Below are 115,343 nucleotides of genomic sequence, written 5' to 3'. Positions count from 1 at the left end.
AGATTTTCGCATCGACCTGCTGCAGCGCATATTTGAGCAAGCGCTCGGAATGCAGCTTTCGGCCTGTCGCCTTGCAGAAATCGAAAATGCGCTCGATCCGCTTGCCGTACGCGACGTATGTATCGCGCCCGCAAATCGCAAACCGGTCGTTCAAGCCGCCCCACCACTGCCAGTCCGGAATATAAGCGTTGTGCTTGCGCACCTCAGGGTGAGCGAAGACATAGGCAGGCAATGCGCTGTGAAAGAAATTGTCCGGGCGCACGAACACGACGAAATCCGGATCGAAGGATTCGATCATCGTGGTCACGGTGTGCAGCGAGTTGAGCTGATAGATCAGATTGCGCAATGACGCATAGTCATCGGCCCAGGTATCGCCCTGCGCTTTGACCTGTTCGAAATCCCAGCGCTCCAGCACGCCCTCGGTCGAGGTCAGCGCGCCGGTCATCGACTCGAAGGGCTGGTAGTTGTCAGCGTTTAGCTCGCCTTTCTCGCCGGACCGCGTGTTCTGCACCTCATCGACTTTGTACAGATGGTAGAAGCACTTTACGTCGCTGCCCGCAGGCAGCTGCGCCAGAACGTTCTGTTCGATGGAGGGGAAACAGATCGGCGAATTTCTCGGAATTCCGAAAAAAGCCACGGCAATTTTCAACACTCAACAGCACCTTTTGAAAGTAGTTCGGGCCTGCCGGCAACCGGATGGACGACGTCGCTTACTTCTGCCGAAACAGCTTTTGCCACCAGCGCCGGAGTTGCAGCGGCACCACCATGATGTCCGATTGCTGCAGCCAGTCGCGCTCATAATCCCAGGCATGGCCGCCCCAGAGTTTTCCGGCTTCGTTGGAAAACCCCAGGGTCATGAGCTGATAGGTATAACCGGCATGACCGCGTAACCAGTCGAACAACACCAGCGTGTTGAAACCGGTGGAAGGTCCGACGTAGCGCTTGCCACCCGGGCGATCGACCGGGTAGTTCCACAGCGGCGGCAGTGGAATGCGATCCCAGTACATGGCCACACGTGGCAACGGACACATCGGTGCGGCGCAGCCCACCAGCATGCTGAAACAACGATCGCTCGCCTGCTCGAACATCCGCTGTACCGGCGGCGCGTAAGGCAGACCAAAAAAATACGCGTCCGGCGCGTTGTAGCCATGCACAAAGACGTTGACGCTGTTTTCGTTGAGCAGTGCCGCTTTGATACAGGTATTGAAGCTGACGACGACGTCATCGACGCCAATGTTCAGCGCCTGAAAGTCCGCCGCTGTGATAGCCGGATTGTTGGCAATCAACACGACCCGGGGCGCACGGCCCAGACAGTCGAGAAGCTCGGCAGGCAAAGCCTCCAGCACGGATTGATCACCACCGGGCAGCGCATCCAGCGCCATGTGTTCGTCCTTCATTTAAACCGGCACCTTCATCCCGTAACGCAGCTTGACCCAGAAGCGTGTAAACGCTGAAGGCGGCTGCCATGGGCGCATCTCACGCTGGATTTCCGTGGCCAGTGCCTGACCGACACGGGCAAAGGAATAGCGGCTTTGTGCGAATTCCTGGCCGTTGCGGGCAATGCGCTCTGCCAGTTCCGGATCGCTTTGCAGCAGTTTGATCTTCTCCACCGCCTCTTCTTCGCTGCGGTAGAACACGGTGTTGTGCATGTCTTCAAAACCGAGCAGGCGGTCTTCTTCGCCCTGGCTCCAGGCCAGTAGCACACAGCCGCAGGCCATGGCCTCATAGTTCTTGATCATGAACTCGTTCATGCCGATGTCGGCGCTGACGAAAATCCGGATGCGATTGAGCGTCTGCAGGTATTCCTCACCCGACTGGGTGCGGGTCACCAGCATCCCGGTACGCTTCGAGAGCGACTCGAGCATGGCTTTACGCTCGGCATATTCGGTGCTTTTCAGGCTGCCAAGAAAGCCGATGGGAATGTCCCGCTCAACACCGGTGTTGTGCAACATCTGCTCGTCATAGCCCTTGGAGACGAACACCGTGTCGATGCCCTCAGCCAGCATCTTGCGCGCGACCACGGCACCGGACACCAACGCCCGACAACTTGGCAAACGGCGGTAAAGTCGCGAATACACGCCTCGGTACTTACTCGCCGGCATGTAGTTCTGGTAGGCATCGTGCTCGAGGAACACCAGCCCGGGAATGCACTTGAGCACCTGCAGCTGAGTGGCCAGACGCTTGACCCGGGAGAAAATCACCACGCGATCGAAGGTCTGGTAGTCGACCGAGGCCAGAAACGACCCCAGATTCAACTGCTGCTGTTTGCTCAAACGATAGATGAAGCATTCATCACAGTTCTGCTGCACGATGTCGTAGAGCCGATCGAGAATGACCCGCTGCTCGTCCATCACCAGGAGCATGACTTTCATAGGCTAATTGACCACGCGACGTAGGCAGGCAAGCGCATCGGATTCAAAGCTGCCTACATCAACGGAAACGGTAAAATCCCCAAGGCAAAATCCGTTCACACGCAGTACACAACGGTAAAAATTCATCTGATCAACGACTGCGAATCTTCTCGACAATCGCCGTTGTCGAGCTGTTTTCCACAAGCCCCAACACCTTCACGGTGCCGCCATAAGCGCTGACGATATCGGCGCCGACCACCTGATCGATGCCGTAATCGCCGCCCTTGACCAGCACGTCCGGTTTGACCTCGCGCAGCAGGTTTTCCGGAGTGCCTTCAGGGAAACTGATCACCCAGTCCACCGCGCCGAGGCCGGCGAGAACCGCCATGCGTCGATCAACGCTGTTGATCGGACGGCCCGGGCCTTTGAGGCGGCTGACCGAAGCATCATCGTTGACCGCGACAATCAAACGATCGCCCTGTGCCCGCGCCTGCTCCAGGTAGGTCACATGACCGGCATGCAGGATGTCGAAGCAGCCGTTGGTGAAGACGATCCTTTCGTTGTGCGCGCGGGCATCGGCCACGGCGAGCAGCAACTGCTCCAGACCGAGCACACCACGCTCGGAACCTTCTTCACGCTGAATGGCGCGACGCAGTTCCGGGGCACTGATGGCGGCCGTACCGAGCTTGCCAACCACGATGCCGGCGGCCAGGTTGGCCAGCGCGACGGCATGGGGCAGGTCTTCACCGGCGGCAATCGCTGCAGCCAGGGTGGAGATCACCGTGTCGCCGGCACCCGTGACGTCGAACACTTCACGGGCACGGGCCGGCAGGTGCAGTGCCGGCTGGTCCGGACGCAACAGGGTCATGCCGTGTTCGCCACGTGTCACCAGCAGCGCACCGAGTTCGAGGTCGTGCATCAGGGCGGCGCCCTTGCTCACCAGCTCATGCTCATCGACACAACCACCGACGATGGCTTCGAATTCGCTGAGGTTCGGCGTGATCAGGCTGGCGCCGCGATAGATCGAGAAATCCTTGCCTTTCGGGTCGGCCAGCACCGGAATGTTCTTCGCGCGAGCGGCCTGGATCAGCGCCTGATGGTTTTTCAGGGCACCTTTACCGTAGTCGGAGAGCACCAGCACCTTGATGCCTTCGAGCAGGTCATCGACCTGCGAGCCAAGGGCCAGAGCGTCGGTGGCGAACGGTTCTTCAAAGTCGATACGCAGCAGTTGCTGGTGCCGGCTCATGACCCGCAGCTTGACGATGGTTGGCTGGTGCGCAATGCGCTGGAACAGAGCGCGTACGCCCGCGCCTTTGAGACTGTTGCTCAGGCTGTCGGCGGCTTCGTCGTCGCCGGTCACACCGACCAGCGACGCCGGCGCACCCAGCGCGGCAATGTTCAAGGCAACGTTCGCGGCACCGCCCGGACGATCTTCGATCTGCTCGACCTTAACGACCGGCACCGGCGCCTCAGGGGAAATCCGTGAGGTTCCGCCATGCCAGTAACGGTCGAGCATGACATCGCCGACTACCAAGACCGGGGCTTGATCGAAACGCGGCATGGACAACTTCATGGAGCAACCCACATACAAAATGAACAGGGGCGCGATATTAACACAGGGTAAAGCGCCGTCCGCCTCAATCTGAAAGGTCGCGTACCCAGAACAATTCATGACGCCGGACCGCCTTGCGGAAAAACTCGTTACTGCCCGTTTCAGGCCAGCGACGCCCCGCCAGCACCTGCTGGATCCAGCGGCGCAATTGTCGCTTGAATACCTGCCCACCCTGCAGATCGTGCTCCATGGCCAGCGCCATGGCTTTGTCCAGTTGCACCTGCGCCGATAACAGCGGACTCCATAGCCGGTCAGCCGGCAACGGCTCGATGGCGGGAGGCAGCGCAATACCGGCCCCGGCAGGGCCCATCGGCCAGCGGTCGTTGTCGTGCAGGTGATTGGCGTACATCAGCAGGGTTGTCGGCTTCCAGCTGCTCAGTTCGATAGCCTGAAGAAGCGCCTGGGTGGACGCCACATGATCACTGTGGGGATCAAGCTCTGGATGCGGAGTAACGACCACGTCTGGACGATAGTGCTCAAGCAGTGCAGTCAGGTCACCCAGCAGATTTTTCCAGGTTGGCTGCCCATCGGCGTCGGCGGGCAAGGTCAATGGATTGTGCCGGCGCACACTGCGCACGTCGCTTTCCTGCGACTCACGGGAACCGAAGGCCTCGGCAGGCGCTTCGGCCATCGAGGGCAGTTGCAGGCAGTAATAACCCAATTGCACACAGCGATCGGCAGGCACGCCTCCCCACAGAGGAATCACCAGACTGTCCCAGCTGCGTAAACGCCCCTTCAAGCGTGCCGCTGCGGCTTGATCAAGGCCCAGACGCTGAAAGTCTTCAGCCTCGATCTCGCCCTGGGTCAGGGTGACGATACTGACGTCTTGGCAACGGCTGTACAGGCCGAATGCGGCGAGTTCGGCGTCATCGGCATGGGGAGCGATGACCATTACCCGCTGGCGGCTGTAATCGGGATTGGCCATGACCCACAACACACCGGTCGCAGCCGGTACGCAATATCGGCCACGCAGGGCCAGAGCACCTTGCGCCAGCGCATCGGCCTGACCGGACAGGTTAAGGAAACGCCGGCCTTTGACGCCACGCTCGAAGTCCTGGCGATCATCGCCCACGTCAACATAGGGGTCGAGCCAGCGCCCCAGCCAAGTGGACTTCACTTCAAGCTCGAGTACCAATGTCTCGCCCTGAGCCAGCGGCTCGCTCAGGCGTACCACGCCACCCTCAAGACTCACACTCTGGCGGGCCGCTTGCGCTGGAAAGCTGTATTGATAGTCGTCAGAAGGCCGGTAGAACAGATGATCGGCGAACCAGGCCTCGTGTGCGATCCAGGCCAGCACCAGCAACAACGGCACCAGCCACCACGCAACCAGCCATCCGATCAGCAACAACCCCACCAGAAAGGCAATCAGGAACAGACGCTTGTTGCGTCGATGGGCCTTGAGAAGCTGTTGCTTGCGAGCGCTCATGGATTCAGACCTTGTAGACCGGCACCGTGTGGCACCAGCGATCCTTGTACTCACGGTCGGCACGACCGAATGAATAACGCAGAGGCTTGCCCAGCGTTTGCGCGTGCGCCCAGGCCTCTTGGGTATTGACGAAACTCAGCACACTGCCGGGGCTGAACTCGCGGCTCTGCGGGTCAACGCCACCGTTGATGTACTCCAGCGACACCCATTGCGGGGCCTCGACGCGGTACAGCACCTGAATGGCCACGGGTGCCGAATCGAGCATCGCCACCGAACCGGTCATGAATTCGCGCAGCAAGGTAAAGACCTCGACCAGCCCGGCCTTGCCCGGCACCTCGAAGCCCCAGCGACGCTGGAACAAATCACCGTAAGCGGCAGCCTGTTCCTGCGGGGTAAAGTCGGACATCGGCACCAGCGATCCGCCCGCCTCTTCCAGCAGGCGCTGCTCGCGACGCTGGTTGTAGCGGAACTTCTTCGAATACTCTTCCGGGAGCCGAGCCAGGGCCAGGCCCTCCGGTTGCGACTTCAACGTGCTGATCTGCTCGGCATTGAGCTGGGAGACATAAGCCATACGCTGGCGCACCGGTACGCTGACATCTGGCGCGATCGGCAGAATGATTTCCGCATTGCCCATGTCCAGCAAGCCACGCTTGCCCTCGCGCTTGAGCACTTCCTTGGACAAGGCGACATGCCGGCCCCAGCAAGGGATGGCGGCGAGTACATCACCGCCAACAATCCAGCCCAGGTAGCGCAATTCGATGCCTAGAAACGTCGACAAGCGCTCAACGACTTCGGGATGCGTGGCAAAGCTGCCGCCGAAACGCTGCCAGGCCCGGGCATAGCTGTCCCGGTCGATTTCGCTCCAGCCACGCTCGCGAAAGCTGCGAAACATCGTCAGCATACGTCGGTCGCGTGTGCCGGCTTAGGCTCGTCACCCTCTTCAAATTCTTTGGCATGCAGACGGGCGTAATAGCCGTTCTGCTCGAGCAATTGCGCGTGAGAGCCGCGCTCAACGATGCGCCCTTCATCCATGACCAGAATCAGGTCGGCTTTCTCGATGGTGCTCAAACGGTGGGCGATCACCAGGGTCGTGCGGTTTTTCACCACATGATCCAGTGCCGCCTGAATATGCCGCTCCGACTCGGTATCAAGCGCAGAAGTGGCCTCGTCGAGAATCAGCAGCGGCGCATCCTTGAGCAGTGCTCGCGCGATGGCGATGCGCTGACGCTGGCCGCCGGACAGCAGCACGCCGTTTTCGCCAACCATGGTTTCGTAACCCTGCGGCATCTTGATGATGAACTCATCGGCATACGCCTCTGTAGCCGCGCGCTTTACTTCATCGAACGGCGCGCCGGCCAGATCGCCGTAAGCGATGTTATTGGTCACCGTGTCGTTGAACAGCGTGACCTGCTGGGTCACCAGAGCAATCTGCCGACGCAGGCTGCGCAGGGTGAAATCCTGCACCTGCACGCCATCGAGCAGAATCTGGCCCTGAGCATGATCATGCTGATAAAAGCGCGGAATCAGGCTGGCGAGGGTCGACTTGCCGCTGCCCGAGCGGCCAACCAATGCGACCATTTGCCCCGGCTCGACGACGAAGCTGATGTCGTTGAGTACCGGTTTTTCGGTATCGGGATAGTGGAAGCTGAGGTTACGCACTTCCAGACGACCTTCGAGACGATCCTGCTCGACCGTGCCTTGATCCACTTCCGCCGGCTCATCCAGTTGCTCGAAAATGCTTTCGGCACCGGCCACGCCTTTCTGGATGGTCGAACTGACTTCCGACAATTGACGGATCGGCTTGGGCAGCAGGCCTGCCATGGTGATGTAGGCCACCAGATCGCCCGGCGATGCGTCGCCGCGCAGATACAGCACGAGGAACATGACCACGGCCATGGCGCTGTACGTCACCAGTTGCAACATCGGCGTGTAAACGGCGCCGGTCTTGGTCATCGTCAACTGCTTGTCGGTGTTGCTCTGGCTGGCATCGCGAAAGCGATCCCTTTCGTACTGCTCGCCGCCGAAGCTGCGCACAACGCGGTAGCCATGAATGGTCTCGGACGCAACGTGCGTGACGTTGCCCATCGAGACCTGGATCTTCTTGCTCTGCTTGCGGAATTTCTTGCTGGTGCTGTTCACCATCAGGCCGATCAACGGCAGGATGGCGACCATGACCAAGGTGAGCTTCCAGTTCATCCACAACAGCGTACAGAACAGGAAAATCACGGTCATGCCTTCACGGATGACGACTTTGATCGCATCCGTTGCGGCACCGGTGACCATCGTCACGTTGAAGGTGATGCGGGAAATCAGGTGGCCGGAATTGTTCTTGTCGAAGAAGCGATTGGGCAACTCCAGCAATTTGTTGAACAGCACTACCCGCAGGTCGTGCACCAGCCCCAGCGAAACCCGCGCCAGGAAGAAGTTGCCCAGGTACGAGCCCACGCCCTGCCATAGCGCGATGAAAACAATCATCAGTGGCACGGTTTCGAGCAACTGCAGCTTGCCCAGATAAGGGTTGCCCGGGAACAGACTGGCTTCAGGATTGGCCAGACCGTCGACAAAGTATTTGAGGATGTAAGCGAGCATCGGTTGAGTCGATGCGAAAATCAGAAACCCGACGATGCTGAGAAGGAAAAGGCCGGCATAAGGCCGCACGTAAGCCAAAAGGCGGAAATAGATCGCCAGCGTGGACTGGGCTTTCGGTTCAGGACTGCTCATGGTGATCCGCGCAATTCAGTGAGGCGCCGATGATATCACACGCGTTTTTGCCCCGATAAACATGACTTCAAGCCAGCCTTCGACCAAGTCGGTTAAGATACCCCGCTAATGATGGGGAGCCCGATATGCAATCGATTGATCAAAGCACTTACGAGGCACTGCGCAAAGGTGCACACGTACTGGAAGCCGACGGTTCCGGCGACAAGGTGCTCAGATTGGCCGATGGACGCATGCTCAAGCTGTTCCGCCGCAAGCGGCTGCTCAGTTCGGCGCTGTTCTACCCCTATGCACAACGCTTTGCCGACAACACCCGGGCACTCGAACAGCGCGGCATCCTCTGTCCGAAAGTCATCGCGGTCTATCGCATCCCGAGCATCGAGCGCGACGGCGTGTATTACAGCCCGCTGGAAGGCAATACGGTGCGTCAGTTGCAGAGCACTGGCGAAGAGGCTGACACGCTGAGATTCCAGCTGGGCGGGTACTTCGCCCTGCTGCACGAAAAAGGTGTGTACTTTCGGTCGCTGCACTTCGGCAATGTCGTGCTGACCCCCGACAACCGCCTGGGACTGATCGATATCGCCGACCTGCGCTGCCAGAAGCGCGCACTCAGTGACAGTAAACGCCTGCGCAACTTCGCTCACTTGCTGCGCTACAAGGAAGACCGGCAATGGCTGCTCGGCCAGGACGCCGGCAACACGTTTATCGAAGGCTACCGGCAGGCACTGCCGAGCAACCGACAAGCACCGCTGATCTCGCGCCTGCGACCGCTGCTCGGTTAAGCATCAGCGGCCGATGACCACCACAGTGGCACCTTTGCGATTGGCGAAATGCTCGATGATGCGCAACTTGTGCGCTGCCAGCCATTCGCTTAGCCACGGTTCGTCACCCTTGGCCTCGATGAGGAAGTACTGATAGTCGCCCGCGTGCGCTGTCGACATCGCTTCCTCAGCGGTCAGCACCGGCATCACATAGCCGCGACCGGCGTAATAACTGATCCGCCCGTCCTCGAAATAGGTCTTCGCCGTCGGTTCGACGTGAGTCGACATCCAGCGGCCAGCCTCGACGTAATGAGTCTTGCCGGCTCCAGTGGAGATGACGTTCGACAGCATTACCAACAACCCCAACACCACCAGCCACTTGCCGCAACGCGGGAACTCGCGGGCAAACGCCGCCAGCCCCATCGCCAGCACGGGTACAAACAACAGGTTCAGAAAGCTCAGGTAGCGCGTATTCATGAACTGCTGCTTGATGAAAAACAGCACCAGCACCACCAGATACAGCAGCGCCGCCCAGGCGAACGGGCGATAGTCACGCCAGTAGATACCGAGCACCCCCCAGTTGCGCCGCAGAATGAAAGGGACGGCAAAAGGCCCCATCAACTTCACGAAACTGATGGTCATGGTCGCCAGGATGCCGAAGAAAATGATCCGCCCGGCTTCATCCTGGGAGTACTTGTTGATAAGCGAATTGGCGAACTGATCGCACAGCATCTGAAACGCGGCAAACACACTGTGCGGCGCAATCATGTCCAGATACAGCATCACGCGTGCCGACATGAGCACACCTGACACCGAAACGACCAGCAGCCCCAAAACCGGTAGCAGCGCAAACTGAACGAACCGCATACGCCGGTTCGACGACCACAGGTTGGGCAACTGCCACAGCGCCAACGCCGGCACCAGCAGCAAGGCTTCGAGCCGAAACAAGGCTGCGGCGACGATGGCCAGATGAATGAATGCCGCCCGCAGCCAGCCGCCACAGGCTTGCCAGCGAAGCGCGAGCCAGAGCGTCAGTGTGCAGAAGAACCAGAAACCGCACTCACGGATGATGTCATTGCGAAAGGCATTGACCGCCGGCATTGCCAATACCACCAGGCACGCCCAACCGGCGAGTTGCGCAGATCGTTGACGTACGCAGTCCACCATCAGCGCGCTGGTGCCGGCAAAAAACAGACCGCACCAAAGATAGGCACTCAGTTCGAGCGGCAAATGCAGGACCGTGTGCGTACCCGCCAGAAGAAACGAAAACCATGGCCAGTCGAAAGTGGCCCACGCCACATTGGGCCCGTGTTCGGTGACCTGTTGCGCAATATCAATGTACAGCGCGGCATCACGCCCCACTGTCGCGGTGCCCAGGACGGCTATCAGCGACAGCAGCACACTGCCCAGAAACGCCAGCCAAACCGGGTATTCGTCGATGACTCTGGAGACTCGAGTTGCCACGCTACCGCCCGTACCTTTCACCCAGCCACCTCACCGACATCCGTTACAAGGCCCGCGAATTTCCGCGACCCGTTTACCGAAACAGCAACCGCAATGCCTTACGGGTGTAGGACCAGCGCGAAAACGTCCGCCAGTCCGCACGCAAGGCCTGAAAATAGAATGACTTGGCCAGTTTGTACTCGCCATGGGAATAACAGTCGCGAAACAACGACAGGCAACGCTGCGCTAAAAACGCCTGGCGCAAATCACCCATTTCCTCGGGCATCCGTTGACTGGAAAAAACTTCGCTGACGACCTGCTCGGTGCCGGCAGCAAGACTTTGGCGTAAATCATGGCGCATGCTGTCGGCGTGCTTGTAGATCAGCGCCAGAGGCTCATCCAGAACCGAGCAGGGGTAACGCGCCAGCACTTGGGCAAACACTGGCAGGTCTTCCACGTTGCGCAAATGTTCCGGGTAATTACCCTGAACGAACACATCGCGATGCATCGCGCAGGCACCGTTTGAAATCGATACCGTCTTGCTCAACAGGTAGCCCTGCAAGCGCTGCCGGGCCGTCGCAGGCAACGGCTTGGCCGCCTGCAAACTGCGTCGCCCGTCAGCGAACACCGACCAGTGCGCCCCGATCACCATCAGGCTGTGCGGATGACTGGCGATGTGCTGCGCAAGCGCTGCCAGCGCACCGGGAGCCATTTCATCATCAGAGTCGAGAAACACCAGATACCGTCCGGTTGTCTCTTCCAGCCCCCGATTGCGCACCGACGACAAGCCGCCATTGCTTTTGCGCAGCGCACGAAAACGCCCGCCATGCTTGAGCAGGAGCTTTTCCACCACCTCAGGCGTATCGTCCGTCGACCCATCGTCGATGACCAGCAGATCCGCCGTCGTCTCATCCAGCTGCGCCAACACCGACTCCACTGCACGTGGCAGGGTTCGCGCATAGTTGTAAACCGGAATGACGACGCTGATCAGTGTTTCAGTCAAGTTCGTATCCTTTCACACCCTCTTTTACGACCAGAATATCTTCCATGATCAGGTATTCCAGGTCAGAACCGAAAAACATGTTCAGTGCGTCGGTCGGCGAGCAGATCATCGGTTCGCCACGACGGTTGAGCGAGGTGTTCAGCGATACGCCGTTACCGGTCAGGTTTTCCAGCGCCTTCATCATGTCGTAGTAGCGCGGGTTGTATTCACGCTTGAGCACCTGAGCGCGAGAGGTGCCATCTTCGTGGACGACTTCCGGCACGCGGGTCTTCCACTCTTCTGCCACTTCGAACGTGAAGGTCATGAACGGCGCCGGGTGATCGATCTTGATCATCTGTGGCGCAACGGTGTCGAGCATCGACGGGCAGAAAGGCCTCCAGCGCTCGCGGAACTTGATCTGGTGGTTGATCCGGTCAGCCACACCCGCCACGCTCGGGCAACCGATGATCGAACGACCACCCAATGCACGCGGGCCAAATTCCATGCGCCCCTGGAACCAGGCCACCGGGTTGCCATCGACCATGATTTTGGCGATCTGCTCCGGCATGTTGTCGAGCTTGCGCCAGGTCGGCTTGCTCTCGTGACGGGCGCAGGCCGCGATGACGTCTTCGTTGCTGTACGACGGGCCAAGGTAGACGTGTTCCATCTTCTCGACCGGTACGCCACGGGCGTGGGACACGTAGGCAGCGGCACCGACCGCAGTACCGGCATCGCCGGACGCCGGCTGCACGAACAGCTCTTTGATGTCGTCGCGGGCGATGATTTTCTGGTTCAGTTTGACGTTCAACGCACAGCCACCGGCGAATGCCAGCTTGCCGGTTTCCTTGAGTACGTCGCCCAGATAGTGGTCGATCATCTGCAACGCCAGTTTCTCGAACAGCGCTTGCATGCTCGCCGCGTAGTGAATATACGGTTCGTCAGCGATGTCGCCTTCGCGCTTCGGCCCCAGCCACTCGATCAGCTTCGGCGAGAAGTAGAAGCCTTTACCCTTTTCTTTGTAGCGACGCAGGCCGATGACGTTGGCGTAATCGGTATTGATCACCAACTCACCGTTTTCGAACGAGGCCAGACGCGAGAAATCGTACTTGCTGGCATCGCCGTATGGCGCCATGCCCATGACCTTGAACTCACCGTCGAGCATCTCGAAACCGAGGAACTCGGTGATCGCGCCGTACAGACCGCCGAGGGAGTCCGGATCGAAGAATTCCTTGATCTTGTGGATCTTGCCGTTTTCGCCGTAGCCGAAAAAGGTCGTGGCGTACTCGCCCTTGCCGTCGATACCGAGGATCGCGGTTTTTTCTTTGAAACCCGAGCAGTGGTACGCACTGGAGGCGTGAGCCAAGTGGTGCTCGACCGGCTCGATCTTGATCTTTTTCGGATCGAAACCCAGTTGCTCCAGGCACCAGACAATCTTGTTGCGATAGCGTTTGTAGCGACGGTTGCCCATCAGGATCGCATCAAGGGCGCGATCCGGCGCGTACCAGTAACGCTTGGCGTAATGCCAGCGCGCCTTGCCGAACAGGCTGATCGGAGCGAACGGGATCGCTACCACGTCAACATCGGACGGCTTGATGCCGGCCTGTTCGAGACAGAACTTCGCCGATTCGTAGGGCATGCGGTTCTTTGCATGCTTATCGCGTACGAAGCGCTCTTCTTCAGCCGCCGCCACCAGCTTGCCGTCGATGTACAAGGCTGCTGAAGGATCATGGCTAAGGGCGCCGGACAGGCCAAGAATCGTCAATGCCACAGGGGTCTAGCCTCTTTAGTCTGCGTGCAGGCGCGATGCGCCTTGAAAATTGATGTGCCCTCGCACAGGGCGAGTGACAGCTAAAGGGCGGGATTATAGCGTAAACGAGTGGGGAATTACCCTGTGCGATTGCCCCAGGGTGAATGGTTTGGAGAAACCTTGCCCTGCGCCTCAATAACCGCCCTTGCGCCAGTAAATAGCAAGGTTACCGTCGGAGACCTGACGATAGACCGTATAGGGCAACGCTACTGTATCGAATACACCGGACAATGGCAGATCCAGCAGCACGAATGGCACAAGAAATCCGCTGGGATCCGGGGGGGCGTTCAACACACAGAAATCGAAGGCCAGACCGCTGTAAATCCGCGGTATCGATTGGCAATAGGTGTTTTGTTTGCGCATGTCCCGAGCGACGTCGGCATCGTCTTGCAATACGGTCAGGACGCTGCCGCAGCCCGCCAGAACCCATGAAAGTGCACCCAGCGTCACAGCGTTTTTGATGGTCAAGATTCGCCCTCCAAGGTCGTCGGGCAAATTAGCATCGGGGCTGAACGGGGCACAGTTCATGGCTTCTGGAGAAGCTGTAGGACAAGTCGCTGAATCTTGTCCCCTACCGCCGCAGTGGTTTGACTCAGGCCGCGCTGGAAATGTCTTTCGGCAAACGCTGATCAATAATCTGATACAGCGCGCTGCTTTCCGGCCAGTTACGCATGAATCGCGCGCGGTCACGGGCATAGGCCGGCGCAAAACTGCCGACCGATCCATGCTGGCACATCGAGTCCAGATCGATCAGCGCCCAGCGATCCTCCTGCCAGAACAGGTTGTGCCCCTTGAAGTCGCCATGACTGATGCGCTCGTCAATCAATCGTGCGAACAACAGGTCCAGCGCCTGCAACTCCGCCTCAGGTGCTTCACCACTTCCAACATAGGGCGCAAAGCGCTCGATAATGTCCGGTCCGGGCAGAAACTCGGTCACCAGATACGCACGGCTGCGCAGCCATAAAAAGCGCTTCTCCAGCACCGCCAGCGGTTTGGGCGTGGCGATGCCGAGGAACGCCAGGCGATTGCCTTCGCGCCACGAATGCCAGGCGCGACTCGGGCGCCAGAAACGCTTGAGCCAATGCGCAAAGCCCTTGATGTTGTAGCGTTTGATCACCAGCGTGCGCGCACCGGCCTGAACCTTGCCGACGCTTGCCGCACCACCGGTCTTGTACAGATGGCCCTGATCGAGCAACGCATCGGCCTGTTCCAGCACCGGTACCATGGCCGACACTTCTTCGCGACGGATCGCGCGCAGACCGAACGCTCCGCGCTGTACGCTAAACAGTGTGCACTCACGACCAACCTTGATCAGAAAGTCTTTCAAACGCCAGCGACGCACTTTGTCGATCTGCTTCTGCAACGCTTCCAGCGGCAACGCGTGCTCGCTGTTGCTCAACAGGTAATACACCAGCAGCTCTTCGGTGAACGGCTCCAGCGCCTTGGGCAACTGAGCGAAAAACACGCCTAGGTTTTCCAGGACTTTCTGCCGCGATAACGGCTGGCCAGCGGTTTCTGCGCAAATGCCGGCACCGTCAATCAAGTACAACTGACCGCCGTGACGCAGCAGATTGTCCAGGTGCAGGTCTTCCTGCCAGAGCCCTTTGCCGTGCAATTGGCCAATGGCACCCAGCGCCTCGGCCAACACCGCCGATTGCTCGTCGGCCAGCACCGGCAGCGTCTCGACTTTGGCCCAGGCATCGCCAAGGCTTTCGGCACCTTCAAGGAAATCGAACAGCAGCCAGCCGCCCTCGCCACTGTTCAAGCCATCGGCCAGCAGCAACGGCGTGGTCATGCCTTGCGCGGCCAGCAGGCGCACACCTTCCAGTTCACGCTGAAAGTGCCGGGCAGCCTTGCCGCCGACCAGCAATTTGGCCAGTACCGGACGGCCGCGCCAGACACCGGCGCCGACGTAACGCTGGCCCGGCAATACCCGCAGCAGACTCAACAATTGCAGATCCGCACTCCCGGCGGCATCGGCCAGAGTCACCGTCAGCGGCAGTGGCGGGGTTCGCCCGACACCAGCCAGCTCGGACAATTGCATCAGCGCGTCTCCTTGTGACTGCGGCGCGCGGTCAGCCGGGCGAGCCAGCTGTCCAGCAGTGAGCTATCGCTTGGCTGATCGAGATAAGCCGCGAGCAATTCACGCAGTTGCGCCTCGTTCCATTCCGGTGCGCGGCGCTGCAATGGTTCCAGATCCTTGATCCGGTCACGCATGCCGAACAACAAGGGACGGGTTTTTTCCAGGTCGATCAATTGCGCCTGATACCCGTCACCGCTGGTTCGCAGAAAAATATGTTTGGGATAGAAGCAGCCGTGCACCTGACGCACACCGTGCAGATGCCGAGCCAGCAATCCGCAAGCCTTGAGGATGGCCGACTGTTGCGCGGCACTGAGCTGCGCCCAACGCTGCAACAGCGACTCCAGATCGCTCCAGCCGTCCAGCGCGCGGGTTAGCAGGATCGCGCGAACTTCGCCGTCGACCTTGCGCTCACCGAAAAACGCCGCTTGCAGTGCCGGAATACCGAGCTTGCGATAGCGACTGATATTGCGAAACTCACGGGCAAAACTGGGCTCGCCGAAAGGCGCATGCAAGGTGCGCGTCAGGTAATTGCTCTGGCGCTTGAGGTAATAACCCTGCCCTTCCAGGTCCAGACGGAAGACGCTGCTCCAGCCGCCACGGGCGGTGTTGGGTTCGTCCACAGCTTCAAGCTGTTTGGCCCACAGTGCGTCGAAAGTGCCGAGACCATGGCGCTCAAGCAGTGCGCGGTCTTCAGCAGCGAGAAAATCAGTCATTCGCGTCCCTCGAAAAATCTCACCACGTGCCGAATCCGTTTCTTGTCGGCGCTATCTAGCCGATCGCACTGGCGGTATTGCTTATAGAAGCGCAGGCGTTGGGTATTGGACAGGTGGTATTTGGCGAGTTTATCGAGACAGGCCAGATCCTTGGTGATCCGATACTTGAGCCAGAAGCCGCGCCAGAACTCGCCGTTAGGGCAATCGATGAGAAATATGCGGGCCTGCTCATCGATCAACAGGTTGCGCCATTTCAGATCGTTATGGGTAAATCGGTGATCATGCATCGTCCGGGTATAACCGGCCAGTTGCCGGCTGACGCCGTCGACCCAGGCGTGATCCTTGAGTTTCGGATCCTTGCGCTCGGCAAGCGCCGAAAGGTCTTCGGTGTTGGGCAATTCGCGCGTGATCATGGCGCCGCGATCATACGCCGCGCCACGTCGTTCCAGGCCCCAGGCGACCACCTCAGCAGTGGGAATGCCCCACTTGGCGAAGCGCTTGAGGTTCTGCCATTCCATCTTTACTCGCGGCTTGCCGAGGTAGCGGCGCAAGCCTTTACCGGCGCCGACATAGCGTTTGACGTAATAGTTGATGCCGTTGCGCTGCACGCGAATCACTTCCGACAGCGGGTCACGGGTCAGGCGTTCACCCTGCAACGCAAATACCGCTTCGAGGCTGCCGAAGTCTTCGGCGAGCTCGCTGTATTGCGGCTCGAGAGTCCAACCCGCCATCAGAGCGCATCCCCGTAGCGCTGTTTGCGCGCATAGAGCTTGCTGGCTTTGCCTTCGAGCCAGCTCAGCAGCGGCGCTTCTTCCGCCAGAATCTGGCGCAGCGGTTGCTGGAAATAACCTTTGAGGAAACGCAGTTTGTCGCGGCGGGTCAGGCCGATGTCCAGCGCGGAAAAGTACAGCGCGGCCAGATCTTTATTGCGCCAGCGCTGCGTGATTTTCGCGCGAGTCTGGGCGCGGTGCAGGTCGATCACCGAGAGTTTGAAATCTTCAGGTGTCACCGGTTTATCGGTGTGCAGCAGGAAGTGGCAGATGTAGCAGTCGCGGTGATTGACGCCGGCACGGTGCATCATGCCGGTCATGCGCGCGACTTCGGCGATCAGCGCGCGCTTGAGTTTCGGCGCGGGCGGCTGCTTGACCCAGTCGATGCTGAAGTCTTCGAGGCTGATGGTCGGCGCCAGTTCTTCGGTGACGATGAACGAATGCTGATCCGCCGGGTTGCTACCCTTCTCGCCGTAGGCAACGGCAGTCATGGTCGGCACGCCGACTTCCTGCAAGCGCTGGATAGCCTTCCACTCCTGACCTGCGCCGAGTACCGGCAGCTTGGCGGTGAGCAGGTTCTTGAAGATCTCGCCCCAACCGATGCCACGGTGGATCTTGACGAAAAAGCCGTTGCCGTCGACTTCCGTGCGCAGTGTCCGGCGTGCTTCCAGCTCGCGGTATACCTCGCCCTGCAAGCCTTCGACTTCGGCGAACGGGTCGCGCCCGGCCCAAAGGCTTTTGAACGGTTCAGCCAGCATCAACTTCATTAAGCGTGCTCCGCCAGAATCACATCGGCCGCGTGCTGCGGCATGCTGTAGAGGTCGGCCGTCTCGGCGAAGGCCAGACCATTGCGGCTCCAGGCCGCGCGTGCAGCGTCATCATTCAACATGTCGGTCAGGTAGTGCGTCAGCTGCGCCTGATCGAACGGCTCGTCCAGCACTCGCCCGGCATCCGCCTCGGCAATGTAATGGGCGTAACCGCAGACTGCGCTGACCAGCACCGGCAAACCGGCGACCAGCGCTTCAAGCAGCACGGTACCGGTGTTTTCGTTGTACGCCGGGTGGATCAACAGATCGGCGCCGAGCAGGAAACGCGGGATATCGCTGCGCCCCTTGAGGAACGTTACGTTATCGCCCAGACCCAAAGTGGCGCTCTGCATCTGGAATAATTTGGGGTCATCCTGGCCGATTACAAACAGCCGGGTGCGCTTTCTCAGTTCAGCGGGCAATGCCGCCAGCGCTTTCAGGCTGCGATCGACGCCTTTGGTCTTGAAGCCGGAGCCGATTTGCACCAGCAGCAGTTCATCGTCCTTCAGGTTGAATTCGGCGCGGAAACCGGCGCGAATTTCATCGGCATCTGCCGGACGGCGGCGATCCTGGGCGATGCCCGGCGGCAGCAAATGGAAGCGCTCGATCGGCGTGTCGTAATGCTTGATGAACAGCGGCTGCTGCACTTCGGAAATCATCAGCACTTCGGTCTTCGCGTCTTTGGCGAACACCGCGCGCTCGTATTCGGCGAAGTGGCGATAACGGCCCCAGCGACGGTACAACGAGTTGCGCAGGTTTTGCGCCTTGTCTTCGAAGCAGCCGTCGGCAGCGTAATAAACGTCCAGCCCCGGCATCTTGTTGAAACCGATCAGGCGATCGACCGGGCGCTTGGCCAGATCCGCTGCCATCCACGCACTGAGTTTTTCATTGCGACGATGATTGAAGAAGGCTTTGACTGGCGCCACCAGCACTTCAAAACCGGGCGGCACATCACCTTCCCAGATCAGCGTGTAGACGCGGATCTGATGTCCGCGTTTCTGGCATTCGAGGGCGATGCGCATGAAGTCGCGCTGCAAGCCACCGAACGGGAAATATTTGTACAGGACGAATGCCAATTGCATCAGCGCAGCTCCTCAGCCATTAACAACGTGCTCAGTCGGCTGGCGACACGCTCTGGGTTCAGTCGCGTGAAGCACAGCGGCTGTTCACGCTTCAGGTCAAACTGACGGGCATCCTGCGCGGTCGGTTGATAGGTACATTTCTTTTGCAGGCACGGCGCGCACGGAAAATCGCTGGCCAGGTGAATCTGCAATTTGCCGTAAGCGCCGGTCAGACCCGGGTTGGTCGGGCCGAACAGCGAGATGGTCGGCACGTCCAGCGCCGCCGCCAAATGGCCGAGACCGGTGTCCACCGCAACGCAGGCTTGCGCGCCGGCGAGGACTTTGCCGACGCCGGCCAGATTCAGCTTCGGCAGGACCTCGGCATGCTTGAAGCCGGCGGCGATGCGTTCGGCGCGGGCCTTTTCCTGCGGGTTGCCCCACGGCAGTTTGACGCCGACGCCGAGGTAACCGACGCGCTCGGTCAGTTCGCGCCAGTAGGCTTCCGGCCAGTGTTTGGTGTCCCACGTGGTGCCGTGCAGGAACACCACAAAAGCATTTTTGCGCGGCAGCTCGACCAGACGCTCGACGTTGAGGCCGTAGTCGCCCAGGCCTTTTGGCAGGTCGTAACCGAGGGCAATGGCGAACAGTTGGCGCACGCGTTCGACGGCGTGTTGACCACGGGCCACGGCCAGTTTGCGATCGTAAAAACGCGCGGCCATCGGCTCGCGGGCCGAACCTTTATCGAGTCCGGCCACCGGCGCTTTGACGTAACGGGTCAGCCAGGCGCTTTTCAGCAGGCCTTGGGCGTCTATCACCAAATCGTATTTGTTCGCGCGCACGCTTTGCTTGAAGCGTTTCCACTCGCCGCTGGTGATGGTTTTCCAGAGGTTTTTGCGCCAGCGACGGATCGCCACCGGAATCACTTTGCCAACGGCCGGGTGCCAGGTCGGGATCTCGGCGAAGCCTTCTTCCACGACCCAGTCGAACTTGATTCCGGGAATGGCCCGGGCGGCGTCGGTCAGCGCCGGCAACGCATGAATCACATCGCCCAGCGATGAAGTCTTGATCAGCAGTACCCGCAACTTAATGAACCTCGACCACGGAGCCCTGCAACTTCTGCAAGGCATCGTTGACCGCGTCCGGCATCAGCTGGCGCAGGCAGTTGTAATGGCCGAAGCGGCAGGTACGGTCGAAGCACGGGCTGCAATCGAGACCCAGACGGACGACTTCAACGTGCTCGGCCAGCGGCGGAGTGAAACCCGGCGAGGTCGAGCCGTAGACCGCGACCAATGGACGGTTCAGCGCAGCGGCAACGTGCATCAGGCCGGAATCGTTGGAGACCACCGAGTCGGCGCAGGACATCAGGTCGATGGCTTCGGCCAGCGAGGTGCCACCGCTGAGGTTGACCGATTCTTCGCGCAGGCCAGGGATCAGCCGAGCGCGAATGTCTTCGCCGACGGCGTGATCGTTTTTCGAGCCGAACAGCCACACCTGCCAGCCTTCGCGAATGCGCGCCTCAGCGACTTTGGCGTAGTGCTCGGACGGCCAGCGCTTGGATTCACCGAACTCGGCGCCAGGGCAAAGGGCCAACACCGGGCGGTCGAGAGCCAGGCCGAACTTGGCCAGCGCCGCTTCGCGGGTGACCGGATCGATTTGCAGGCTTGGGCGCGGATAAGGTTTCGGCAGCTCGGCGTTCGGCTCATAGGCCAAAGCCATGAACCGCTCGATCATCAGCGGATAGCGCTCTTTGTCGAGGGTACGCACGTCGTTGAGCAGGCCGTAGCGGAACTCGCCGCGCCAGCCGGTGCGTTTCGGGATGCCGGCAAAGAACGGCACCAGCGCCGATTTCAGCGAATTGGGCAGCAGGATCGCTTGATCGTACTGGCCGCGCAGGGATTTACCGATGCGTCGACGCGTCGCCAATTCCAGCGCGCCGTGGCCGAGCGGGAAGCTCAAGGCCTTGCGCACTTCGGGCATGCGCTCAAGGATCGGCCGGCTCCACTCGGGGGCCAGCACGTCGATTTCGCATTGCGGGTGGCGCTGTTTGAGACACTGAAACAGTGTCTGCGCCATCACCATGTCACCGACCCAACTGGGCCCAACGATCAGAATATTCATGTGGTTTCCAAAAACGAACCGGGGAGGCATTTACGCCTCCCCGCCTCGAGAATCACTGTGGGAACACCGGCGGCTTGCGATGGGTCATTACCTTCAACATGACTGTCGACTGTTACTCCGCTATCGCGAGCAGGCTCGCTCCCACATTGTTTGTTCGTCCTGCTTCAGATCTACAGACACTGTAGATCCTCTGTGGGAGCGAGCTTGCTCGCGAAGGGGCCGTCACATCCGACATCGCTGTCGTCTGACACTCCGTCTTCGCGAGCAAGCTCGCTCCCACAGGGTATTGGGTGCTGCACAAACCGCTATCAGCTTAGCCCCAACTCACGCCAGATCCGCAAAACCTGCCGCCGTTCTTCAACAAACTGGTCGCCTGCAATCACCCCGGCGTCCTTCTGCAAGGCCTGCCGGTGGGCGGCGGAGCGGTAGGCTTTGTAGGCCTCGCGCAACAGGCTGGCATCTTCGGCAGGCATCAGCCCTTCGTGTTCCAGCTCTTCCAGAATGCGGATGTTATCGGTCCAGCGCAGCAGTGGCGGGTGGCTTTGCGACCACGCCAGAGCCGCGTATTGCACCATAAATTCGATATCGACGATACCTCCAGCGTCCTGCTTGAGGTCGAACGGCGCCGTGGCATCAAAGGCATTTGCCGCGGTACCGGCCGCGGTGCTCTTGGTGCCGAGGTTGTCGCGCATCTTCGCGCGCATCTCGCTGACTTCCTGTTGCAGCTTGGCCAGGTCGCGCGCCTTGCCCAATACCTGGGCGCGAACCTTCTCGAACGCCTGACCGACATCCTGACTGCCGACCAGCACCCGCGCGCGCACCAAAGCCTGATGTTCCCACGTCCAGGCTTCATTTTCCTGATAGCGGGCAAACGCACCCAGCGAGCTGACCAACAGCCCCGAAGCACCGGATGGGCGCAGACGCATGTCCACTTCATAGAGCTGGCCGGAGTTGGTCTGCGCTGTCAGCAAGTGAATGATCCGCTGCCCCAGCCGAGTGAAGAACTGCGCGCCATCGATCGACTTCGGCCCGTCGGTTTCCGCCTGTGGATCACCGTCATGGATAAACACCAGATCCAGATCCGAACCATGCCCCAGTTCCAGACCGCCGACTTTGCCATAACCGACAATGATGAAACCGGGATCGCACAACGTGCCGTCGGTGCGCAGCGGCGTGCCGTACTTGGCCACGGTCTGGCGCCAGGCCAGGGCCAGCACTTGTTCCAAAATCGCTTCGGCGAGCCAGGTCAGGTAATCGCTGACTTTCATCAGCGGCAAGCTGCCGGCGATTTCCGAGGCGGCGACGCGCAAGCGGTGCGCCAGTTTGAAATGGCGCAGGGCTTCCATTTGTTGTTCGAGGTCGTCTTCCGGGATTCGCGTCAGCCGCTCGCGCAATTCGGCGGCCAGTTCCGGCGCCAAGGGCGGTTTGAACAAACGCCCTTCGTTAAGCAATTCATCCATCAGCAGCGGGAAGCGAGTGATCTGCTCAGCGATCCATGGGCTCGCCGCGCACAACGTCAGCAAGCGTCGTAGCGCACCGGGGTTTTCCGTCAGCAAGACCAGATAAGCCGAGCGCCGCGCGACCGCTTCCACCAGCGGCAACACCCGCTCAAGCACCAGGTCCGGGTTAGCGTGCTCAACCGCCTGCGCGAGCAAACGCGGAATAAAGGCATCGAGACGCTCACGCCCCAACCGTTGCATCGCGCGCAATTGCGGGCTACTGCGCAATCCGGCCAACGCTTTCAGGGCTTTGCTCGCATCAGCAAAACCACCCTCTTCCAACTGCCGGCACGCAGCCTCTTCGTCCTGGGCTTCTTCCCACAGCGGCAGCCATTCGCCGCCGACCACCACTTCACTTTCGGCGCCTTCATCCTCATCAGGATCGGCAATCACCTGGGCGAAGTGCCAGGCGACGCGACCGCGCCAGAACATCAGTTTTTCGTGGAAGGCGTCCCAATCGGCAAACCCGAGCATGAAGGCCATGCGCGCCTGATCCTGCGCGCCATCCGGCAGCATTTGGGTCTGGCGGTCGGCGATCGCCTGAATCGCGTGTTCGGTGTAACGCAGAAATTCGTAGCCCTCGCGCAATTCGCTGATCACCGCCGGCGGCAGATAACCCTGCCCCTCCAGCGTGCTCAACACCTTTAATAGAGGACGCTGCTGCAGGCTCAAGTCGCGGCCACCGTGGATCAACTGAAAGGCCTGAGCGATGAACTCGACCTCGCGGATGCCTCCGGAGCCGAGCTTGATATTGTCGGCCATGCCTTTGCGTCGCACTTCCTGCTGGATCAACTGCTTCATGGTGCGCAGCGCTTCGATCGCCGAGAAGTCCAGGTAACGCCGGTAAACGAATGGCCGCAGCATGTCGAGCAACTGCGCGCCCGCGACCTGATCGCCGGCCACCACCCGCGCCTTGATCATCGCGTAGCGTTCCCAGTCGCGGCCCTGATCCTGGTAATACTGCTCCAGCGCATTGAAGCTCAGCACCAGCGCGCCGGACGAACCGTACGGGCGCAGGCGCATGTCGACACGGAAGACAAAGCCGTCGACGGTCATCGGATCCAGCGCCTTGATCAGGCGCTGGCCGAGACGAATGAAGAATTCCTGATTATCCAGCGAGCGCTTCACGCCCACCGTTTCGCCGCCCTCGGGGTAAGCGAAGATCAGGTCGATGTCGGAAGACAGGTTCAACTCGACGGCGCCGAGCTTGCCCATGCCGAGGACGACCATTTGCTGCGGCTCACCACTGCGGCGACCGGTTGGCGTACCGAACTGTTCGCAATGGCGGCTGTACAGCCATTGATAAGCCTGATCGATGGTCGCGTCAGCCATGTCCGAGAGATCGCGGCAGGTCTGCACCAGATCGGCCTGCCGGGTGAGATCGCGCCAGATGATCCGTACTTGATGACGGGCGCGCTGACGGCGCAAAGCACGGCCAAGTTCATCTTCGCTCTGAGCGGCGTTCACCGCAGCGGCAATCTGCGCACACAATTCACCCGGCGCGAAGGCCCGGTCGAGTTCGCCGGACTGCACCAGCGCAAGCAACATCAAAGGGTCACGAACGCTCTGTTCAATGACGAATTCGCTGGCAGCGGTGACGCGGGCGAACTGCGCCCAGCGCTCTGGCGTCCAGTTGGCGAAGCCGTGATCGTCTTCCAGCGCGGCGACGGCCGTACGGAACGACTGCTCGGATCGAGTGACCAACGGCAGGAGAATGGCGGGCAGTTCGGCAAGCACGGGCAGGGTCATGGTCTATCCTTGATCGGCGTGTAAATGGCCGCTTGTAGTGATTGGTGAAAACCCGCTACCCGGAGGACTGTCGAACAAAAGTTAGAAATAGCTGAAATTTCTTTCTCTTTGGCAGCGAACATCAAAGTTTCACCTTTTTCGGATGGCAAAAGACCAACCTTAACGATTATTCTCACAACGCAGCCGGAGGCCACAAGCCATTCTTCTGTAGTTTTACTACTCGTCTATACATTCGAAAGGCTGAAATGCCGGAAGATTTGTAGTAAAACTACACGCCGCCGGAACAACCTATCGGCAATCCAAGAATTTTAAATCGTCTGCCCACAAGGCCAGTCGCAAACTCAGGCAACCGATTCTGGAAGCCTTTCCGCCCTGGAGCAAGCCATGCAAGACCTCGATCCCGTCGAAACCCAGGAATGGCTGGACGCCCTGGAATCGGTTCTCGACAAAGAAGGCGAAGACCGTGCTCACTATCTGATGACCCGTATGGGCGAACTTGCGACCCGCAGCGGCTCGCAACTCCCTTACGCCATCACCACGCCTTACCGCAACACCATCCCGGTAACCCACGAAGCACGCATGCCTGGCGACCTGTTCATGGAACGCCGCATTCGCTCGCTGGTACGCTGGAACGCGATGGCCATGGTAATGCGTACGAACCTGAAAGATTCTGACCTGGGTGGTCACATCTCCAGCTTCGCTTCCAGTGCGACCCTGTATGACATCGGCTTCAACTACTTCTTCCAGGCCCCGACCGACGAACACGGCGGCGACCTGATCTACTTCCAGGGCCACACCTCGCCAGGCGTTTACGCCCGTGCGTTCATGGAAGGCCGCATCACCGAAGACCAGATGAACAACTTCCGCCAGGAAGTCGACGGTCAGGGCCTGTCGTCCTACCCGCACCCTTGGCTGATGCCTGATTTCTGGCAGTTCCCGACCGTTTCCATGGGTCTGGGTCCGATCCAGGCGATCTACCAGGCACGCTTCATGAAGTACCTGGAACACCGTGGCTTCATCCAGCCGGGCAAACAGAAAGTCTGGTGCTTCCTGGGCGACGGCGAGTGCGACGAGCCGGAATCCCTGGGCGCGATTTCCCTGGCCGGCCGCGAGAAGCTGGACAACCTGATCTTCGTCATCAACTGCAACCTGCAGCGCCTCGACGGCCCGGTTCGCGGCAACGGCAAGATCATCCAGGAACTCGAAGGCGTGTTCCGCGGTGCTCAGTGGAACGTGACCAAAGTCATCTGGGGCCGTTTCTGGGACCCACTGCTGGCCAAAGACGTCGACGGCATCCTGCAACGTCGCATGGACGAAGTCATCGACGGCGAGTACCAGAACTACAAAGCCAAAGACGGCGCGTTCGTCCGTGAACACTTCTTCAACACGCCAGAACTCAAGGCGATGGTTGCTGATCTGTCCGACGACGAGATCTGGAAACTCAACCGTGGCGGCCACGACCCGTACAAGGTCTATGCGGCGTACCACGAAGCGGTCAACCACAAAGAACAACCAACCGTCATCCTCGCCAAGACCATCAAGGGTTATGGCACCGGTGCCGGCGAAGCGAAGAACACTGCGCACAACACCAAGAAAGTCGACGTCGACAGCCTGAAGTTGTTCCGCGATCGTTTCGACATCCCGGTCAAGGACGAAGAGCTGGAGAACCTGCCGTTCTTCAAGCCTGAGCCAAACAGCGCCGAAGCCCGCTACCTCAGCGAGCGTCGCACTGCACTGGGCGGTTTCGTGCCACAGCGCCGCGCACAAAGCTTCAGCGTGCCGACGCCGGACCTGGACACCCTCAAGGCGATCCTTGACGGCTCCGGCGACCGTGAAATTTCCACCACCATGGCTTTCGTGCGAATCCTCGCGCAACTGGTCAAGGACAAGGAAATCGGCCCGCGCATCGTTCCGATCATCCCGGACGAAGCCCGTACCTTCGGTATGGAAGGCATGTTCCGTCAGCTCGGCATCTACTCCTCCGTCGGCCAGCTCTACGAGCCAGTCGATAAAGACCAGGTGATGTTCTACAAGGAAGACCAGAAAGGTCAGATCCTTGAAGAAGGCATCAACGAAGCAGGCGCCATGAGCTCGTTCATCGCTGCCGGTACTTCGTACTCCAGCCACAACCAGCCGATGCTGCCGTTCTACATCTTCTACTCGATGTTCGGCTTCCAGCGTATTGGCGACCTGGCCTGGGCCGCTGGCGACAGCCGTACCCGTGGCTTCCTGATCGGCGGCACCGCCGGCCGGACCACCCTGAACGGTGAAGGTCTGCAACACGAAGACGGTCACAGCCACCTGCTGGCCGCGACCATCCCGAACTGCCGCACCTACGATCCAACCTACGGCTACGAGCTGGCGGTGATCATTCAGGACGGCATGAAGAAGATGACCGAAGAGCAACAGGACATCTTCTACTACATCACCGTGATGAACGAGTCGTACCAGCAGCCAGCCATGCCGGCCGGTGCCGAAGAAGGCATCAAGAAAGGCATGTACCTGCTCGAAGAAGACACCCGCGATGCGGCGCATCACGTACAGCTGATGGGCTCCGGCACCATCCTGCGTGAAGTCCGTGAAGCGGCGAAGATTCTGCGTGAAGAGTTCAACGTTGGCGCTGACGTCTGGAGCGTTACCAGCTTCAACGAACTGCGTCGCGACGGCCTCGCTGTCGAGCGCAGCAACCGTCTGAAGCCGGGCCAGAAGCCTAAGCTGAGCTACGTCGAAGAGTGCCTGAACGGCCGTAAAGGTCCGGTCATCGCCTCTACCGACTACATGAAACTGTTCGCCGAGCAGATCCGTCAGTGGGTACCGTCGAAGGAATTCAAAGTCCTCGGCACCGACGGTTTCGGCCGCAGCGACAGCCGCAAGAAACTGCGTCATTTCTTCGAAGTCGACCGTCATTTCGTGGTGTTGGCAGCCCTGGAAGCACTGGCTGACCGTGGTGATATCGAACCTAAAGTCGTGGCTGAGGCCATCGTCAAGTTCGGCATCGACCCGGAAAAACGCAACCCACTGGACTGCTGAGGAGACATTTTGTGAGCGAACTCATTCGCGTACCTGACATCGGCAGCGGTGAAGGTGAAGTAATTGAACTGTTTGTGAAGGTCGGCGACCGCATCGAAGCCGACCAGAGCATTCTGACCCTGGAATCGGACAAGGCCAGCATGGAAGTGCCGGCCCCGAAAGCCGGCGTCATCAAGAGCCTGAAAGTGAAGCTGGGCGACCGTCTGAAAGAAGGCGACGAACTGCTTGAGCTGGAAGTCGAGGGCGCCGCTGAAGCGGCCCCTGCTCCTGCCGCTGCGCCGGCTGCAAAAGCTGAAGCCAAACCGGCTGCCGCTCCTGCTGCTGCCGCGCCTGCCGCTGCTCCTGCTGCCGCTTCGGTGCAGCAAGTGCACGTGCCGGACATCGGTTCGTCGGGCAAGGCGCAGATCATCGAGATCCAGGTCAAGGTCGGCGACACCGTCGAGGCTGATCAGTCGCTGATCACCCTGGAGTCCGACAAGGCGAGCATGGAAATCCCGTCGCCTGCCGCTGGCGTGGTCAAGGCCATCAGCGTCAAACTCAACGACGAAGTCGGCACTGGCGACCTGATTCTGGATCTGGAAGTGGCGGGTGCTGCGGCCCCTGCTGCGGCCGCTCCGGCTCAGGCTGCTGCTCCGGCCGCTGCTGCTGCGCCTGTCCCGGCAGCCGCGCCAGCAGCACCGGTTGCCGACAGCGTTCAGGACATCCACGTTCCGGACATCGGTTCGGCCGGCAAAGCCAAGATCATCGAAGTGTTGGTCAAGGCTGGCGACAGCGTTGAAGCCGACCAGTCGCTGATCACCCTGGAATCCGACAAGGCGAGCATGGAAATTCCATCGCCTGCCGCTGGCGTGGTGGAAAGTGTTTCCATCAAGCTGGATGACGAAGTCGGTACCGGCGACCTGATTCTGAAGCTGAAAGTCAAAGGCGCAGCGCCTGCTGCTGCCCCGGCTCCAGCCGCCGCTGCTGCTCCAAGCGCTCCGGCACCTGCCGCTGCTGCTCCGGCTGCCGCTGCACCTGCTGCCGCTCCAGCCGCCGCACCGGCTGCTACGCCAGCGAAACCGGGCGCGAAAGTTCACGCCGGCCCAGCCGTGCGTCAACTGGCCCGTGAGTTCGGCGTTGAGCTGAACGCTGTCGGCGCCAGTGGCCCGCACGGTCGTATTCTGAAAGAAGACGTGCAGACCTACGTCAAAGCGATGATGCAGAAGGCCAAGGAAGCACCGGCCGCTGCTGCTGGCGCAACCGGTGGCGCGGGCATCCCGCCGATTCCGGTCGTCGACTTCAGCCGTTTCGGCGAAATCGAAGAAGTGCCGATGACTCGCCTGATGCAAATCGGCGCGTCGAGCCTGCACCGCAGCTGGCTGAACATCCCGCACGTGACTCAGTTCGATTCGGCTGATATCACCGAGCTGGAAGCGTTCCGCGTGGCGCAGAAAGCCGTTGCCGAGAAGGCTGGCGTCAAGCTGACCATCCTGCCGCTGCTGCTCAAGTCGTGCGCGCACATGCTCAAGGAACTGCCGGACTTCAACAGTTCGCTGGCGCCAAGCGGCAAAGCGATCATCCGCAAGAAGTACGTGAACATCGGCTTCGCCGTCGACACCCCGGATGGCCTGCTGGTACCGGTCATCAAGAACGTCGACCAGAAAAGCCTTCTGCAGCTTGCGGCTGAGGCGGCTGCGCTGGCCGCCAAGGCCCGCGACAAGAAGCTCACCGCTGACGACATGCAGGGCGCCTGCTTCACCATTTCCAGCCTCGGCCACATTGGCGGCACCGGCTTCACGCCGATCGTCAACGCGCCGGAAGTGGCGATCCTCGGTGTTTCCAAGGCAACCATCCAGCCAGTCTGGGACGGCAAAGCCTTCCAGCCGAAACTGATGCTGCCGCTGTCGCTGTCCTACGATCACCGTGTGATCAACGGCGCCGCTGCCGCACGCTTCACCCAGCGTCTGGGCAGCCTGCTGGCGGACATCCGCACGATCCTGTTGTAACTCGATCGGCCCTCCGGCAACGGAGGGCCGATTGCTGCACCCTTTCGAGCGCCACACGCTCGTACCTCAACCCCGTCAGTTTGGCGGGGCTTTTTTTTGCCCGAAGAAAATCCTTTCTCGTCCTTTTCCCACAAGCTGTGCTGATTTCGGCCACAGCCCTGGTCGACTTGGCCCCGATCTTTTTTATTCCATACACAACTAACCTAGGCGCAGAAAAATCAACTAAGCAAACTTTACCAATCCCCTGATTTATTCAAATTCATTCGAATGGATTCGACATGTTAAAACCAACTATCGGCCCGATTGTCGGCCACATTACAACTCATCATGCGCGCATATTCATGCGTGGCGATCGGCAGAACAATGCATTGGTATTTGCCGGAATACGTTACCGTGCATCTGACACACAACAATGGTCAAACGCCAACTTCGCTCATCTGGGCGAATCACGCGATATGTCGCACGTATTCGCCCTCAACAACTTGAGTGTTGATACCGAATATGAATATCAGGCCGGCTGGTTCAGTCCGATGAATCCGGTACACACGCCGGACAGCGTCGCCGAACTGCCGCTGCAATGGCCAAAGGAAATCTATCGTCTGCGCACCCGCTCCAGCAAAGCCCGGCAGCCCAGAGCCTACATCGTCGGCTCCTGCCGCTACCTACGCATGACCGCCGGTGTCGCCGTCCTGCCGCAATTAGGCGATCGGATCTTCGCGTCCATCAATCAAGTGATCGAAGGCCTACAACCGCCAATCAGCGCCGTACTGATGACCGGCGATCAAATTTACGTGGACGATTTGAATGTGGTCGCACCGGACCGCGAATACGAAGACATCCTCAGTAAATACCGCGCAGCGTTCTCCCAAGCGAATATTCAACGCTTGATGTCCGGCACGTCGACTTACATGATTCTCGATGATCACGAAATCGAAGATAACTGGCCCGCCAATGCCGGCAAGTCGGACGGTGACTTATACCGTAACGCCATGGCCGCTTATGAGTTGTATCAGGCCAGTCACAGTCCGGTACATTCGCTGACATCTAACGGTGAAGTAGATCACTCAACACTTGCGCATTACTGGTATCAGTTCAGCGATGGCGATATCGAATGGTTTGTCACCGACAGTCGCACCCGCCGTAACTTGTCCGCCGATGACCGACGCATCCTCGACGAGGCGCAGGAGCAGGCCCTGTTCAAATGGCTAAGCAACAGCACCGCGCGGGTCAAGTTCGTGGTCACCAGTGTGATGTTCTACCCGGATCGCAAACTTAACGGCGATGACGCCTGGAAAGCCTTTCCCGAGCAGCGCCTGCGCTTGCTCGAAACCATCCGCACCCGGCGCATCAAGAATGTCGTGTTCATTTCGGGGGACGTGCATGGCTCGCTCACCGCTCGCTTGAGTCACAGCGAAGACCCGGACTTCGAAGTGCACACTATCGTGTCCTCGCCGCTGTGCAACAGCAAACTGCTGCCGTATGCCAAAGCGACCACGTTCATTCTCGATCAGCCGCTGGTACGCACGGCGGCGGGCGATTACCGGCATGAGCTGACCAGCACGGTGGTGAGTGAGGACAACTTCGCCCATCTGGTGGTTGAGACCGATCAGATTGTGGTGAATTACCATGATCGCGATGGGAAGCCATTGCAGTCGATTGCGATAGATCTGCGCTAAACCTTAAAAGATCGCAGCCTTCGGCAGCTCCTTGGGGATCGTATTTCCCTGCAAATGCGTACGCTGGCTGCGATCTTTTGCTGTTTTCAAATAGACGCTGGAGAAATGTTCACTCCAGCCGACATATTCTTATAGCACTTGGCCTTCATGTCTCTTGTCAGTCGGTGCCGCAATGATGCAACCTTGCCGCAGGCAACAGTAAAGAGGGCGAGAGCCCGGCGCGTTCAGCATATTTCCAAGCGAGTTCCCTTCATGAAGAGCCAACCCGATGCCGCCAGCCGTATGGCGGCCGAGGTAGTGACGCAGTTGCCTGTGCCCTCGCGGCTCGGCATGCTGCGTTTCGAGCGCTTGAATGAAGCCAGTTGGGCCATGCTGTTTCTCGATCCCAACTGTGAACGCCAGTTCGGCCAGCCGGCCGTCGAGCTTTGCGCACTGGTCGGCTCACCCTACGCGAGCCTGATGGAGCCTGAAGCGCGCTATCAACTGCACGACGCGATCCAGCAACAGCTGACCGCCAGCCCCCACTATCTGGTGCGCTATACCCTGCACACCGCAGCCGGCGCGCTGAGCATCCTGGAACTGGGCGAAGCCTACAAACAACACAATCGTCACCTGCTGCGCGGCTATCTGCTGGCGGTCGATCACGTCTTCAATGAGGTGCCGCTGCCGCCCTCCGTCGACCTCGAAACGCAGAATTCGCGCCTGCAGATCGCCCTGGAACTCAACCAACGGGCACAGCAGGAACAACTGCAGCACCTGGAGCGCGTACGCGCTCAACAGGATTTGATTCTGCTGCTCGCGCGCCAGCGCTACAGCACGCACAACTCGCTGCAGGAAGCCGCCGAGCTGATCACCCGCTGCGCCTGCGATATCTATGAAATCGACTGCGCCAGCCTGTGGAACCTCGAAGGTCAGCATCTGGTGCCGATCTCCGCGTACCACCGCGCGACCCAGGAATACATCCTCCCGGACGTGATCGACATCAGCAGTTTCCCCGACTACATGGAAGCCCTGCACAGCAGCCGCGCCATCGACGCACACAATGCAATGCGCGACCCGCGCACCCGGGAGATGGCCGAAGCCCTGCGCCCGCGCGACGTCAACGCCATGCTCGACGCCAGCATTCGCGTCGACGGCCAAGTGGTCGGCGTGCTGTGTCTGGAACAAACCGGCGTCACCCGCGCCTGGCAGTCCGACGAAATCGCTTTTGCCGGCGAGCTGGCCGACCAGTTCGCGCAAGTCATCAACAACCACAACCGCCGCACCGCCACCAGCGCCCTGCACCTGTTCCAGCGTGCGGTCGAGCAAAGTGCCAACGCCTTTTTGCTGGTCAATTGCGACGGCGTGGTCGAGTACGTCAACCCGAGCTTCACCGCGATCACCCAATACACCACCGAGGAAGTCCACGGCCAGCGCCTGTCGGAGCTGCCGGCGCTGGAAAACCTCAGTGAACTGCTGTTCGACGCGCCTTCGGCGCTGGCCAAGAGCAACAGTTGGCAGGGCGAATTCAAGAGCCGCCGCAAGAACCTCGAACCGTACTGGGGCCAGTTGTCGATCTCCAAGGTCTACGGCGACAACCGCGAACTGACGCACTACATCGGCATCTACGAAGACATCACCCAGACCAAACTGGCCCAGCAGCGCATCGAGCGTCTGGCCTACACCGATAACTTGACCAACCTCGGCAATCGCCCGGCGTTTATCCGCAATCTGGACGAACGCTTCGCCCGCGACAGCGATACGCCGATCAGCCTGTTGCTGGTCGACATCGACAATTTCAAGCGGATCAACGACAGCCTCGGCCACCAGACCGGCGACAAACTGCTGATCAGTCTGGCCCGACGCTTGCGCAACAGCCTGAGTCCGAGCGGCAGCCTGGCGAGGTTCGCCAGTAACGAGTTTGCCGTGTTGCTCGACGATACCGATCTGGCGACCGGCCAGCAGATCGCCAACCAATTGCTGGCGACCCTCGACAAACCGATGTTCGTCGACAACCAGTTGATCAGCGTTACCGGCTCGGTCGGCCTGGCGTGCGCGCCGCTGCACGGTCGCGATCCGCAAACCCTGATGCGTAACGCCGGCCTGGCGCTGCACAAGGCCAAGGCCAACGGCAAACATCAGGTGCAAGTCTTCACCGAAGCACTGAACGCCGAGGCCAGTTACAAACTGTTCGTCGAGAACAACCTGCGCCGTGCCCTGACCCAGAACGAGCTGGACGTGTTCTACCAGCCCAAGCTGTGCCTGCGCAGCGGTCGCCTGCTGGGTATGGAAGCACTGTTGCGCTGGAATCACCCGGAACGCGGCATGATCCGCCCGGACCAGTTCATCAGCGTCGCCGAAGAAACCGGCCTGATCATTCCGATCGGCAAGTGGATCGCGCGACAGGCCTGCCGCATGAGCAAAGCGCTGACCGCTGCTGGGATGGGCAATCTGCAAGTGGCGATCAACCTCTCGCCGAAACAGTTCTCCGATCCGGATCTGGTCGCCTCCATCGCCAACATCCTCAAGGAAGAAGCGCTGCCGGCCAATCTGCTCGAACTGGAACTGACCGAAGGCCTGCTGCTGGAAGCCACCGAAGACACGCACTTGCAGCTCGACCAGCTCAAGCGCCTCGGCCTGACGCTGGCCATGGACGACTTCGGCACCGGTTACTCGTCGCTGAGTTATTTGAAGAAATTCCCGATCGACATCATCAAGATCGATCGCAGCTTCATCCATGAAATTCCCGACAACCAGGACGACATGGAAATCACCTCGGCAGTGATCGCCATGGCGCACAACCTGAAACTCAAGGTCGTGGCGGAGGGGATCGAGACTGCCGAACAACTGGCGTTCCTGCGCCGCCACCGTTGCGACGTCGGCCAAGGTTACCTGTTCGACCGGCCGATCCCGGGCGGCGAACTGATCCAGGCCCTCAAACGCTACCCACGCGGCCCACTCTGCCTCTAAAAACACCGCAAATCCCCTGTAGGAGTGAGCCTGCTCGCGATAGCGGTGCGTCAGCAACAAACCTTCTGACTGACCCACCGCCATCGCGAGCAGGCTCACTCCTACAAAGAGCAGTCGAGTACCCGCACATTTTGGGTAGTGATTAACCGGGCATCATTGGGCACACTGGCGGTCTGACTTTTTACATCCAACCTGACTGAGAGGAACGATCATGGTTCTGCGCTCGGAAATTCTGGTGAACAAGAACGTGCTCCCGACTAAAGAACAAGCTCTGCCCGGCCGCGAAACTGCGATGACCCTGCCTGAAAAGCACTTTGTCTTCGAAGAAACCCCGCTGCTTGGCCCGTTTTTCCAGGACGTCGATTTTGCGATTTTCGGTCTGGGCTGCTTCTGGGGCGCCGAGCGGCGCTTCTGGCAGCGTGAGGGCGTGGTCAGCACGGTCGTCGGTTATGCCGGCGGCTTCACACCGAACCCGACCTACGAAGAAGTCTGTTCGGGCCTGACCGGCCACGCTGAAGTGGTATTGGTGGTGTATGACAAGGCCAAAGTCAGCTACCAAGAGCTGCTGGCGATGTTCTGGGAACTGCACAACCCGACGCAGGGCATGCGTCAGGGCAACGACATCGGCACGCAGTACCGCTCGGTGATCTACGCGACCTCGCCTGAGCATCTGGACGCGGCGCTGAAAAGCAAGGCGACCTATCAGGCTGAACTGTCGAAAGCAGGTCTGGGTGAAATCAGCACCGAGATCGAACAGGCGCCGACCGTGTATTTTGCCGAGACGTATCACCAGCAATATCTGGCGAAGAATCCTGAGGGCTACTGCGGGATTGGCGGCACCGGCGTGTGCATGCCAGCGAGCCTGGCAGGCAACTGACCCGCCGACTGATCGTTCCCACGCTCTGCGTGGGAATGCCTCAATGGACGCTCTGCGTCCGCTGTTGGGACGCGGAGCGTCCCGGGCTGCATTCCCACGCGGAGCGTGGGAACGATCGCTCAGTGATCAGCTCTCGGCAATCAACCAATCCATCTGCCAGCCACCCTGAGTCTGCCCCAGCTTCTTCGACAACCACGGCAGCAGCTCACGCAATTCTTCCTCCAGCCCCCACGGCGGATTGGCAATCGCCATGCCCGAGCCGTTCAGGCTGTTCGGCGTATCCAGCGGATGCACCAGCAGCTCCACACGCAGCAACTTCGGCGCGCCGGTCCCGGCCAGATCCTGATAGAAACGACGCAACGCACGCTGATCCTTCACCGGATACCAGATCGCCGCCACGGTTTGGCGCATACGACCAATCGCCTCTTTCAACGACGCCGCGCAACGCTGCATCTCGTCGAGTTGCTCGAACGGCGGATCAATCAACATCACCGCACGCTTCTCCTGCACCGGCAACATCGCCCGCGCGACATGCCAGCCTTCGCCGAGATGAACCTTGACCCGACGATCGCCGGCCATGTTGTCCTTGAGCAGCACGCCGTCTTCCGGGTGCTTCTCGTTGAGCATCACCCGATCCTGCGGGCGCGTCAGGCGCCGCGCCAGCTCCGGCGAACCCGGGTAGTAGCGCAACTGGCCATCCGGGTTCATCTCGTGCAGCACCTTCAGGTAGTCGGCGGTCAACGCCGGCAGGTCCGGCTGATCCCACAAGCGCGCGATGCCTTCCAGGTACTCGCCGGTACGGTTGGCCTGATCGCCCTGCAAGTCATACAGACCGATCCCGGCGTGCGTGTCGAGATAGGCAAACGGCTGCTCCTTGCGCGACATCAGGGCGATGAGGCGGGTCAAGGTCAGGTGTTTGAACACATCGGCGTGATTGCCGGCATGGAAGGCGTGACGATAATTCATGGCTGCTCCTGCGAAGGGCGCAAAGTTTACCTTTTACCGCGCGGCAAGTCAGGGGTTGACGGCTGAGTGGACAAAAGCCTTTCCCTCACCCTAGCCCTCTCCCGGAGGGAGAGGGAACTGACGGTGGTGATCTTGCGAGTTACATCGACCTGAAAGATCCGCATGATCTCAGGCTTGGCCAAGCGAAGATCAGCGCGGAAGTCGCAAGTCGGCGTACATCACCCAGACAACTCGGTCAGCCCCCGGAGCTTGGCCAAGCGAAGTTCACCGCTGAAGTCGCAAGTCGGCGTACATCACACAGACGACTCGGTCAGTCCCCCGAAGCTTGGCCAAGCGAAGTTCACCGCTGAAGTCGCAAGTCGGCGTACATCACACAGACGACTCGGTCAGTCCCCTCTCCCTCTGGGAGAGGGTTAGGGTGAGGGGCTTTGCTTTTATGGCGCGGCGCGCAACCGCTTGCCGATGACATAGAGCACATCACAGCCGTCGCGCAAAGGGATCACGCAGAGCTGGGCGAAGTCGCTGAGGATGACGGAGTCGCATTCGACCGAGCCGCGCATGCACATGTTTTCCAGCACCTGGATCACGGCGCGCAGACGGTGGTTGGCGGCGTCCATCAGGATGTCGAGGGGTACGTGGGTGTCGATGAACAGGGTCGGCATGTCGCTGCAATTGCCGGTCAGGGCCATGAAGCGGTTGTCGGGATGGGGGATGATCTTTTCGTAGGGTGGAGCCGGTTCAAGCGTTGTCATATTTTGCACCTCAACTGATTAAATGAGGCTACCAATGACCTTCCTACAGGTTTGGGTGGCAGCCGTACGCGAGAGTAGGAAACTGAGGAACCAGCCAAAAACTCAGCTACGCCGAAGCGTTCCCGCGCACAGCCGCCGCTAAAGGCGTCACGGACACACGTTAGGTGCCGCAATCAGACAACAGCGCTGGTGCGCGGTGAATTTCACAGGGGTCCTACGCCCTGTCACCACTCTCGCAGTGACAACGAAAAGACTATCCCTGCAACCCACCGCCCACCAGTTCATGAAAACCGCCGCAACTCGAAGGAATCGTCTGAGACCTTCGCCCCGAAAACTCACTCCGACTCTGCCAGCAAAAACGCCAGTAACGCCGATTGCGACGAATCTTCCGACATTGAAACCTGAAAAAACCGCCTCACCTTGCAACGCAAAACCGCCTCGGGAAAGGCCTCGAAAAGAATCGGATATTCTTCGCTCAACCACTGCAACGCATTGGCCGTTTGCACGTCATTACCCTGCTGCGCCAGCACTGACTCCGGCACCTGCCACCACGGCAATGCCCGCCCCGAAACCTGCGCCCTGCCACCAATTTCCAGCGCCTGCCCATTGATCAAACAACGCCCGATCAGCGGAAACAGTTGCGCCGCGCCCACCTCACCGACCTGCAAAATCGGCAACAGAAACCGTCCGTCCCAGAAACGAAAAAACACGGTTTTGCCGTCCGGCATCAGCACTTGGGTCAGGCTGCGAAAGTGCGCCACCACCTCTTCAAGACTCGCCGAAGACACCGCCAGCCAACCCCAATCCCGCGACTCGGTGGTGGCGACCCAATGCAGAAACTCACTGTCGGCGGCGACAATTCCCACGTAAGGCATCACCGCCTCCCACTCGGCATAGATCGTCTCGGCCCAGATCGGACTCGCCGTTTCTGGCCAGGCCTCAAGCGGCTTCGCCTCGCTGGCATTGCTGAACACCGCGAACAATTGCTCGGATGCTGTCAACGGCTCGCGCGCCAACCAATCGCTTGGCAAAAGGAAATCAGACTGCACAGAGACCGTCCTTGCAACGCTGACACTCTTCACAGAATGGCGCATCACCCTTGAAGCTCATGATTTGTGCAGCAGTCAGCATGGCTGCCGGCGCAGCGACCAGTTTCTCCGGTAATCCCGGTACAACCGGCGCAGCACTCATCGCCGCCATCGGTGCGCCCCCCACGACAATCGGCACACTGCTGAAAATGCCGCCGGGGCCGATGTTGATCCACTGCCCGCCGGCCTGAATCGTCGCACTCGCGCCACCGTCGATGACCACTTGCTGGCCGGCGCTGACGTGGAATTGCCCACTGGCGCTGATCGCCTGATTACTCACGCGAATATGCCGGTCGCCGATCACGCTCAGATGATCGTCCTGTTTCACTTCAGTCTGGCGCTGGCCGTGGGTGATGCGCTGCTCATCGGCCTTCAACTCATGGCGGGCGGTGCCGGTAACGATGATGCTGCGCTGGTTATCGACCTGCACCTGTTGATCGTGCAATACATGCTGCGTCCAGTTGCGCTGGGCGCGCAGGTAGATTTCCTCGGCGCCTTTGCGATCCTCGATGCGCAGTTCGTTGTAGCCGCCACCGCCGGGACTGCTCTGGCTGCGGAAAATGCTGCGGGTCTTGTCCGCCGGCAGGTCCAGCGGGATCGGTGTCGCGGCGTTGGGCAGGCAACCCACGACCAGCGGTTTGTCGGCGTCGGCATCGATGAAGCCGACCAGCACTTCCATGCCGACTCGCGGGATCAACACGCTGCCGTAACGGTCATGGGCCCAACCGCTGGCAACGCGCAGCCAGCAACTGGAATGCTCGTTCAATTCTCCGTCGCGATCCCAGGCCAGTTGCACCTTGACCCGGCCGTACTCGTCGCAGTGGATTTCGGTGTCTTTCGGCCCGGTCACAACCGCTGGTTGATATCCGGGCATGCGTGGTTTTTCCGGCCCCAGCATCGGGCGGAAGAACACGTCCCACGGCGTAGCGAGAAAGGTACTACGGTAACCCTGGAAGGCTTCGCCATCGCTGGTCACCGATTCCTCCAGCACTTGCGGCTGGCGGCCATGGTGCTCAACGGCAGTCAGCAGCCACAGGTCATTCCAGTCGTGGCGCGGATGCTCGCTCAGTTGCAGGAAATGTCCGCAAATCAGCACGGATTCGTCGCTGATGCCCTCGGCCTGACGGTAATCGGCGACATGTCGCTCAAGTGCCCGCTGGGCAAGATGCTTGCCGGTTTCCCGATCATTGAATTGGCCGGGAAAGTGATAGTCCTCCAGCACCGGGCGCTGCTCGCCGTCGACACGGCTTTGCAGGTGCAAGCCGGGCTTTTCGAAGTTGTAGTCGCGCCGGGTGACCACACTGGTACGGGTTTCCACACGAACATTGAAACGCTGAATTGCCGGGGTTCCGGCGGACATGCCGCTGCCCGGCAGATACACCGTCGGCTCGGCCAGACGCGGGAACACGGTCTGGTCGTCGCCGAACACCAGCAGGTGACCCTGGGGGCTGTGTTGAAAATGGTAATGAATGCCGACCTCGGCACACAGACGCTGGATAAACGCCAGATCGCTCTCGGCGTACTGCACGCAATACTCGCGCACCGGGTATTCGCTGCCGAGGCGAAATTCGAAGGCATCACGCAGGATCGAATGATCCTTGAGCACCCGCGCAATAATCTGCGGCACCGTTTGATGCTGAAAAATCCGCTGATTGATCCGCTGCCCGAGGTACGTCAGACGCGGCACAAGGCTCAAGTGATAACGCGTCAGACGACTCCCGGAATCGCCCTGCCCGACCTGAAAAATCTGACCGTGAACGCCGGAACCGTCCGCATCAAAGCTCAGAAACGCCTGACAGTGCAGCAGGCTTTCGAGATCCAGATCCGGCCGCTCACTGACCAGTTCCAGCTCGAAACGAAAGGGTTGGCTGATGGCTTCCTTGCCCGTGAACTCAAGGACCTTGAGGTCATGTTGGGCGCCTTCGAGGGTCAACGTGAAACGCGGTTGATTGGCAGGCGCGAACATCCGATGTCTCTCTGCAGAATGAAGGGCGGGCGATTCTGCATGAGGGGCAAGGGGTGATGAATGGGTGACGGAAAAATCAGATTTGCCCTACTTTCATTGATGAAACCCCCTGCAAAAAGCGGCGCCTTCAACTACAGACAAATCTCCAAAACCACCACCGCCCCCCTGTAGGAGTGAGCCTGCTCGCGATAGCAGTGTGTCAGTCAGCATTTTCGCCACTGATACACCGCTGTCGCGAGCAGGCTCACTCCTACAGGGGAGCGCGGTGAATCAGAGAAATCACAGGCACAAAAAAACGGCCCGCCTTCTGTAGGAAACGGGCCGTTTTCGGGTGAGCATCAGCTCAGAACAATCACTTGTTCAAGTGGAAATCTTTTTCCGCCGCTTCGAAGCGCTGCACCATGCCTTTGGTCGGCTCGCCCATCTTGCTGACGATGTAGATAGCCAGGCTGGCGAAGATGAAGCCCGGGATGATTTCGTACAGACCCAGCAGTTCGAAATGCTTCCAGACCACCACGGTGATCGCGCCGACCAGAATACCGGCCAGTGCGCCGTCGCGGGTCATGCCTTTCCAGACCACCGAGATCAATACAACCGGACCGAACGCAGCACCAAAACCAGCCCAGGCGTACGACACCAGGCCCAGCACGCGGTTTTCCGGGTTGGCTGCCAGGGCGATCGCGATCAGTGCAACCAACAGCACCATGGCGCGACCGACCCAGACCAGCTCCAGTTGCGAAGCGGATTTACGCAGGAAGGTTTTGTAGAAGTCTTCGGTCAGGGCGCTCGAGCACACCAGCAGCTGGCAGCTCAGGGTGCTCATCACAGCGGCCAGAATGGCCGACAGCAGCACACCGGCAATCCATGGGTTGAAGAGGATCTTGGCCAGTTCAATGAACACACGCTCGTGGTTCTCGGTCACGGGACCAGCGAGTTCCGGATGTGCCGAGAAGTAAGCAATACCGAAGAAGCCCACGGCCACGGTGCCGCCCAGGCACAGGATCATCCAGGTCATGGAGATGCGACGCGCCTTGGCAATCGACTTCACCGAATCCGCCGCCATGAAACGCGCGAGGATGTGCGGTTGACCGAAGTAGCCCAGACCCCAGCCCATCAGCGAGATAACGCCGATGAAAGTGGTGCCTTTAAGCATGTCGAAGTTGCTTGGGTCATTGGCTTCAATGGCGAGGAACGTGGTGTCGACGCCGCCGGTGGCAAGCAGCACGATGATTGGCGTAAGGATCAGCGCGAAAATCATCAGCGTGGCTTGCACGGTGTCAGTCCAGCTCACCGCGAGGAAACCGCCAACGAAGGTGTAGGCAATCGTCGCCGCAGCACCGGCCCACAGCGCCGTCTCGTAGGACATGCCGAAGGTGCTTTCGAACAGACGGGCGCCCGCCACGATGCCGGAAGCGCAATAAATGGTGAAGAACACCAGAATCACGATTGCCGAAATAATGCGCAGCAGGCCGCTTTTATCTTCGAAACGGCTGGAGAAGTAGTCCGGCAAAGTCAGCGCATCGCCGTTGTGCTCGGTCTGCACGCGCAGACGGCCGGCGACGAACAGCCAGTTCAGGTAGGCACCGACGATCAGGCCAATGGCGATCCAGCTTTCGGACAAACCGGACATGTAGATGGCGCCCGGCAGGCCCATCAACAACCAGCCGCTCATGTCGGAAGCACCGGCAGACAGCGCGGTGACGACGCTGCCGAGGCTGCGACCACCGAGAATATAGTCAGAAAGGTTATTGGTGGAGCGATAGGCCATGAAGCCGATCAGCACCATTGCTGCGATGTAGATCACGAACGTGATCAGTGTTGGATTGCTTACGCTCATTAAGTTACGCCCTGGCTTTGTTTTTATGTAGCAGCGGTGATGAACCGCGCGCAAACGATGACGTTTGGCAGACGATTCGGGATCCCGCGCATTTAGGACTGATGTTTCCCCAGGAAAGCCACCAGCCGATACACCGGGTTATCCCGGTTGCACCTAGGGCGCGAATGCTATGCAACAAACCAAAAAGGTGCAACCAGTTTCGTGCGAATTAGTTGCACCTAGTCGGATATTCCAGGAAACAGGCAGTTTTTGCTCCCTTTTAGCGCAGTCACAGCGCGTTGCTAGAAGCAAAAGCACCAAGCAAGTGCGGCACTTCCGTACCAGAAAATAATTCCTGACGAAGCGTTTATTTTTCCGACAAAAAAAGGGTTGCACCCGGTTGCACCTCTTTCGGCGCACGGCTAATCTTGCCGCCAGCTGATGCCACGCAACTGTGGCAACCATGAGGATAAAAATATGGCTACCACCACCCTTGGGGTCAAACTCGATGACCCGACCCGCGAACGGCTGAAGGCCGCCGCAACCTCGATTGATCGCACACCGCACTGGCTGATCAAGCAGGCAATTTTCAATTACCTGGAAAAACTCGAGGGTGGTGCAACCCTGACCGAGCTGAACGGTTTGACCGCCAAGGACGCCGATGAGGCAGGCGAAGTGCATACCGATCATGCCCACCAGTGCTTCCTCGAATTCGCTGAAAGCATCCTGCCGCAATCCGTTCTGCGTGCTTCGATCACCGCTGCTTACCGTCGCCCTGAGCCGGAAGTGGTGCCGATGCTGATCGAACAGGCTCGCCTGCCGGTCGCCATGGCTGAAGCCACCAACAAACTCGCCGCCTCCATCGCGGAAAAACTGCGTAACCAGAAAAGTGCCGGCGGTCGTGCAGGCATTGTTCAGGGTCTGCTGCAGGAATTTTCCCTGTCGTCCCAGGAAGGCGTGGCACTGATGTGCCTGGCCGAAGCGCTGCTGCGTATCCCGGACAAGGGCACGCGCGATGCACTGATCCGCGACAAGATCAGCACCGGCAACTGGCACCCGCACTTGGGCAACAGCCCGTCGCTGTTCGTCAACGCCGCCACTTGGGGCCTGCTGCTGACCGGCAAACTGGTCTCGACGCACAACGAAGCCGGCCTGACTTCGTCGCTGAGCCGCATCATCGGCAAGAGCGGCGAGCCGATGATCCGCAAGGGCGTCGACATGGCCATGCGCCTGATGGGCGAGCAGTTCGTGACCGGCGAAACCATCGCCGAAGCACTGGCCAACGCGAGCAAGTTCGAAGCCAAGGGCTTCCGTTATTCCTACGACATGCTCGGCGAAGCGGCCCTCACCGAACACGACGCACAGAAGTACCTGGCCTCGTACGAACAAGCCATTCACTCGATCGGCAAAGCGTCCCACGGCCGTGGGATTTATGAAGGCCCGGGCATTTCCATCAAGCTCTCGGCCCTGCACCCACGCTACAGCCGTGCACAGTACGAGCGCGTGATGGACGAGTTGTATCCGCGCCTGCTGTCGCTGACCCTGCTGGCCAAGCAATACGACATCGGCCTGAACATCGACGCCGAAGAAGCCGACCGTCTCGAACTGTCGCTGGATCTGCTCGAGCGCCTGTGCTTCGAGCCGCAGCTGACCGGCTGGAACGGCATCGGTTTCGTCATTCAGGCTTACCAGAAGCGCTGCCCGTACGTGATCGACTACGTGATCGATCTGGCCCGTCGCAGCCGTCATCGCCTGATGATCCGCCTGGTGAAAGGCGCGTACTGGGACAGCGAAATCAAGCGCGCCCAAGTCGAGGGCCTGGAAGGCTATCCGGTGTACACCCGCAAGGTGTACACCGACGTTTCCTACATCGCTTGCGCACGCAAACTGCTGTCGGTGCCGGAAGTCATCTACCCGCAGTTCGCCACGCACAACGCCCACACCCTGTCGGCGATTTATCACATTGCCGGTCAGAACTATTACCCTGGCCAGTACGAATTCCAATGCCTGCACGGCATGGGCGAACCGCTTTACGAACAAGTTGTAGGCAAAGTTTCCGAAGGCAAGCTGAACCGTCCGTGCCGCGTGTACGCACCGGTCGGCACCCACGAAACGCTGCTGGCGTACCTCGTACGTCGCTTGCTGGAAAACGGCGCGAACACTTCGTTCGTCAACCGTATTGCCGATCAGTCGATTTCGATTCAGGAGCTGGTGGCCGATCCAGTGGCGCAGATCGAGCAGATGGCGACCGTGGAAGGTGGTTTCGGCCTGCCGCACCCGCGCATTCCGCTGCCGCGTGACCTGTACGGTGCCGAACGTGCCAACTCCAGCGGCATCGACATGGCCAACGAACATCGTCTGGCTTCGCTGTCCTGCGCTTTGCTCGCCACTGCGCATAACGACTGGAAAGCCGCGCCGATGCTCGGTTGCGCTTCCAGCAACGAAACGCCGGCAGCCGTTCTGAACCCTTCGGATCACCGTGATGTGGTCGGTCACGTTCAGGAGGCCACCGTTGAAGATGTCGATAACGCGATTCAATGCGCGCTGAACGCCGCGCCGATCTGGCAGGCCACCCCGCCGGCCGAACGTGCAGCGATTCTGGAGCGTGCCGCTGACTTGATGGAAGGCGAGATCCAGCCGCTGATGGGCCTGTTGGCTCGCGAAGCCGGCAAGACTTTCGCCAACGCCATCGCCGAAGTCCGCGAAGCGGTCGACTTCCTGCGTTACTACGCAGTGCAGGCGCGCAACGATTTCAGCAACGACGCCCACCGTCCATTGGGCCCAGTCGTGTGCATCAGCCCGTGGAACTTCCCGCTGGCGATCTTCAGCGGCCAAGTCGCTGCCGCACTGGCTGCCGGTAACCCGGTATTGGCCAAGCCTGCCGAACAAACTCCGCTGGTGGCGGCTCAGGCCGTGCGCTTGATGCTCGAAGCCGGGATTCCGCAAGGCGTGCTGCAACTGCTGCCGGGTCGCGGTGAAACCGTCGGCGCCGGTCTGGTCGGCGATGAGCGCGTCAAAGGCGTGATGTTCACCGGCTCCACCGAAGTCGCCCGTCTGCTGCAACGCAACATCGCTGGCCGTCTCGACAGCCAGGGCCGTCCGATTCCGCTGATCGCCGAAACCGGCGGCCAGAACGCAATGATTGTCGACTCCTCGGCTCTCACCGAGCAAGTCGTGATCGACGTGGTGTCCTCGGCCTTCGACAGCGCCGGTCAGCGTTGCTCGGCGCTGCGCGTATTGTGCCTACAGGAAGATTCCGCCGATCGCGTCATCGAAATGCTCAAAGGTGCCATGGCTGAAAGCCGTCTCGGCAACCCTGAGCGTCTGTCCGTGGACATCGGCCCGGTGATCGACGCCGAAGCCAAGGCGGGCATCGACAAGCATATCCAGGGCATGCGCGACAAAGGTCGCAACGTGTACCAGGTGGCGATTGCCGACACCGAAGAAGTCAAACGCGGCACCTTCGTCATGCCGACCCTGATCGAACTGGAAAGCTTCGACGAGCTGCAACGCGAGATCTTCGGTCCGGTGCTGCACGTGGTGCGCTACAAGCGCAAAGAGATCGATCAACTGATCGGCCAGATCAACGCTTCCGGTTATGGCCTGACGCTGGGCGTGCACACGCGCATCGACGAGACCATCGCCAAGGTGATCGACAACGTCAACGCCGGTAACGTCTACGTCAACCGCAACATCGTCGGCGCCGTGGTCGGCGTGCAGCCATTCGGCGGCGAAGGCTTGTCGGGTACCGGTCCGAAAGCCGGTGGCCCGCTGTACCTGTACCGCTTGTTGGCGACCCGTCCTACCGACGCCATCGAACAATCCTTCGCTCGTGGTGATGCTGTTGTCGCCCCGGACGTTCGTTTGCGCGACGCCATGAGCAAACCGTTGAACGCGCTGAAAGCCTGGGCTGAAAGCAACAAGTACGCCGACCTGAACACGCTGTGCGTGCAGTACGCTGCGCAATCGCAGAGCGGCATTACCCGCGTGCTGGCCGGCCCGACTGGCGAGAAGAACAGCTACGCCATCCTGCCGCGCGAGCACGTGCTGTGCCTGGCGGAGGTTGAAGGTGATCTGCTGACGCAACTGGCTGCGGTATTGGCCGTAGGCGGTTCGGCGGTGTGGCCGGAATCCGACATCAGCAAGGCACTGTTCGCACGCCTGCCGAAGGAGATTCAGGCGCGGATCAAGCTGGTTGCCGACTGGAATAAAGACGAAGTGGTGTTCGATGCGGTTCTGCATCACGGCCATTCCGACCAGTTGCGCGGCGTTTGCCAGCAGATTGCCAAGCGTGCCGGCGCGATCGTTGGGGTTCAGGGCTTGTCCCAGGGCGAGACCAACATTGCCCTGGAGCGACTGGTGATCGAGCGGGCGTTGAGCGTTAACACTGCGGCGGCGGGTGGTAATGCGAGCTTGATGACCATCGGCTAAACCGCTGTAAGCCCAGGCAACCGCAATGGTCGCCTGGAATGTAAACCCCCTGTAGGAGTGAGCCTGCTCGCGATAGCGGTCTGTCAGCCAAAATAAATGGGTCTGACAGACCGCTATCGCGAGCAGGCTCACTCCTACATTTGATTAGTGTCGCCCTCACCTCTGCATCACTCTCATCAATCATCCTATCCAGCCACTATTCCCCCGCCTTAGACTCGGCCCAACCCCAATTTCAGGTAGGCCGCCATGTCCGAGACGCTGCTCAGTTCCCGCAATCTGGCTTTCGAGCTGTACGAAGTCCTTGATGCCGAGGGCCTGACCCGGCGTGAGCGCTTTGCCGAGCACAACCGCGAGACCTTCGACGCCGCCATCGGCACCGCGCGCAACATTGCCGAGAAATACTTCGCACCGCACAACCGCAAGGGCGACGAGAACGAGCCGCGCTATGAAGACGGTCAGGCGATTCTGATTCCGGAAGTGAAGCCGGCGGTGGATGCCTTTCTCGAGGCCGGATTCCTCAACGCTGCGAGAAGTTTCGACGCCGGCGGCATGCAATTGCCTACATTGCTGTCGCAAGCCTGCTTCGCGCATTTCCAGTCAGCCAACGCGGCTTCGACGTCCTACCCGTTCCTGACCATGGGCGCGGCGAACCTGATCGAAAGCTTCGGCACTGACGAGCAGAAACAACGCTTCCTGCAACCCATGATCGATGGCCGCTTCTTCGGCACCATGGCCCTGACCGAACCCCACGCCGGTTCGTCCCTGTCGGATATTCGTACGCGCGCCGAGCCTGCGTCCGACGGCACCTATCGCCTGAAGGGCAACAAGATCTTCATTTCCGGTGGCGATCATCCGCTCTCGGAAAACATCGTGCACATGGTGCTGGCCAAACTGCCGGACGCGCCGCCGGGGGTGAAAGGCATTTCGCTGTTCATCGTGCCGAAGTTTCTGGTCAACGATGACGGCAGTCTCGGCCCACGCAACGATGTGCTGCTGGCGGGGCTGTTCCACAAGATGGGCTGGCGCGGCACCACCTCCACGGCACTGAATTTCGGCGACAACGGTGAATGCGTCGGCTATCTGGTGGGCAAGCCGCATCAGGGCTTGAGCTACATGTTCCAGATGATGAACGAAGCGCGGATCGGCGTCGGCATGGGTGCGGTGATGCTCGGTTATGCCGGTTATCTGTATTCGCTGGAATACGCCCGCGAACGTCCGCAGGGTCGCGTACCGGACAGCAAGGACCCGACCACGGCGCCGGTGGCGATCATTCAGCACGCGGATGTCAGACGCATGCTGTTGACGCAGAAATCCTACGTCGAAGGGGCGTTTGACCTCGGCCTGTATGCAGCGCGTCTGTTCGATGACACCACCACGCTTGAGTCCGAAGCCGAACGCAAACAGGCGCATGAACTGCTGGATCTGCTGACGCCGATCGTCAAATCCTGGCCTTCGGAGTTTTGCCTGAAGGCCAACGAACTGGCGATCCAGATCCTCGGCGGTCACGGTTATACCCGTGAGTATCCGGTTGAGCAGTATTACCGCGACAACCGCTTGAACCCGATCCACGAAGGCACTCACGGCATTCAGTCGCTGGATTTGCTCGGGCGTAAATTGGCGCAGAACGGTGGTGCCGGGCTGAAGCAATTGATTCGCCTGATTGCCAACACCGCTGAACGCGCGACAGCGTACGAATCACTGACCGCATTACGTGAGCCGCTGGAAAAACTGGTGGCGCGCCTGCAAACGGTGACCATTGGTTTGTTGACCGATCTGGCGCAGGGCAAGGTCAACAGCAGCCTGGCGAATTCGGCGCTGTACCTGAAGGTGTTCGGGCACACGGTGATTGGCTGGCGCTGGCTGGAACAGGCGATTCGTGCCGAGGAAGGGTTGGCCATAGGAAACTCAGCGGATGCTGACTTCTATAAGGGCAAGCTGCAGGCGGCGCGGTATTTTCTGACGTGGGAAGTGCCGGGTTGCCACCATGAACTGACGTTGCTGGAGGCGCGGGATGATACGTGCCTGGCGATGCAGGATGCGTGGTTCTGAAAGCCGACCCTCACCCCAGCCCTCCCGAAACGTCGGACCGCCCAGAGGGAGAGGGGGCCGAACGGGGGATGCTTGAATACTTCATCGACCTGAAAGAGGTTCACCGAATCCATAATCGACTGGCATTTTCAGGTCGATGTATAGCGAAAGACACCTCGGTCAGTCCCCTCTCCCTCTGGGCGGTCCGACGTTTCGGGAGGGCTAGGGTGAGGGGCTTTTCTGCTTCAACACTCAACTCAACTTGAACCCACCCATCTGCCGCGCCAAATCATCCGCCAACCTCTGCAACATCTGACAATCCTCACGGCACGCCCGAACCTCCCCCGCCGTCGCCCGCGCCAGATCAGAAATCCCCTGCACGTTACGGTTGATCTCTTCCGTCACCGCCGACTGCTCTTCCGTCGCCGTCGCCACCTGATGGTTCATGTCACTGATGCGCTCGACCTGCCCGGTAATCGCCGTCAGCGACGCCCCGGTGCGTTGGCTCGACTCAACCCCTGTACCGGTCGCCGCCTGGCCGGTGCGCATCGACGACACGGCGTTTTCCGCGCCTTGTTTGAGGCTGCCGATCATCTGCTGGATTTCGTCGGTGGAGGCCTGCGTCCTGCGCGCCAAAGTACGTACTTCATCAGCAACAACCGCAAAACCACGCCCCATATCCCCGGCCCGCGCCGCTTCGATGGCGGCATTGAGCGCCAACAGATTGGTCTGCTCGGAAACGCCACGAATCACTGCTAGCACAGAGTCGATCGACGCCACTTGATGCGCCAGCTCACCCACCGCCCCCGCCGCGACGCCAATTTCATCCGACATGCTTTCAATATGCTTGATCGAGCCGCCGACCACTTCGCGCGCCTGCATCGCTTCATCCCGCGCGGTCTGCGAGGCCAGTGCCGCGTTGCCAGCGTTCTGCGCAATTTCTTGCACTGTCAGGCCCATTTCGTGAACGGCGGTGGCAACCATGTCAGTCATTTCCTGCTGACGACCAGAACGCTCAGCGGTGTTCTCCACTACCTTCGCCACTTGCCCCACGGCCGTACGCAGTCGCTCGCTGGTGGTCAGTACTTCGCCGATCAATCCGCGCTGGCTATCGAGGAAACGATTGAAGCCGCGAGCGAGGTCGCCCAGTTCATCGGCACGGCTGGAATCTAACCGGTGGGTCAAATCTCCACCGCCGCTACCAATCGCTACCAGCGCCGCTGTTACCTGACGAATCGGCCGCACCAGCCCTTGCGCCAGCCACACCACCAAAGCGAGGCACACCAGCGCTACGGCCAGACCGATACCGCCGCTCATCCACATCGCTTTACGGGCTTCGGCGTAGATCTGCGATTGCGGCACTTCGGCCACCAGGGTCCAGCCCAGATCGCGCAGCGGCAGGCTGAAGGCGAGGAAGTCTTCGCCCTCCCTCTGGAAGCTGCTGCTGATCGCCGTTTTCTGGCCCATGACGGCCTGCGCTGCATTGGCGCCGATCTGCTCGCTCAAGGTGTGTTCACCGCTGAACTGCGCCTCCGGGTGCACTTGAATCAAACCGTCGGAACGCACGAGATAGACCTTGCCGCGCTCACCAAAGCTGAAGTTGTGGATCAGCTCCGACAGCTCTTTGATGCTCAAACCGAGCCCGGCCACGCCGACCACTTTACCGGCCTGCTCGACCTTCAAATCGATGAACAGCGCCAACTCTCCGGTCGCCCCGTCGTTGTCGATATTCAGAGTGCGCGGCTGATCGCTGTCGAGGAAGGAATAGAACCACGCGTCAGCCGGTTTTGAACGGCTGAGGGTGCGATCCAGGCCTTTTTCGGTGATGTAATGATTGGATTCGGTGCCGATGATCAAAGCAGTAAAAGCTTTATGTTCGGCGCGGATGCCTTCCAGATACTGCGCGAAGCCAGCCGTTTTGCTGCTGTCTTCGCCTGAGGCGAGCCAGTCGCGGACCATCGTATTGCTGGCGATATCTTTGGCCGCCGTCAGCGGTTGCACAAGGATCCGTTCGATATCGTTACGCGTCGCTTCGATGCTCGACGGCAACGCTTGTTCGACCAGATAGCTCTGGGCGAGGCGGTTGACCACCAGGGTATAAATGCCAACCACGATCAGGATACTGACCAGCAGGGCGGTGCCCATGCTGAGAATCAGCTGCCATTGAATACTGCGTCGCCACAACTGCATGGAGCACCCCCAAAGAATAAGTGGCCGAAACAATGCAACAGCCGTGCCGATTGTATACAACCCAGTCGACAATCTATTCTTTGGTTGTGCGCAGCTCCATCAACCCTGATTGATGGTCTTGGCAATAGTGTCGACCGTGGCGCTGACTTGCTCTTGGTAACGGTCGAGTTCTTCTTTGTGCTGCTTCTTCATTTCGATCTGCTGCGAGCACAGATTCATCGCCGCCAGCACCAGCAAGCGGTCACCGATCAGTGTCGGGTATTTGCGCTTGGTGTCATCCAGCGCTGCCTTGAGCATCATGGCCGCGTCCAGCAGGGTCTGTTCTTCCCCGGCCGGTGCCTTGATCGAATAGTCCTCCCCGAGAATGGAGACGACTTTTACCCCTGCTGTGTGGTGGTTCATGCGCTGACCGGACCTGCGTTGACGCGATCAACCAGTGCCTGAATGCGGGCTGCGGTGGCGCCGTGCTTTTCTTCCTGCTCCATCAGGTTCAGTTGCAGGCTTTCGTTTTCATCCTTGGCCTGGGCCAGTTCCGTGGACAGGGTCTGGTTGGTTTGCACAAGGCTCTGGTTCTGTTGCACCAGGTCGCTGACGAGCTGTTCCAATTGGCTGAGGGATGCTTCCAACATTTTGATCTTCCAAGCGTTTTTCAAAGGGCGCGTACGATAAAGAAAAGTCACCACGGATGCCAGGGTTAAACCGGCGCAAGGCCTTGATTTTCCTGGTGGCGGACCGTTCCTGCGAGTTTTAAAGACTGTGATCTGCCGATCTGGTTCCTGCACTTCGTCGCCCCGGCCCTTGTGCGACAAATACGCACAGTGCCTCAAGACTTTAGTCGTATGACCGATAAGTCATCCATATCGCAGTCTCAGCCCGCATGGAAGCGGCCCTCTCTTGGTATCCGCCCCATGTCCCTTCGCAATATGAATATCGCCCCACGGGCGTTTACCGGCTTCGCCCTGATCGGCGGCCTGATGCTGATTCTCGGTGTGTTCGCCCTGAACCAGATGAGCAAAATCCGCGGCGCCGCCGAAGACATTTCGTCCAGCAGCGTGCCGAGCATCAAGAACCTCGACGAGTTCACCCAGCTGACCCTGCGCCTGCGCGTGCTGTCGTACCGCTTGCTGGTCAACCGTGAACCGGACGTGCAGCAGAAAACCGTTGAGTTGCTGGACATGCGCAACCAGCAGATTCGCGCGGCTCAAACGGCCTACGAGCCACTGATCGGCAGCCCTGAGGAACGTGCAGCGTACGACCAGTACGTGCAGTTGCTCGGCCAATACCGCCAGATCGAAGACCGCATGAAGAGCCTGTCGCGCAACAATCAGGTGGATGAGCTGCGCACCCTGCTCAACACCGAGTTGCTGAACAACTCCGAAGCAGTGAACAGCGTGCTCAACCGTCTGATGCAGATCAACGGCGAGCAGATCAGCGAGACCAATCAGCAAGCGGCCGATCAGTACTCTTCGGCGTTTGATCTGGTGGTGACTCTCCTGGTAATCGCCACTGGCCTGACGTTCCTGTTCGCCTGGCTGCTGACCACCAGCATCACCAAGCCGATTTCGAAAGCATTGGAAGCGGCGGAAACCATCGCAGAAGGCAATCTGACCCAGCCGATTCACGTCGATGGCAGTGACGAAGCCGGGCGCCTGCTGGCAGCCATGGCCAAGATGCAATCGAAACTGCGTGACACCCTGCAGCGCATTTCCGGCTCCGCCACTCAACTAGCCTCGGCGGCTGAAGAACTGAACAGCGTCACCGACGAAAGCGCGCGCGGCCTGACTCAGCAGAACAACGAAATCGAACAGGCGGCCACCGCCGTCAACGAGATGACCAGCGCTGTGGAAGAAGTCGCGCGCAACGCCGTGAGCACTTCGGAAGCCTCGAAGAACGCCACCACCTCGGCAGGTGATGGTCGTGATCTGGTGCAGGAGACCGTCAGCGCCATCGAACGCATGAGCGCCGATGTGCAGAGCACTGCGTCGTTGATCGGTGATCTGGCCAATGAATCCCGTGATATCGGTAAAGTGCTCGACGTGATTCGTGGTCTGGCCGACCAAACCAATCTGCTGGCACTGAACGCGGCGATTGAAGCGGCGCGTGCCGGTGAAGCCGGTCGTGGTTTTGCCGTGGTGGCGGATGAAGTACGTGCCTTGGCGCACCGCACTCAACAGTCGACCAGCGAGATCGAGCGGATGATCGGCAGCATTCAGAGCGGTACCGAACACGCCGTGGATTCGATGCGCAACAGCACCGAGCGCGCCGAGTCGACCCTGAACATCGCCCGGGGTGCCGGGATGTCGCTGGACACCATCAACACCGCCATCGTCGAGATCAACGAGCGCAACCTGGTGATCGCCAGCGCGGCTGAAGAGCAGGCGCAGGTGGCGCGGGAAGTGGATCGCAATCTGGTGAATATTCGTGATTTGTCGGTGCAATCGGCGACCGGCGCGAATCAGACCAGTGCGGCGAGTAATGAGCTGTCGCGTCTGGCGCTGGACCTGAACAACATGGTTGGGCGGTTCAGCCTGTAAATTTTTAGATCAAGATCAAAAGCCCCTCACCCCAGCCCTCCCGAAACGTCGGACCGCCCAGAGGGAGAGGGGGAAAGGGAGCAGATCTTCGTGTTTTTCAAAACCTGAGTTCGACTCGGAATTTCAGGTCGATGTACCTCGCACAAACACCGCGGTCGGTCCCCTCTCCCCCCGGGAGAGGGCTAGGGTGAGGGCAGCAATCGCCCGCCGAACACAAAACCTGATGCCACACTGAAAAAGCTTTTTGACAGCATCACATTTCAACAGGTTAGAATCGCTGGCACGCAGACTGCATGGTCAGTTTGTGCCCGTCTTTACGCTTCTGGAGTACTGCCTTTGAATGCGACGACCATCAACAGCCTGTTCTTGATCGGCGCGTTGCTGGTAGGCGCAAGCATTCTCGTCAGCTCACTCTCTTCCCGTCTCGGCATTCCGATTCTGGTCATTATTCTCGCGGTCGGCATGGCCGCCGGGGTCGATGGCGGCGGGATCATTTTCGATAACTACCCGACGGCCTATCTGGTCGGCAACCTCGCACTCGCGGTGATTCTCCTCGACGGTGGCTTGCGCACGCGGGTGTCGAGTTTCCGCGTGGCGCTATGGCCGGCGTTATCGCTGGCCACGGTCGGGGTGCTGATCACCACCGGGCTGACCGGCATGGCCGCCGCATGGCTGTTTGACCTCAATCTGATTCAAGGCCTGTTGATCGGCGCCATCGTCGGCTCAACCGACGCCGCGGCGGTGTTCTCGCTGCTCGGCGGCAAAGGCTTGAACGAACGGGTCACCGCCAGTCTGGAAATCGAATCCGGCAGCAACGACCCGATGGCGGTGTTTCTCACTGTCACTCTGATCGACATGCTCGCCAGCGGTCAGACCGGGCTGCACTGGAGCCTGTTGACCCACCTGATCCGCGAGTTCGGCATTGGCGGCGTGATCGGCCTCGGTGGCGGTTGGTTGATGCTGCAACTGGTCAACCGCATCAATCTGGCCGCCGGGCTGTATCCGATTCTGGTGATCGCCGGCGGTCTGGTGGTGTTCGCCCTGACCAACGCCCTGCACGGCAGCGGCTTCCTCGCCGTTTACCTGTGCGGTCTGGTCATCGGCAACCGCCCGGTGCGCAGCCGTCACGGCATCCTGCACATGCTCGACGGCATGGCGTGGCTGGCGCAGATCGGCATGTTCCTCGTGCTCGGCCTGCTGGTGACGCCGCACGATTTGCTGCCGATCGCCCTGCCCGCCCTCGGTCTGGCGCTGTGGATGATTCTGTTTGCGCGGCCGCTGTCGGTGATGGTCGGCCTACTGCCGTTCAAGGCGTTCCATGGCCGCGAAAAAGCCTTTATTTCCTGGGTAGGCCTGCGCGGCGCGGTACCGATCATTCTCGCGGTGTTCCCGCTGATGGCCGGGCTGCCGAATGCGCAGCTGTACTTCAACCTCGCGTTCTTTATCGTACTGGTGTCGCTGCTGGTGCAGGGCACGAGCCTGCCGTGGGTCGCCAAGCTGTTGAAGGTGACCGTACCGCCAGAACCCGCACCGATTTCCCGGGCGGCGCTGGAAGTTCACGTCACCAGCGAGTGGGAGCTGTTCGTTTACAAGCTTGGCGCGGAGAAATGGTGCATCGGTTCGCCCCTGCGTGAGCTGAAAATGCCCGAAGGCACACGTATCGCGGCCCTGTTTCGTGGCCAGCAACTGCTCCATCCGTCGGGTAGTACGGTGCTGGAAGTCGATGATTTGCTGTGTGTTATCGGCCACGAACACAACCTTGGCGCCCTCGGAAAACTCTTCAGTCAGGCGCCACAACGTGGCCTTGATCTGCGCTTCTTCGGCGATTTCGTGCTGGAAGGAGACGCCCAGCTTAAAGCGGTTGCAGCGCTCTATGGCCTACCCGCCGAAGGTATTGATCCGAACATGACCCTGGGCGCGTTCATCGCCCACAAAGTCGGCGGTGCACCGATCGTCGGCGACCAGGTGGAGTGGAATAACACCCACTGGACGGTTGCGGTCATGGACGGGAACAAGATCGGCAAAGTGGGCGTCAGATTCCCCGAAGGAAGTCGCCCGGGCCCCGGGCTCTTCCTCTAAACTGCGTCCACTCTCACTTGCTTGACCGGTCTCTATGCCTACCCTGCGCTCCTTTTTCGTCGCGGCCCTGCTGGGCCTGAGTCTCACTGTCGGCCCGATCTACGCCGCCGAACCACCGTCCAGCGACGCCGTGCAGGCCAGCCTCGACAAGCTCGCCGACAGCAAACTGCCGGATGCCGATAAAAAGAGCCTGCAGACCGTCCTGCAGAACACGCTCAATCAGCTGAACAATCAGCGTGATTACGAGCAGAAACTGATCGATCTCAAGCAGCAACTGGCCACTGCGCCCAAGCAGACCATTGAAAGCACCCGCGAATTGACCCGCCTCAAGGCTACGGCCGCGGTGCCGGTGGCGCAGCGCTTCCCCAAAGAGTCGATCCAGCAGTTGGAGCAGATCCTCACCGATCGCTCGACCCAGCAAAGTGATCTGCAAAAAGCCCTCGCCGACGCCAACAGCCTGATCATCACCGCGCAGACTCGCCCCGAGCGCGCGCAAGCAGAGATATCCGCCAGCCAGACGCGCATCCAGCAGATCAACAACATCCTCAAGTCCGGCAAGGACGCGGGGAAAACCGTCACCGCCGAGCAGCGCGACCAGTTGAACGCCGAACTGGCGGCACTGAATGCGCTGATCCCGCTGCGTCGTCAGGAGCTGGCCGGCAACAGCCAGTTGCAGGATCTGGGCAACGCTCAGCATGACTTGCTCTCGGAGAAGTCCGACCGCCTCGACCGCGAGATTCAGGAACTGCAAACCCTGATCAACCAGAAGCGGCTGGCGCAGTCGCAGGAAACCGTGACCCAGCAATCGATCGAAGCGCAGAAGGCCGGTAGCAGCAGTCTGCTGGCCATCGAAAGCACGGCGAACCTCAAGCTTTCCGACTACCTGCTCAAAAGCACTGACCGCCTCAACGAAGTCACCCAGCAGAACCTGCAGACCAAACAACAACTCGACAGTCTGACCCAAAGCGATTCCGCGCTGGACGAGCAGATCAGCGTGCTCAAGGGCAGCCTGCTGCTGTCGAAGATTCTCTATAAACAGAAACAAGCCCTGCCGCGGCTCAAGGTCGACCGCGATCTGGCGGATCAGATCGCCGATATTCGCCTGTGGCAATTCGACGTCAGCCAGCAGCGTGAGCAACTGAGTAATCCGGCCGCCTATGTCGACAACCTGCTGTCCACGCAGCCGCCGGAGCAGATCACCCCGCAGTTGCGCAAAAACCTGCTGGATCTGGCGAATACTCGCGCCGATCTGCTGGAGCGCTTGAACCGCGAACTGAGCGCCATGCTCAACGAGTCGATCACCCTGCAACTCAACCAGAAACAACTGCTGAGCACCGCGCAAAGCCTGCGCGCGACCCTCGATGAGCAGATGTTCTGGATCCCCAGCAATAAGCCGCTGGACCTGGAATGGATGCGCAATGTGCCGGAGCGCCTGAAGCGTCAGGTCGACACCCTGCCATGGGCCTCCAGCCTCAGCGAGCTGACCGACGGCCTGATCCAGCGTCCGTTACTGTTTCTACCGCTGGCGCTGTTGATCGGCGCGCTGTTATGGCGGCGCAAGAGTCTGTACGGCAGGCTGAACAAGGTTCACCAGGACATTGGCCACTTCAAACGCGACAGCCAGTGGCACACACCGCAAGCGATTCTGATCAACATCCTGCTGGCGATGCCAGTGGCGCTGGGTCTGGCGCTGTGCGGCCTGGCGTTGCAGATTGACGCTCGCGGACAGAACGCCAATATGGGCGCGGCGCTGCTGCAAATGGGTCAAGCGTGGCTGGTGTTCTATACCGCTTACCGGATTCTCGCGCCGGGTGGCGTGGCGGAACTGCACTTCCGCTGGGAAAAGCCGCAGGTCGAATTCCTCCAGGGTTGGATCCGCCGACTGGGTCTGGTGGTCATGGCCCTGGTGACCATTGTCGCCGTGGCCGAACTGCAACCGGCGGCATTGGCCGACGACGTGCTCGGCATGCCGGTGGTGCTGACCTGCTATGCCCTGATGGCGTGGCTGCTCAGCCGCCTGCTGATCAGCAGCCCGGCCCACGAGAACACTTCGCTGTTCCGCAAAGCCGTCGGCGTGATGTTCACCCTGCTGCCGATCGCGTTGTTCGTGGCGGTGTGCTTCGGCTACTACTACACCGCGCTGAAGCTCAGCGACCGCTTGATCAACACCCTGTACTTGCTGATGTTCTGGCTGGTGATCGAAGCGACGTTCGTCCGTGGCCTGAGCGTCGCCGCGCGACGTCTGGCCTATCAGCGCGCCTTGGCCAAACGGCAGGCGGCGAAAGAGGCTGGCGACGGTGAAGCGGTGATCGAAGAGCCGACCCTGGACATCGAAAAGGTCAACGAGCAGTCCCTGCGCCTGATCCGTCTGGCCCTGCTCGGCGGTTTCATTGCCGCGCTTTACTGGGTCTGGTCGGACCTGATTTCGGTGTTCTCGTACCTCGACAACATCACCCTCTACGAATACACCAGCGGCACCGGTGCCAACATGAGCATGGTGCCGATCAGCATCGGCGACATGCTCGGCGCACTGATCATCATCGGCATCACCTTCGCCCTCGCGCGCAACTTGCCGGGCCTGCTCGAAGTGTTTGTGCTGTCCAAGCTCAATCTGGCTCAGGGCAGTGCCTACGCGACCACGACGCTGCTGTCGTACGTGATCGCCGGCGTCGGCTTCGTCTCGACCCTGTCGACCCTCGGCGTCAGTTGGGACAAGTTGCAATGGCTGGTGGCGGCGCTGTCGGTCGGCCTCGGTTTCGGTATGCAGGAGATCTTTGCGAACTTCATCTCCGGCATCATGATCCTCTTCGAACGTCCGGTGCGGATCGGTGACACCATCACCATCGGCAACCTGTCGGGCACGGTGAGCAAGATCCGCATCCGCGCCACGACCATTACCGACTTCGACCGCAAGGACATCATTGTCCCGAACAAGACGTTCATCACCGGACAACTGATCAACTGGTCGCTGACCGATACCATCACCCGCGTCACGCTGAAACTCGGCGTCGACTACGGTTCGGATCTGGATCTGGTCAAGGAACTGCTGCTCAAGGCTGCCCGGGAAAACCCGCGCGTACTCAAAGAGCCAGAGCCACACGTGTACTTCCTCAACTTCGGCGAAAGTACCCTCGACCACGAATTGCGCATGCACGTGCGCGACCTCGGTGACCGCAACCCGGTGCTCGATGAGGTCAACCGCTTCATCAACCGCGAGTTCAAGAAGCAGCACATCAACATCTCGTTCCGCCAGATGGAGGTCTACTTGAAGAACCTCCACGGTCAGGAATACAAGATGGTGCCGATCGAGCCGGAAACGAAAACCATCGTGCCGGTCGCCGACGATCAGAAACCGCTGCAAGAGCCGCCGCCGGCCAAACTCGACTAACCGGCCTATTCCCAGCAGAATGCTCGGACATTCTGCTGGAGCCGGCCCTTGAAAGCCCTCGACGAACTGACCTTCGACAATCGCTTCGCCCGCCTGGGCGATGCGTTCTCCGCCCACGTGCTGCCCGAGCCGATCGACCATCCGCGTCTGGTCGTCGCCAGCCCGGCGGCGCTGGCCCTGCTTGATCTCGATCCGGCGACTGCTGAAACCGAGGAATTTGCCGAATTGTTTGGCGGCCACAAGTTGTGGGCCGATGCCGAGCCGCGAGCGATGGTCTATTCCGGGCATCAGTTCGGCGGTTACACGCCGCAACTCGGCGATGGTCGCGGGCTGCTGCTCGGGGAGGTCTACAACACTGCCGGCGAGCACTGGGACTTGCACCTGAAGGGTGCCGGGCAGACGCCGTTTTCGCGCATGGGCGATGGCCGTGCGGTGCTGCGTTCGTCGATCCGCGAATTCCTCGCCTCCGAAGCCTTGTTCGCGCTGAACATTCCTTCGTCGCGCGCGGGGTGCGTGATCGGCTCCGACACCCCGGTCTGGCGCGAAAAGCAGGAGCGCGCGGCGATGGTGCTGCGTCTGGCGCCGAGCCACATCCGCTTCGGCCACTTCGAATACTTCTACTACACCAAGCGTCCCGAGCAGCAAAAACAGCTCGGCGAGCACGTATTGGCGATGCACTTCCCCGAATGTCTGGAACAGCCGGAACCGTATCTGGCGATGTTCCGTGAGATCGTCGAGCGCAACGCCGAACTGATCGCCAAGTGGCAGGCCTATGGCTTCTGCCACGGCGTGATGAACACCGACAACATGTCGATCCTCGGCATCACCTTCGACTTCGGCCCGTTCGCCTTTCTCGATGACTTCGACGCCAATTTCATCTGCAACCACTCGGATGATCGGGGCCGCTACTCGTTCAGTAATCAGGTGCCGGTGGGCCAGTGGAACCTCAGCGCGCTGGCGCAGGCACTGACGCCGTTCATCAGCGTCGAAGCCCTGCGCGAAACCCTCGGCTTGTACCTGCCATTGTTCCAGGCCCATTACCTCGACTTGATGCGCCGCCGCCTCGGCTTCACCACGGCCGAGGATGATGACCAGAATCTGCTGGAAGACCTTCTGCAACTGATGCAGAACAGCGGCGTCGATTACACGCTGTTCTTCCGCCGACTCGGTGAAGAGTCAACCGAGCAGGCCGTGGCTCATTTACGTGACGATTTCGTCGACATCAAAGGCTTTGATGCCTGGGGCGAACGCTACGTCGCCCGGGTTGCCCGCGATGGCGACGCCGATCAAGAGCAGCGCCGAGCGCGGATGCATGCAGTCAATCCGCTGTACATCCTGCGCAATTATCTGGCGCAAAAAGCCATCGATGCGGCTGAGCAGGGGGATTACTCAGAGCTACGCCGGCTGCACGCGGTGTTGAGCAAACCGTTTGAGCAGCAGCCGGGGATGGAGGCTTATGCAGAGCGGCCGCCGGAGTGGGGCAAGCATTTGGAGATCAGTTGTTCGTCTTGAACCAGCATCAGGTAAACACATCGATTGGCACATTGAAGCGCTCTGCCAACCAACGAATCTGGCGCAAGTTAAGCTTGCGCTTGCCGTTCAAAATCTCCGAAACAACCGACTGAGTACCAACACCCGGCAAGTCGCTCTGAGTCAGGCCGTGCTCACGCATCATGTAACCGAGAACCTCTTCGCCACTTGCCTGGGCCATGGGGTGATGGGTGTGATCCCATTCTTCGATCCAGTCACCGATGATGTCGACCAGGCTCATCAACGGGTGCGACTCATCATCGCCGGTAATTTCCAGCAGTTCGTCGACTGCCAATACCAAAGCATCGTAGTCGTCTTCGTTTTCTGGCCGATGCAGCGAGCGAGGAAACAAACCCGGGTTTTGGTCCGCGCCGGAATCAATCCAAACATTCTCAAATCCAACAGAGCTCCCGGCGAGAGAAAAAACCGTTTGGGCACTTAAGAATTTTAGATATTCAGAGCCCTTCAAAAGCTCCGAGAGTGGAAGGCGTTTAACTGTCTTGGCGGTCATAGGAATGGTATTTCGCTCAGGTCTGCACAAGATGACCGATTAGATAAAATACAGATAGTCAGCCTCCGCGCAGACGTGCGTAGGCTCTTTCCTCAACTGAGGAAGGTAATGACCTACAGATCAATTCCTTGATAATCGCGACTTTGCCTCCAGATCAGTCTCATAGACTTCCTGCCTGAGAGCCCATCATGTCCGAACCACTCCTCATCCCCTGCCCCTCCTGCAACGGCCTCAACCGCATCCCCGCCGAGCGCCTGGCGGATCAGCCCAAGTGCGGACGCTGCAAATCCGCCGTGCTGCTGAGCAAACCGTTCGAACTCAAGCAAGGCGATTACGCCAGTCAGATCAAGGGTGATCTGCCATTGCTGGTGGATGTCTGGGCGGAGTGGTGTGGGCCGTGCAAGTCGTTTGCGCCGGTGTTCGAGCAGGCAGCAGCGCAGTTGGCGGGGAGATGCCGCTTGGCCAAGCTTGATAGCGAGGCGAATCAGCAGTTGTCGGCGCAGTTGGGGATTCGTTCGATTCCGAGTTTGATTCTGTTCAAGCACGGCAAGGAAGTGGCGCGTCAGAGTGGCGCGTTGCCGTTGCCGCAGTTGATGGCGTGGCTGCGTAGCCAGGGTATCTGACACACCCCAGAACCCCCTGTGGGAGCGAGCTTGCTCGCGAAAGCGGTGGATCAGTAAACGAAGATGTCGACTGAACTGACGCATTCGCGAGCAAGCTCGCTCCCACAGGTGTTCATGGATAGCTCAAGGGATCAGTGATCTTCGAGCAAATTGTGCAGTTCGACGAACTGCTGGGTCAGCTTGTGTCGCGGGTCGAGGTGGATCAGCGGCATGCTGGCCTGATGCGATTCGCGCATGCGCACCGAACTGGTCAGGTACACCGGCAGTACCGGCAAGCCTTCGGTAATCAGCTCATCAAGAATCTGCTGTGGCAGGCTCGCCCGGGCCTGAAACTGATTGACCACGATGCCTTCGACTTCCAGACCTTCGTTGTGGTCGTCCTTCAGCTCTTCGATTTCCGCGATCAGGCCATACAGGGCCTGACGGGAGAAGCTGTCGCAATCAAAAGGAATCAGCACGCGATCAGCGGCAATCAGCGCCGATACCGCATAGAAATTCAACGCTGGCGGCGTATCGAGGTAAATCCGGTCGTAATCCTCGGACAGCTCATCGAGCAACTTACGCAGCTTGTTGATCTTGTGCTTGGCCTCAAGCTTGGGCTGCAAGTCGGCCAGCTCGGCCGTCGCGGTGATGATGTGCAGGTTGTCGAACGGCGTTTCGTAGATATCGGCCTGATTCTTCTTCGAGAACGGCCCCGAGGACAGTGTCTGCTTGAAGAAGTCGGCAATACCCATCGGGATGTCGTTGCCGGTGAGCCCGGTCAGATACTGAGTGGAGTTGGCCTGGGCATCGAGATCCACCAACAGCGTGCGATAACCCTCGCTGGCACTGACCGCGGCCAGATTGCAGGCAATGCTGGATTTGCCTACGCCACCTTTCTGATTGAACACCACGCGCCGCATGACCAAACCTCCGTGTATCAAAGAATGACCGAGTGTAGATGCGCGCGACCTCGCTTCGCTACCTTCATGGACATGGACTACAGAGTCAGGTGCAAATATCTGCGGACAGATAGTGCGATAACCGCCATCGATCGGCGAGAAACCCGACAGACAAGCCGCTGCCGATCTGGATAATGGCCAAATGACAGTTTTCTTGCGAACCACTCGGTACATTTCGTTGCGCAAAATGTAACCAGCATTTGCTACACACTCGTCGCACCGGGATAATGCGCGCCACTCGGCGCCCAGCGCCACGCCAAGCCTGCTGCGGCTCTGGCCACTAAACGCGTCAACGAAAGCCCGCAGGGGCGGGATGAATGTCCGTGATCAACTTCAACATCGCCCAATGGCGCGCGTGGGCCCCTGGCCTCGACAGCGTGGACGCCTGGCAGGCATGGAGCCGACAACCGGTCGTGCTCCAGAGCAGTGATGCCGCGCCCGATGTGTCGTTTTTGCCGGCCATGCAGCGCCGCCGTCTCAGTCGACTGGCGCGTATGGCGTTCAGCGTTGGCTGGCCGTTGGCCGACAGACGGGAGAATCTGCCGCTGGTGTTTGTTTCGCGTCACGGCGAAACCCCGCGCACCTACGAAATCCTCAGCGATCTGGCCAGCGAGCAGCCGCTGTCGCCGACCCAGTTCAGCCTCTCGGTGCACAACGCGATCATCGGCCTGTGGTCGATCATGCGCGGCGAGACCAGCGAAATGACTGCCCTCGCCGCTGCCGGCGACGGCCTCGAACACGGCATGCTCGAAGCCGCGGCCCTGCTCAATGAGGGCGCCCCGGCGGTGCTGCTGGTGATCACCGAAGAACAACCGCCCGAAGCTTATTCCGCGTGGATCGACGACGTGCCGTTTCCGTACGCGCTGGGTCTTTTGCTCACCCCCGGTACCGACTGGCGGCTGACCCTGAACAGCACCACAGAAACACGGTCAAAAGCGCACTGGCCCCACGCGCTCAATCTGCTGCGAACCCTGCTCGGCCAGCAACCCCATTGCCAACATGCCTGGAAAAATCGTGTATGGACCTGGCAACGCAACCCGTGACCGAGAAAAACCGCGACGCCTACTACTGGCGCCTGCTGGCCACCGCCGCAAGCTTCGCCCTGTTCGGGCTTGGCGGGTTGTGCCTGCGCGTGCTGGTGTTCCCGCTGCTGGGCTGCCTGCCCGGTGACGCCCTTGCGCATCGCCATCGCGCGCGGCAGACCGTCAGTCGGTTGTTCTGGTTTTTCGTGCGGTTCATGGCCCGTACTGGCGTGCTGACCTACGACATTCAGGGCGCCGAACGCCTGGGCCGACCGGGGCAGATGATCATCGCCAACCACCCGTCGCTGATCGACGTGGTATTCCTGATCGGTCTGGTGCGCCAGGCCAATTGCGTAGTGAAGAAAAGCCTGTGGGAAAACCCCTTCACCCGTGGCCCGTTGCGCAGCACCGAATACATCAGCAACGACGGCAGCATGGACATGCTCGATGCCGCCGCGCAGTCCCTGCAAAACGGCCAGACCCTGATCATTTTCCCCGAAGGTACCCGCACCCAGCCGGGCCAGGCGCCGGCCTTTCATCGGGGTGCTGCGGCAATTGCCTTGCGCGGTGCGAAAATCCTCACGCCGGTGATCATCAAGGTCAGCCCGACTACTTTGACCAAGGCCGAACCCTGGTATCGAATTCCCAGCCGCCGCGTGCACTTCAGTTTTCGCGTCGGGGCCGATATAGACCCACAAGCCTTCGCCGCGCAGGGCCCCGCACCGCAGGCCTCGCGCAAGCTCAACGATTATTTGCACAACTACTTCATTAAGGAGCTCGCCGAAGATGAGCGATCTGAACACCCCTAGCCTGGTGCGTGACATCAAACTGCTGATCATCGATGCCCTTGGCCTTGAAGACATCAGCGCCGACGACATCGGCGACGAGCAGACGCTGTTCGGCGAAGGCCTCGGCCTGGATTCCGTCGACGCGCTGGAACTGGGCCTGGCCATCCAGAAAAAATACGGCATCAAGATCGACGCCGACGCCAAAGACACCCGTAACCATTTCACCAACGTGGCCAGCCTTGCGGCGTTCGTCACGGCAAAACAGGCAGCTTGAGACCGGACCATGCAAACTCGTGACGATATTTTCAACACCCTGCGCGATGCCTTGGTCGAGCTGTTCGAACTGGATCCGGCCCGTGTGAGCCTGGACTCCAATCTGTATCAGGATCTGGAAATCGACAGCATCGACGCGGTCGACCTGATCGATCACATCAAGCGTCAGACCGGCAAGAAAATCGCCGCCGAAGAATTCAAATCGGTGCGCACTGTCGGCGACGTCGTCGAGGCGGTCTACCGTCTGGTTCAACCGGCCGCATGAGCCGATTGATCGGCCTCGGGCTGCTGCTGGCCGGTCTGCTGTACCCCTTTGCGGTGTATTTCGGCATGGAGCACTTCGCCCCGTGGCAGTTCGGTCTGCTGCTGGGCAGTTTGTGGCTGGCGCGGGCGCTGACCGGCGAGCGCAAGCCCGGCAGTCTGTGGATGGCCTGTGTGGCGATCGCCTTTTGCCTGTTGCTGGCGCTGTTCGACAGCCCGCTGTTGCTGCGCTGGTATCCGGTGCTGATCAGCGGCTTCATGCTGGTGCTGTTCAGCCTCAGCCTGAAATACGGTCCGCCGATGGTCGAGCGACTGGCGCGCTTGCGTGAACCAGAACTACCGGACATCGCGATCCGCTATACGCGCAAGGTCACCGTGGCCTGGAGCGTGTTTTTCTTCTGCAACGGTTTGTGCGCCGCCCTGCTGACCCTGTGGGCACCGCTGAATTGGTGGATGTTGTACACCGGCCTGATTTCCTATGGATTGATCGGCCTGATGTTTGCCATTGAATGGCTGATACGACAACGGGTAAGAGGCCGTACATGAACTGGATAAAACTTGAGCAGTTGTTGCTCAAGCCTGTGCCGGCGCGGGCCATCAGCCACGCACCGGCCCTCGAACACGCGCAACTGTGCGAGCAGGCGTTGAGCGTTGCCGCCGGTCTGCAAGCCCAGGGCGTGAAGCACCTGGCTGTGCACCTGGAAGATGCCGCCGAACTGGCCATCGCTTTGCTGGGCGCATGGCGTGCCGGCGTCAGTGTACTGCTGCCTTCGGATCTGCAAGCACAAACCCGCCAGCGCTGGTCCGCTGAAGTCGATCTGTGGCTGACGGATCACGCCGATGACGCGCAACCTGGCGACTTTCAGCAGCCGCCGCTGCATGGTGCCGAGCTGGATCTCGACCAGTGCCGTCTGAGCCTGTGCACGTCCGGCTCCAGCGGTGAGCCCAAACGCATCGACAAGACCCTGCGCCAACTGGCCAACGAGGTCGAAGCGCTGGAACAATTGTGGGGCACGGACCTCGGCGAGGCTTGCATCATCGGCAGCGTCGCCACCCAGCATATTTACGGTTTGTTGTTTCGCGTGCTGTGGCCGCTGTGCGCCGGGCGCCCGTTCGTGCGCAAGCAACTGGCGTTTCCCGAAGACTTGCAGCGTGCCAGCCGCGAATATCCGGCCTTCGCCTGGGTTGCCAGCCCGGCGTTGCTCAAACGCATGGGCGACAACCTCGACTGGCCTGCCCTGAGCGCCGTGCGCCGAGTGTTTTCCTCCGGTGGCGCGTTGCCGCTTGAGGCCGCGCAGAGCCTGCAGCAACGCTTGCAGCAATGGCCGACGGAAATCCTCGGCAGCTCGGAAACCGGCGGCATTGCCTGGCGTCAGGGCGAACACCTGTGGCAACCGTTCGCCGATGTCGTACTGAGCCAGGACAGCGACGGCGCCCTGCTGATCGCTTCACCTTATTTACCTGCCGGGCACGTCGAACACACCGCTGACGCCGCGCGTATCGCTGCCGATGGCCGCTTCGAACTGCTCGGACGGCTGGACCGGATCGTCAAACTCGAAGAAAAACGCATCTCGCTGCCCATGCTCGAACAGGCCTTGGTTACCCACGCCTGGGTCGCCGAAGCACGTCTGGGCGTGGTCCAGGAAAATCGCGCCTCGCTCGGTGCGTTGCTGGTGCTCAGCGAGTCGGGGCTGTTTGCCTTGCGTGAGCACGGCCGCCGCAGCCTGACCGAAAGCCTGCGCCAGCATTTGCGCCAACACTGCGAAGCCCTGGCGCTGCCCCGGCGTTGGCGGCTGGTGCGGCAATTGCCGTTGAACAGCCAAGGCAAGCTGCCGCAGGCCGATATCGAAGCCTTGCTGATTGCACCGCGAGCGAAAGCGCCGGAAGTGCTGGAACAGGTCGAAACTGAGGGTGAATGGAGTCTGCAGTTGAGCGTGCCGCCGGATCTGGCTTATTTCAGCGGCCACTTCCCTAAAGCCCCGGTATTGCCCGGCGTGGTGCAGGTTGAATGGGCGCTGAACCTTGGGCGGCAGTTGCTGAATCTGACCGGCCCGTTTGCCGGGATGGAAGTGCTGAAGTTCCAGCAACTGGTGCGCCCCGGTGATGAAATCCAGTTACACCTGCGGTTTGATCCTGAGCGCCGCAAATTGTATTTCGCTTATCGCAATGACACGGCGACGTGCTCAAGTGGCCGAATTCTTTTGGGTGTAGAGCATGATTGACCTTGGTGAGTGCTGCGCACTCAATCGCGAGCAGGCTCGCTCCCACAGGAATTACCGGTATGCATAATCCTTGTGCCGTGATCCCGGTTTATAACCACGAAACCGCGATCGGCACCGTGGTCGACGCCCTGCTCGCGCAAGGCTTGCCGTGCATTCTGGTGGATGACGCCAGCACCCAATCCTGTGCGAAGGTGCTCGATACTCTGGCCGTACGCGACAACGTCCATCTGGTACGTCTGACCGCCAATCAGGGCAAGGGCGGCGCGGTGATGACCGGTTTGCGCGGAGCCTCGCTATTGGGTTTCAGCCATGCGCTGCAGGTCGATGCCGACGGTCAGCACGATTTGCACGATGTCGACCGTTTCGTCGAAGAATCCCGCGCGCATCCCGAGGCGATGATCTGCGGTTATCCGCTGTTCGACGAGAGTGTGCCGAAAGGCCGTTTGTACGCGCGCTACCTGACCCACGTCATGGTCTGGATCAACACGCTGTCGCTGCAGATCCGCGATTCGATGTGCGGGTTTCGCGTCTATCCACTGGCCCCGACGCTGGCGGTGATCGATTCGGCGAAAGTTGGCAAGCGCATGGATTTCGACTCGGACATTCTCGTGCGCCTGTCGTGGCGCAATCAGCCGATGCGCTGGCTGCAAACCAGCGTGCACTACCCGCTGGACGGTGTGTCGCACTTCCGTCTGTTCCACGACAACGCACTGATTTCCAGCATGCACACGCGGCTGTTTCTTGGCATGTTGCTGCGCTTCCCGCTGATCCTCTGGCGGCGGTGGCGAACATGACCAGCGAGACCGACAAGAAGCACTGGGCCGACCGCGAAGAACGCGGCAGTTTCCTGCTGATGAAATTCACCGCGTTCGCCGCCAAGGTCCTTGGCCGACGCCTGCTCAGCCCTTTGCTGTACGGCATCGTTCTGTACTTTTTCCTGTTCGGCCGCACCGCACGGCGCAGTGCCTGGCAATACCAGCAGCGCCTGGCCGACTGGAGCCAACGCGCCGATTTGCGCCCGACCCTTTGGCGGGTGTTCGGCCAATTCATGGCGTTCGCCGATTCGATGCTCGACAAGCTTGACGTGTGGAACGGCAAACTGCGCATCGAACAGATTGAGATCATCGACCCGGCGCTGCTGCGCAAGCAGTTGCGCGGCAGTCGCGGGCAACTGCTGGTGGGCGCACATCTGGGCAATCTCGAAGTGTGCCGCGCACTGGCGGAGATCGGCGAAAAGGTCACGATGAATGTGCTGGTGCACACCAAGCACGCCGAGCAATTCAACCGTTTGCTGGGCGAGGCCGGGGCGACCAATCTGCGCCTGATTCAGGTCAGCGAACTCGACCCGGTAATCATGCTGCAACTGCACGAACGGCTGGAGCGCGGCGAATGGCTGGCGATCGCCGGCGACCGTGTGCCGCTGCACGGCGGGCGTAGCGTGACCGTGGACTTTCTCGGCCATCCAGCGCCGTTCCCGCAAGGCCCGTGGCTGCTTGCCGGCCTGCTGAAATGCCCGGTCAATCTGCTGATGTGCCTCAAGCAACCGGACGGCCACTATCGCCTGACCCTCGAGCCCTTCGCCGAAGCCGTGGTGTGGAAGCGCAGCGAGCGCGAGCAGGTCATTCATCAGTGGGCCACCCGCTATGCGCAGCGCCTGAGTCACTATTGCCTCGAAGCGCCGCCACAATGGTTCAACTTTTACCCTTTCTGGAAGACCGATGACGACGCCAACCCATGAGCCGGTAACCTTCGGCGAACGCCCATTGCGCATCGAAGACGTGCTGGCCCTGGCCAACCGTCAGGCGCCCGTGCAGTTGCAGAGCGACGCCGACTACCGCGAGCGCATCGCCAAAGGCGCGCGGTTTCTCGATTCGCTGCTGGACAAGGAAGGCGTGATCTACGGCGTCACCACCGGTTACGGCGATTCTTGCGTGGTCGCGGTGCCGCTGCATCACGTTGAAGCGTTGCCACGTCACCTCTACACCTTTCACGGTTGCGGACTGGGCAAACTGCTCGATGCACAAGCCACTCGCGCGGTGTTGGCGGCACGTTTGCAGTCGTTGTGTCACGGCGTTTCCGGGGTGCGCGTGGAACTGCTCGAGCGGCTGCACGCGTTTCTCGAATACGACATTCTGCCGCTGATTCCTGAAGAAGGTTCGGTCGGCGCCAGCGGCGATCTGACGCCGCTGTCCTACGTTGCCGCGACACTTTCCGGCGAGCGTGAAGTGATGTTCCGTGGCGAACGCCGTCAGGCTGCCGATGTGCATCGCGAACTCGGCTGGACACCTTTGGTGCTGCGCCCGAAAGAAGCCTTGGCGCTGATGAACGGCACCGCCGTGATGACCGGCCTCGCCTGCCTCGCCTTCGCCCGCGCCGATTATCTGCTGCAACTGGCCACGCGCATCACCGCGCTCAACGTGGTGGCGCTGCAAGGCAACCCGGAGCACTTCGACGAACGCCTGTTCGCCGCCAAACCGCACCCGGGGCAAATGCAGGTCGCCGCGTGGCTGCGCAAGGATCTGGCCATCGACGCGCCGACCGCGCCACTGCATCGCTTGCAGGATCGCTATTCGCTGCGCTGCGCACCGCACGTGCTCGGCGTGTTGGCCGACAGCCTGAACTGGCTGCGTTCGTTCATCGAAATCGAACTGAACAGCGCCAACGACAACCCGATCATCGACGCCGAAGCCGAGCGCGTGCTGCACGGCGGGCACTTCTACGGCGGGCATATCGCGTTCGCCATGGACAGCCTGAAAAACCTCGTGGCCAACGTCGCCGACCTGCTCGATCGGCAACTCGCCTTGCTGGTGGATGAGCGTTACAACCACGGTCTGCCGAGCAACCTTTCCGGTGCCCCGGCGGATCGCGCAATGATTAACCACGGCTTCAAAGCCGTGCAGATCGGCACCAGCGCCTGGACCGCCGAAGCGCTGAAAAACACCATGCCGGCCAGCGTGTTCTCGCGTTCCACCGAATGCCACAACCAGGACAAAGTGAGCATGGGCACCATCGCCGCCCGTGATGCGATCCGTGTGCTGGAGCTGACCGAACAAGTCGCCGCCGCCACCCTGCTCGCCGCCAATCAAGGCGTGTGGCTGCGCGCCCAGGCCGAAGACGCCCGACCGCTGCCGCCGTCGCTCGCCGCGATGCATGCAGAACTGGCCAAGGACTTCCCGCCGGTGATCGAAGACCGCGCACTGGAAGGCGAACTGCGCCTGTGTCTGCAACGCATCGCCGCGCAACACTGGAGGCTGCATGCGTAGCGCCGGAGTGCTTCACGCTGACACGGAAATCCTCGTGCCGTTTTTCGACGTCGATACGATGCATGTGGTCTGGCACGGCCATTACGTCAAATACCTCGAAGTGGCGCGTTGCGCGCTGCTCGACAAGATCGGCCACAACTACACGCACATGGTCGAGTCGGGGTTCGCCTGGCCGATCATCGACCTGCAACTGCGCTATGTGCGCGGCGCGATATTCGGCCAGCGCCTGAATGTGCGTGCCAGTCTGGTCGAGTGGGAAAACCGTCTGAAGATCAATTACCTGATCACCGACCTGCACAGCGGCGAACGCCTGACCCGCGCCAGTTCGGTGCAGGTTGCCGTCGAAGTGAGCAGTCGCGAGATGCAACTGGCTTCGCCGAAAGTCTTCACCGATGCCGTGGAAAGGATGCTGCGATGAATGTTTTGGTTAAAAGCCTGAGCGTATTGGCGCTGCTGACGCTGTCAGCGCTGGCCAACGCCTTCGACCTGCAACAACTGAGCGAACAACTGGCGAAACCGGAGGTGATCCACGGTCAGTTCGTCCAGGAAAAACACCTGCGCGCCCTGCCCCAGCCGCTGATCAGCAAGGGCAGTTTCGTTCTGGCGAAAAACCACGGCCTGCTCTGGCTGCTGAAGACCCCGCTGCAACAGGACTACCGTATCACCGCCAAAGGCATAGCCCGGCGTGACGGCAACGGCTGGCAGTTGCTGCCGAACAAGAGTGCCGGTGCCGAGCAGAACCGTTTGTTCCTCGCCGTGCTGCAAGGTGACAGCAGTGGCCTGCAACGGGATTTCGAACTGACGCTGAGCGGCGATGCAAAACAATGGAAACTGACCCTGACGCCGCGCTCGCTGCTACTTAAGCAAGTGTTCAATCAGATCAACATCGACGGCGGCACACTGGTGCAGACCATCGAACTGCTGGAAACCCAAGGCGACAGTACCGTGCTGCGCATGCAGGACAGCAGCGCCGGGCAACCGTTGAGCGACGCGGAGCAACATGACTTTGCCGAGTGAACGCAGGCTGCCCTGGCTGTTCCTGATCCTGCTGCTGGCGGTCGTCGCGCTGGCCGGTTGGCAATGGCGCGACGGTGCGCCGCTGTCGGCGAACCTGATGGAACTGGTGCCTGGCACCAGCCCCGACGCCCTCGAACTGCGCGCCGAACAGCGCATGCAGGAACCGCTCAACCGCGAAATGCTGGTACTGGTCGGTCATGCCGATCGCCAGCAAGCCGTCGCCATGGCACAGACGCTGGGCGAGCAATGGCAGGCCAGCGGACTGTTCGAAAAAGTGCAATGGAACCTGCAAGCAGATCTGCCGGCCTTGCGCACGCAGCTGCTGCAAGGGCGATTGGCGATGCTCTCGGCGGACGACCGGCAACTGCTGATCGAACACCCCGACGCATTCATTCAGCAACGCGTACAAGCCCTGTTCGACCCGTTCAGCGGTTTCAGTCTGGTGCCGAGCCAGGACGACTGGCTGGGCCTGACCGGGCGCATTCAGAACAGCCAGCCGCAGCACGGCTCGGTGCAACTGGACATCGGCAGCGGCGCGTTGATCGCCGATGCCGACGGCAAGAGCTGGGTGCTGCTGCGAGCGCGCACCACCGGCAACGCCTTCGACATGAACCTGCCGCTGCAAGTCGCGGCACTGCTGCAACACAGCCGCGAGCAGGCGGCGAAATCCGATGTGCAATTGCTGGCCGCCAGTGGCTTGCTTTACGCGGCCAATGGTCAGCAGCAAGCCACGCGCGAAATGACCTGGGTCGGTGGTGGTGCGACGGTCGGCATTCTCTTGCTGCTGTTGCTCGCTTTCCGCCGCTGGCGCGTATTGCTGGCGTTCGTGCCGGTACTGGTCGGCATGTTGTTTGGGGCGGTGGCGTGTGTGGCGCTGTTCGGCCATATGCATGTGATGACGCTGGTGCTCGGCTCCAGCCTGATCGGCGTGGCCGTGGATTACCCGCTGCACTATTTGTCGAAGAGCTGGAGCCTGAAGCCGTGGCGCAGTTGGCCAGCCTTGCGCTTGACCTTGTCCGGACTGACCCTGAGCCTGATCACCAGCGCCATCGGTTATCTGGCGCTGGCGTGGACGCCGTTCCCGGCGCTGACGCAAATAGCAGTGTTCTCCGCCGCTGGCTTGCTCGGTGCCTATTTGTCGGCGGTGTGCCTGTTGCCGGCATTGCTGAAAAATGTCGAACTGCGCCCCGCGCAATGGCCACTGCACCTGGCCGAGCGCCTGGTCAAACTGCGCGAAAAACTCCTCGAACGCGTACGCACGCCGGTGTTGCTGGCGCTGCTGATCGCCTTCTGTGTCGGCGGTCTGGTGCAACTGCAAAGCAAAAATGACATCCGCCAATGGGTCGGCGCACCGCAACATCTGACCGACGAAGCGCAGACCATCGCGCGTATCACCGGCTATCAGCCGACCAGCCAGTTCTTCCTCGTGCGCGCCGACAATCAGCAGCAATTGCTCGAGCGTCAGGCCGCGTTGAGCGAACGTCTGCAGCAACTGGTCAATCTCGACAAGCTGCAAGGTTATCTGGCCCTCGATCAACTGGTCAGCCCGCCGAACCAGCAGGAGCAAGTGCGCGAGGCGTTGAACAAACTGCCGCAATACTGGCAGCCATTGCTCGACCTCGGTGTACCGCTCGCCGCCCTGCAAGCAGAACTGCAACAGCTGCAGACCGTGCCCGCTGAAGACATCGACGCGGCATTGGCCGGTCCACTTGGCGAGCCTTATCGCATGCTTTGGCTCGGCCCGAGCGAAGACGGCGTGGCGGCGATGACCAGCCTGCAAGGTTTTAACAACCCGGCGCTACTGCGGGTGCAGGCGCTGGATTTACCGGGAGTGATGCTGGTCGATCGCCTCGGTGAGTTGAACGAGGTTTTCGCCGCGACGCAAATCAGCGCCGCTGAACTGAAACTCGCCTCCTGCGCGTTGATCGTACTGGTGCTGATGCTGCCCTTCGGTCTCGGCGGCGCGCTGCGCATTGTCGCCCTGCCGCTGCTCGCTGCGCTGTGCAGTCTGGCCAGCCTTGGCTGGCTCGGTCAGCCACTGACCCTGTTCAGCCTGTTCGGCCTGCTGTTGGTCACAGCGATCAGCGTTGATTACGCGATTCTCATGCGTGAACAGGTCGGCGGTGCGGCGGTGAGCCTGCTCGGCACCTTGCTGGCCGCTGTGACGACGTGGCTGTCGTTTGGTTTGCTGGCGGTTTCCAGCACACCGGCGGTGAGCAATTTCGGCCTGTCGGTGAGCCTCGGTCTGGCGTTCAGTTTCATGCTCGCACCGTGGGCCGGGCGCCACGAACACACCGCGACAGTCACGGAGCCAGAGGCATGATGGTCGTCGCTTTCTGGCTGCTGGCCATGGCCTTGTTCGTCGTGGCCACTCGCATTGGGCGCCACTTCGGTCTGATCCCGATTGTCAGCCAGTTGCTGCTGGCGAGCTTCGGCTTGCCGCTGCTGATGTACTTCTGGATCGAACCGGGCTGGCAGCTCAGTGGCGCCGAACTGATCGCGCCAGACTGGCTGAAAAACCTCTACAGCCTGAGTTTTGCCTTGCTGCTCGGACATATCCTCAGTGATGTAATTGATCTGAAACTCGATCGCCAGAGCGTGAAAATCGCCGTGCCGAGTTTTGCCGTGCCGTTCACTTGCGGCTTGGCGGCGGCTTACTGGCTACTGCCAACGCAACCGTGGCTCAACTCGCTGGCCATCGGCCTGGTGTTCGCGATCACTGCGATCCCGGTGCTGTACCTGTATCTGCGCCACATCGATTACCCGCCCGCCGCCACCCGGCGTCTGGTGCAAACCGCGATCCTCATTGATCTGACCTGCTGGACACTGTTCGGCCTCGCCCAGGGCAGTCTGCACCTGAGCAGTCTGTTGCTGCCGCTGGGCCTCGCCTGTGTGCCGCTGTTGCTGCGCGTCATCGGTGTACGCCGACCACTGACCTACAGCCTCGGGTTCTTTGCGCTGCTGGTGATGGCCGAGCATTACAAACTCAACGCGCTGATCTTCGGCATCGGTTATCTGCTGTGCATGGCCGCGCTGAAAGTACCGCTGGTGCTGCCCTTGCCAGCGCGCTGGATGAGCCGTTTGCAGACGTGGCTGGCGATTCCGCTGATCCTCACGTTCGGCATTGTGCAGATCGATGTACACAGCGCCCTCACCAGCCTCGGCGCGGCGCAATGGGCGGCGCTGCTGCTGTTGCCGATTGCCAGTAAACTGCTCGGCAACTGGCTCGGCCTCGGCTGGGCCGGCGCTTCGTTCGAAGGCGCCAGCCGCTGGCGCGAAAGCGTGCTGCTGAACATTCGTGGCCTCAGCGAAATCGTCTTTCTCAATCTGCTCTTGCAACAACAACTCATCACCCCGGCGCTGTACTTCGCGCTGATGCTGATGGGCCTGATCGCGACGCTGCTACCGGCCCTGATCGGCCTGCATCGCGCGCCATTGAATCTGCAACATCCTTTGCCCCGGAGTTCACGTGCCAATCGTTGAAATGGAATCCCGTCAGGTCGTGATCATCGGTGCCGGCCCGTCCGGCGCCATCGCCGCCGCGCTGCTCAAACGCAAGGGCCACGATGTGCTGGTGCTCGAGCGCCAGCACTTTCCGCGCTTTTCGATCGGCGAAAGCCTGCTCAGCCATTGCCTGGATTTCGTCGAAGAGGCTGGCATGCTCGACGCCGTCAACGCCGCCGGCTTTCAGCGCAAGACCGGCGCCGCATTCGCCTGGGGCGAGCGTTACAGCGCCTTCGATTTCGGTGACACCTTTACCGGCGGCAAACCGACCACGTTCCAGGTGCAACGTGCCGACTTCGACAAACTGCTGGCCGATCAAGCGGCGTTGCAGGGCGCGGAAATCCGCTACGGCGATGCCATCGTCAGCGTCGATTTCGAGCGGACAAAACCGTTGCTCGACGTACGCCGCGAGGACGGTAGTGAGTACCGCGTCGAAGCGGATTTCGTCCTCGATGCCAGCGGCTACGGCCGCGTGTTATCGCGACTGCTGGATCTGGAAGCACCGTCGAATTTCCCGGTGCGTCAGGCGGTGTTCACCCACGTTGAAGATCACATCGACAACCCGGCGTTCGACCGCGAAAAAATCCTCGTCACCACGCATCCCGAACATCGTGATGTGTGGTTCTGGACGATCCCGTTCAGCAACGGTCGCTGTTCGGTGGGCGTGGTCGCCGCTGAAGAACATTTCAAGGATCGCGACAGCGATCTGGATGCCTGTCTGCGCGGTTTCATCGCCGAAACCCCGAGCCTTGCCGGCGTACTCAACAATGCTGTGTGGGACACCCCGGCGCGCACGCTCGGCGGTTACGCCGCCAATGTAAAAAGCCTGCACGGGCCAGGCTTTGCCTTGCTCGGCAACGCGGCAGAATTTCTTGACCCGGTGTTCTCCTCCGGTGTGACCATCGCCATGCGTTCGGCGAGCATGGCAGCAGCGGTTTTGCACCGTCAGTTGCAGGGCGAAACCGTCGACTGGCAGAGCGAATTCGCCGAGCCGCTCAAGCGTGGCGTCGACACCTTTCGCTGCTACGTCGAGGGCTGGTACGCCGGCACCTTTCAGGACGTGATTTTCTATGAAGACAGCCAGGCGGAAATCCGTCGGATGATCTGTTCGATCCTCGCCGGTTACGCCTGGGATGAGCGCAATCCGTTCGTCAGCGAAGCACGCCGCCGCTTGAAGATGATTTCCGAACTCTGTGCAAAGGACGCCACATGAATTACTTGAGCGACAGCTACGTCGAAGAAACCCGCTTCGGTTTCTGGTTCCTGCGCAGCCACACCTGGCAGCACCACGTGTTGCGCGTGGCGATCAATGATTTACGCGGACTCTTCAGTGAGGCACTGCCGGAAAACCCGGTGTTGCTGGACGCCGGTTGCGGTCAGGGCAAGTCGTTCGGCCATCTGCGCCAGACCTTTGCGCCACAGCGGTTGATCGGCGTCGATGCCGACCCGCACAGCCTTGAATTGAGTGGCGAAGAAGCGGCGCGTCTGGGTCTGCACGTGGAGCTGATCGGCAGCGATTGCGCGACGCTCAATGTGGCGGACGCCAGCGTAGATCTGCTGTTCTGTCACCAGACCTTTCATCATCTGGTCGAGCAGGAAAAGGCGCTGGCCGAGTTTTATCGGGTGCTGAAACCGGGCGGCTATCTGCTGTTCGCCGAGTCCACCGAGGCATACATTGATACGTGGGTGATTCGCTGGCTGTTCCGTCATCCGATGCATGTGCAGAAAAGTGCGGCGCAGTATCTGCAGATGATTCGCGGCCAGGGTTTCGAGTTTGGCGAAGGCAATGTTTCCTACCCGTATCTGTGGTGGAGCCGGTCGAAGGATTTTGGTTTGCTGGAGCGGTTTGGCTTACTCAAACCCAAGCCGTTCGGGCAGCGCGAAGAGACGTTGGTGAACGTTGTCGCGCGTAAACCTCTGGCAGAGGTTTCCTGATGCTACCAATAACCTGTGGGAGCGAGCTTGCTCGCGAAAGCGATGTATCAGTCACCAGAACTGTTGAATGTGAGACCGCATTCGCGAGCAAGCTCGCTCCCACAGTGGCTGCAGCGCTGCGAATGGTGATGATCGGCGCAATATTTCTTTTAAGTGCCTGCGCCAGCCAGGCGCCACTCCCGGCGGGCAACCCGACTTTGCCATTGCCGCTGCAACTGCACATCGAACGCCAACAGGCCGAACAACGTCAGGATTGGCTGCTGGTGATCCAGCGCGAAGGCCCGGGCATCCGTTGGTCGATGATGGATCCGCTAGGCATTCCTCAGGCCCGTCAGCAATTGATCGACGGTCGCTGGCAGGCTGATGGTCTGCTGCCACCGAACCCCGAAGCCCGGGAATTGTTTGCTGCGCTGTTGTTCGCCCTGACCCCGTCCGGCGAGCTGCTGCGCAATTACCCCGCCGCGCAACAACAGGGTCCGCAACGCTCCCTGCCAGCGCGCTGGGATATTCACTATTCACAACCGTTGAGCTTTCAATTGAACCTGCCCCAAGGCCCGCACTATCGCGTTTCTCCGCTGGGTGAACCGACGCCATGACCGCTTACCTGAATGCCCTCGGAGTGGTTTGTGCGCTGGGGCGCGACAAGTCCGAAGTCGCGCGCAACCTGTTTGCCGGCGACTGTTCGGGCATGCGCCGCGAGTCTGGATGGGTGCCGGAGCGTGAGTTGCCAGTGGCCGCCGTCCAGGGTGAACTGGCGCCGATCCCGGCAGAACTCGCCGATCAACGCAGCCGCAATAATCAGCTGTTGCTGGAAGCGGCACTGCAGATTCGCGATGACATTGATCATGCTATCCAGACCTACGGCTGCGACCGTATCGGCGTGGTCCTAGGCACCAGCACTTCGGGTATCGACGAGGCCAGTCGTGGCCTGGCGCATTACATTCGCGAGCAGCAGTTCCCGGCGGAATACGACTATCGGCAACAAGAGCTCGGCGCGCCGGCCAACTTCCTCTCTGACTGGCTGCAACTGAGCGGCCCGGCCTACGTGATTTCCACCGCGTGCACATCCAGCGCGCGTGCATTGATGAGTGCCCGGCGCTTACTCGATCTGGGCCTGTGCGACGCAGTGTTGTGCGGCGGCGTCGACAGCCTGTGCAAACTGACCCTCAATGGATTTTCATCACTGGAGGCGATGGCCGACGAGCGCTGCAATCCATTCTCGGCCAACCGCAGCGGCATCAATATCGGCGAAGCGGCAGTGCTGTTCGTGATGAGCAAACAACAGGGCGAAGGTCCGGCCATTGCCTTGCTTGGCGCCGGCGCCAGTTCCGACGCCCATCACATTTCCGCCCCTGAGCCGACGGGGCGCGGCGCGCTGCAAGCGATGCAGAAAGCCTTGAACCGCGCGCACCTGCAAGCAGCGCAGATCAGCTACCTGAACCTGCACGGCACCGCCACCCAACACAACGACGCCATGGAAAGTCTGGCGGTCGCCGAACTGTTCCCCGCAGGCGTGGCCTGCTCGTCGACCAAACCGCTGACTGGCCATACCCTCGGCGCAGCCGGCGCACTGGAAGCCGCGTTCTGCTGGTTGAGCCTGAGCGCCGACAATCCCGAAAACGCCTTGCCACCGCACGTCTGGGACGGTCAGGCCGACCCCGCGCTGCCGCCACTCAAATGGGTGACCGCAAGCGAGCGCCTGACGTCCATTGCACCCCGCTACCTGATGAGTAACTCGTTTGCCTTCGGTGGCAACAACGTCAGCCTGATTATCGGAGACGCCCCATGACTGATTGGCCGCTCGCCGAATTGCTGCCCCACGCGGGCGACATGATTCTGATCGACAGCGTCTCAAGCTTTGACGATGAGCAGATTTACACCCGCCTCACGGTCAAGTCAGATGGCCTGTTCAACCTGCCCGACGGCAGCCTGCCGGCGTGGGTCGGCGTCGAGCTGATGGCGCAGAGCGTCGCCGCGTTTGCCGGTTGCCACGCGCGCCAGAAAGGCAATCCGGTGGAGCTGGGCTTTTTGCTCGGCACACGCAAATTTGAGTGCAACGTCGAAGCGTTTCCCGCCGGCAGCGAGTTGACCATTCATGGCCTGCGCTCGCTGGAAGACGACAACGGCATGGGCGTCTTCGAATGCCATATCAACGGCGCTGGCATTCACGCCAGCGCGCGCCTGAACGTGTTCCGCCCGCCTCAGGTTAATCAATATCTGCAACAGACACAGGAGTCGAACGATGACTGAATCCGTACTGGTCACCGGCTCCAGCCGTGGCATCGGCCGCGCCATTGCCTTGCGTCTGGCGCAGGCCGGGCACGATATCGTCCTGCATTGCCGCAGCGGTGTGGCCGAAGCACAAGCCGTTCAGGCTGAAGTCGAAGCGCTGGGCCGCAAGGCGCGGATCCTGCAATTCGACGTCGCCGACCGTGAAACCTGTAAAGCCATCCTCGAAGCCGACGTCGAAAGCCACGGCGCCTATTACGGCGTGGTGCTGAATGCCGGCCTCACCCGCGACGGCGCGTTCCCGGCACTGAGCGACGATGATTGGGACGTGGTATTGCGCACCAACCTCGACGGTTTCTACAACGTTCTGCACCCGGTGATGATGCCGATGATCCGCCGTCGCGCCGCAGGTCGCATTGTCTGCATCACCTCGGTGTCGGGGCTGATCGGCAACCGTGGCCAGGTCAACTACAGCGCCTCCAAGGCCGGCGTGATCGGCGCGGCAAAGGCGTTGGCGATCGAGCTGGGCAAGCGCAAAATCACCGTTAACTGCGTCGCACCGGGCCTCATCGACACGGCGATGCTCGACGAAAACGTGCCGGTGGAAGAATTGATGAAAATGATCCCCGCGCAACGCATGGGCACCCCGGAAGAGGTCGCCAGTGCGGTGAATTTCCTGATGTCGGCGGAAGCCTCGTACATCACCCGCCAGGTGCTGGCGGTCAACGGAGGTTTGTGCTGATGAAGCGCGTCGTCGTCACCGGCATGGCCGGCATCACTTCGCTGGGCAGCGACTGGCAGACCATCGCCGGCAACTTTGCGGCCAATCGCAGCGGCATCCGCCGGATGGACGAGTGGGATCGCTTCAGCGAACTCAACACGCGTCTGGCCGGGCCGATCGATGACTTTGCAGTGCCCGCACACTGGACCCGCAAGCAATTGCGCAGCATGGGCCGGGTGTCGCGTCTCGCGGTGGGCGCGGCGGAACAGGCACTCGCCGACGCCGGACTGCTCGGTGATCCTTCGATCAAGGACGGGCGCATGGGCGTGGCCTGCGGCTCGTCCACCGGCAGCACCGACGAGATCAAAGCGTTCGGCAACATGCTGCTCAACTCGGTGGCTGAAGGCCTCAACGCCAACTCCTACGTGCGGATGATGCCGCACACCACGGCGGCCAACATCAGCATCTTCTTTGGCCTGACCGGGCGGCTGATCCCGACGTCCAGCGCCTGCACCAGCGGCAGTCAGGGCATCGGTTACGCCTACGAGGCGATCAAGTTCGGCCGCCTGCCGTTGATGCTCGCCGGCGGCGCCGAAGAACTGTGCCCGACCGAAGCCATGGTCTTCGACGCGCTCTACGCCACCAGCCTGAAAAACGATGCGCCGCAGACCAGTCCACGCCCCTACGACAAGGATCGCGACGGTCTGGTGATCGGTGAAGGCGGCGGCATGCTGGTCCTGGAAGAGTTGGAACACGCGCTCGCGCGCGGTGCGCGCATCCACGCCGAGATCGTCGGTTTCGGCAGCAACGCCGACGGCCAGCACACCACGCGCCCGGAACAAGTGACCATGCGCCGTGCCATGGAGCTGGCGCTGGAAGACGCCGGCCTGACGCCGGAGGCCATTGGCTATGTAAATGGTCACGGCACGGCTACAGAACAGGGCGACATTGCCGAAACACTGGCGACCAGCAGTTTGTTTGGCGAACGCATGCCGATCAGCTCGCAGAAGAGTTTTCTTGGCCACACCCTCGGCGCCTGCGGCGCGCTGGAGTCGTGGTTCAGCATCGAAATGATGAACCGCGACCTGTACGTGCACACGTTCAACCTCGACGAGGTCGATCCGCACTGCGGCAAGCTCGATTACCTGCGCGGCGAATTCCGCCAGATGCATCACGACTACGTGATGAACAACAATTTCGCTTTTGGTGGCGTCAACACCTCGTTGATTTTCCGCCGCTGGCACTGACCGCTACACGTTTGGAGTGAAGGGAATGACTCAGTTTCACCGCATCGCCGCTCTGTTGGCACTGGCTTTTGTGCTCGGCGGTTGCACCAGCAAACCGGTTTACAACGCCAAGGAAGAGTTCTCGCCCAACCTCGGCTTCACCCAGCAACAGATGAGCCGCGCCATCGTCACTGCGCTGAACGATCGCCAGTGGGTCGTGCAATCGGTACGTCCGGGCATGATCAAAGCGGCGATCACCGTGCGCGGTCGCCATCACGCCGAAGTCGACATTCCGTTCACCCCGACCTCGTTTGAAATCGACTACCGCAGCAGCTACGGCCTCGACGCCAAGGACGGCAAGATCCACGGCAACTACAACCGCTGGGTCAATCGCCTGCGCGACAACGTGCTCAAAGAGCTGTCGATCAACCCGGACATCGAAGCCGTCAACAGCTTGGGCATCATCAAACAGGGTGCCGACGAGCCGACTTACCTGAGCTTCCGCGAAGGCGTCAAACGCGCCACCGACGCCGGCCTGCTCGACGGCAGCGTGAAGTTCTACCTGGCCGGCGAAACGCTGCCAAAACAGGTGCGCAAACTCGACACCGTGAGCAGCAGCCGTAAAACCAACGGCTCGAACAAGTCCGACGAAGACGCCTGCTTCTGGGCCCTGCAATCGGCCTTGGCCACCTTGCAGAACGCCGCGAAGAAAGCCGACGCCAACGCGGTGATCAACATCGCCAGCGTCGACCAGCGTGACCTGTACAAAGACACCGAAAAATTCCAGTGCCGTGCCGGGCTCGTGGTGTCGAGCGTGGCGCTGCGCGGGGATCTGGCGCACGTGGATTGATGGGATTGTAGAAACGACAAAGGGCGCCATTCGGCGCCCTTTGTCATTCAGCCCGGATCAAGTACTGGCGTGTAACTTCAATCCTAACGCCTTCACCACTTTCAGGATTGTTCCGAACTCGGGGTTTCCTTCACCTGATAGTGCGCGGTAGAGGCTCTCTCGGGACAACCCTGCGTCACGTGCGACCTGAGTCATGCCTCGCGCTCTCGCTATGGTGCCAAGTGCCTTGGCGATAAAAGCCGGGTCATCTCCAGCCTCCTCCATGCAGGCGTCCAGATAGTTAGCCATGTCCTCTTCTGTCTTGAGGTACTCGGCTGAGTCCCAACGAGTGAATTTTTCGGTCATGGGTTTTGCTCCTGCCAGGACTCCGCGATGAGCCTGGCTTGCTTGATGTCTCGGGGTTGGCTGCTCTTGTCTCCGCCGCAAAGGAGGATGACCACTTGCCGACCTTGTTGCATGAAATAGACTCGATATCCGGGGCCATAGTCAATTCTGACTTCGCTGAGCCCTTCACCGATAGCTTTGACATCGCCAAAATTTCCGTCAGCCATACGATCAATTCGCACCTGAATACGCATCCTGGCGCGACTATCAGCCAACTTTAAAAGCCAGCTGGAAAATGTGGAACTTCGAAGAATCTCAGTCATCGCCGAAGTGTAGCCTTTGAGCTACACACACTCCACACTCTTTTCTCTGTAACAGATGTACGGTGTCTACACTCTTTGAATCAGCGAATGTTCATCGCTACGTCAAGGAGATGACCATGCAAGTGAAAGCCCTGATCGCCGTCGCACTTTTCGCGCTACTGCCCAGCGCCAGCCACGCCACCAATCTGATGTACATGCCCTTCGAAACCGTGCTGTCGGACGCGATTCGCGCCGGACGGCTGGATGGCAGTGTGAAGTTCTATCTGCTCGGTAATGAACCGCAGGGCACGCAGCAGTTATTGCGCCGTGGAGTGGTCAGTGATTTGAAGACCAACGGCTTCAACAAGAGTGATCACAACTCCTGCGAGTGGGTGTTGCAGTCAAATCTGATCAAGTTGCAGGCCGATGCCAAGCGGGTCGGAGCGAATGCGGTGGTCAACATCGTCAGTTACTACGACCAGCATGTGCGCAAGGATTTGAATACGTACGAGTGCCGGGCGGGGATTTTTGTCACGCGGGTGGCGTTGAAGGGGGATTTGGTGCGGTTGCCCTGAGATCTGTGATGTTTGGGCCGACGCCTTCGCGAGCAGGCTCGCTCCCACCTTGGAATGCGTTCCCCTGTGGGAGTGAGCCTGCTCGCGATTTGATTGCGCTGCAATCACGCCTTTGAAGGTTCGACTTTGCGCGTGAGCAGGTCGACAAACGCCTTGGCCATCGGCGATTTCTGATCCTTGCGCTGCACCAGCCACACCGCCGACACCGCTTCCGGATCGAGCAACGGTCGGTAGACAACGCCATCGATGCGCATCCGCTGATAGGACGCCGGCAGTACCGAAACCCCCAACCCCGCTGCGACCAGACCGATGATGGTCATCGCCTCCCCCGCTTCTTGAGCGAAGTGCGGGCTGAACCCGGCATCGCGCGCCAGGCTCAGCAATTGCGCATACAGCCCGCTGCCGTAACTGCGCGGAAAGAACACGAAGGGCTCCAGCGCCAGCGCCGAGAGGAACAGCCCTTCTTCACTGCCCTGCGCCAATGGATGCTTGGAACCGAGCACGGCGACCAGCGGCTCACGCATCAATTCCACCACACTCAGCGAATCCGGCAAACCCAGCGGGCGCATGATCCCGACCTCGATCGACTCATCCACCAAACCCTCGGCGACTTGCGTGCTGCTCATCTCACGAAGGTTGAGGTGCACCGCCGGAAAACGCTGGCGAAAGGAAAAGATCGCCTGGGGAATGGTCGAGTTGAACGGCGCCGACGAGGTGAAGCCAATCTTCAACTCGCCCAGTTCACCGAGTTGCGCACGTCTGGCGACGTCCGCCGCTTTATCAACCTGCGCCAGTACCAGCCGCGCCTCTTCGAGAAACAGCCGCCCGGCCTCACTCAACTCAACTCGACGATTGGTCCGCTCGAACAGCCGCGCGCCAACCTCTTGCTCCAGCGCTTGAATCTGCTGGCTCAGCGGTGGCTGCGAAATCCCCAGCACCTGTGCGGCGCGGCCGAAGTGCAGTTCTTCGGCGACGGCGATGAAGTAGCGCAGATGACGCAATTCCATGGAAACCCCATTAGGTCGTTAAAGCTATCAAACAGGTCGAACAATATATTGGATAGAAACATTAGCCAGCTATATGATTTTTTCATTGCCTGCCTGGCCGTGCCCTCCGAGGTCTGAAGTGAAAACTGCTGTCGCGCCCCTTGCCCATGAAGTCCCGCCCGCTGCAGCCGACGATGTCGTCGCCGAGCTGCAAGAGATCTACATCGAAAAAGGCACGCCGATGTTCATGCGCACGGTGCTGGCGCTGTTCAGCGGCGGCTTCGCGACGTTTGCCCTGCTCTACTGCGTGCAGCCGATGATGCCGCTGCTTTCCAACGAGTACGGGATCAACGCGGCACAGAGCAGCCTGATTCTTTCGGTAGCCACCGGCATGCTCGCCATCGGCCTGCTGATCACCGGGCCGATTTCCGATCGGGTCGGGCGCAAACCGGTGATGGTGACTGCGCTGTTCGCGGCAGCGCTGTGCACCATGGCCAGCGCGATGATGCCGAGTTGGCACGGCGTGCTGATCATGCGCGCGTTGATCGGGCTGTCGCTGAGCGGTCTAGCAGCGGTGGCAATGACATACCTGAGTGAGGAGATTCACCCGCAACACATCGGTCTGGCGATGGGTTTGTACATCGGCGGCAACGCGATTGGCGGGATGAGCGGGCGCTTAATCACCGGCGTGCTGATCGACTTCGTCAGTTGGCACACGGCGATGCTGGTGATCGGTGGTCTGGCGATGATTGCGGCAGCGGTGTTCTGGAAAATCCTTCCCGAGTCGCGCAACTTCCGCTCGCGCTCACTGCACCCACGCAGTTTGCTCGATGGTTTCACCATGCACTTTCGCGATGCCGGTCTGCCGCTGCTGTTTCTTGAAGCGTTCGTGTTGATGGGCGCGTTCGTCACGCTGTTCAACTACATCGGTTATCGCTTGCTGGCCGCGCCGTACAACCTCGATCAGGTATTCGTTGGCTTGCTGTCGGTGGTGTACCTGTCGGGTATCTACAGTTCGGCGAAGATTGGTTCGCTGGCGGACAAACTGGGGCGACGCAAAGTGTTGTGGGCGACCATTGCGCTGATGTTTGCCGGCTTGGCGTTGACGATGTTCACGCCGCTGTTGCTGGTGATTGTCGGCATGTTGATTTTCACCTTTGGCTTCTTTGGCGCGCATTCGGTGGCGAGTAGCTGGATTGGTCGGCGGGCGTTGAAGGCTAAGGGTCAGGCGTCGTCGCTGTATCTGTTCAGTTATTACGCCGGGTCGAGCATTGCCGGGACGGCGGGCGGGGTGTTCTGGCATCTGGGCGGCTGGAATGGCATCGGCCTGTTTATTGGTGCGCTGTTGCTGATCGCGCTGCTGGTGGCGTTGAAGCTGGCAAAACTGCCGCCGTTGCAAGGTGTTAAGGCCTGATACAAAACCCCTGTAGGAGTGAGCCTGCTCGCGATAGCGGTGAGTCAGTCGCTGAATATGCTGCCTGACACACCGCTATCGCGAGCAGGCTCACTCCTACAGATGATCGGTGTCCGACATTGAATCGTTCAAACAAAAACGCCCGGCATATGCCAGGCGTTTTTTATTGAAGCGCGATCACTCGTGATACTGCGCCGACAACTCATGTACCGCACGCAGGAACGCACCAGCGTGCTCCGGATCAACCTCAGGCGTGATGCCATGGCCGAGGTTGAACACGTGCCCGCTGCCCTTGCCGTAGCTGGCCAGAATGCGCCCGACTTCAGTGCGGATCGCTTCCGGCTTGGCGTAGAGCACGGTTGGGTCCATGTTGCCTTGCAGGGCAACCTTGTCGCCAACACGGGCGCGGGCGTTGCCGATGTCGCAGGTCCAGTCCAGACCCAGTGCGTCAGCGCCAGCGTCAGCGATGCTTTCCAGCCACAGACCGCCGTTCTTGGTGAAAAGGATCACCGGCACTTTGCGACCGTCGTGTTCACGGATCAGGCCGCTGACGATTTTCTTCATGTAGGCCAGCGAGAACTCCTGATACGCCGCCGCCGACAGATTGCCGCCCCAGGTATCGAAGATCTGCACCGCTTGCGCGCCGGCCATGATCTGGCCGTTGAGATAAGAGGTCACCGACTGCGCCAGTTTATCCAGCAGCAGGTGCATGGCTTGCGGGTTGTCGTAGAGCATCGCCTTGGTCTTGCGGAAGTCTTTCGACGAACCGCCTTCAACCATGTAGGTCGCCAGTGTCCACGGGCTGCCAGAGAAGCCGATCAGCGGCACACGACCGTTCAATTCGCGACGGATGGTGCTGACCGCGTCCATCACATAGCCGAGGTCTCTGTGCGGATCAGGGATCGGCAGGGCTTCGATGTCGGCCAGTGTGCTGACGACTTTCTTGAAGCGCGGACCTTCACCGGTCTCGAAGTACAGGCCTTGGCCCATGGCATCGGGGATGGTGAGGATGTCGGAAAACAGGATCGCCGCATCCAGTTGTGGATAGCGGTCGAGCGGTTGCATCGTGACTTCGCAGGCGAATTCCGGATTCATGCACAGGCTCATGAAATCACCGGCCTGGGCGCGGCTGGCGCGGTATTCCGGCAGGTAGCGACCGGCCTGACGCATCATCCACACCGGGGTGACGTCAACGGGTTGCTTGAGCAGGGCGCGGAGAAAACGGTCGTTCTTCAGGGCAGTCATGTCGGCATCCGGAAAAAAAGTGCGGGCATTTTCTCAGAGCGCGACGCAAAAGGCACGGATGCAGGTCAGCCTTTTGTCTATCGGGTCAATTTATTGCGCAATGATTGTTCCCACGCTCTGCGTGGTAACGCCTCCTGTGACGCTCTGCGTCACGCTTTTTGGAACGCAGAGCGTCCCCGGCTGCATTCCCACGCAGAGCGTGGGAACGATCAATGCGCTATCAGCAACTCCGAGAAACAACTGTGCGAGCGAGCTTGCTCGCGAAGAAGTCGGCACATCCAGCATTTAAGTTGGCTGACAGACCGCTTTCGCGAGCAGGCTCGCTCCCACATTTTTGATCGCATTTCAGTTTGAAATGTAATCAGACGCCCAGGTAATCGAGGATCCCTTCAGCCGCATTGCGGCCTTCGAAGATCGCCGTCACCACCAGGTCGGAACCGCGCACCATGTCGCCACCGGCAAAGATTTTCGGGTTGCTGGTCTGGTGCTTGTACTGACCTTGCTCAGGCGCAACAACGCGGCCCTGGCTGTCGGTCTGGATTTCGAACTGTTCGAACCACGGCGCCGGGCTCGGGCGGAAACCGAACGCGATAACCACGGCGTCGGCCGGGATGATCTCTTCGGAACCCGGGATCGGCTCAGGGCTGCGACGGCCACGGGCGTCCGGTTCGCCGAGACGTGTCTCGACCACTTTAACGCCTTCGACCTTGTCCTCACCGACGATAGCGATAGGCTGGCGGTTGTAGAGGAATTTCACGCCTTCTTCCTTGGCGTTCTTCACCTCTTTGCGCGAGCCGGGCATGTTCGCTTCGTCACGGCGATAAGCACAGGTCACTGACTTGGCGCCCTGACGGATCGACGTACGGTTGCAGTCCATCGCCGTGTCGCCGCCGCCGAGTACCACAACCTTCTTGCCTTTCATGTCGACGAAATCTTCCGGCGACTTTTCAAAGCCCAGGTTGCGGTTGACGTTGGCGATGAGGAAATCCAGTGCGTCATACACGCCCGGCAGGTCTTCACCGGCAAAACCGCCCTTCATGTAGGTGTAGGTGCCCATGCCCATGAACACCGCATCGTATTCGGCGAGCAGTTGTTCCATGGTCACGTCTTTGCCGACTTCGGTATTCAGACGGAACTCGATGCCCATGCCGGTGAAGACTTCGCGGCGATTGCTCAGCACAGTCTTTTCCAACTTGAACTCGGGGATGCCGAAGGTCAGCAAACCACCGATTTCCGGGTTCTTGTCGAACACCACCGGGGTCACGCCACCGCGTACCAGCACGTCGGCACAACCCAGACCCGCCGGGCCTGCACCGATGATCGCGACACGTTTGCCGGTCGGTTTGACCTTCGACATGTCCGGGCGCCAGCCCATGGCGAACGCGGTGTCGGTGATGTACTTCTCGACCGAACCGATGGTCACCGCACCGAAACCGTCGTTAAGGGTGCAGGCACCCTCGCACAGACGATCCTGCGGACAGACCCGGCCGCAGACTTCCGGCAGGGTGTTGGTCTGGTGCGACAACTCGGCGGCCTGAAGAATGTTGCCCTCGGCCACCAATTTGAGCCAGTTGGGAATGAAGTTGTGCACCGGGCACTTCCATTCGCAATACGGGTTGCCGCAACCCAGACAGCGGTGGGCCTGGTCGGCCGACTGCTGGGGTTTGAACGGTTCGTAGATTTCGACGAACTCTTTCTTGCGTTGACGCAACAGTTTCTTCTTCGGATCTTTGCGCCCGACATCGATGAACTGGAAGTCGTTATTCAGACGTTCAGCCATTGTTAAAACCTCATCAAACTCTTCAGGCGCATATCACTGCGGGTTGGCACGAGTGCTGGAAAGCAACGACTTCAGGTTGGCAGCCTTAGGCTTGACCAGCCAGAAACGGCGCAGGTAGTCATCGAGGTTTTCGGCGAGTTCACGACCCCACTCGCTGTCGGTTTCCGCGACGTACTCGTTCAGCACGTTTTGCAGGTGGCTGCGATAGGCTTCCATCGCCTCGCCGCTGATCCGCTGGATTTCCACCAGTTCGTGGTTGACCCGGTCAACGAAGGTGTTGTCCTGATCGAGCACGTAGGCGAAACCACCGGTCATGCCAGAGCCGAAGTTGTAACCGGTCTTGCCCAGAACGCAGACAAAACCACCGGTCATGTACTCACAGCAGTGATCGCCAGTGCCTTCCACAACCGTGTGGGCACCGGAGTTACGCACGGCGAAACGCTCGCCTGCGGTGCCGGCGGCGAACAGCTTGCCGCCCGTGGCGCCGTACAGGCAGGTGTTGCCGATGATGGCGCTTTCCTGAGTTTTGTAAACGCTGCCCTTCGGCGGCACGATGGTCAGCTTGCCACCGGTCATGCCTTTGCCGACGTAGTCGTTGGCGTCGCCTTCCAGGTACATGTTCAGACCGCCGGCGTTCCACACGCCGAAGCTCTGCCCGGCAGTGCCTTTGAAGCGGAAGGTGATCGGCGCTTTCGCCATGCCCTGGTTGCCGTGCTTGCGGGCGATTTCGCCGGAGATCCGCGCGCCGATCGAACGGTCGCAGTTGCAGATGTCCAGATCGAACTCGGCGCCGCTCATGTCGTTGATCGCCGACGAAGCCATCTCGACCATTTTCTCGGCCAGCAGACCTTGGTCGAACGGCGGGTTGCGCTCAACGCCGCAGAACTGTGGCTTGTCCGCCGGAATGTGATCGCTGCCCAACAGCGGGGTCAGGTCCAGGTGGTTCTGCTTGGCGGTCTGGCCTTCGAGGATTTCCAGCAGATCGGTGCGACCGATCAGCTCTTCGAGGGAACGCACGCCAAGCTTGGCCAGCCACTCACGGGTTTCTTCGGCGACGTAGGTGAAGAAGTTCACCACCATGTCGACGGTACCGATGTAGTGATCCTTGCGCAGCTTCTCGTTCTGAGTGGCAACGCCGGTGGCGCAGTTGTTCAGGTGGCAGATACGCAGATATTTGCAGCCCAGCGCGATCATTGGCGCAGTACCGAAGCCGAAGCTTTCGGCGCCGAGGATGGCTGCCTTGATCACGTCGAGGCCGGTTTTCAGGCCGCCGTCGGTCTGCACCCGGACTTTGCCGCGCAGGTCGTTGCCGCGCAGGGTCTGGTGGGTTTCAGCGAGGCCGAGTTCCCACGGTGCGCCGGCGTATTTGATCGAGGTCAGCGGCGAAGCACCGGTACCACCGTCGTAGCCAGAGATGGTGATCAAGTCCGCATAGGCCTTGGCCACACCGGCGGCGATAGTGCCAACGCCCGCTTCAGCCACCAGTTTCACCGAAACCAGCGCCTTCGGGTTGACCTGTTTCAAGTCAAAAATCAGCTGCGACAAGTCTTCGATCGAGTAGATGTCGTGGTGCGGCGGCGGCGAAATCAGGGTTACGCCCGGCACTGCATAACGCAGCTTGGCGATCAAGCCGTTGACTTTACCGCCCGGCAGTTGCCCGCCCTCGCCTGGCTTCGCGCCTTGCGCGACTTTGATCTGCAGCACTTCGGCGTTGACCAGGTATTCCGGGGTTACGCCGAAACGACCCGTCGCGACCTGCTTGATTTTCGAGCTCTTGATGGTGCCGTAACGCGCCGGGTCTTCACCACCTTCGCCGGAGTTGGAACGCGCACCGAGGCGGTTCATGGCTTCGGCCAGGGCTTCGTGAGCTTCCGGCGACAGGGCACCCAGCGAGATACCGGCGGAGTCGAAGCGCTTGAGCACCGATTCCAGCGGCTCGATTTCACTGATGTCCAGCGGCGTGTCGAGGGTCTTGACCTTGAACAGGTCACGAATCATCGACACCGGACGGTTGTCCACCAGCGAGGTGTATTCCTTGAACTTGGCGTAGTCGCCCTGCTGAACAGCAGCTTGCAGGGTGTTGACCACGTCCGGGTTATAGGCGTGATATTCGCCACCGTGGACGAACTTCAGCAGACCGCCCTGCTGGATCGGCTTGCGCGGACTCCAGGCTTCGCTGGCGAGTGCTTTCTGCTCGGCTTCGATGTCGACGAAGCGCGCCCCCTTGATGCGGCTCGGCACGCCACGGAAGCTCAGGTCGCACACTTCTTCGGACAGGCCGATCGCTTCGAACAATTGTGCTCCGCGGTAGGAGGCGATGGTCGAGATGCCCATCTTCGAGAGGATCTTCAGCAGACCTTTGGTGATGCCTTTGCGGTAGTTCTTGAACACCTCGTAGAGGTCGCCCAGCACTTCTCCGGTGCGGATCAGGTCGCCCAGCACTTCGTAGGCCAGGAACGGATAGACCGCCGAGGCGCCGAAGCCGATCAGCACCGCAAAGTGATGCGGGTCACGGGCGGTTGCAGTTTCAACGAGGATGTTGGAATCGCAACGCAGGCCTTTTTCGGTCAGACGGTGGTGCACCGCACCGGTTGCCAGCGAGGCGTGGATCGGCAGCTTGCCCGGGGCGATATGGCGGTCGCTCAGGACGATCTGGGTACGACCGGCGCGCACGGCTTCTTCAGCCTGATCGGCGACGTTGCGGATCGCCGTTTCGAGGCCGACGCTTTCGTCGTAGTTGAGGTCGATGATCGCCCGTTCGAAACCCGGGCGGTCGAGGTTCATCAGCGAGCGCCACTTGGCCGGGGAAATGACCGGCGAGCTGAGGATCACGCGCGAAGCATGTTCCGGCGACTCCTGGAAAATGTTGCGCTCGGCACCGAGGCAGATTTCCAGCGACATCACGATCGCTTCACGCAGCGGGTCGATCGGCGGGTTGGTGACCTGCGCGAACTGCTGACGGAAATAGTCGTACGGCGTGCGCACGCGCTGCGACAGCACGGCCATCGGCGTGTCGTCACCCATCGAGCCAACGGCTTCGTAGCCTTGCTCGCCGAGCGGACGCAGGACCTGATCGCGTTCTTCGAACGTAACCTGATACATCTTCATGTATTGCTTGAGCTGATCGACGTCGTAGAACGCCGAACCGTGGTCGTTGTCTTCCATGGTCGCCTGAATGCGCAGGGCATTCTTGCGCAGCCATTGCTTGTACGGATGACGGGACTTCAGGCGGTTGTCGATCGCATCGGTGTCGAGGATCTGCCCGGTTTCGGTGTCCACGGCGAAGATCTGGCCAGGGCCGACACGGCCTTTGGCAATCACGTCTTCAGGCTTGTAGTCCCACACGCCGATTTCCGAGGCGAGGGTGATGAAACCGTTGGTGGTGGTGACCCAGCGCGCCGGACGCAGACCGTTACGGTCGAGCAGGCACACCGCGTAACGACCGTCGGTCATGACCACGCCGGCCGGGCCGTCCCACGGTTCCATGTGCATCGAGTTGTACTCGTAGAACGCACGCAGATCCGGGTCCATGGTTTCGACGTTCTGCCACGCTGGCGGAATGATCATCCGCACGCCACGGAACAGGTCGATGCCACCGGTGACCATCAGCTCGAGCATGTTGTCCATGCTCGACGAGTCGGAACCGACACGGTTGACCAGCGGGCCGAGTTCTTCCAGATCCATCAGATCATTGGTGAACTTGGTCCGACGGGCCTGCGCCCAGTTACGGTTACCGGTGATGGTGTTGATCTCGCCGTTGTGGGCGAGAAAGCGGAACGGCTGGGCGAGCGGCCATTTCGGCAGAGTGTTGGTGGAGAAGCGCTGGTGGAACACGCAGATCGCGGTTTGCAGGCGCTCGTCGCTCAGGTCTGGATAGAACGCGGCCAGATCGGCCGGCATCATCAGGCCTTTGTAGATGATGGTCTTGTGCGAAAAGCTGCAGATGTAGTGGTCGGAGTCGACGGCGTTGGCCACCGACGAACGACGACGCGCACTGAACAGCTTCACGGCCATGTCCTGATCGCTCAGGCCTTCACCGCCGATGTACACCTGCTCGATCTGTGGCAGGCGCTCAAGGGCCAGGCGGCCGAGGACGCTGGTGTCGATGGGCACTTTGCGCCAGCCGATCAGCTGCAGGCCTTCAGCGAGGATCTCGCGGTTCATGTTCTCGCGAGCGGCTTCGGCCTTGGCCGGATCCTGGTTGAAGAAGACCATGCCCACTGCATATTGCTTGGGCAGCTCGACGCTGAAGGTTTCCTGGGCAATGGCTCGCAGGAACGCGTCAGGTTTTTGAATCAGCAGACCGCAACCGTCACCGGTCTTGCCGTCGGCATTAATCCCACCGCGGTGGGTCATGCAGGTCAGGGCCTCAATGGCCGTTTGCAAAAGGGTATGACTGGGCTCGCCCTGCATATGGGCTATCAGGCCGAAACCGCAGTTATCCTTGAATTCATCTGGTTGGTACAGACCTGCTTTCATAGACACTTTCTCACCAGGCTGCCTCTTTTCGAGGCAAATTTCTTTTCAATTCAACCACTTGCGTCCTGCGCCGAACGTACGCCGGCTTGGCGGGGGCAAAAGGGTGGTCATTGTACACAGCGACACAGAGGCTCACAAATTTGACGACGAAATGTCGCAAATTCATGTCGCATTTGTGAAAGGTTTAAAGCGATCTGCTGTGCTAGTCAAAACTTTTTTAATTTTGACCGCAACGACTCAAAGACTACTGTGACGCAGACACCACAAGGCACGCGGCCCGTAAGGGCGGCGCGCACTCGTAGAAATTTTGAGGTGCTTGGAGAGGCGGCCTGGGTAAGGCCGCCGAATCTTCAGCGAGTTGTTGCCAGTTCCTGTTGGACGCTGGCGACAGTGCGAGGCCAAGGTTTACCAGCCTGAACCTTCGCTGGCAAGGCCTTGATGGCAGAAACGGCCGCATCACGATTGGCAAAGTTGCCGTAGGTGATCACGTAGAGCGGCTTGCCGTTGAGGACTTTCTTGAAATAACGGTACTCGCCGCCCTGCTCTTTGACGAAGTTTTGCGCTGCCGCTTCAGAGCTGGTGCCGAGTATCTGCACCACGTAGTTGCCGGTCGGCTGACCGGCGTACCAGCTGCCACCGGCGGCTTTGGCAACGGTCACCGGCTTCTCGGCCGGTTTCGCAGCGGCAACTGGCTTGGCCGGCGCTGGAGCCGGTTTGGCGGCTGGCGCGGCCGGAGCAGGCTTGGCGGTGGCAACCTGAGTAGGAGCAGGAGTCGGTTTGGCGGCCGGCAACGGAACCGGTGTCGGCGCGGGACCGGCCGGAACGCCCGCCGGTGGCGCGGAAGTGGTCACGGTCGGCGGAGTCGCACTGGAACCTTCCAGAGGCACGCCATCGTCGCCTTCGGTAATACCGCCAGCCGCCTCGGCCAACGGGCCACGCATGACCGGTTGCGAGTTACCGACCAGCGGCAACGGCATCGGTTGCGTATTGCCGGCGAACTCGACGTTCGGTGCGCCGCCATTGGCACCCTGCCCCAAAGGCAACTGTGCCTGTTCATTGGCAGGAGCGCCGGTGGTTGGCGCCTTGTTGCGACCCGGCATCAACCAGGCGGCGGCGACCGCGACCACAACGACGGCGGAAATCGCCAATACGTGTTTCTTCGGCATGTTGAACCCCATACTTGGACGCTTGACCGCAGAGCGGCTGGCAATCATGACTTCGATCAGAGCATCGCGAGCGACCTGGTTGATATTGCCCGGCCAACCCTCGGCGCTTTCGTGAATATCAGAGATCTGATCTGCGGTGAAAAGTTCGACACCCCGGCCCGCGCCTTCAAGCCGCTGGTCGAGATATTCGCGGGTCTCTTCTTCGGTGTACGGCTGCAATTCGATGACGTGAAAGCGCTCTTCTTCGAGGTGCAAAGCCTCGAGCTGAGCGATCAGCGACGACTCACCGAACAGGAACACATGCGGGCGACCTTCCGGTGCGCCGGCACCCAGCGCCATCAGCGCTTCGAGCGCGGACTCGTCGAGTTGCTCAGCGTCGTCCACCAACAGATAGACTTCCTGGCCGGTCAGTGCGAGCTGCACCACTTGCTCCAGAATCGCGCCAACTTCGGCCTGAGCGACGTTCAGCGCCTGCGCCACCTGGCGCAGCACGCCAGCGGCATCACCGGCACCACGGGCGGAAACCACCACGCTCTGCACCGACTGCTTGTTGGTGCTGGCGACCAGCGCCTGGCGCAGCAAGGTTTTGCCGCTGCCTTGCGGGCCGGTGACCACCAGCAGCAACTGGCTGTAACGCGCCAGATGATGCAGTTGACCCAGCACCGGTTTGCGCTGAGCCGGGAAGAACTTGAAGCCCGGCACGCGTGGCGCGAACGGGTCGTGACTTAACTGGAAATGGCCGAGGAACGCCTCGTCGGCATGCAAACTAGTCATCGGAATCTTATTAACCTTTAAGCTGAGCCAGGGCGCGGTAATCCGCTCCCAGCGTGGCCTGTAGAACCTCTTTCGGATAATCGTCGGTCACTACCGCTTCGCCCATCCGGCGCAGCAGCACCAGGCGCAGACGACCGTCGATCACTTTTTTGTCGATTGCCATGTGTTGAAGAAAATCGGCTTCGGTCATTTCAGTCGGCGGCACCACCGGCAAGCCGGCGCGCTGGAACAGACGAATACCGCGATCACGCTCCTGCTCACTGATCCAGCCGAGGCGCGCGGACATTTCCAGCGCCATCACGGTGCCAGCCGCGACCGCTTCTCCATGCAACCAGACACCATAGCCCATGTGGGTCTCGATGGCGTGGCCGAAGGTGTGGCCGAGGTTGAGCGTGGCGCGCACGCCCGTTTCCTTCTCATCGGCGCCGACCACCGCAGCCTTGGCTGCGCAGGAGCGCTCGATGGCGTAGGTCAGGGCCTTCTGGTCCAGTGCGCGCAGGGCGTCAACGTTATCTTCGAGCCAGGTCAGGAACGGCTCGTCGCAGATCAAGCCGTACTTGATGACTTCGGCCAGACCGGCGGACAGCTCGCGCTCTGGCAGCGTCTTCAGGGACGCGGTATCGATCAGCACGACGTTCGGCTGATAGAACGCGCCGACCATGTTCTTGCCCAACGGATGGTTGATGCCGGTCTTGCCGCCCACCGACGAATCGACCTGGGACAGCAATGTTGTAGGGATCTGGATGAAGTCGACGCCGCGCTGGTAGCAGGCAGCGGCGAAACCGGCCATGTCGCCGATCACACCGCCGCCCAAGGCGATCACAGTGGTCCGGCGATCATGACGGGCGGTCAGCAGACCGTCGAAGATCAGTTGCAGGGTTTCCCAGTTCTTGAAGGCCTCGCCGTCCGGCAACACCACGGAGATCACCGAGAACTGCGCCAGGCTGCGGGTCAGACGTTCGAGATAGAGCGGCGCAACGGTCTCGTTGGAGATGATTGCCACCTGCCGCCCATGGATGTGCGGAGCCAGCAGTTCGGGCTGATCCAACAAACCTTCGCCAATATGAATCGGGTAGCTGCGCTCGCCTAGATCGACCTTGAGTGTCTGCATGTGTCCCCACAGTGAAGATGGAAGCAGGCGTCCTGCCCTGAATTATTGGTTGTCTGCGGCCTATAGCGGGTATGACGCCGCTCGCACGCCATCCGCCACAACCTCGACGGGCTGTGACAGGACGCCGAGGATAGCGCATTTCGAGCGATGCTTTAACGGGGTGGAAGCTGCGCCAGACGATCAAGAATGTCGAGTACCACCATGCGTGGCGGCCGTTCGTCGGTTTCCACCACCAGATCGGCAATTTCCCGATAGAGCGGATCGCGGATCGCGAGCAGGTCGCGCAGGGTTTTTTCCGGATTGGCAGTGCGCAGCAACGGCCGATTGCGGTCGCGCGACGTCCGCCCGACCTGCTGTTCAACGGAGGCGTGCAGATACACCACTCGCCCGCCCTCGAACAGAGCCTTGCGATTGGCATCGCGCATGACGGCGCCACCGCCGGTCGCCAAGACCACGCCATCGAACGCGCACAGCTCGGCGATCATCGCCTGCTCACGGTCACGAAAGCCGGGTTCGCCTTCCTTGTCGAAGATCCACGGGATATTGGCGCCCGTGCGCAGTTCAATTTCCTTGTCGGAATCTTTGAACGGCAGGCGCAGCTCTTTGGCCAGTAACCGGCCGATGGTGCTTTTGCCAGCACCCATCGGTCCTACAAGAATCAAATTTCGCACAGAATCAACGACTCACAGCAATCGCCTGGTTATTCATGATACGCGGAGTGAGAAATACCAGCAGCTCGGATTTTTTCTCCGAAACCACATCACGCCGGAAAAGGCGGCCAAGATACGGCACATCGCCAAGAAATGGCACCTTATCTACGACCTTGCTTTGAGTATTTGAGAAAACACCGCCAATCACGATGGTTTCGCCGTCGTTGACCAGCACCTTGGCGTTGACCTCGTTCTTCTTGATCGGCGGAACATCCTGCACTTTGTTCAGGTAATCCGGTTCGTCCTTGGTGACCTTGACCTCCATGATGATGCGGTTGTCCGGTGTGATCTGCGGCGTCACTTCCAGCGACAACGAGGCCTCCTTGAACGACACCGACGTCGCGCCGCTGGAACTGGCTTCCTGATACGGAATCTCGGTGCCTTTGAGGATTTTGGCGGTTTCCTTGTCGGAGGTGACCACCTTCGGCTGCGAGACGATTTCGCCGTTGCCGGTCTTCTCCATCGCAGTCAGCTCAAGATCGAGCAATACATTGTCAGTGATGAAGGCGATGCCGATCCCTGAGGTGTTGCCCACTGTGCCCATGTCGACGAACGGCGAATTGGTGCTGGTACTGCCCGGCGTACCAATGGTGGTCGACGATCCGTTGACCCCGGAGGCGTTCCAGTTGCCCTTGTTCTGGATCGAACCGCCCCAGCGTACGCCCAGGCTTTTGTCGTAATCGACGTTGGCCTCGACGATCCGCGCCTCGATCATCACCTGACGCACCGGAATATCCAGCTGCGCCACGATCCGCCGCAGCTCATCCAGGCGATCCTGAGTCTGGTAGGCAATGATGTTGTTGGTCCGTTCATCGACGGTGATCGAACCACGTTCATCGATTTTTGCTTCGGCGCTGGTCACTGACTGGAACAACTTGGCGATGTCCGCCGCCTTCGCGTAGTTCACTTGCAGCAGCTCACGGCGCAACGGCGCCAGCTCGGCGATCTGTTTCTGCGACTCCAGCTCCTGGCGCTCACGGGCAGCGATTTCATCGGCCGGAGCCACCAGCAGCACATTGCCGATCTTGCGTTTATCCAGGCCTTTGGTTTTCAACACCAGATCCAGCGCCTGATCCCAAGGCACGTTCTGCAAGCGCAAAGTAATGCCGCCCTGCACGGTGTCGCTGGCAACGAGATTGAGGTTGGTGAAGTCGGCGATCAGTTGCAGCACCGAGCGCACATCAATGTCCTGAAAGTTCAGCGAGAGTTTTTCGCCGACGTAAGCCTGACGATCGGCGTTGCGTTTTTGCAGGTCATCGACCGTCATCGGGCGGATGCTGACGGTCAGTTTGTTGTCGGTCTGGAAGGTGGAGTACTCGTAGGTGCCACTGGGTTCAACCGTAATAACTGTGCGATCAGCGGTTACTCCGGCATTGACGAACTGCACCGGGGTGGCGAAATCCTTGACGTCGAGGCGGACCCGCAATTTGTCCGGCAACTGCGTGCGGGCGAAGCTGAGGATGATCTTGCCGTCATGCTCCTGGATATCCGGAGCGATGGTCGGGTCGGACAGGTCGATGACGACATTGCCTTCCCCCGCCGTACCGCGCTGGAAGTCCACACCGCGAATCGCCCGGCTTTTCGGCACAAAGGCCTTGGCGGGCGCAGCAGCTTTAGCAGTAGCACGAGGTGCAACGGCAGCAGAACGCGACGCAGCTGCCGGCGCGCCCTGACCGACCACCACGAACAGGTTATTGCCCTCAACCCGCGTGGTGTACGGCGCCAATTGCGTCAGGCTGACAATCAGCCGCGTGCGTTCCTTGGCCTCAACCACAGTAGCGGTTCGTGCATTGCCGCTGCCCAGATCAAGGTTCTTGCTGGCCAACTGACTGGCGACACCGGGCAAATCCAGGGCGATCCGCGCCGGCGATTCGGTGGTGTAGCCCTTGGGCAGTGGCGGCGGGCCGTCGAACGACAGCTTCAGCTCGACGCGATCACCCGGCAACGCCGCCACATCCAGCGTCTTCAGATTGGCCGCGAGTACCATCGGCGACATCAGCGCTATCCATAGCGAAAAACCGAGGGTGGAGAAAATCCTGTTCATTGTTCGACTTCCACTATGAGTGCTCTTTCAAAGGAATGGTGCGCGGACGCTCCAGCCAGGCGCCTTCGCCGTCGGGGACGATCTCGACCACATCGACCTGGGTGGCACTGATGGCGACGATGCGACCGTCGTTGCGCCCCAGGTAATCGCCGACTTTCAATCGATGCACGCCGCCAGCACCGCGCAGCAGCGCGAAGGAGCCGGAAGCATTGGCAATCGTGCCGACCATCTCGAACTGCTCGATGTTGAAACCTTCGAGGTATTGCTTGACCCGATTGGGGTCGGGTTTGACATTGCGCGAGCCATGTTTCTGCCCAGCCAGATCAACGCGCACCTGGCGCGAGAACGGACTGCGCAGGTTGGCCGCGCTGTAAGTGAATGTTGGGTAAGACCGGAATGTCGGGGTTGGTTCAATCTTGCCCGCCGGGCGCAGGCGTACTTCATTCATGTAAGCGTCGAGATCGCTGAAGTCATCGCTGCCACCACAACCGTTCAGCGCCAGCAAAGCCATCGACAACGCGATGTAACGAAACGGGCTCATTTCTGCAGCCCCTTGTCGTTATACCGATAGGTCTTGGCAAGGATGCTCATGCGCAGCGTCGGCCCGCCCTCTTTATTGGCAGGCGCGAGTTCGAAATCATGCAAGGTGACGATGCGCGGCAGCCCGGCCACCCCACTGACGAAGGTGGCGAGGTCGTGATAGGCGCCGGTGACGGTGATCTGGATCGGCAGCTCGATGTAAAACTGCTGGGTGACCTCCGGCAGCAGTTTGATTTCTTCAAACTCCAGGCCGCTGCCCAGACCGGTGCGGGTGATGTCTTCGAGCAGGCCCGGCACTTCGGTATCACTGGGCAATTGTCGCAGCAACACGCCGAAGGTGTTTTCCATCTCCTTCATTTGCTGGGTGTACAGCTCAAGGTTGGCTGAAAGACGCGCCTTGCTGGCGAACTGCTCCTTGAGCGTGGCCTCTTCTTCGCGCTTGGCCTCCAGCTGGTTTTCCAGATCACTGGTGAAAAAGTTATAGCCAAGCGCCAACACCAGCACCATCAACAGCGCCCCGGCGATCGCTTTCACTGCCGCCGGCCACGAACCGATGTTGCTGGTGTCGAGGTCGTTGAAATCGATGTCGCGCAGACTTTGCAGCCATTCGGACGGCTTCATTGCTCGTCCTCCACAGCTGTGGGCTGGGTCTGCCGAACGGTCAGTTCAAACGTGTTGGCCTGATCAACCTGACCTGCGGTCGTCGCCTTCACTTCGTTGAGGCTCGGCGCGTCGAACCAGTCGGAGGCATCGAGATTGCGCATCAGCTCGGAAACCCGGTTATTCGATTCTGCAGCGCCGCTGATCGACAAGGTTTTGCCAACCATCTTCACGTCAGTGAAATACACACCGTCCGGCAATGTCCGCGCCAGTTGATCGAAGATCCGTCCGCTGATCTGCCGGTTGCCCTGCAAGTCCTGGATGATGCGCATGCGTTCAACCAGTTGCTGACGGCGCGCCTTGAGTTCACTGATCTGCTTGATCCGTTCGTCGACCACTGCGATTTGCTTGCCGATGTAGTCGTTACGTGCCACTTGCCGCTCAATTGCCGCACTGATGATCTGATCGGCGATGAGTACCGCACCGACCGAGCCAACCACCACGCCGATCAAGGCCAGCAGGAAGCGCTTGCGTCGCGCTTCGCGACGCTCCTCGCGCCAAGGTAGGAGGTTGATCCGCGCCATCAGTCGAAACTCCTGAGCGCGAGCCCGCAGGCGATCATCAGGGCCGGCGCGTCGCTGGCGAGCGCTCCGGCATTGACCTTGCTGCTCAAGGCCATATTGGAAAATGGATTGGCCACTTGCGTCGGCGTGTTCAGGCGCTGCTCGATCAGCCGATCCAGCCCCGACACTGACGCCGTACCACCGGCCAGCAGAATGTGGTCAACCGCGTTGTATTGCCCGGAGGCGAAGAAGAATTGCAGGGAGCGTGACACCTGCTGGACCAGCGCCTCACGAAACGGCTGCAAGACTTCGCTGATGTAATCATCGGGCAGACCACCCTGTTTTTTCGCCAGCCCCGCCTGTTCGATGGTCAGGCCATAGCGACGCTGGATTTCCTCGGTCAGTTGACGACCGCCGAACAATTGCTCGCGGGTGTAGATGATCTTGCCGTTGTGCAGGACGCTGAGGGTGGTCATGGTTGCACCAATATCAACCACGGCGACGGTCAGACGCTCCTGAGAGGCGGCCAGTTGTGTTGCCAGCAAGCCGAATGAACGCTCCAGCGCATAGGCCTCGACATCGACCACTCGCGCGGTCAGCCCGGCGAGGGCCAGCGCCGCTTCGCGGACTTCGACGTTTTCCTTGCGACAGGCAGCCAGCAACACGTTGACCCGCTCGGGGTTGCGCGGCGAAGCGCCCTGGACTTCGAAGTCGATGGCGACCTCGTCCAGCGGATAGGGAATGTATTGATCGGCTTCGATCTTGAGCAGGTTTTCCAGTTCGTCGTCGGACAGCCCGGCGTCCATTTCGATGACTTTGGTGATGACGGCAGAACCGGCCACCGCGACCGCCACACTCTTGAGCCCGGTGCGCGCCTTGACCAGCACGCGGCTCAACGCCTGACCAACACCTTCAAGCTCGGCGATGTTTTTTTCGACCACGGCGTTGACCGGCAAAGGTTCTACCGCGTACGCCTCGACCCGGTAGCGATCACCCTGACGGCTCAGTTCCAGCAGCTTCACTGACGTGGAGCTGATGTCGATCCCCAGTAACGTATTGGTCTTTTTATTGAAGAGTCCCAGCACTACCAATTCCCTATGACTTTCCGTGAGTTACGGACTCTGTAATACGCATTGCGTTCCTTCACCCCGTCTTGACAGAAGCGCAAATGACGCCCCCAGCAGAAAAGTGCTTATAATGCCCAGCGTTTTTTTCCGCTTTTTACTGCCTGCGCGGATGGTTCTGTGTGTAGCCGGAACCCCGTCGCCAAATTCATTCTTTGCACTGGATGTCCAAACGCCTTGATTCGTCTGCTGAAATTTTTCGGTTGGTCCATCGTCGCCGTTTTCTGCGGACTGCTTTTAGGTCTCAGCGGCGCGTTTCTTTACCTTAGTCCGGGTTTGCCGTCTGTGGAGGCTCTGCGAAGCATTCAGTTGCAGATTCCGTTGCGCGTCTACTCAAGCGACAACAAGTTGATCGCAGAATTTGGCGAAATGCGCCGTACGCCGATCCGTTTCGCCGACATTCCCCCCAATTTCATTAATGCGTTACTAAGTGCTGAAGACGACAATTTCGCCAACCACTATGGCGTTGATCCGAGCAGCCTGATGCGCGCCGCGACCCAACTGGTCAAAAGCGGACACATTCAGTCCGGCGGCAGCACCATCACCATGCAGGTGGCGAAGAACTTCTTCCTGACCAGCGAACGCAGCTTCTCGCGCAAAACCACCGAAATTCTTCTGGCCCTGCAGATCGAACGACAGCTGACCAAGGACGAAATCCTTGAGCTGTACGTGAACAAGATCTACCTGGGCAACCGCGCCTACGGCATCGAAGCGGCGGCACAGGTGTATTACGGCAAGTCGATTCGCGACATCAGCCTGGCGCAGATGGCGATGATCGCCGGCCTGCCGAAAGCGCCGTCGCGCTTCAACCCGCTGGCCAACCCTGCGCGCAGTAAAGAACGCCGCGACTGGATCCTCGGGCGCATGTACAAGCTCGGCAAGATCACTGAAGCGGATTACACCGCAGCGATCAACGAGCCGCTGAACGCCAGCTATCACGTGCCGACCCCGGAAGTGAACGCGCCGTACATCGCCGAAATGGCCCGCGCGGAAATGGTCGGCCGCTACGGCAGCGACGCCTATACCGAAGGCTTCCGCGTCACCACCACGGTGCCGAGCAACCTGCAGGAAATGGCCAACACCGCGCTGCACGAAGGCTTGATGACCTACGACCAGCGTCATGGCTACCGTGGCCCCGAGTCGCGCCTGCCGGGCAAGACCCGCGAAGCCTGGGCCAGTGAGCTGACCAAACAACGCACCATCAGCAGCCTCGAACCGGCCATCGTCACTCAGGTCGACAAGAACGGCCTGCAAGTGCTGACTCGCACCGGCGAAGAACACGTTGCCTGGGACACCATGAAATGGGCGCGACCGTTCCTCAACACCAACAGCATGGGCGCCAACCCGCGCCAGCCGTCGGATGTCGCGCAGGTCGGCGATCTGGTCCGGGTGCAGCGTCAGAAAGACAATTCGCTGAAGTTCAGCCAGATCCCGCAAGCGCAAGGTGCGCTGGTGTCGCTGGATCCGCAGAACGGTGCGATTCGCTCGCTGGTCGGCGGTTTCGCCTTTGAGCAGAGCAACTACAACCGCGCCATGCAGGCCAAGCGTCAGCCGGGCTCGAGCTTCAAACCGTTCGTCTACAGCGCTGCGCTGGACAGTGGCTACACCGCTGCGACGCTGGTCAACGACGCGCCGATCGTGTTCGTCGACGAGTACCTGGACAAGGTCTGGCGTCCGAAGAACGACACCAATACCTTCCTCGGCCCGATCCGCTTGCGCGAGGCGCTGTACAAGTCGCGCAACCTCGTATCGATCCGCTTGCTGCAAGCGATGGGCGTAGGCAAGACCATCGACTACATCACCCGCTTCGGTTTCAACAAGCAGGATCTGCCGCCAAACCTGTCGCTGGCGCTGGGTACAGCAACGCTGACGCCGATGGAGATTGCGACCGGTTGGAGTACGTTCGCCAACGGCGGTTACAAGATCACCCCGTACATCATCGACAAGATCGAAAGCCGCAATGGCGACACGCTGTTCGTTGCCAACCCGCCGACCGTACCTCAGGGTGGTTCGGCGACGGACGGTATCGCCGCGCCGCACACCGATTCGTTTACGGTCAACGCCACACCGGTTGCCGGCGAAGTGCCGGGCAGCGCGGCCGTGCCGCAAACACCGGCAGTGGCCGAGCGAATTGTCGATGGCCGCACCACCTACATCCTCAACAGCATGTTGCAGGACGTGATCAAGCTCGGCACCGGCCGTCGCGCGCTGGCCATGGGCCGCAGCGATATCGCCGGTAAAACCGGTACCACCAACGAATCGAAAGATGCCTGGTTCTCCGGTTACAACGCCGATTACGTGACCACGGTGTGGACTGGCTTCGATCAACCGGAAAGCCTCGGTCGCCGCGAGTTCGGCGGCACTGTGGCGCTGCCGATCTGGATGAACTACATGTCGGCCGCGCTGAAGGACAAGCCGCCGCACGTTCAGCCTGAGCCGGAAGGTTTGCTGAGCCTGCGTGTGGACCCGGTGAGTGGCCGTGCAGCGACGCCGAGCACACCGGGCGCGTACTTTGAGCTGTTCAAGTCTGAAGATACCCCGCCGTCGGTGAATGAGCTGGGCAACGGCACGGCGCCGGGCAGCCCACTGCCGGCGGATGAGCAGGCGCCGATCGATTTGTTCTGATCAAGCGGTATTGAAAAGCCCCGCCTTCGTGAGAAGTGCGGGGCTTTTTATTACCTGAAGATCAAGAGCCCCTCACCCTAGCCCTCTCCCGGAGGGAGAGGGAACTGATTGGGGGATGCTGGTGAGTGATGCCGACCTGAACGTGCTGTGTTGAATCCATAGGCGCTAACGCACTTTCAGGTCGGTGTATCTCGCGAATCTTCCACGGTCAGTCCCCTCTCCCTCAGGGAGAGGGTTAGGGTGAGGGGGCTCTTGATCTTCAGGCAATAAAAAGCCCCGACTCTCACGAGCCGGGGCTTTTGCTTGAAGCGTTACAACGGCTTAGCCGTTGAACACGTCATCCACGCTTTTCAGCGGGTAGTTCTTCGGATACGGCAGGGTCGCCACACCGGTCTCGATCGCGGCCTTGGCCACAGCATCGGAGATCAGGGTGATCAGACGCTTGTCCATTGGCTTCGGAATGATGTACTCACGACCGAATTCCAGCGGAGCGCCACCGTAGGCATCGCACACGTCCTGTGGAACAGGCAGCTTGGCCAGTTCACGCAGGGCGTTGGCCGCAGCCACTTTCATTTCTTCGTTGATGCGCTTGGCGCGAACGTCCAGGGCACCTCGGAAGATGAACGGGAAGCCCAGTACGTTGTTGACCTGGTTCGGGTAGTCCGAACGGCCGGTGGCCATGATCACGTCGCTACGGGTGGCGTGTGCCAGCTCCGGCGAGATTTCCGGATCCGGGTTCGAGCAGGCGAACACGATCGGGTTGGCTGCCATCGACAGCAGGCCTTCAGCGCTCAGCAGGTTCGGACCGGACAGACCGACGAACACGTCAGCGCCTGCCAGTGCGTCAGCCAGGCTGCGCTTGTCGGTTGCGTGAGCGAACACGGCTTTGTACTGGTTCAGGTCGTCACGGCCGGAGTGGATCACGCCGGTACGGTCAACCATGAAGATGTTTTCGATGCGTGCGCCCATGCTCACCAGCAATTTCATGCAGGAGATGGCGGCAGCACCGGCGCCCAGGCAGACGATTTTCGCGTCTGGCAGGGTTTTGCCAGCGATTTCCAGGGCGTTGATCATGCCCGCAGCGGTCACGATCGCGGTGCCGTGCTGGTCATCGTGGAATACCGGAATGTCGCACTGCTCGATCAGAGCACGTTCGATCTCAAAGCACTCGGGTGCCTTGATGTCTTCCAGGTTGATGCCACCGAAGGTGATGGAGATGCGTTTTACGGTGTCGATGAAGGCTTGCGGGCTTTCGGAATCGACTTCGATGTCGAAAACGTCGATGCCGGCGAAGCGCTTGAACAGCACGCCTTTACCTTCCATCACTGGCTTGGAAGCCAATGGGCCGAGGTTGCCCAGACCGAGAATCGCGGTGCCATCGGAAATGACTGCAACCAGGTTGCCCTTGCCGGTGTATTTGTAGGCCAGTTCAGGATCGCGAGCGATCTCACGCACTGGTTCAGCTACGCCGGGGCTGTAGGCCAGCGACAAGTCGCGAGCGGTAGCAGTGGCCTTGGTGAGCTCGACACTCAGCTTCCCTGGACGAGGATTGGCATGATATTCGAGAGCGGCAGTTTTCAGATCAGACATTTTGGCATTCCGCTTTTTACTGTTGGACAGACTGGTCAGCGAGGATACGCGCCTCGCAAAGTCCCCACAAGACTGAGCGGTCACCCCTGTCAAGCGCCCTGCCCTACGACTTTGGGCCAAGAGCCACGGCGCACAAGGGCTGGACTGTTCACAATCGAAAGAAAAAATGTCTACAATTTTTTCTTCAGCGCGGCGTTTGCAACATCGATGGATCGGTCAGCGGAAGTAGCCAACGTGACTGTCCGGATTGCAATCCACCGCGCCGCGAACGATCAACGATCCAGCCGCGAGCCTCGATCTGCTTGCCTTTCAGCGCCTGCAACCGGGTATTGTCGAATTGTCCGACCAGATTGGGTGCAACGCGCAATACAAGCGCGTCCTGCAACTCGATCCAGATTCCCCCGCGATTGCGCTGAACCTTGCTCACACGCCCACTGATCACGGCGAAACCCGAGCGCTGGATCTGCTCCGCTTTCAGTACAGGAGACTGCCGCCAGAGGCCCAGTCCGGCCTTTCGTGCACGGCGTTCGGCGTCTTGCTGGCAGGCGACAAGATCGACGTTCGGCGCAACGGCGACCTGGAAACCCAGGCCATCGGCGAGCATTTGCGCTTCGAGATTGGCGCCGCTGACGCTGTAAATGTGCGCGAGCGTACGCCCGTAATGGTCTTTGGCTTGCTTGCCGGGACGCAACCCGACCCGGCCGCCGCTGGCATCGACCAAGGATTGCAGGCGTTGACGTGCTGCCACCGCGAAGGGTTCATCGCTACGGCCGTGCTTGCCCAGTTCAGGCGTGTTGAGGCCAATCATCCGTACGCTGCGACCATCGCTCAGGCGCAGGGTGTCGCCATCGACCACGCGCTGTACCGTGACGCTGCTCAGCCCGGCGGGCGTCGGGCAAAAGGCTTGCGCGCCGGACAGCCAAATTGCAGACACAAAAAAGGCGCCCGCGAGGGACGCCTTTTTCAGCAACGAGGAAAAGCCCACCGGGCCCTTCAACCTTACTCTGCAGCAGCAGGTTTCTTGCCGAAAGCACCGAAACGGTCTGCGAAGCGCTGAACGCGGCCGCCAGTGTCCAGAGTCTTCTGCTTACCGGTGTAGAACGGGTGGCATTCGTTGCACACGTCGATTGGCAGAGCTTTGCCGAAAGTCGAACGGGTTTCGAACTTGTTGCCACAGCTGCAGGTAACAGCGATGACTGGGTAATTCGGGTGAATATCAGCTTTCATGGTGTCTTCCTCAGCTAGCGTGCCGCCACCCAACACTATTGTTGAATACCGCACGTAATTAGGCCGCGGATTCTACCAGACCTTTTCAAACACGCAAGCTGTCACCGAGACCGACCGTCTGCTAGGCTCCCGGCCCATTGCGCGATTCCCTGGTAGGAGTGAGCCTAGCCCTACCGCCTATTTATCGAGATCCCCCCGCGTGCCCGACGCCATCTTGCGCCTCGCCTTGCCTTCGCCCCTGCGCCGCTTGTTCGACTATCGAGCGCCGGCCGGCGTACTGCGCGAGCAATTGCAGCCGGGCATGCGCCTGCGGGTGCCGTTCGGTCGGCGCGAGATGATCGGGATCCTGGTCGAGGTCACCGACACCAGCGAAGTGCCGGTGGAAAAACTGAAGCCGGCGCTGGCCCTGCTGGATGCCACGCCGCCGCTGCCACCGGCACTCTTCAAGTTATGCCTGTGGACGTCGCAGTATTATCAGCACAGCCTCGGCGACACCCTGAGCTGGGCGCTGCCGGTACTGCTGCGTCAGGGCGAACTGGCCGAGGCCCGGCAGGAACGTTTCTGGTCGATCACCCCCGGCGCCAGCCTTGAAGATCCGCGTATTGCCCGCGCCCCACGCCAGCGCGAAGCACTCGCGACGCTCGCCCAGCACCCGCACGGCGTCGCCCATCAGTTGCTGAGCAAACTGATGCTGAGCAAGGACAGCCTTGATCTGCTGCTGGCGAAAAATCTGGTGCAAGTGGAAATCCGCCGGCATGCACCCGGTGCGCGCCACGAACACTGGCTGGCGCAACCGGAACTGCCGCTCAACGCCGAACAGCGCGCCGCCTACGAAGCGATCCGTGCCGGGTTCGACAGTTATCACGCGTTCCTCCTGGCCGGCGTCACCGGCAGCGGCAAGACCGAAGTCTATCTGCAGCTGATCCGTGAAACCCTCGAAGCCGGCAAGCAGGCCTTGGTACTGATCCCGGAGATCAACCTCGGCCCGCAGACCCTGGCGCGTTTCGAACAGCGTTTCAACGCACGCATCGCCCTGCTGCACTCGGCGGTCAATGATCGCGAGCGCCTCGAAGCCTGGCTCGCCGCCCGTGATGGCGAGGCCGACATTATTATCGGTACCCGCTCGGCGCTGTTTACGCCGATGAAGAATCCCGGGCTGATCATCATCGATGAAGAGCACGACGGCTCTTATAAACAGCAGGAAGGTTTGCGCTACCACGCCCGCGATCTGGCGTTGGTCCGTGCACGGCAGGAAAACATCCCGATCGTGCTCGGTTCCGCGACGCCATCGCTGGAAAGCCTGCACAACGCCTACACCGGTCGTTACGGCCTCCTGCGCCTGAACGAGCGCGCCGGTGGCGCCAAGCAACCGCGCTTCCTGCGTCTGGACGTGAAAAGCCGTCCGCTGGACAGCGGGATTTCCGGGCCGATGCAGCAAGCCATCGGTCAGACGCTCGCCAACGGCCAACAGGTGTTGGTGTTCCTCAACCGTCGCGGTTTCGCGCCGACGTTGCTCTGCCACGATTGCGGCTGGATGTCCGAGTGTTCGCGTTGCGATGCGCGAATGACCGTGCACCAGCGTTACGGCGAACTGCGCTGCCACCACTGTGGCTACGTCGAACGCACCCCGCGCCAGTGCCCGAAATGCAACAAGGTTGATCTGCGGCCCGTCGGCGCGGGTACTGAACGTGCCGAAGAACGGCTGGCGATTCTATTCCCTGACTACCCGGTGCTGCGCGTCGACCGCGACAGCACGTCGCGCAAAGACGCGATGAATCAGTTGTTCGCGACGATTCAGAAGGGTCAGCCGTGCATTCTGGTCGGCACGCAGATGTTGGCCAAGGGTCACCACTTTCCGCGGGTGACGCTGGTGTCGATCCTTGATGCTGACGGCGGTCTGTTCTCCGGTGACTTCCGCGCCAGCGAGCGCATGGCGCAGTTGATCGTTCAAGTGGCCGGGCGCGCCGGGCGAGCGGAAGAGCCGGGCAAGGTAATCATCCAGACGCACCTCGCCGACCATCCTTTGTTGGTGCAGCTCACCGAACAGGGCTATTTCGCCTTCGCCGAACAAGCCTTGAGCGAGCGCCGGGCCGCCGGGCTGCCGCCGTTTGCGCACCTGGCGCTGCTGCGTGCCGAAGCGCACAAGCCGGGGCAGGCGGAAGGCTTTCTCGATGAGGCGTGCAGCGAGGCCGAGCGCTTGCTGGCCGAGCAGAATCTGAGCGGGATTGAACTGCTCGGGCCGGTGCCGGCGCCGATGGAGCGCCGCGCTGGACGGTATCGCGCGCAGTTGTTGTTGCAGGCGACCGCGCGGGCGCCGCTGCATCGGTTGCTGACCAGTTGGCTGTTGGCGCTGGAACAGATGCCGAGTGGGCGGGCGGTGCGTTGGTCCTTGGATGTCGATCCCGTCGATTTGTATTGAAGATCAAAAGATCGCAGCCTTCGGCAGCTCCTACAGGAAAATGCGTATCCCCGTGTAGGAGCTGCCGACGCCTGCGATCTTTTGATCTGAATGTCACCACATATCCATAAGCTGCCTGCTAAGGTTGGCAAGCCCGTCTTCGCAACGGATAATGCCCAGTTTTTCCACCCGCGCATCGATGCGCCCGCCGCGCTTGCGGTCGAAAGAGAAGACCATGAAAGACACCATTCGCCAGCTGATCCAACAAGCCCTCACCCAACTCGTCAACGAAGGTGTGTTGCCTGAAGGCCTGTCGCCGGCGATCCAGGTGGAGAACGCCCGTGACAAGACCCACGGCGACTTCGCCAGCAACATCGCCATGATGCTGGCCAAGCCTGCGGGCATGAAACCGCGCGATCTGGCGGAAAAAATCATCGCCGCACTGCCGGCTGACGAAAACGTCACCAAGGCCGAAATCGCCGGCCCGGGCTTCATCAACTTCTTCCAGAACACTCAGGCGCTGGCCAGTCGCCTCGACGCCGCCCTGGCCGACGCTCACGTTGGCGTGCGCAAGGCAGGCCCGGCGCAGCGTACCGTGGTCGACCTGTCGGCACCGAACCTGGCCAAAGAGATGCACGTCGGCCACTTGCGCTCGACCATCATCGGCGACGGCGTGGCGCGCGTGCTTGAGTTCCTCGGCGACGAAGTGATCCGTCAGAACCACGTCGGCGACTGGGGCACCCAGTTCGGCATGCTGATGGCCTATCTGCAGGAAAACCCGATCACCAGCGACGAGCTGTCGGATCTGGAAAACTTCTACCGCGCGGCCAAACAACGTTTCGACGAGTCCGCAGAGTTTGCCGACCGCGCCCGTGGCCTGGTGGTCAAGCTGCAGGCCGGCGACGCCGAGTGCCTGGCACTGTGGAGCAAGTTCAAGGACATCTCGCTGTCGCACTGCCAGAAGATCTACGAACTGCTCAACGTCAAACTGACCATGGCCGACGTGATGGGCGAAAGTGCCTACAACGACGACCTGATCAATGTGGTCAACGACCTGAAAGCGGCCGGCATGCTGGTCGAGAGCAACGGCGCACAGTGCGTGTTCCTCGACGAGTTCAAGAACGCCGACGGCGATCCACTGCCGGTAATCATCGTCAAGGCTGATGGCGGCTACCTGTACGCCACCACTGACCTCGCCGCCGTGCGCTACCGCAGTGGCAAGCTGAAAGCCGATCGCGCGCTGTACTTCGTCGACCAGCGTCAGGCCCTGCACTTCCAGCAAGTGTTCGCCGTGGCGCGCAAGGCCGGCTTCGTCACCCATCCGATGGAAATGGAGCACATGGGCTTCGGCACCATGAACGGCGCCGATGGCCGTCCGTTCAAGACCCGTGACGGCGGCACCGTAAAGCTGATCGACCTGCTGACCGAAGCGCAGGAACGTGCCTACAACCTGGTAAAAGAGAAGAACCCGGAACTGGCCGAAGACGAACTGCGCAACATCGCCAAAGTCGTCGGCATCGGCGCGGTGAAATACGCCGACCTGTCGAAGCACCGCACCAGCGACTACAGCTTCAACTTCGACCTGATGCTGAATTTCGAAGGCAACACTGCGCCATACCTGCTTTACGCTTACACCCGCGTCGCCGGTGTGTTCCGCAAACTGGGCAAGGACTTCAGCGAAGTCGATGGTCAAATCGTTCTCGAAGCCGAGCACGAACTTGAGCTGGCGGCGAAACTGGCGCAGTTCGGCGAAGTGCTGAACAACGTGTCCGACAAAGGCACGCCACACATTCTCTGCACTTATCTGTACGACGTTGCCGGTCTGTTCTCCAGTTTCTACGAGAACTGCCCGATCCTCGCCGCCGAAACGCCAGCCCAGATGCAGAGCCGTCTGCGCCTGGCCGCGCTGACCGGCCGCACCCTCAAGCAAGGCCTGGAGCTGTTGGGTCTGGAAACTCTGGAGCGTATGTAAGTTGGCTGCCAAGAAAAAACCTGCACCCAAGCGTGGCGCCAGCCGTTACCAAGCTCCTGCGAAGCAACCGATTCCGGGTTGGCTGTGGATGGCCATCGGCCTGACGGTCGGCGCGTTCATCGTGTTTCTGATGAAACTGGAGCCGGGCAAGGGCAGCGACACGGTCAAGCGTGAGAAAGTCGAGCAGGCGCAACAGCAGAAAGCGTCGAAGATCGCCGAGGCCAACAAGACCCCGCCGAGCCCGACGCAACCGGTGAAGCCGAAATACGACTTCTACACCTTGCTGCCGGAATCGGAGGTGATCGTGCCGCCGGACGCCGTGCCGGAGAAGACCTTGCCGACGCCACAAGTGCCGGCCATCCCGACCACGCCGGTGACACCGGCAGAAGCGGCGAAGATCGACACCGCGCGCGCTCAGGCAGCGTTGGCCGGGATTACCCCGCCGCCAGCACCACCGGTGAGCAAAGCCGCGCCGGTGACCAAATTCTTCTTGCAGGCCGGCTCGTTCCGCAAGGAAACCGATGCCGACAAGGTCCGCGCGCAGATCATTCTGCTCGGTCAGGCGGTCGCGGTTGAGTCCGGCACAGTGAAAGATGAAACCTGGTATCGCGTACTGGTCGGCCCATTCAGCAACCGCGAACAACTGACCACCGCGCAGAAACAACTGGCCGGCGCTGGCTTCAGCAACCTGTTGTTACAACAACGCCAGAGCCGCTGATCCACCGACGATCGTTCCCACGCTCTGCGTGGGAACGCCTCAAGGGACGCTCTGCGTCCCAGCGGTTAAGGGACGCGGAGCGTCCCGGGCTGCATTCCCACGCAGAGCGTGGGAACGATCAGGTGCAACACGCCGCTCGTCTCCTCTCCCGCGCTACGGTTGAAATCCTCTCCAGCACCCCCATATGAATGGGCATAAGGCACTTTCGCCCCGCTGTGTGGAGACTCTTCCCTTGACCACCATCGTTTCAGTCCGCCGTCACGGCAAAGTCGTCATGGGCGGCGACGGCCAGGTTTCTCTCGGCAATACCGTGATGAAAGGCAACGCGAAAAAAGTCCGTCGCCTGTACCACGGCCAGGTCATCGCCGGTTTTGCCGGTGCCACCGCCGACGCCTTTACCCTCTTCGAACGTTTCGAAGGCCAGCTAGAAAAACATCAGGGCCACCTGGTGCGCGCCGCTGTCGAACTCGCCAAAGAATGGCGTACCGACCGCTCCCTGAGCCGCCTCGAAGCCATGCTCGCGGTTGCCAACAAGGACGCCTCGCTGATCATCACCGGCAACGGTGACGTGGTCGAACCTGAAGATGGCCTGATCGCCATGGGTTCCGGCGGCGGCTATGCGCAAGCCGCGGCCAGCGCGCTGCTGAAAAAGACCGACCTGTCGGCCCGCGAAATCGTCGAAACCGCCCTTGGCATCGCCGGCGACATCTGTGTATTCACCAACCACACTCAGACCATTGAGGAGCAGGATCTCGCTGAATAAGCCTGACGCGGCCCTGTGCCACGGCTTGTTTCTGCTTGAGGACCGTCAATTATTATGTCCATGACTCCCCGCGAAATCGTCCACGAACTCAACCGCCACATCATCGGCCAGGACGATGCCAAGCGCGCCGTCGCGATTGCCCTGCGCAACCGCTGGCGCCGCATGCAGCTGCCTGAAGAGCTGCGTGTTGAAGTGACCCCGAAAAACATCCTGATGATCGGCCCGACCGGTGTCGGTAAAACCGAGATCGCCCGTCGTCTGGCGAAACTGGCCAACGCGCCGTTCATCAAGGTCGAAGCGACCAAGTTCACCGAAGTCGGCTACGTCGGCCGTGACGTCGAATCGATCATCCGTGATCTGGCCGATGCTGCGATCAAGATGCTCCGCGAGCAGGAAATGACCCGCGTGCGTCATCGCGCCGAGGACGCTGCCGAGGATCGTATCCTCGACGCACTGCTGCCGCCGGCGCGCATGGGTTTCAGCAACGAAGAAGCACCAAGCTCCGATTCCAACACCCGCCAGCTGTTCCGCAAGCGCCTGCGCGAAGGTCAGCTGGATGACAAGGAAATCGAGATCGAAGTCGCCGAAGTGGCCGGCATCGAAATCGCCACGCCGCCCGGCATGGAAGAAATGACCAACCAGTTGCAGTCGCTGTTCGCCAACATGGGCAAGGGCAAGAAGAAGGCGCGCAAGCTCAAGGTCAAAGAAGCGTTGAAGCTGGTGCGTGATGAAGAAGCCGGGCGTCTGGTCAATGAAGAAGAGCTGAAGGCCAAAGCGCTGGAAGCGGTTGAACAGCACGGCATCGTGTTCATCGACGAGATCGACAAAGTCGCCAAGCGCGGTAACGTCGGCGGCGCCGATGTCTCCCGTGAAGGCGTACAGCGCGACCTGCTGCCGCTGATCGAAGGCTGCACCGTCAACACCAAACTGGGCATGGTCAAAACCGATCACATCCTGTTCATCGCGTCCGGTGCGTTCCACCTGAGCAAGCCGAGCGATCTGGTGCCTGAGCTGCAAGGTCGTCTGCCGATCCGCGTCGAACTCAAAGCGCTGAGCCCGTCGGACTTCGAACGTATCCTCAGCGAACCGCACGCTTCGCTCACCGAGCAATACTGCGCGCTGCTGAAAACCGAAGGCCTGAACATCCAGTTCCAGCCCGAAGGCATCAAGCGTCTGGCGGAGATCGCCTGGCAGGTCAACGAGAAGACCGAGAACATCGGTGCCCGTCGTCTGCACACGCTGCTTGAGCGTTTGCTCGAAGAGGTGTCGTTCAGTGCCGGCGATCTGGCCAGCACCCACGATGAGAAGCCGATTCTGATCGACGCCGAATACGTCAACAGCCACCTCGGCGAATTGGCGCAGAACGAAGACCTGTCCCGTTATATCCTGTAAGCCATACTTACAGCAGTAGCGGACCCTGTGGGAGCGAGCTTGCTCGCGAAGAGGCCGTGTCAGTCGACATCAATGTTGTCTGACACACCGCTTTCGCGAGCAAGCTCGCTCCCACATTTGCTCAAGGGTCGCCCACACATCGGACGCCAGCCCATGACTCAAATCCCCACCGACATCAAACTGCACAAAGCCTCGAAAACCTTGACGCTCACTTACGCGTCCGGCGAGGAATACACCCTGCCCGCCGAATTTCTGCGCGTGCACTCCCCCTCCGCCGAGGTCCAGGGTCACGGCAAACCGATCCTGCAATTTGGCAAGATCAACGTCGGTCTGACCAAGCTGGAACCGGCCGGTCAGTACGCACTGAAACTGACCTTCGACGACGGTCACGACAGCGGCTTGTTCACCTGGGATTATCTCTACGAGCTGGGGCGACGTTATGACGCACTCTGGGCCGATTATCTGGCCGAGCTCAAAGCGGCGGGCAAGACCCGCGATCCGAACGAGTCAGTCGTCAAGCTGATGCTCTAGCCCGTGCCTCGCGCTCTTTAGAGGGCATTTTCTAAATTCATCTGTTTGAATGCTCTGCTGTATGGCCGAGGATCGGCCTGCTTGCGAAAAAAATTAAACTCGGGTAACCAATGGAGCTGGCAAGTTCCCTGCAGTGCTCTACGACTGTAAAGCAGCTATGCAGAATTAACGGTCACCCGAGCAGTAGTACCTGGCATTGGCTGTGGAACTGCACAGCAGAAAACCGGGTACTCGTCTCAGGACAATGGAGCGTCGTAGATGAGTAACAAGAATAACGATGACTTGAAGTACCAAGCCTCGGAAAACACCCTGGGGCTGAATCCCGTCGTTGGGCTACGCGGAAAGGATCTGCTGGCCTCTGCTCGTATGGTGCTGAAACAGGCCATCAGACAACCGATCCATAGTGTCAAACACGTCACCCATTTCGGCCTCGAACTGAAGAACGTGTTGTTTGGCAAATCCGAACTGCAACCGGCTGGCGATGACCGTCGCTTCGCCGATCCTGCGTGGAGCCAGAACCCGCTCTACAAACGTTATCTGCAAACTTACCTGGCGTGGCGCAAGGAACTCCATGCCTGGATCGATGACAGCAGCCTGTCACCCAAAGACATTGCCCGCGGCCACTTCGTCATCAACCTGATGACCGAAGCCATGGCCCCGACCAACACCGCCGCCAACCCGGCCGCGGTCAAACGCTTCTTCGAAACCGGCGGCAAGAGCCTGCTCGATGGCCTCTCGCACCTGGCCAAGGATCTGGTCCACAACGGCGGCATGCCGAGCCAGGTCAACATGGGCGCGTTCGAGGTCGGCAAGAGCCTTGGCGTCACCGACGGCGCGGTGGTGTTTCGCAACGACGTGCTGGAGCTGATCCAGTACAAGCCGATCACCGAGCAAGTCCACGAGCGTCCATTGCTGGTGGTGCCGCCGCAGATCAACAAGTTCTACGTATTCGATTTGAGCCCGGACAAGAGTCTGGCGCGCTTCTGCCTGCGCAATAACGTGCAGACGTTCATCGTCAGCTGGCGCAACCCGACCAAGGCCCAGCGCGAGTGGGGCCTGTCGACGTATATCGATGCGCTGAAGGAAGCCGTCGACGTGGTCACCGCGATCACCGGCAGCAAAGACGTGAACATGCTCGGCGCCTGCTCCGGCGGCATCACCTGCACCGCCCTGCTCGGCCACTACGCGGCGATCGGCGAGAAGAAGGTCAATGCCCTCACGCTGCTGGTCAGCGTGCTCGACACGACGCTGGACAGCGACGTCGCCCTGTTCGTCGACGAGCAGACCCTGGAGGCCGCCAAGCGCCACTCGTATCAGGCCGGCGTGCTCGAAGGCAAAGACATGGCCAAGGTTTTTGCGTGGATGCGTCCCAATGACCTGATCTGGAACTACTGGGTCAACAACTACCTGCTCGGCAACGAGCCGCCGGTGTTCGACATCCTGTTCTGGAACAACGACACCACACGGTTGCCCGCCGCGTTCCACGGTGACCTGATCGAGATGTTCAAAAACAACCCACTGATTCGCCCGAATGCACTGGAAGTGTGCGGCACGCCGATCGACCTCAAGCAGGTCACGGCCGATATCTTCTCGCTGGCCGGCACCAACGACCACATCACCCCGTGGAAGTCCTGCTACAAGTCGGCGCAGTTGTTCGGTGGCAAAGTCGAATTCGTGCTGTCGAGCAGCGGGCATATCCAGAGCATTCTGAACCCGCCGGGCAACCCGAAGTCGCGCTACATGACCGGCGAAGAGATGGCCGCGAATGCCGATGAATGGCAGGAAAACTCGACCAAGCACACCGATTCCTGGTGGCTGTA

General features: G+C 60.3%; 91 protein-coding genes and 1 pseudogene (2 of these 92 cut by a window edge). 45 read left to right on the top strand and 47 right to left on the bottom strand.

Features of this window, described 5'->3' with window-relative positions:
• The 7 genes from ACWR1S_RS03530 to msbA form a co-directional block, all read right to left on the bottom strand.
• Positions 1-652, bottom strand: partial view of a hypothetical protein gene (locus tag ACWR1S_RS03530; RefSeq protein WP_454562437.1) — the 5' portion only. The gene continues 149 nt to the left of window position 1, outside the view; the window shows 652 of its 801 coding nt (coding positions 1-652); the start codon lies at positions 650-652; the stop codon falls past the left edge of the window.
• Between the two features lie 58 nt (positions 653-710).
• Entirely contained in the window at positions 711-1,397 is a 687-nt protein-coding gene (locus tag ACWR1S_RS03525) for a hypothetical protein (RefSeq protein ID WP_454562436.1), read from the bottom strand.
• The gene (locus ACWR1S_RS03520) at positions 1,398-2,372 is read right to left on the bottom strand and encodes a glycosyltransferase family protein (protein ID WP_454562435.1); all 975 of its coding nucleotides are present in this window, start codon (positions 2,370-2,372) and stop codon (positions 1,398-1,400) included.
• Positions 2,373-2,502: 130 nt separating this feature from the next.
• Positions 2,503-3,924, bottom strand: coding sequence for a bifunctional D-glycero-beta-D-manno-heptose-7-phosphate kinase/D-glycero-beta-D-manno-heptose 1-phosphate adenylyltransferase HldE (gene hldE, locus ACWR1S_RS03515; protein WP_038360264.1), 1,422 nt, complete (start codon positions 3,922-3,924; stop codon positions 2,503-2,505).
• Between the two features lie 64 nt (positions 3,925-3,988).
• A complete protein-coding gene (locus ACWR1S_RS03510) occupies positions 3,989-5,389 on the bottom strand; it encodes a PIG-L deacetylase family protein (RefSeq protein WP_454562434.1) in 1,401 nt (466 codons plus the stop codon).
• 4 nt (positions 5,390-5,393) lie between these two features.
• Positions 5,394-6,290: a GNAT family N-acetyltransferase gene (locus ACWR1S_RS03505; protein ID WP_454562433.1), complete on the bottom strand. Its 897-nt coding sequence runs from the start codon at positions 6,288-6,290 to the stop codon at positions 5,394-5,396.
• Positions 6,284-8,110 (bottom strand): lipid A export permease/ATP-binding protein MsbA, encoded by a 1,827-nt coding sequence (msbA, locus tag ACWR1S_RS03500; RefSeq protein ID WP_454562432.1) that lies wholly within the window; start codon positions 8,108-8,110, stop codon positions 6,284-6,286. The genes ACWR1S_RS03505 and msbA overlap by 7 nt, the downstream gene beginning before the upstream one ends.
• Before the next feature lie 125 nt (positions 8,111-8,235).
• Between msbA and ACWR1S_RS03495 the strand changes: the two genes are divergently transcribed.
• Positions 8,236-8,889, top strand: coding sequence for a toluene tolerance protein (locus ACWR1S_RS03495; RefSeq protein ID WP_454562431.1), 654 nt, complete (start codon positions 8,236-8,238; stop codon positions 8,887-8,889).
• Between the two features lie 3 nt (positions 8,890-8,892).
• On the opposite strand, the gene ACWR1S_RS03490 is transcribed toward ACWR1S_RS03495, so the two are convergent.
• The 12 genes from ACWR1S_RS03490 to glnE form a co-directional block, all read right to left on the bottom strand.
• Positions 8,893-10,332 (bottom strand): hypothetical protein, encoded by a 1,440-nt coding sequence (locus tag ACWR1S_RS03490; protein ID WP_454562430.1) that lies wholly within the window; start codon positions 10,330-10,332, stop codon positions 8,893-8,895.
• A 73-nt stretch (positions 10,333-10,405) separates the two neighbouring features.
• Entirely contained in the window at positions 10,406-11,314 is a 909-nt protein-coding gene (locus tag ACWR1S_RS03485; RefSeq protein WP_454562429.1) for a glycosyltransferase family 2 protein, read from the bottom strand.
• On the bottom strand, positions 11,307-13,061 hold the full coding sequence (locus ACWR1S_RS03480; RefSeq protein WP_077570529.1) for a carbamoyltransferase family protein: 1,755 nt from the start codon (positions 13,059-13,061) through the stop codon (positions 11,307-11,309). Before ACWR1S_RS03480 ends, ACWR1S_RS03485 begins: the two co-directional genes overlap by 8 nt.
• Before the next feature lie 171 nt (positions 13,062-13,232).
• On the bottom strand, positions 13,233-13,568 hold the full coding sequence (locus ACWR1S_RS03475) for a YceK/YidQ family lipoprotein (protein WP_454562428.1): 336 nt from the start codon (positions 13,566-13,568) through the stop codon (positions 13,233-13,235).
• Between the two features lie 124 nt (positions 13,569-13,692).
• Positions 13,693-15,144, bottom strand: a complete 1,452-nt coding sequence (locus ACWR1S_RS03470; protein ID WP_454562427.1) for a lipopolysaccharide kinase InaA family protein — start codon at positions 15,142-15,144, stop codon at positions 13,693-13,695.
• On the bottom strand, positions 15,144-15,896 hold the full coding sequence (locus ACWR1S_RS03465) for a lipopolysaccharide kinase InaA family protein (protein WP_454562426.1): 753 nt from the start codon (positions 15,894-15,896) through the stop codon (positions 15,144-15,146). The genes ACWR1S_RS03470 and ACWR1S_RS03465 overlap by 1 nt, the downstream gene beginning before the upstream one ends.
• Positions 15,893-16,627, bottom strand: a complete 735-nt coding sequence (locus ACWR1S_RS03460; protein ID WP_454562425.1) for a lipopolysaccharide kinase InaA family protein — start codon at positions 16,625-16,627, stop codon at positions 15,893-15,895. The genes ACWR1S_RS03465 and ACWR1S_RS03460 overlap by 4 nt, the downstream gene beginning before the upstream one ends.
• Entirely contained in the window at positions 16,627-17,433 is an 807-nt protein-coding gene (rfaP, locus tag ACWR1S_RS03455; protein WP_454562424.1) for a lipopolysaccharide core heptose(I) kinase RfaP, read from the bottom strand. Before rfaP ends, ACWR1S_RS03460 begins: the two co-directional genes overlap by 1 nt.
• Positions 17,433-18,554 carry a glycosyltransferase family 4 protein gene (locus tag ACWR1S_RS03450; RefSeq protein ID WP_454562423.1) on the bottom strand — a complete coding sequence of 374 codons (1,122 nt, stop codon included), beginning with the start codon at positions 18,552-18,554 and terminating at the stop codon, positions 17,433-17,435. Before ACWR1S_RS03450 ends, rfaP begins: the two co-directional genes overlap by 1 nt.
• The gene (waaC, locus tag ACWR1S_RS03445; RefSeq protein WP_454562422.1) at positions 18,554-19,615 is read right to left on the bottom strand and encodes a lipopolysaccharide heptosyltransferase I; all 1,062 of its coding nucleotides are present in this window, start codon (positions 19,613-19,615) and stop codon (positions 18,554-18,556) included. The genes ACWR1S_RS03450 and waaC overlap by 1 nt, the downstream gene beginning before the upstream one ends.
• 1 nt (position 19,616) lies before the next feature.
• Entirely contained in the window at positions 19,617-20,651 is a 1,035-nt protein-coding gene (gene waaF, locus ACWR1S_RS03440) for a lipopolysaccharide heptosyltransferase II (protein WP_397483120.1), read from the bottom strand.
• Between the two features lie 308 nt (positions 20,652-20,959).
• Positions 20,960-23,899 carry a bifunctional [glutamate--ammonia ligase]-adenylyl-L-tyrosine phosphorylase/[glutamate--ammonia-ligase] adenylyltransferase gene (glnE, locus tag ACWR1S_RS03435; protein ID WP_454562421.1) on the bottom strand — a complete coding sequence of 980 codons (2,940 nt, stop codon included), beginning with the start codon at positions 23,897-23,899 and terminating at the stop codon, positions 20,960-20,962.
• Positions 23,900-24,283: 384 nt separating this feature from the next.
• Between glnE and aceE the strand changes: the two genes are divergently transcribed.
• The 5 genes from aceE to msrA all read left to right on the top strand — a co-directional run bounded on the left by aceE (position 24,284) and on the right by msrA (position 34,416).
• Positions 24,284-26,929 (top strand): pyruvate dehydrogenase (acetyl-transferring), homodimeric type, encoded by a 2,646-nt coding sequence (gene aceE / locus ACWR1S_RS03430; protein ID WP_007915682.1) that lies wholly within the window; start codon positions 24,284-24,286, stop codon positions 26,927-26,929.
• A gap of 11 nt (positions 26,930-26,940) precedes the next feature.
• Positions 26,941-28,914, top strand: coding sequence for a dihydrolipoyllysine-residue acetyltransferase (gene aceF / locus ACWR1S_RS03425; RefSeq protein WP_454562420.1), 1,974 nt, complete (start codon positions 26,941-26,943; stop codon positions 28,912-28,914).
• A gap of 278 nt (positions 28,915-29,192) precedes the next feature.
• On the top strand, positions 29,193-30,590 hold the full coding sequence (locus tag ACWR1S_RS03420) for an alkaline phosphatase D family protein (RefSeq protein WP_454562419.1): 1,398 nt from the start codon (positions 29,193-29,195) through the stop codon (positions 30,588-30,590).
• A gap of 252 nt (positions 30,591-30,842) precedes the next feature.
• Positions 30,843-33,539: a putative bifunctional diguanylate cyclase/phosphodiesterase gene (locus tag ACWR1S_RS03415; protein WP_454562418.1), complete on the top strand. Its 2,697-nt coding sequence runs from the start codon at positions 30,843-30,845 to the stop codon at positions 33,537-33,539.
• 211 nt (positions 33,540-33,750) lie between these two features.
• Positions 33,751-34,416 (top strand): peptide-methionine (S)-S-oxide reductase MsrA, encoded by a 666-nt coding sequence (gene msrA / locus ACWR1S_RS03410; protein ID WP_454562417.1) that lies wholly within the window; start codon positions 33,751-33,753, stop codon positions 34,414-34,416.
• Positions 34,417-34,542: 126 nt separating this feature from the next.
• Here the strand turns inward: msrA and ACWR1S_RS03405 are convergent, their stop codons facing one another.
• The 5 genes from ACWR1S_RS03405 to putP all read right to left on the bottom strand — a co-directional run bounded on the left by ACWR1S_RS03405 (position 34,543) and on the right by putP (position 41,025).
• Positions 34,543-35,382 carry a 23S rRNA (adenine(2030)-N(6))-methyltransferase RlmJ gene (locus ACWR1S_RS03405; RefSeq protein ID WP_454562416.1) on the bottom strand — a complete coding sequence of 280 codons (840 nt, stop codon included), beginning with the start codon at positions 35,380-35,382 and terminating at the stop codon, positions 34,543-34,545.
• A 434-nt stretch (positions 35,383-35,816) separates the two neighbouring features.
• Positions 35,817-36,134 carry a hypothetical protein gene (locus tag ACWR1S_RS03400; RefSeq protein WP_454562415.1) on the bottom strand — a complete coding sequence of 106 codons (318 nt, stop codon included), beginning with the start codon at positions 36,132-36,134 and terminating at the stop codon, positions 35,817-35,819.
• Between the two features lie 335 nt (positions 36,135-36,469).
• Positions 36,470-37,183, bottom strand: a complete 714-nt coding sequence (locus ACWR1S_RS03395) for a DUF4123 domain-containing protein (protein WP_454562414.1) — start codon at positions 37,181-37,183, stop codon at positions 36,470-36,472.
• Entirely contained in the window at positions 37,173-39,188 is a 2,016-nt protein-coding gene (locus ACWR1S_RS03390) for a type VI secretion system Vgr family protein (protein WP_454562413.1), read from the bottom strand. Before ACWR1S_RS03390 ends, ACWR1S_RS03395 begins: the two co-directional genes overlap by 11 nt.
• 352 nt (positions 39,189-39,540) lie before the next feature.
• Positions 39,541-41,025, bottom strand: coding sequence for a sodium/proline symporter PutP (putP, locus tag ACWR1S_RS03385; RefSeq protein ID WP_454562412.1), 1,485 nt, complete (start codon positions 41,023-41,025; stop codon positions 39,541-39,543).
• Positions 41,026-41,481: 456 nt separating this feature from the next.
• Between putP and putA the strand changes: the two genes are divergently transcribed.
• Entirely contained in the window at positions 41,482-45,435 is a 3,954-nt protein-coding gene (putA, locus tag ACWR1S_RS03380; RefSeq protein WP_454562411.1) for a trifunctional transcriptional regulator/proline dehydrogenase/L-glutamate gamma-semialdehyde dehydrogenase, read from the top strand.
• Between the two features lie 246 nt (positions 45,436-45,681).
• Positions 45,682-47,484: an acyl-CoA dehydrogenase gene (locus ACWR1S_RS03375; RefSeq protein ID WP_454562410.1), complete on the top strand. Its 1,803-nt coding sequence runs from the start codon at positions 45,682-45,684 to the stop codon at positions 47,482-47,484.
• A gap of 231 nt (positions 47,485-47,715) precedes the next feature.
• On the opposite strand, the gene ACWR1S_RS03370 is transcribed toward ACWR1S_RS03375, so the two are convergent.
• From ACWR1S_RS03370 to ACWR1S_RS03360, 3 genes are all read right to left on the bottom strand, one after another.
• Positions 47,716-49,653, bottom strand: coding sequence for a methyl-accepting chemotaxis protein (locus ACWR1S_RS03370; protein WP_454562409.1), 1,938 nt, complete (start codon positions 49,651-49,653; stop codon positions 47,716-47,718).
• Between the two features lie 99 nt (positions 49,654-49,752).
• Positions 49,753-50,055 (bottom strand): cell division protein ZapA, encoded by a 303-nt coding sequence (locus tag ACWR1S_RS03365; RefSeq protein ID WP_064117128.1) that lies wholly within the window; start codon positions 50,053-50,055, stop codon positions 49,753-49,755.
• On the bottom strand, positions 50,052-50,282 hold the full coding sequence (locus ACWR1S_RS03360; RefSeq protein WP_454562408.1) for a hypothetical protein: 231 nt from the start codon (positions 50,280-50,282) through the stop codon (positions 50,052-50,054). Before ACWR1S_RS03360 ends, ACWR1S_RS03365 begins: the two co-directional genes overlap by 4 nt.
• Positions 50,283-50,492: 210 nt before the next feature.
• Here ACWR1S_RS03360 and ACWR1S_RS03355 point away from each other — a divergent pair.
• From ACWR1S_RS03355 to selO, 5 genes and pseudogenes are all read left to right on the top strand, one after another.
• Positions 50,493-51,284: pseudogene (locus tag ACWR1S_RS03355) on the top strand (MCP four helix bundle domain-containing protein); the annotation flags it as partial.
• Between the two features lie 30 nt (positions 51,285-51,314).
• Positions 51,315-52,187, top strand: coding sequence for a methyl-accepting chemotaxis protein (locus ACWR1S_RS03350; protein WP_371042268.1), 873 nt, complete (start codon positions 51,315-51,317; stop codon positions 52,185-52,187).
• Between the two features lie 336 nt (positions 52,188-52,523).
• Positions 52,524-54,266, top strand: coding sequence for a potassium/proton antiporter (locus tag ACWR1S_RS03345; protein ID WP_454562407.1), 1,743 nt, complete (start codon positions 52,524-52,526; stop codon positions 54,264-54,266).
• A 34-nt stretch (positions 54,267-54,300) separates the two neighbouring features.
• On the top strand, positions 54,301-57,654 hold the full coding sequence (gene mscK, locus ACWR1S_RS03340) for a mechanosensitive channel MscK (protein WP_454562406.1): 3,354 nt from the start codon (positions 54,301-54,303) through the stop codon (positions 57,652-57,654).
• 48 nt (positions 57,655-57,702) lie between these two features.
• A complete protein-coding gene (gene selO, locus ACWR1S_RS03335) occupies positions 57,703-59,166 on the top strand; it encodes a protein adenylyltransferase SelO (protein ID WP_454562405.1) in 1,464 nt (487 codons plus the stop codon).
• Between the two features lie 7 nt (positions 59,167-59,173).
• On the opposite strand, the gene ACWR1S_RS03330 is transcribed toward selO, so the two are convergent.
• The gene (locus ACWR1S_RS03330) at positions 59,174-59,566 is read right to left on the bottom strand and encodes a helix-turn-helix domain-containing protein (RefSeq protein WP_454562473.1); all 393 of its coding nucleotides are present in this window, start codon (positions 59,564-59,566) and stop codon (positions 59,174-59,176) included.
• A 317-nt stretch (positions 59,567-59,883) separates the two neighbouring features.
• On the opposite strand from ACWR1S_RS03330, the gene trxC reads away from it, so the two are divergent.
• Positions 59,884-60,318 carry a thioredoxin TrxC gene (gene trxC / locus ACWR1S_RS03325; protein WP_454562404.1) on the top strand — a complete coding sequence of 145 codons (435 nt, stop codon included), beginning with the start codon at positions 59,884-59,886 and terminating at the stop codon, positions 60,316-60,318.
• A 131-nt stretch (positions 60,319-60,449) separates the two neighbouring features.
• On the opposite strand, the gene ACWR1S_RS03320 is transcribed toward trxC, so the two are convergent.
• Positions 60,450-61,220: a ParA family protein gene (locus ACWR1S_RS03320; RefSeq protein ID WP_454562403.1), complete on the bottom strand. Its 771-nt coding sequence runs from the start codon at positions 61,218-61,220 to the stop codon at positions 60,450-60,452.
• A gap of 356 nt (positions 61,221-61,576) precedes the next feature.
• Here ACWR1S_RS03320 and ACWR1S_RS03315 point away from each other — a divergent pair, with 356 nt between their 5' ends.
• Genes ACWR1S_RS03315 through ACWR1S_RS03215 form a run of 21 tightly spaced genes read left to right on the top strand, consistent with a single transcriptional unit; the run spans position 61,577 to position 80,570 of the window.
• Positions 61,577-62,302 carry a beta-ketoacyl synthase chain length factor gene (locus ACWR1S_RS03315; protein ID WP_454562402.1) on the top strand — a complete coding sequence of 242 codons (726 nt, stop codon included), beginning with the start codon at positions 61,577-61,579 and terminating at the stop codon, positions 62,300-62,302.
• Positions 62,278-63,090 (top strand): lysophospholipid acyltransferase family protein, encoded by an 813-nt coding sequence (locus ACWR1S_RS03310; RefSeq protein ID WP_454562401.1) that lies wholly within the window; start codon positions 62,278-62,280, stop codon positions 63,088-63,090. Before ACWR1S_RS03315 ends, ACWR1S_RS03310 begins: the two co-directional genes overlap by 25 nt.
• Positions 63,068-63,343 (top strand): phosphopantetheine-binding protein, encoded by a 276-nt coding sequence (locus ACWR1S_RS03305; protein ID WP_116029224.1) that lies wholly within the window; start codon positions 63,068-63,070, stop codon positions 63,341-63,343. Before ACWR1S_RS03310 ends, ACWR1S_RS03305 begins: the two co-directional genes overlap by 23 nt.
• A 9-nt stretch (positions 63,344-63,352) precedes the next feature.
• Positions 63,353-63,607: an acyl carrier protein gene (locus tag ACWR1S_RS03300; protein ID WP_064388843.1), complete on the top strand. Its 255-nt coding sequence runs from the start codon at positions 63,353-63,355 to the stop codon at positions 63,605-63,607.
• Positions 63,604-64,149: a COG4648 family protein gene (locus tag ACWR1S_RS03295; RefSeq protein WP_093430103.1), complete on the top strand. Its 546-nt coding sequence runs from the start codon at positions 63,604-63,606 to the stop codon at positions 64,147-64,149. Before ACWR1S_RS03300 ends, ACWR1S_RS03295 begins: the two co-directional genes overlap by 4 nt.
• Complete coding sequence (locus ACWR1S_RS03290; RefSeq protein ID WP_454562400.1) at positions 64,146-65,825, top strand: AMP-binding protein; 1,680 nt, start codon at positions 64,146-64,148, stop codon at positions 65,823-65,825. The genes ACWR1S_RS03295 and ACWR1S_RS03290 overlap by 4 nt, the downstream gene beginning before the upstream one ends.
• Before the next feature lie 59 nt (positions 65,826-65,884).
• Complete coding sequence (locus tag ACWR1S_RS03285) at positions 65,885-66,619, top strand: glycosyltransferase family 2 protein (protein ID WP_454562399.1); 735 nt, start codon at positions 65,885-65,887, stop codon at positions 66,617-66,619.
• Positions 66,616-67,563, top strand: a complete 948-nt coding sequence (locus tag ACWR1S_RS03280) for an LpxL/LpxP family acyltransferase (RefSeq protein WP_454562398.1) — start codon at positions 66,616-66,618, stop codon at positions 67,561-67,563. Before ACWR1S_RS03285 ends, ACWR1S_RS03280 begins: the two co-directional genes overlap by 4 nt.
• Positions 67,544-69,088, top strand: a complete 1,545-nt coding sequence (locus ACWR1S_RS03275; RefSeq protein WP_108224349.1) for an aromatic amino acid ammonia-lyase — start codon at positions 67,544-67,546, stop codon at positions 69,086-69,088. The genes ACWR1S_RS03280 and ACWR1S_RS03275 overlap by 20 nt, the downstream gene beginning before the upstream one ends.
• Positions 69,081-69,506, top strand: a complete 426-nt coding sequence (locus ACWR1S_RS03270; protein WP_454562397.1) for an acyl-CoA thioesterase — start codon at positions 69,081-69,083, stop codon at positions 69,504-69,506. Before ACWR1S_RS03275 ends, ACWR1S_RS03270 begins: the two co-directional genes overlap by 8 nt.
• On the top strand, positions 69,503-70,105 hold the full coding sequence (locus tag ACWR1S_RS03265) for an outer membrane lipoprotein carrier protein LolA (protein WP_454562396.1): 603 nt from the start codon (positions 69,503-69,505) through the stop codon (positions 70,103-70,105). The genes ACWR1S_RS03270 and ACWR1S_RS03265 overlap by 4 nt, the downstream gene beginning before the upstream one ends.
• Positions 70,089-72,428: an MMPL family transporter gene (locus tag ACWR1S_RS03260; protein WP_454562395.1), complete on the top strand. Its 2,340-nt coding sequence runs from the start codon at positions 70,089-70,091 to the stop codon at positions 72,426-72,428. The genes ACWR1S_RS03265 and ACWR1S_RS03260 overlap by 17 nt, the downstream gene beginning before the upstream one ends.
• Complete coding sequence (locus ACWR1S_RS03255) at positions 72,425-73,588, top strand: sodium:proton antiporter (RefSeq protein ID WP_454562394.1); 1,164 nt, start codon at positions 72,425-72,427, stop codon at positions 73,586-73,588. The genes ACWR1S_RS03260 and ACWR1S_RS03255 overlap by 4 nt, the downstream gene beginning before the upstream one ends.
• Positions 73,575-74,822 carry an NAD(P)/FAD-dependent oxidoreductase gene (locus ACWR1S_RS03250; protein WP_116029230.1) on the top strand — a complete coding sequence of 416 codons (1,248 nt, stop codon included), beginning with the start codon at positions 73,575-73,577 and terminating at the stop codon, positions 74,820-74,822. The genes ACWR1S_RS03255 and ACWR1S_RS03250 overlap by 14 nt, the downstream gene beginning before the upstream one ends.
• On the top strand, positions 74,819-75,544 hold the full coding sequence (locus ACWR1S_RS03245) for a class I SAM-dependent methyltransferase (RefSeq protein WP_454562393.1): 726 nt from the start codon (positions 74,819-74,821) through the stop codon (positions 75,542-75,544). The genes ACWR1S_RS03250 and ACWR1S_RS03245 overlap by 4 nt, the downstream gene beginning before the upstream one ends.
• Complete coding sequence (locus ACWR1S_RS03240) at positions 75,544-76,140, top strand: hypothetical protein (RefSeq protein ID WP_454562392.1); 597 nt, start codon at positions 75,544-75,546, stop codon at positions 76,138-76,140. The genes ACWR1S_RS03245 and ACWR1S_RS03240 overlap by 1 nt, the downstream gene beginning before the upstream one ends.
• Positions 76,137-77,333: a beta-ketoacyl-[acyl-carrier-protein] synthase family protein gene (locus ACWR1S_RS03235; RefSeq protein ID WP_454562391.1), complete on the top strand. Its 1,197-nt coding sequence runs from the start codon at positions 76,137-76,139 to the stop codon at positions 77,331-77,333. The genes ACWR1S_RS03240 and ACWR1S_RS03235 overlap by 4 nt, the downstream gene beginning before the upstream one ends.
• On the top strand, positions 77,330-77,794 hold the full coding sequence (locus ACWR1S_RS03230) for a hotdog family protein (RefSeq protein ID WP_454562390.1): 465 nt from the start codon (positions 77,330-77,332) through the stop codon (positions 77,792-77,794). The genes ACWR1S_RS03235 and ACWR1S_RS03230 overlap by 4 nt, the downstream gene beginning before the upstream one ends.
• On the top strand, positions 77,787-78,515 hold the full coding sequence (gene fabG, locus ACWR1S_RS03225) for a 3-oxoacyl-ACP reductase FabG (protein WP_454562389.1): 729 nt from the start codon (positions 77,787-77,789) through the stop codon (positions 78,513-78,515). The genes ACWR1S_RS03230 and fabG overlap by 8 nt, the downstream gene beginning before the upstream one ends.
• Positions 78,515-79,741, top strand: a complete 1,227-nt coding sequence (locus ACWR1S_RS03220; protein WP_454562388.1) for a beta-ketoacyl-ACP synthase — start codon at positions 78,515-78,517, stop codon at positions 79,739-79,741. Before fabG ends, ACWR1S_RS03220 begins: the two co-directional genes overlap by 1 nt.
• Before the next feature lie 25 nt (positions 79,742-79,766).
• Positions 79,767-80,570 carry a hypothetical protein gene (locus tag ACWR1S_RS03215; RefSeq protein WP_093430088.1) on the top strand — a complete coding sequence of 268 codons (804 nt, stop codon included), beginning with the start codon at positions 79,767-79,769 and terminating at the stop codon, positions 80,568-80,570.
• Between the two features lie 57 nt (positions 80,571-80,627).
• Here ACWR1S_RS03215 and ACWR1S_RS03210 read toward each other — a convergent pair whose 3' ends face one another.
• A complete protein-coding gene (locus ACWR1S_RS03210; RefSeq protein ID WP_038360089.1) occupies positions 80,628-80,915 on the bottom strand; it encodes an addiction module antidote protein in 288 nt (95 codons plus the stop codon).
• Positions 80,912-81,217 (bottom strand): type II toxin-antitoxin system RelE/ParE family toxin, encoded by a 306-nt coding sequence (locus ACWR1S_RS03205; RefSeq protein WP_038360087.1) that lies wholly within the window; start codon positions 81,215-81,217, stop codon positions 80,912-80,914. Before ACWR1S_RS03205 ends, ACWR1S_RS03210 begins: the two co-directional genes overlap by 4 nt.
• A gap of 116 nt (positions 81,218-81,333) precedes the next feature.
• Between ACWR1S_RS03205 and ACWR1S_RS03200 the strand changes: the two genes are divergently transcribed.
• Entirely contained in the window at positions 81,334-81,771 is a 438-nt protein-coding gene (locus tag ACWR1S_RS03200; RefSeq protein WP_454562387.1) for an excinuclease, read from the top strand.
• A 104-nt stretch (positions 81,772-81,875) separates the two neighbouring features.
• Here the strand turns inward: ACWR1S_RS03200 and ACWR1S_RS03195 are convergent, their stop codons facing one another.
• On the bottom strand, positions 81,876-82,778 hold the full coding sequence (locus ACWR1S_RS03195) for a LysR family transcriptional regulator (protein WP_016983863.1): 903 nt from the start codon (positions 82,776-82,778) through the stop codon (positions 81,876-81,878).
• Between the two features lie 118 nt (positions 82,779-82,896).
• Between ACWR1S_RS03195 and ACWR1S_RS03190 the strand changes: the two genes are divergently transcribed.
• Positions 82,897-84,171: an MFS transporter gene (locus tag ACWR1S_RS03190; RefSeq protein WP_454562386.1), complete on the top strand. Its 1,275-nt coding sequence runs from the start codon at positions 82,897-82,899 to the stop codon at positions 84,169-84,171.
• Positions 84,172-84,348: 177 nt separating this feature from the next.
• Here the strand turns inward: ACWR1S_RS03190 and hemE are convergent, their stop codons facing one another.
• The 11 genes from hemE to ACWR1S_RS03135 all read right to left on the bottom strand — a co-directional run bounded on the left by hemE (position 84,349) and on the right by ACWR1S_RS03135 (position 100,268).
• The gene (gene hemE / locus ACWR1S_RS03185; RefSeq protein ID WP_454562385.1) at positions 84,349-85,416 is read right to left on the bottom strand and encodes a uroporphyrinogen decarboxylase; all 1,068 of its coding nucleotides are present in this window, start codon (positions 85,414-85,416) and stop codon (positions 84,349-84,351) included.
• Positions 85,417-85,777: 361 nt separating this feature from the next.
• Positions 85,778-87,196, bottom strand: a complete 1,419-nt coding sequence (locus ACWR1S_RS03180) for an FAD-dependent oxidoreductase (RefSeq protein WP_007909438.1) — start codon at positions 87,194-87,196, stop codon at positions 85,778-85,780.
• Positions 87,197-87,229: 33 nt separating this feature from the next.
• A complete protein-coding gene (gltB, locus tag ACWR1S_RS03175; RefSeq protein WP_454562384.1) occupies positions 87,230-91,675 on the bottom strand; it encodes a glutamate synthase large subunit in 4,446 nt (1,481 codons plus the stop codon).
• Between the two features lie 350 nt (positions 91,676-92,025).
• The gene (locus tag ACWR1S_RS03170) at positions 92,026-93,615 is read right to left on the bottom strand and encodes an AAA family ATPase (protein WP_454562383.1); all 1,590 of its coding nucleotides are present in this window, start codon (positions 93,613-93,615) and stop codon (positions 92,026-92,028) included.
• Positions 93,616-93,625: 10 nt separating this feature from the next.
• A complete protein-coding gene (gene aroB, locus ACWR1S_RS03165; protein ID WP_108224335.1) occupies positions 93,626-94,726 on the bottom strand; it encodes a 3-dehydroquinate synthase in 1,101 nt (366 codons plus the stop codon).
• 152 nt (positions 94,727-94,878) lie between these two features.
• Entirely contained in the window at positions 94,879-95,397 is a 519-nt protein-coding gene (gene aroK / locus ACWR1S_RS03160) for a shikimate kinase AroK (RefSeq protein ID WP_277760267.1), read from the bottom strand.
• Between the two features lie 4 nt (positions 95,398-95,401).
• The gene (gene pilQ / locus ACWR1S_RS03155) at positions 95,402-97,480 is read right to left on the bottom strand and encodes a type IV pilus secretin PilQ (protein ID WP_454562382.1); all 2,079 of its coding nucleotides are present in this window, start codon (positions 97,478-97,480) and stop codon (positions 95,402-95,404) included.
• A 13-nt stretch (positions 97,481-97,493) separates the two neighbouring features.
• Complete coding sequence (locus ACWR1S_RS03150) at positions 97,494-98,021, bottom strand: pilus assembly protein PilP (RefSeq protein WP_454562381.1); 528 nt, start codon at positions 98,019-98,021, stop codon at positions 97,494-97,496.
• Complete coding sequence (gene pilO / locus ACWR1S_RS03145; protein ID WP_454562380.1) at positions 98,018-98,641, bottom strand: type 4a pilus biogenesis protein PilO; 624 nt, start codon at positions 98,639-98,641, stop codon at positions 98,018-98,020. The genes ACWR1S_RS03150 and pilO overlap by 4 nt, the downstream gene beginning before the upstream one ends.
• Positions 98,638-99,204: a PilN domain-containing protein gene (locus ACWR1S_RS03140; RefSeq protein ID WP_454562379.1), complete on the bottom strand. Its 567-nt coding sequence runs from the start codon at positions 99,202-99,204 to the stop codon at positions 98,638-98,640. Before ACWR1S_RS03140 ends, pilO begins: the two co-directional genes overlap by 4 nt.
• A complete protein-coding gene (locus tag ACWR1S_RS03135; RefSeq protein WP_454562378.1) occupies positions 99,204-100,268 on the bottom strand; it encodes a pilus assembly protein PilM in 1,065 nt (354 codons plus the stop codon). Before ACWR1S_RS03135 ends, ACWR1S_RS03140 begins: the two co-directional genes overlap by 1 nt.
• Before the next feature lie 219 nt (positions 100,269-100,487).
• On the opposite strand from ACWR1S_RS03135, the gene ACWR1S_RS03130 reads away from it, so the two are divergent.
• Entirely contained in the window at positions 100,488-102,932 is a 2,445-nt protein-coding gene (locus ACWR1S_RS03130; RefSeq protein ID WP_454562472.1) for a penicillin-binding protein 1A, read from the top strand.
• Between the two features lie 321 nt (positions 102,933-103,253).
• On the opposite strand, the gene ACWR1S_RS03125 is transcribed toward ACWR1S_RS03130, so the two are convergent.
• From ACWR1S_RS03125 to rpmE, 3 genes are all read right to left on the bottom strand, one after another.
• The gene (locus ACWR1S_RS03125; RefSeq protein ID WP_038360054.1) at positions 103,254-104,522 is read right to left on the bottom strand and encodes a malic enzyme-like NAD(P)-binding protein; all 1,269 of its coding nucleotides are present in this window, start codon (positions 104,520-104,522) and stop codon (positions 103,254-103,256) included.
• Positions 104,523-104,706: 184 nt separating this feature from the next.
• Positions 104,707-105,507: a thermonuclease family protein gene (locus tag ACWR1S_RS03120; RefSeq protein ID WP_454562377.1), complete on the bottom strand. Its 801-nt coding sequence runs from the start codon at positions 105,505-105,507 to the stop codon at positions 104,707-104,709.
• Between the two features lie 14 nt (positions 105,508-105,521).
• Positions 105,522-105,749, bottom strand: coding sequence for a 50S ribosomal protein L31 (rpmE, locus tag ACWR1S_RS03115; protein ID WP_016984589.1), 228 nt, complete (start codon positions 105,747-105,749; stop codon positions 105,522-105,524).
• A 199-nt stretch (positions 105,750-105,948) separates the two neighbouring features.
• On the opposite strand from rpmE, the gene ACWR1S_RS03110 reads away from it, so the two are divergent.
• Positions 105,949-108,168, top strand: a complete 2,220-nt coding sequence (locus ACWR1S_RS03110; protein WP_454562376.1) for a primosomal protein N' — start codon at positions 105,949-105,951, stop codon at positions 108,166-108,168.
• A gap of 93 nt (positions 108,169-108,261) precedes the next feature.
• Here the strand turns inward: ACWR1S_RS03110 and ACWR1S_RS03105 are convergent, their stop codons facing one another.
• The gene (locus ACWR1S_RS03105) at positions 108,262-108,384 is read right to left on the bottom strand and encodes a hypothetical protein (protein ID WP_256579857.1); all 123 of its coding nucleotides are present in this window, start codon (positions 108,382-108,384) and stop codon (positions 108,262-108,264) included.
• Here ACWR1S_RS03105 and argS point away from each other — a divergent pair.
• From argS to phaC, 6 genes are all read left to right on the top strand, one after another.
• Positions 108,383-110,119: an arginine--tRNA ligase gene (gene argS / locus ACWR1S_RS03100; RefSeq protein ID WP_454562375.1), complete on the top strand. Its 1,737-nt coding sequence runs from the start codon at positions 108,383-108,385 to the stop codon at positions 110,117-110,119. The genes ACWR1S_RS03105 and argS overlap by 2 nt on opposite strands.
• 1 nt (position 110,120) lies before the next feature.
• On the top strand, positions 110,121-110,837 hold the full coding sequence (locus ACWR1S_RS03095) for an SPOR domain-containing protein (protein WP_007909385.1): 717 nt from the start codon (positions 110,121-110,123) through the stop codon (positions 110,835-110,837).
• A 232-nt stretch (positions 110,838-111,069) separates the two neighbouring features.
• Positions 111,070-111,600 carry an ATP-dependent protease subunit HslV gene (gene hslV / locus ACWR1S_RS03090; protein ID WP_016984593.1) on the top strand — a complete coding sequence of 177 codons (531 nt, stop codon included), beginning with the start codon at positions 111,070-111,072 and terminating at the stop codon, positions 111,598-111,600.
• 54 nt (positions 111,601-111,654) lie between these two features.
• The gene (gene hslU, locus ACWR1S_RS03085; protein ID WP_064388878.1) at positions 111,655-112,992 is read left to right on the top strand and encodes an ATP-dependent protease ATPase subunit HslU; all 1,338 of its coding nucleotides are present in this window, start codon (positions 111,655-111,657) and stop codon (positions 112,990-112,992) included.
• 153 nt (positions 112,993-113,145) lie between these two features.
• Positions 113,146-113,523, top strand: coding sequence for a gamma-butyrobetaine hydroxylase-like domain-containing protein (locus ACWR1S_RS03080; protein ID WP_454562374.1), 378 nt, complete (start codon positions 113,146-113,148; stop codon positions 113,521-113,523).
• A 258-nt stretch (positions 113,524-113,781) separates the two neighbouring features.
• Positions 113,782-115,343, top strand: partial view of a class II poly(R)-hydroxyalkanoic acid synthase gene (gene phaC / locus ACWR1S_RS03075; protein WP_454562373.1) — the 5' portion only. 118 nt of this gene lie beyond the right edge of the window; the window shows 1,562 of its 1,680 coding nt (coding positions 1-1,562); the start codon lies at positions 113,782-113,784; the stop codon falls past the right edge of the window.

Source organism: Pseudomonas sp. AIG, from assembly GCF_977020205.1.
This window is presented reverse-complemented; position numbering and strand designations above follow the sequence as displayed.

Excerpts from the sequence above, each read along its gene's own strand:
- ACWR1S_RS03320 (WP_454562403.1), bottom strand. The coding sequence starts at position 61,220 with ATGCGGCGCGTGGTGTTCAATCAGAAAGGTGGCGTAGGCAAATCCAGC.
- ACWR1S_RS03305 (WP_116029224.1), top strand. The coding sequence starts at position 63,068 with ATGAGCGATCTGAACACCCCTAGCCTGGTGCGTGACATCAAACTGCTG.
- waaF (WP_397483120.1), bottom strand. The coding sequence starts at position 20,651 with ATGAATATTCTGATCGTTGGGCCCAGTTGGGTCGGTGACATGGTGATG.
- pilQ (WP_454562382.1), bottom strand. The coding sequence starts at position 97,480 with ATGAACAGGATTTTCTCCACCCTCGGTTTTTCGCTATGGATAGCGCTG.
- ACWR1S_RS03230 (WP_454562390.1), top strand. The coding sequence starts at position 77,330 with ATGACTGATTGGCCGCTCGCCGAATTGCTGCCCCACGCGGGCGACATG.
- ACWR1S_RS03290 (WP_454562400.1), top strand. The coding sequence starts at position 64,146 with ATGAACTGGATAAAACTTGAGCAGTTGTTGCTCAAGCCTGTGCCGGCG.
- ACWR1S_RS03205 (WP_038360087.1), bottom strand. The coding sequence starts at position 81,217 with ATGACTGAGATTCTTCGAAGTTCCACATTTTCCAGCTGGCTTTTAAAG.
- pilO (WP_454562380.1), bottom strand. The coding sequence starts at position 98,641 with ATGAAGCCGTCCGAATGGCTGCAAAGTCTGCGCGACATCGATTTCAAC.
- argS (WP_454562375.1), top strand. The coding sequence starts at position 108,383 with ATGAAAGACACCATTCGCCAGCTGATCCAACAAGCCCTCACCCAACTC.
- ACWR1S_RS03420 (WP_454562419.1), top strand. The coding sequence starts at position 29,193 with ATGTTAAAACCAACTATCGGCCCGATTGTCGGCCACATTACAACTCAT.
- ACWR1S_RS03470 (WP_454562427.1), bottom strand. The coding sequence starts at position 15,144 with ATGCAATTGTCCGAGCTGGCTGGTGTCGGGCGAACCCCGCCACTGCCG.
- msrA (WP_454562417.1), top strand. The coding sequence starts at position 33,751 with ATGGTTCTGCGCTCGGAAATTCTGGTGAACAAGAACGTGCTCCCGACT.
- ACWR1S_RS03520 (WP_454562435.1), bottom strand. The coding sequence starts at position 2,372 with ATGAAAGTCATGCTCCTGGTGATGGACGAGCAGCGGGTCATTCTCGAT.
- ACWR1S_RS03140 (WP_454562379.1), bottom strand. The coding sequence starts at position 99,204 with ATGGCGCGGATCAACCTCCTACCTTGGCGCGAGGAGCGTCGCGAAGCG.
- putA (WP_454562411.1), top strand. The coding sequence starts at position 41,482 with ATGGCTACCACCACCCTTGGGGTCAAACTCGATGACCCGACCCGCGAA.
- msbA (WP_454562432.1), bottom strand. The coding sequence starts at position 8,110 with ATGAGCAGTCCTGAACCGAAAGCCCAGTCCACGCTGGCGATCTATTTC.
- glnE (WP_454562421.1), bottom strand. The coding sequence starts at position 23,899 with ATGACCCTGCCCGTGCTTGCCGAACTGCCCGCCATTCTCCTGCCGTTG.
- fabG (WP_454562389.1), top strand. The coding sequence starts at position 77,787 with ATGACTGAATCCGTACTGGTCACCGGCTCCAGCCGTGGCATCGGCCGC.
- ACWR1S_RS03525 (WP_454562436.1), bottom strand. The coding sequence starts at position 1,397 with ATGAAGGACGAACACATGGCGCTGGATGCGCTGCCCGGTGGTGATCAA.
- ACWR1S_RS03300 (WP_064388843.1), top strand. The coding sequence starts at position 63,353 with ATGCAAACTCGTGACGATATTTTCAACACCCTGCGCGATGCCTTGGTC.
- rfaP (WP_454562424.1), bottom strand. The coding sequence starts at position 17,433 with ATGAAGTTGATGCTGGCTGAACCGTTCAAAAGCCTTTGGGCCGGGCGC.
- ACWR1S_RS03260 (WP_454562395.1), top strand. The coding sequence starts at position 70,089 with ATGACTTTGCCGAGTGAACGCAGGCTGCCCTGGCTGTTCCTGATCCTG.
- ACWR1S_RS03245 (WP_454562393.1), top strand. The coding sequence starts at position 74,819 with ATGAATTACTTGAGCGACAGCTACGTCGAAGAAACCCGCTTCGGTTTC.
- ACWR1S_RS03170 (WP_454562383.1), bottom strand. The coding sequence starts at position 93,615 with ATGACTAGTTTGCATGCCGACGAGGCGTTCCTCGGCCATTTCCAGTTA.
- hemE (WP_454562385.1), bottom strand. The coding sequence starts at position 85,416 with ATGACTGCCCTGAAGAACGACCGTTTTCTCCGCGCCCTGCTCAAGCAA.
- ACWR1S_RS03125 (WP_038360054.1), bottom strand. The coding sequence starts at position 104,522 with ATGTCTGATCTGAAAACTGCCGCTCTCGAATATCATGCCAATCCTCGT.
- trxC (WP_454562404.1), top strand. The coding sequence starts at position 59,884 with ATGTCCGAACCACTCCTCATCCCCTGCCCCTCCTGCAACGGCCTCAAC.
- ACWR1S_RS03195 (WP_016983863.1), bottom strand. The coding sequence starts at position 82,778 with ATGGAATTGCGTCATCTGCGCTACTTCATCGCCGTCGCCGAAGAACTG.
- aceE (WP_007915682.1), top strand. The coding sequence starts at position 24,284 with ATGCAAGACCTCGATCCCGTCGAAACCCAGGAATGGCTGGACGCCCTG.
- ACWR1S_RS03400 (WP_454562415.1), bottom strand. The coding sequence starts at position 36,134 with ATGACAACGCTTGAACCGGCTCCACCCTACGAAAAGATCATCCCCCAT.
- ACWR1S_RS03210 (WP_038360089.1), bottom strand. The coding sequence starts at position 80,915 with ATGACCGAAAAATTCACTCGTTGGGACTCAGCCGAGTACCTCAAGACA.
- ACWR1S_RS03350 (WP_371042268.1), top strand. The coding sequence starts at position 51,315 with ATGGCCAAGATGCAATCGAAACTGCGTGACACCCTGCAGCGCATTTCC.
- ACWR1S_RS03360 (WP_454562408.1), bottom strand. The coding sequence starts at position 50,282 with ATGTTGGAAGCATCCCTCAGCCAATTGGAACAGCTCGTCAGCGACCTG.
- ACWR1S_RS03315 (WP_454562402.1), top strand. The coding sequence starts at position 61,577 with ATGTCCGTGATCAACTTCAACATCGCCCAATGGCGCGCGTGGGCCCCT.
- ACWR1S_RS03235 (WP_454562391.1), top strand. The coding sequence starts at position 76,137 with ATGACCGCTTACCTGAATGCCCTCGGAGTGGTTTGTGCGCTGGGGCGC.
- ACWR1S_RS03375 (WP_454562410.1), top strand. The coding sequence starts at position 45,682 with ATGTCCGAGACGCTGCTCAGTTCCCGCAATCTGGCTTTCGAGCTGTAC.
- ACWR1S_RS03275 (WP_108224349.1), top strand. The coding sequence starts at position 67,544 with ATGACGACGCCAACCCATGAGCCGGTAACCTTCGGCGAACGCCCATTG.
- ACWR1S_RS03180 (WP_007909438.1), bottom strand. The coding sequence starts at position 87,196 with ATGGCTGAACGTCTGAATAACGACTTCCAGTTCATCGATGTCGGGCGC.
- ACWR1S_RS03495 (WP_454562431.1), top strand. The coding sequence starts at position 8,236 with ATGCAATCGATTGATCAAAGCACTTACGAGGCACTGCGCAAAGGTGCA.
- ACWR1S_RS03280 (WP_454562398.1), top strand. The coding sequence starts at position 66,616 with ATGACCAGCGAGACCGACAAGAAGCACTGGGCCGACCGCGAAGAACGC.
- ACWR1S_RS03265 (WP_454562396.1), top strand. The coding sequence starts at position 69,503 with ATGAATGTTTTGGTTAAAAGCCTGAGCGTATTGGCGCTGCTGACGCTG.
- ACWR1S_RS03365 (WP_064117128.1), bottom strand. The coding sequence starts at position 50,055 with ATGAACCACCACACAGCAGGGGTAAAAGTCGTCTCCATTCTCGGGGAG.
- putP (WP_454562412.1), bottom strand. The coding sequence starts at position 41,025 with ATGAGCGTAAGCAATCCAACACTGATCACGTTCGTGATCTACATCGCA.
- ACWR1S_RS03270 (WP_454562397.1), top strand. The coding sequence starts at position 69,081 with ATGCGTAGCGCCGGAGTGCTTCACGCTGACACGGAAATCCTCGTGCCG.
- mscK (WP_454562406.1), top strand. The coding sequence starts at position 54,301 with ATGCCTACCCTGCGCTCCTTTTTCGTCGCGGCCCTGCTGGGCCTGAGT.
- ACWR1S_RS03255 (WP_454562394.1), top strand. The coding sequence starts at position 72,425 with ATGATGGTCGTCGCTTTCTGGCTGCTGGCCATGGCCTTGTTCGTCGTG.
- ACWR1S_RS03415 (WP_454562418.1), top strand. The coding sequence starts at position 30,843 with ATGAAGAGCCAACCCGATGCCGCCAGCCGTATGGCGGCCGAGGTAGTG.
- hldE (WP_038360264.1), bottom strand. The coding sequence starts at position 3,924 with ATGAAGTTGTCCATGCCGCGTTTCGATCAAGCCCCGGTCTTGGTAGTC.
- ACWR1S_RS03295 (WP_093430103.1), top strand. The coding sequence starts at position 63,604 with ATGAGCCGATTGATCGGCCTCGGGCTGCTGCTGGCCGGTCTGCTGTAC.
- gltB (WP_454562384.1), bottom strand. The coding sequence starts at position 91,675 with ATGAAAGCAGGTCTGTACCAACCAGATGAATTCAAGGATAACTGCGGT.
- ACWR1S_RS03505 (WP_454562433.1), bottom strand. The coding sequence starts at position 6,290 with ATGCTGACGATGTTTCGCAGCTTTCGCGAGCGTGGCTGGAGCGAAATC.
- ACWR1S_RS03405 (WP_454562416.1), bottom strand. The coding sequence starts at position 35,382 with ATGAATTATCGTCACGCCTTCCATGCCGGCAATCACGCCGATGTGTTC.
- rpmE (WP_016984589.1), bottom strand. The coding sequence starts at position 105,749 with ATGAAAGCTGATATTCACCCGAATTACCCAGTCATCGCTGTTACCTGC.
- ACWR1S_RS03200 (WP_454562387.1), top strand. The coding sequence starts at position 81,334 with ATGCAAGTGAAAGCCCTGATCGCCGTCGCACTTTTCGCGCTACTGCCC.
- ACWR1S_RS03220 (WP_454562388.1), top strand. The coding sequence starts at position 78,515 with ATGAAGCGCGTCGTCGTCACCGGCATGGCCGGCATCACTTCGCTGGGC.
- ACWR1S_RS03240 (WP_454562392.1), top strand. The coding sequence starts at position 75,544 with ATGCTACCAATAACCTGTGGGAGCGAGCTTGCTCGCGAAAGCGATGTA.
- ACWR1S_RS03460 (WP_454562425.1), bottom strand. The coding sequence starts at position 16,627 with ATGGCGGGTTGGACTCTCGAGCCGCAATACAGCGAGCTCGCCGAAGAC.
- ACWR1S_RS03150 (WP_454562381.1), bottom strand. The coding sequence starts at position 98,021 with ATGAGCCCGTTTCGTTACATCGCGTTGTCGATGGCTTTGCTGGCGCTG.
- ACWR1S_RS03080 (WP_454562374.1), top strand. The coding sequence starts at position 113,146 with ATGACTCAAATCCCCACCGACATCAAACTGCACAAAGCCTCGAAAACC.
- ACWR1S_RS03310 (WP_454562401.1), top strand. The coding sequence starts at position 62,278 with ATGGACCTGGCAACGCAACCCGTGACCGAGAAAAACCGCGACGCCTAC.
- ACWR1S_RS03215 (WP_093430088.1), top strand. The coding sequence starts at position 79,767 with ATGACTCAGTTTCACCGCATCGCCGCTCTGTTGGCACTGGCTTTTGTG.
- ACWR1S_RS03450 (WP_454562423.1), bottom strand. The coding sequence starts at position 18,554 with ATGCAATTGGCATTCGTCCTGTACAAATATTTCCCGTTCGGTGGCTTG.
- ACWR1S_RS03510 (WP_454562434.1), bottom strand. The coding sequence starts at position 5,389 with ATGAGCGCTCGCAAGCAACAGCTTCTCAAGGCCCATCGACGCAACAAG.
- ACWR1S_RS03105 (WP_256579857.1), bottom strand. The coding sequence starts at position 108,384 with ATGGTCTTCTCTTTCGACCGCAAGCGCGGCGGGCGCATCGATGCGCGG.
- ACWR1S_RS03285 (WP_454562399.1), top strand. The coding sequence starts at position 65,885 with ATGCATAATCCTTGTGCCGTGATCCCGGTTTATAACCACGAAACCGCG.
- ACWR1S_RS03465 (WP_454562426.1), bottom strand. The coding sequence starts at position 15,896 with ATGACTGATTTTCTCGCTGCTGAAGACCGCGCACTGCTTGAGCGCCAT.
- hslU (WP_064388878.1), top strand. The coding sequence starts at position 111,655 with ATGTCCATGACTCCCCGCGAAATCGTCCACGAACTCAACCGCCACATC.
- ACWR1S_RS03390 (WP_454562413.1), bottom strand. The coding sequence starts at position 39,188 with ATGTTCGCGCCTGCCAATCAACCGCGTTTCACGTTGACCCTCGAAGGC.
- aroB (WP_108224335.1), bottom strand. The coding sequence starts at position 94,726 with ATGCAGACACTCAAGGTCGATCTAGGCGAGCGCAGCTACCCGATTCAT.
- ACWR1S_RS03370 (WP_454562409.1), bottom strand. The coding sequence starts at position 49,653 with ATGCAGTTGTGGCGACGCAGTATTCAATGGCAGCTGATTCTCAGCATG.